At 61.4% G+C, this 112,427-nt stretch carries 113 protein-coding genes, 4 tRNA genes, 1 other RNA gene and 1 pseudogene (1 of these 119 running past the window's edge); 49 read left to right on the top strand and 70 right to left on the bottom strand.

All coding sequences use genetic code 11. The annotated features are described in order from the left end of the window. Positions 1-804, bottom strand: the 5' portion of a protein-coding gene (locus C501_RS0109860) for an NCS2 family permease (protein WP_018135459.1). The gene continues 639 nt to the left of window position 1, outside the view; 804 of the gene's 1,443 nt are visible here — the first part of the coding sequence; the start codon lies at positions 802-804; the stop codon falls past the left edge of the window. An 80-nt stretch (positions 805-884) separates the two neighbouring features. Between C501_RS0109860 and C501_RS13160 the strand changes: the two genes are divergently transcribed. Next, a complete protein-coding gene (locus tag C501_RS13160) occupies positions 885-1,727 on the top strand; it encodes a copper resistance CopC family protein (protein ID WP_156807731.1) in 843 nt (280 codons plus the stop codon). 135 nt (positions 1,728-1,862) lie between these two features. Further along, positions 1,863-2,873, top strand: a complete 1,011-nt coding sequence (locus tag C501_RS0109850) for a universal stress protein (protein WP_018135457.1) — start codon at positions 1,863-1,865, stop codon at positions 2,871-2,873. Between the two features lie 30 nt (positions 2,874-2,903). Here C501_RS0109850 and C501_RS0109845 read toward each other — a convergent pair whose 3' ends face one another. Both C501_RS0109845 and C501_RS0109840 read right to left on the bottom strand, forming a co-directional pair. Continuing rightward, on the bottom strand, positions 2,904-4,325 hold the full coding sequence (locus tag C501_RS0109845) for a C40 family peptidase (protein ID WP_018135456.1): 1,422 nt from the start codon (positions 4,323-4,325) through the stop codon (positions 2,904-2,906). A 201-nt stretch (positions 4,326-4,526) separates the two neighbouring features. Next, positions 4,527-4,931, bottom strand: coding sequence for a metallopeptidase family protein (locus C501_RS0109840; RefSeq protein ID WP_018135455.1), 405 nt, complete (start codon positions 4,929-4,931; stop codon positions 4,527-4,529). A gap of 136 nt (positions 4,932-5,067) precedes the next feature. Here C501_RS0109840 and C501_RS0109835 point away from each other — a divergent pair. The 4 genes from C501_RS0109835 to C501_RS13155 all read left to right on the top strand — a co-directional run bounded on the left by C501_RS0109835 (position 5,068) and on the right by C501_RS13155 (position 6,091). Continuing rightward, positions 5,068-5,140: transfer RNA gene (locus tag C501_RS0109835), tRNA-Glu, on the top strand. A gap of 59 nt (positions 5,141-5,199) precedes the next feature. Next, positions 5,200-5,273 (top strand) — tRNA-Asp (locus tag C501_RS0109830). A gap of 48 nt (positions 5,274-5,321) precedes the next feature. After that, a tRNA-Phe gene (locus tag C501_RS0109825) sits at positions 5,322-5,397 on the top strand. Between the two features lie 76 nt (positions 5,398-5,473). Beyond that, positions 5,474-6,091 carry an SDR family oxidoreductase gene (locus tag C501_RS13155; RefSeq protein WP_018135454.1) on the top strand — a complete coding sequence of 206 codons (618 nt, stop codon included), beginning with the start codon at positions 5,474-5,476 and terminating at the stop codon, positions 6,089-6,091. Between the two features lie 126 nt (positions 6,092-6,217). Here the strand turns inward: C501_RS13155 and C501_RS0109815 are convergent, their stop codons facing one another. From C501_RS0109815 to C501_RS0109720, 19 genes are all read right to left on the bottom strand, one after another. Beyond that, positions 6,218-6,499: a hypothetical protein gene (locus tag C501_RS0109815; protein WP_018135453.1), complete on the bottom strand. Its 282-nt coding sequence runs from the start codon at positions 6,497-6,499 to the stop codon at positions 6,218-6,220. Beyond that, positions 6,499-7,449, bottom strand: coding sequence for a peptidoglycan recognition protein family protein (locus tag C501_RS13650; protein ID WP_245532463.1), 951 nt, complete (start codon positions 7,447-7,449; stop codon positions 6,499-6,501). Before C501_RS13650 ends, C501_RS0109815 begins: the two co-directional genes overlap by 1 nt. Positions 7,450-8,893: 1,444 nt before the next feature. Further along, positions 8,894-9,637, bottom strand: a complete 744-nt coding sequence (locus C501_RS0109800; protein ID WP_156807729.1) for a hypothetical protein — start codon at positions 9,635-9,637, stop codon at positions 8,894-8,896. After that, entirely contained in the window at positions 9,637-10,782 is a 1,146-nt protein-coding gene (locus C501_RS0109795; protein ID WP_018135449.1) for a hypothetical protein, read from the bottom strand. Before C501_RS0109795 ends, C501_RS0109800 begins: the two co-directional genes overlap by 1 nt. After that, entirely contained in the window at positions 10,773-11,669 is an 897-nt protein-coding gene (locus C501_RS0109790) for a phage distal tail protein (RefSeq protein ID WP_169332132.1), read from the bottom strand. Before C501_RS0109790 ends, C501_RS0109795 begins: the two co-directional genes overlap by 10 nt. Then, entirely contained in the window at positions 11,666-14,317 is a 2,652-nt protein-coding gene (locus C501_RS13645) for a phage tail protein (protein ID WP_018135447.1), read from the bottom strand. Before C501_RS13645 ends, C501_RS0109790 begins: the two co-directional genes overlap by 4 nt. Positions 14,318-14,562: 245 nt before the next feature. Further along, positions 14,563-15,042 (bottom strand): DUF7426 family protein, encoded by a 480-nt coding sequence (locus C501_RS0109780; RefSeq protein ID WP_026174804.1) that lies wholly within the window; start codon positions 15,040-15,042, stop codon positions 14,563-14,565. Positions 15,043-15,108: 66 nt separating this feature from the next. Continuing rightward, a complete protein-coding gene (locus C501_RS0109775) occupies positions 15,109-15,720 on the bottom strand; it encodes a phage tail tube protein (RefSeq protein WP_018135445.1) in 612 nt (203 codons plus the stop codon). A gap of 8 nt (positions 15,721-15,728) precedes the next feature. Then, positions 15,729-16,166 carry a minor capsid protein gene (locus C501_RS13640; RefSeq protein WP_018135444.1) on the bottom strand — a complete coding sequence of 146 codons (438 nt, stop codon included), beginning with the start codon at positions 16,164-16,166 and terminating at the stop codon, positions 15,729-15,731. Continuing rightward, positions 16,163-16,510, bottom strand: coding sequence for a minor capsid protein (locus tag C501_RS0109765; RefSeq protein WP_026174803.1), 348 nt, complete (start codon positions 16,508-16,510; stop codon positions 16,163-16,165). Before C501_RS0109765 ends, C501_RS13640 begins: the two co-directional genes overlap by 4 nt. Positions 16,511-16,842: 332 nt before the next feature. Then, complete coding sequence (locus C501_RS13635; RefSeq protein WP_018135442.1) at positions 16,843-17,274, bottom strand: hypothetical protein; 432 nt, start codon at positions 17,272-17,274, stop codon at positions 16,843-16,845. A gap of 22 nt (positions 17,275-17,296) precedes the next feature. Continuing rightward, positions 17,297-17,599: a hypothetical protein gene (locus C501_RS0109755; protein ID WP_018135441.1), complete on the bottom strand. Its 303-nt coding sequence runs from the start codon at positions 17,597-17,599 to the stop codon at positions 17,297-17,299. Then, positions 17,589-17,825, bottom strand: a complete 237-nt coding sequence (locus tag C501_RS0109750; protein WP_018135440.1) for a hypothetical protein — start codon at positions 17,823-17,825, stop codon at positions 17,589-17,591. Before C501_RS0109750 ends, C501_RS0109755 begins: the two co-directional genes overlap by 11 nt. A 74-nt stretch (positions 17,826-17,899) precedes the next feature. Next, entirely contained in the window at positions 17,900-18,844 is a 945-nt protein-coding gene (locus C501_RS0109745) for a major capsid protein (protein WP_018135439.1), read from the bottom strand. A 9-nt stretch (positions 18,845-18,853) separates the two neighbouring features. Continuing rightward, on the bottom strand, positions 18,854-19,489 hold the full coding sequence (locus tag C501_RS13125) for a hypothetical protein (RefSeq protein ID WP_018135438.1): 636 nt from the start codon (positions 19,487-19,489) through the stop codon (positions 18,854-18,856). Between the two features lie 23 nt (positions 19,490-19,512). After that, a complete protein-coding gene (locus C501_RS0109735) occupies positions 19,513-20,556 on the bottom strand; it encodes a phage minor capsid protein (RefSeq protein WP_018135437.1) in 1,044 nt (347 codons plus the stop codon). A 10-nt stretch (positions 20,557-20,566) separates the two neighbouring features. Beyond that, positions 20,567-22,141: a phage portal protein gene (locus tag C501_RS13120; RefSeq protein ID WP_018135436.1), complete on the bottom strand. Its 1,575-nt coding sequence runs from the start codon at positions 22,139-22,141 to the stop codon at positions 20,567-20,569. A 14-nt stretch (positions 22,142-22,155) separates the two neighbouring features. Continuing rightward, positions 22,156-23,403 carry a PBSX family phage terminase large subunit gene (locus C501_RS0109725; RefSeq protein WP_018135435.1) on the bottom strand — a complete coding sequence of 416 codons (1,248 nt, stop codon included), beginning with the start codon at positions 23,401-23,403 and terminating at the stop codon, positions 22,156-22,158. After that, positions 23,390-23,875 (bottom strand): hypothetical protein, encoded by a 486-nt coding sequence (locus tag C501_RS0109720; RefSeq protein ID WP_018135434.1) that lies wholly within the window; start codon positions 23,873-23,875, stop codon positions 23,390-23,392. Before C501_RS0109720 ends, C501_RS0109725 begins: the two co-directional genes overlap by 14 nt. A 31-nt stretch (positions 23,876-23,906) precedes the next feature. Between C501_RS0109720 and C501_RS0109715 the strand changes: the two genes are divergently transcribed. Then, positions 23,907-24,161: a hypothetical protein gene (locus tag C501_RS0109715; protein ID WP_026174800.1), complete on the top strand. Its 255-nt coding sequence runs from the start codon at positions 23,907-23,909 to the stop codon at positions 24,159-24,161. A gap of 226 nt (positions 24,162-24,387) precedes the next feature. Here the strand turns inward: C501_RS0109715 and C501_RS0109710 are convergent, their stop codons facing one another. From C501_RS0109710 to C501_RS14950, 16 genes are all read right to left on the bottom strand, one after another. Continuing rightward, positions 24,388-25,146: a hypothetical protein gene (locus C501_RS0109710; protein ID WP_018135432.1), complete on the bottom strand. Its 759-nt coding sequence runs from the start codon at positions 25,144-25,146 to the stop codon at positions 24,388-24,390. Then, positions 25,143-25,694, bottom strand: coding sequence for a RuvC family protein (locus C501_RS13630; RefSeq protein WP_018135431.1), 552 nt, complete (start codon positions 25,692-25,694; stop codon positions 25,143-25,145). The genes C501_RS0109710 and C501_RS13630 overlap by 4 nt, the downstream gene beginning before the upstream one ends. Then, positions 25,691-25,891: a hypothetical protein gene (locus C501_RS0109700; RefSeq protein WP_018135430.1), complete on the bottom strand. Its 201-nt coding sequence runs from the start codon at positions 25,889-25,891 to the stop codon at positions 25,691-25,693. The genes C501_RS13630 and C501_RS0109700 overlap by 4 nt, the downstream gene beginning before the upstream one ends. Beyond that, positions 25,875-26,336: a hypothetical protein gene (locus C501_RS0109695; protein ID WP_018135429.1), complete on the bottom strand. Its 462-nt coding sequence runs from the start codon at positions 26,334-26,336 to the stop codon at positions 25,875-25,877. Before C501_RS0109695 ends, C501_RS0109700 begins: the two co-directional genes overlap by 17 nt. A 256-nt stretch (positions 26,337-26,592) precedes the next feature. Then, positions 26,593-29,052, bottom strand: a complete 2,460-nt coding sequence (locus C501_RS0109690) for a phage/plasmid primase, P4 family (protein WP_018135428.1) — start codon at positions 29,050-29,052, stop codon at positions 26,593-26,595. Positions 29,053-29,114: 62 nt separating this feature from the next. After that, positions 29,115-29,303, bottom strand: coding sequence for a hypothetical protein (locus C501_RS0109685; protein ID WP_018135427.1), 189 nt, complete (start codon positions 29,301-29,303; stop codon positions 29,115-29,117). 184 nt (positions 29,304-29,487) lie between these two features. After that, complete coding sequence (locus tag C501_RS0109675; RefSeq protein WP_018135425.1) at positions 29,488-30,090, bottom strand: hypothetical protein; 603 nt, start codon at positions 30,088-30,090, stop codon at positions 29,488-29,490. Between the two features lie 496 nt (positions 30,091-30,586). Further along, complete coding sequence (locus C501_RS13110) at positions 30,587-31,408, bottom strand: DUF2303 family protein (protein WP_018135423.1); 822 nt, start codon at positions 31,406-31,408, stop codon at positions 30,587-30,589. A gap of 2 nt (positions 31,409-31,410) precedes the next feature. Further along, positions 31,411-31,776, bottom strand: coding sequence for a hypothetical protein (locus C501_RS0109660; RefSeq protein WP_018135422.1), 366 nt, complete (start codon positions 31,774-31,776; stop codon positions 31,411-31,413). A 38-nt stretch (positions 31,777-31,814) separates the two neighbouring features. Next, positions 31,815-32,486, bottom strand: coding sequence for a hypothetical protein (locus tag C501_RS13625; RefSeq protein ID WP_018135421.1), 672 nt, complete (start codon positions 32,484-32,486; stop codon positions 31,815-31,817). 27 nt (positions 32,487-32,513) lie between these two features. Further along, positions 32,514-33,356 carry a hypothetical protein gene (locus tag C501_RS13100; RefSeq protein WP_156807727.1) on the bottom strand — a complete coding sequence of 281 codons (843 nt, stop codon included), beginning with the start codon at positions 33,354-33,356 and terminating at the stop codon, positions 32,514-32,516. After that, complete coding sequence (locus tag C501_RS0109645; RefSeq protein WP_156807726.1) at positions 33,353-33,703, bottom strand: hypothetical protein; 351 nt, start codon at positions 33,701-33,703, stop codon at positions 33,353-33,355. The genes C501_RS13100 and C501_RS0109645 overlap by 4 nt, the downstream gene beginning before the upstream one ends. After that, positions 33,700-34,041 carry a hypothetical protein gene (locus C501_RS0109640; protein WP_018135418.1) on the bottom strand — a complete coding sequence of 114 codons (342 nt, stop codon included), beginning with the start codon at positions 34,039-34,041 and terminating at the stop codon, positions 33,700-33,702. Before C501_RS0109640 ends, C501_RS0109645 begins: the two co-directional genes overlap by 4 nt. A gap of 90 nt (positions 34,042-34,131) precedes the next feature. Then, positions 34,132-34,344 (bottom strand): helix-turn-helix transcriptional regulator, encoded by a 213-nt coding sequence (locus C501_RS14630; protein ID WP_018135416.1) that lies wholly within the window; start codon positions 34,342-34,344, stop codon positions 34,132-34,134. After that, positions 34,341-34,550: a hypothetical protein gene (locus tag C501_RS14325; protein WP_156807725.1), complete on the bottom strand. Its 210-nt coding sequence runs from the start codon at positions 34,548-34,550 to the stop codon at positions 34,341-34,343. Before C501_RS14325 ends, C501_RS14630 begins: the two co-directional genes overlap by 4 nt. Before the next feature lie 82 nt (positions 34,551-34,632). Continuing rightward, positions 34,633-34,926 carry a helix-turn-helix transcriptional regulator gene (locus tag C501_RS14950; RefSeq protein ID WP_043568806.1) on the bottom strand — a complete coding sequence of 98 codons (294 nt, stop codon included), beginning with the start codon at positions 34,924-34,926 and terminating at the stop codon, positions 34,633-34,635. 227 nt (positions 34,927-35,153) lie between these two features. On the opposite strand from C501_RS14950, the gene C501_RS14320 reads away from it, so the two are divergent. Further along, positions 35,154-35,681: a hypothetical protein gene (locus C501_RS14320; RefSeq protein ID WP_156807724.1), complete on the top strand. Its 528-nt coding sequence runs from the start codon at positions 35,154-35,156 to the stop codon at positions 35,679-35,681. 697 nt (positions 35,682-36,378) lie between these two features. Here the strand turns inward: C501_RS14320 and C501_RS0109610 are convergent. Then, positions 36,379-37,026, bottom strand: coding sequence for a phosphatase PAP2 family protein (locus C501_RS0109610; protein WP_156807723.1), 648 nt, complete (start codon positions 37,024-37,026; stop codon positions 36,379-36,381). An 81-nt stretch (positions 37,027-37,107) separates the two neighbouring features. On the opposite strand from C501_RS0109610, the gene C501_RS0109605 reads away from it, so the two are divergent. From C501_RS0109605 to C501_RS0109570, 8 genes are all read left to right on the top strand, one after another. Next, positions 37,108-37,689, top strand: a complete 582-nt coding sequence (locus C501_RS0109605) for a DUF4190 domain-containing protein (protein ID WP_156807722.1) — start codon at positions 37,108-37,110, stop codon at positions 37,687-37,689. Positions 37,690-37,829: 140 nt separating this feature from the next. Next, positions 37,830-38,966: a tyrosine-type recombinase/integrase gene (locus tag C501_RS13090; RefSeq protein ID WP_043568769.1), complete on the top strand. Its 1,137-nt coding sequence runs from the start codon at positions 37,830-37,832 to the stop codon at positions 38,964-38,966. A 24-nt stretch (positions 38,967-38,990) separates the two neighbouring features. Continuing rightward, a complete protein-coding gene (locus C501_RS0109595) occupies positions 38,991-39,389 on the top strand; it encodes an SDR family oxidoreductase (protein ID WP_083906605.1) in 399 nt (132 codons plus the stop codon). Between the two features lie 481 nt (positions 39,390-39,870). After that, entirely contained in the window at positions 39,871-40,194 is a 324-nt protein-coding gene (locus tag C501_RS0109590) for a hypothetical protein (RefSeq protein ID WP_018135408.1), read from the top strand. 197 nt (positions 40,195-40,391) lie between these two features. Further along, on the top strand, positions 40,392-40,793 hold the full coding sequence (locus tag C501_RS13085; protein ID WP_083906599.1) for an Asp23/Gls24 family envelope stress response protein: 402 nt from the start codon (positions 40,392-40,394) through the stop codon (positions 40,791-40,793). After that, positions 40,793-41,197, top strand: a complete 405-nt coding sequence (locus C501_RS0109580; protein WP_018135406.1) for a hypothetical protein — start codon at positions 40,793-40,795, stop codon at positions 41,195-41,197. The genes C501_RS13085 and C501_RS0109580 overlap by 1 nt, the downstream gene beginning before the upstream one ends. Then, positions 41,194-41,832: a DUF6286 domain-containing protein gene (locus C501_RS0109575; RefSeq protein WP_245532462.1), complete on the top strand. Its 639-nt coding sequence runs from the start codon at positions 41,194-41,196 to the stop codon at positions 41,830-41,832. The genes C501_RS0109580 and C501_RS0109575 overlap by 4 nt, the downstream gene beginning before the upstream one ends. Continuing rightward, positions 41,829-42,401, top strand: coding sequence for an Asp23/Gls24 family envelope stress response protein (locus C501_RS0109570; protein ID WP_018135404.1), 573 nt, complete (start codon positions 41,829-41,831; stop codon positions 42,399-42,401). Before C501_RS0109575 ends, C501_RS0109570 begins: the two co-directional genes overlap by 4 nt. 89 nt (positions 42,402-42,490) lie before the next feature. On the opposite strand, the gene C501_RS13080 is transcribed toward C501_RS0109570, so the two are convergent. Continuing rightward, the gene (locus C501_RS13080) at positions 42,491-44,260 is read right to left on the bottom strand and encodes a glycoside hydrolase family 13 protein (protein ID WP_018135403.1); all 1,770 of its coding nucleotides are present in this window, start codon (positions 44,258-44,260) and stop codon (positions 42,491-42,493) included. 202 nt (positions 44,261-44,462) lie between these two features. On the opposite strand from C501_RS13080, the gene C501_RS0109560 reads away from it, so the two are divergent. The 5 genes from C501_RS0109560 to C501_RS13070 all read left to right on the top strand — a co-directional run bounded on the left by C501_RS0109560 (position 44,463) and on the right by C501_RS13070 (position 49,140). Beyond that, positions 44,463-45,755: an ABC transporter substrate-binding protein gene (locus C501_RS0109560; RefSeq protein ID WP_018135402.1), complete on the top strand. Its 1,293-nt coding sequence runs from the start codon at positions 44,463-44,465 to the stop codon at positions 45,753-45,755. Between the two features lie 120 nt (positions 45,756-45,875). Then, positions 45,876-46,889 carry a carbohydrate ABC transporter permease gene (locus C501_RS0109555; RefSeq protein ID WP_083906603.1) on the top strand — a complete coding sequence of 338 codons (1,014 nt, stop codon included), beginning with the start codon at positions 45,876-45,878 and terminating at the stop codon, positions 46,887-46,889. A 2-nt stretch (positions 46,890-46,891) separates the two neighbouring features. After that, the gene (locus tag C501_RS0109550) at positions 46,892-47,776 is read left to right on the top strand and encodes a carbohydrate ABC transporter permease (RefSeq protein ID WP_018135400.1); all 885 of its coding nucleotides are present in this window, start codon (positions 46,892-46,894) and stop codon (positions 47,774-47,776) included. Continuing rightward, positions 47,773-48,102, top strand: a complete 330-nt coding sequence (locus tag C501_RS13075) for a hypothetical protein (RefSeq protein ID WP_018135399.1) — start codon at positions 47,773-47,775, stop codon at positions 48,100-48,102. Before C501_RS0109550 ends, C501_RS13075 begins: the two co-directional genes overlap by 4 nt. Beyond that, positions 48,103-49,140, top strand: a complete 1,038-nt coding sequence (locus C501_RS13070) for a LacI family DNA-binding transcriptional regulator (protein WP_051064523.1) — start codon at positions 48,103-48,105, stop codon at positions 49,138-49,140. A 4-nt stretch (positions 49,141-49,144) separates the two neighbouring features. Here C501_RS13070 and C501_RS0109535 read toward each other — a convergent pair whose 3' ends face one another. The 3 genes from C501_RS0109535 to C501_RS0109525 are packed head-to-tail and all read right to left on the bottom strand — an operon-like array spanning position 49,145 to position 51,970. Beyond that, positions 49,145-49,978: a DUF8083 family protein gene (locus tag C501_RS0109535; RefSeq protein WP_018135397.1), complete on the bottom strand. Its 834-nt coding sequence runs from the start codon at positions 49,976-49,978 to the stop codon at positions 49,145-49,147. Between the two features lies 1 nt (position 49,979). After that, on the bottom strand, positions 49,980-50,783 hold the full coding sequence (locus C501_RS0109530; RefSeq protein ID WP_018135396.1) for an exodeoxyribonuclease III: 804 nt from the start codon (positions 50,781-50,783) through the stop codon (positions 49,980-49,982). Positions 50,784-50,818: 35 nt separating this feature from the next. Then, a complete protein-coding gene (locus C501_RS0109525) occupies positions 50,819-51,970 on the bottom strand; it encodes a hypothetical protein (protein WP_018135395.1) in 1,152 nt (383 codons plus the stop codon). 165 nt (positions 51,971-52,135) lie between these two features. On the opposite strand from C501_RS0109525, the gene C501_RS0109515 reads away from it, so the two are divergent. The 3 genes from C501_RS0109515 (at position 52,136) to C501_RS0109505 (ending at position 55,613) form a co-directional block, all read left to right on the top strand. Next, positions 52,136-52,852 carry a GntR family transcriptional regulator gene (locus C501_RS0109515; RefSeq protein WP_018135393.1) on the top strand — a complete coding sequence of 239 codons (717 nt, stop codon included), beginning with the start codon at positions 52,136-52,138 and terminating at the stop codon, positions 52,850-52,852. A gap of 119 nt (positions 52,853-52,971) precedes the next feature. Next, a complete protein-coding gene (locus C501_RS0109510) occupies positions 52,972-54,162 on the top strand; it encodes an NAD(P)/FAD-dependent oxidoreductase (RefSeq protein ID WP_018135392.1) in 1,191 nt (396 codons plus the stop codon). Between the two features lie 29 nt (positions 54,163-54,191). Then, complete coding sequence (locus C501_RS0109505; protein ID WP_018135391.1) at positions 54,192-55,613, top strand: MBL fold metallo-hydrolase; 1,422 nt, start codon at positions 54,192-54,194, stop codon at positions 55,611-55,613. Between the two features lie 9 nt (positions 55,614-55,622). Here the strand turns inward: C501_RS0109505 and nadE are convergent, their stop codons facing one another. Beyond that, a complete protein-coding gene (nadE, locus tag C501_RS0109500; RefSeq protein WP_018135390.1) occupies positions 55,623-56,447 on the bottom strand; it encodes an ammonia-dependent NAD(+) synthetase in 825 nt (274 codons plus the stop codon). A 103-nt stretch (positions 56,448-56,550) separates the two neighbouring features. On the opposite strand from nadE, the gene pyrE reads away from it, so the two are divergent. Next, positions 56,551-57,105 carry an orotate phosphoribosyltransferase gene (gene pyrE / locus C501_RS0109495; RefSeq protein ID WP_026174796.1) on the top strand — a complete coding sequence of 185 codons (555 nt, stop codon included), beginning with the start codon at positions 56,551-56,553 and terminating at the stop codon, positions 57,103-57,105. Between the two features lie 88 nt (positions 57,106-57,193). On the opposite strand, the gene C501_RS0109490 is transcribed toward pyrE, so the two are convergent. Together C501_RS0109490 and C501_RS0109485 are read right to left on the bottom strand one after the other, a co-directional pair. After that, positions 57,194-57,721, bottom strand: coding sequence for a TspO/MBR family protein (locus C501_RS0109490; RefSeq protein WP_083906598.1), 528 nt, complete (start codon positions 57,719-57,721; stop codon positions 57,194-57,196). A 73-nt stretch (positions 57,722-57,794) separates the two neighbouring features. Further along, a complete protein-coding gene (locus C501_RS0109485) occupies positions 57,795-58,616 on the bottom strand; it encodes an HAD-IIA family hydrolase (protein ID WP_018135387.1) in 822 nt (273 codons plus the stop codon). Positions 58,617-58,859: 243 nt separating this feature from the next. On the opposite strand from C501_RS0109485, the gene C501_RS13620 reads away from it, so the two are divergent. The 5 genes from C501_RS13620 (at position 58,860) to C501_RS0109465 (ending at position 62,497) form a co-directional block, all read left to right on the top strand. Beyond that, on the top strand, positions 58,860-59,465 hold the full coding sequence (locus C501_RS13620; RefSeq protein ID WP_156807719.1) for a hypothetical protein: 606 nt from the start codon (positions 58,860-58,862) through the stop codon (positions 59,463-59,465). Beyond that, complete coding sequence (locus C501_RS13615; RefSeq protein ID WP_083906597.1) at positions 59,399-60,106, top strand: lipase family protein; 708 nt, start codon at positions 59,399-59,401, stop codon at positions 60,104-60,106. The genes C501_RS13620 and C501_RS13615 overlap by 67 nt, the downstream gene beginning before the upstream one ends. A 101-nt stretch (positions 60,107-60,207) precedes the next feature. Next, positions 60,208-60,861, top strand: coding sequence for a TrmH family RNA methyltransferase (locus tag C501_RS0109475; protein ID WP_026174794.1), 654 nt, complete (start codon positions 60,208-60,210; stop codon positions 60,859-60,861). 141 nt (positions 60,862-61,002) lie between these two features. Next, positions 61,003-62,025 (top strand): class II fructose-bisphosphate aldolase, encoded by a 1,023-nt coding sequence (gene fbaA / locus C501_RS0109470; RefSeq protein ID WP_018135385.1) that lies wholly within the window; start codon positions 61,003-61,005, stop codon positions 62,023-62,025. 7 nt (positions 62,026-62,032) lie between these two features. Further along, complete coding sequence (locus C501_RS0109465) at positions 62,033-62,497, top strand: DUF3151 domain-containing protein (RefSeq protein WP_018135384.1); 465 nt, start codon at positions 62,033-62,035, stop codon at positions 62,495-62,497. A gap of 108 nt (positions 62,498-62,605) precedes the next feature. Here C501_RS0109465 and C501_RS0109460 read toward each other — a convergent pair whose 3' ends face one another. Further along, positions 62,606-63,805 carry a low temperature requirement protein A gene (locus C501_RS0109460; protein WP_211206369.1) on the bottom strand — a complete coding sequence of 400 codons (1,200 nt, stop codon included), beginning with the start codon at positions 63,803-63,805 and terminating at the stop codon, positions 62,606-62,608. 182 nt (positions 63,806-63,987) lie between these two features. Between C501_RS0109460 and C501_RS0109455 the strand changes: the two genes are divergently transcribed. The 4 genes from C501_RS0109455 to C501_RS0109440 all read left to right on the top strand — a co-directional run bounded on the left by C501_RS0109455 (position 63,988) and on the right by C501_RS0109440 (position 67,105). Further along, entirely contained in the window at positions 63,988-65,274 is a 1,287-nt protein-coding gene (locus tag C501_RS0109455) for an adenylosuccinate synthase (RefSeq protein WP_026174793.1), read from the top strand. 112 nt (positions 65,275-65,386) lie between these two features. Beyond that, positions 65,387-66,205: a carbon-nitrogen hydrolase family protein gene (locus C501_RS0109450; protein WP_018135381.1), complete on the top strand. Its 819-nt coding sequence runs from the start codon at positions 65,387-65,389 to the stop codon at positions 66,203-66,205. A gap of 46 nt (positions 66,206-66,251) precedes the next feature. Continuing rightward, the gene (locus tag C501_RS0109445) at positions 66,252-66,686 is read left to right on the top strand and encodes a CoA-binding protein (RefSeq protein WP_018135380.1); all 435 of its coding nucleotides are present in this window, start codon (positions 66,252-66,254) and stop codon (positions 66,684-66,686) included. Between the two features lie 8 nt (positions 66,687-66,694). Continuing rightward, on the top strand, positions 66,695-67,105 hold the full coding sequence (locus C501_RS0109440; RefSeq protein WP_018135379.1) for an MmcQ/YjbR family DNA-binding protein: 411 nt from the start codon (positions 66,695-66,697) through the stop codon (positions 67,103-67,105). On the opposite strand, the gene C501_RS13060 is transcribed toward C501_RS0109440, so the two are convergent. Beyond that, a complete protein-coding gene (locus C501_RS13060; protein ID WP_018135378.1) occupies positions 67,098-68,132 on the bottom strand; it encodes a mechanosensitive ion channel family protein in 1,035 nt (344 codons plus the stop codon). The two genes, C501_RS0109440 and C501_RS13060, sit on opposite strands and share 8 nt — an antisense overlap. A gap of 81 nt (positions 68,133-68,213) precedes the next feature. On the opposite strand from C501_RS13060, the gene C501_RS13055 reads away from it, so the two are divergent. Continuing rightward, positions 68,214-68,768, top strand: a complete 555-nt coding sequence (locus C501_RS13055) for a DUF1990 domain-containing protein (protein ID WP_156807718.1) — start codon at positions 68,214-68,216, stop codon at positions 68,766-68,768. Positions 68,769-68,807: 39 nt separating this feature from the next. Here the strand turns inward: C501_RS13055 and purL are convergent, their stop codons facing one another. From purL to C501_RS0109395, 5 genes are all read right to left on the bottom strand, one after another. Next, positions 68,808-71,090, bottom strand: a complete 2,283-nt coding sequence (purL, locus tag C501_RS13050) for a phosphoribosylformylglycinamidine synthase subunit PurL (protein WP_018135376.1) — start codon at positions 71,088-71,090, stop codon at positions 68,808-68,810. After that, positions 71,087-71,800 carry a phosphoribosylformylglycinamidine synthase subunit PurQ gene (gene purQ / locus C501_RS0109420; RefSeq protein ID WP_018135375.1) on the bottom strand — a complete coding sequence of 238 codons (714 nt, stop codon included), beginning with the start codon at positions 71,798-71,800 and terminating at the stop codon, positions 71,087-71,089. Before purQ ends, purL begins: the two co-directional genes overlap by 4 nt. After that, positions 71,793-72,044, bottom strand: coding sequence for a phosphoribosylformylglycinamidine synthase subunit PurS (gene purS, locus C501_RS0109415; RefSeq protein WP_018135374.1), 252 nt, complete (start codon positions 72,042-72,044; stop codon positions 71,793-71,795). Before purS ends, purQ begins: the two co-directional genes overlap by 8 nt. Before the next feature lie 531 nt (positions 72,045-72,575). Continuing rightward, a complete protein-coding gene (locus tag C501_RS0109400; protein WP_018135371.1) occupies positions 72,576-73,508 on the bottom strand; it encodes a hypothetical protein in 933 nt (310 codons plus the stop codon). A gap of 77 nt (positions 73,509-73,585) precedes the next feature. Next, entirely contained in the window at positions 73,586-75,274 is a 1,689-nt protein-coding gene (locus C501_RS0109395) for a cation:proton antiporter (RefSeq protein ID WP_018135370.1), read from the bottom strand. A gap of 135 nt (positions 75,275-75,409) precedes the next feature. Here C501_RS0109395 and C501_RS0109390 point away from each other — a divergent pair, with 135 nt between their 5' ends. Then, positions 75,410-76,009 carry a GNAT family N-acetyltransferase gene (locus tag C501_RS0109390; RefSeq protein WP_245532460.1) on the top strand — a complete coding sequence of 200 codons (600 nt, stop codon included), beginning with the start codon at positions 75,410-75,412 and terminating at the stop codon, positions 76,007-76,009. Between the two features lie 12 nt (positions 76,010-76,021). Here the strand turns inward: C501_RS0109390 and C501_RS0109385 are convergent, their stop codons facing one another. Next, complete coding sequence (locus C501_RS0109385) at positions 76,022-77,308, bottom strand: aspartate kinase (protein ID WP_018135368.1); 1,287 nt, start codon at positions 77,306-77,308, stop codon at positions 76,022-76,024. 224 nt (positions 77,309-77,532) lie between these two features. Between C501_RS0109385 and C501_RS0109380 the strand changes: the two genes are divergently transcribed. The 3 genes from C501_RS0109380 to C501_RS0109370 are packed head-to-tail and all read left to right on the top strand — an operon-like array spanning position 77,533 to position 78,862. Then, the gene (locus C501_RS0109380) at positions 77,533-77,943 is read left to right on the top strand and encodes a VOC family protein (RefSeq protein ID WP_026174789.1); all 411 of its coding nucleotides are present in this window, start codon (positions 77,533-77,535) and stop codon (positions 77,941-77,943) included. Between the two features lie 14 nt (positions 77,944-77,957). Then, complete coding sequence (locus C501_RS0109375) at positions 77,958-78,344, top strand: VOC family protein (RefSeq protein WP_026174788.1); 387 nt, start codon at positions 77,958-77,960, stop codon at positions 78,342-78,344. Between the two features lie 44 nt (positions 78,345-78,388). Next, positions 78,389-78,862, top strand: coding sequence for a VOC family protein (locus C501_RS0109370; RefSeq protein WP_051064520.1), 474 nt, complete (start codon positions 78,389-78,391; stop codon positions 78,860-78,862). Positions 78,863-78,897: 35 nt separating this feature from the next. Here the strand turns inward: C501_RS0109370 and recR are convergent, their stop codons facing one another. The 4 genes from recR to ffs form a co-directional block, all read right to left on the bottom strand. Beyond that, complete coding sequence (recR, locus tag C501_RS0109365; protein ID WP_018135364.1) at positions 78,898-79,506, bottom strand: recombination mediator RecR; 609 nt, start codon at positions 79,504-79,506, stop codon at positions 78,898-78,900. Positions 79,507-79,537: 31 nt separating this feature from the next. Beyond that, entirely contained in the window at positions 79,538-82,093 is a 2,556-nt protein-coding gene (locus tag C501_RS0109360; protein WP_018135363.1) for a DNA polymerase III subunit gamma and tau, read from the bottom strand. A 37-nt stretch (positions 82,094-82,130) separates the two neighbouring features. Next, positions 82,131-83,027 (bottom strand): tRNA glutamyl-Q(34) synthetase GluQRS, encoded by an 897-nt coding sequence (gluQRS, locus tag C501_RS0109355; protein ID WP_018135362.1) that lies wholly within the window; start codon positions 83,025-83,027, stop codon positions 82,131-82,133. 61 nt (positions 83,028-83,088) lie between these two features. Next, an RNA gene (gene ffs / locus C501_RS14030) (signal recognition particle sRNA small type) lies at positions 83,089-83,185 on the bottom strand. 268 nt (positions 83,186-83,453) lie between these two features. On the opposite strand from ffs, the gene C501_RS0109350 reads away from it, so the two are divergent. Continuing rightward, positions 83,454-83,541, top strand: a tRNA-Ser gene (locus C501_RS0109350). 181 nt (positions 83,542-83,722) lie between these two features. Next, the gene (locus C501_RS0109345) at positions 83,723-88,168 is read left to right on the top strand and encodes a type VII secretion EssC family protein (protein ID WP_018135361.1); all 4,446 of its coding nucleotides are present in this window, start codon (positions 83,723-83,725) and stop codon (positions 88,166-88,168) included. A 64-nt stretch (positions 88,169-88,232) separates the two neighbouring features. Here C501_RS0109345 and C501_RS0109340 read toward each other — a convergent pair whose 3' ends face one another. Together C501_RS0109340 and C501_RS0109335 are read right to left on the bottom strand one after the other, a co-directional pair. Continuing rightward, the gene (locus C501_RS0109340) at positions 88,233-89,906 is read right to left on the bottom strand and encodes a COG1361 family protein (protein ID WP_018135360.1); all 1,674 of its coding nucleotides are present in this window, start codon (positions 89,904-89,906) and stop codon (positions 88,233-88,235) included. A gap of 47 nt (positions 89,907-89,953) precedes the next feature. Beyond that, entirely contained in the window at positions 89,954-91,777 is a 1,824-nt protein-coding gene (locus tag C501_RS0109335; RefSeq protein WP_018135359.1) for an RDD family protein, read from the bottom strand. Positions 91,778-92,066: 289 nt separating this feature from the next. On the opposite strand from C501_RS0109335, the gene C501_RS0109330 reads away from it, so the two are divergent. Together C501_RS0109330 and C501_RS0109325 are read left to right on the top strand one after the other, a co-directional pair. Then, a complete protein-coding gene (locus tag C501_RS0109330; RefSeq protein ID WP_018135358.1) occupies positions 92,067-93,581 on the top strand; it encodes an aldehyde dehydrogenase family protein in 1,515 nt (504 codons plus the stop codon). Between the two features lie 10 nt (positions 93,582-93,591). Then, positions 93,592-95,226, top strand: coding sequence for a GMC family oxidoreductase (locus C501_RS0109325; RefSeq protein ID WP_018135357.1), 1,635 nt, complete (start codon positions 93,592-93,594; stop codon positions 95,224-95,226). On the opposite strand, the gene C501_RS13610 is transcribed toward C501_RS0109325, so the two are convergent. After that, positions 95,153-96,598 (bottom strand): DUF6025 family protein, encoded by a 1,446-nt coding sequence (locus C501_RS13610; protein ID WP_018135356.1) that lies wholly within the window; start codon positions 96,596-96,598, stop codon positions 95,153-95,155. The two genes, C501_RS0109325 and C501_RS13610, sit on opposite strands and share 74 nt — an antisense overlap. A gap of 102 nt (positions 96,599-96,700) precedes the next feature. On the opposite strand from C501_RS13610, the gene C501_RS0109315 reads away from it, so the two are divergent. Next, positions 96,701-97,003: a type II toxin-antitoxin system VapB family antitoxin gene (locus C501_RS0109315; protein WP_018135355.1), complete on the top strand. Its 303-nt coding sequence runs from the start codon at positions 96,701-96,703 to the stop codon at positions 97,001-97,003. Positions 97,004-97,220: 217 nt separating this feature from the next. Here C501_RS0109315 and C501_RS0109310 read toward each other — a convergent pair whose 3' ends face one another. The 5 genes and pseudogenes from C501_RS0109310 to aceA form a co-directional block, all read right to left on the bottom strand. Further along, positions 97,221-97,898, bottom strand: coding sequence for a TetR/AcrR family transcriptional regulator (locus tag C501_RS0109310; RefSeq protein ID WP_018135354.1), 678 nt, complete (start codon positions 97,896-97,898; stop codon positions 97,221-97,223). An 83-nt stretch (positions 97,899-97,981) separates the two neighbouring features. Next, entirely contained in the window at positions 97,982-98,116 is a 135-nt protein-coding gene (locus C501_RS14025; protein ID WP_018135353.1) for an SRPBCC family protein, read from the bottom strand. Beyond that, a complete protein-coding gene (locus C501_RS14315; protein WP_156807716.1) occupies positions 98,117-98,269 on the bottom strand; it encodes an SRPBCC family protein in 153 nt (50 codons plus the stop codon). A 202-nt stretch (positions 98,270-98,471) separates the two neighbouring features. Further along, positions 98,472-100,114 (bottom strand): annotated as a pseudogene (gene aceB, locus C501_RS13035) (malate synthase A). 74 nt (positions 100,115-100,188) lie between these two features. Continuing rightward, positions 100,189-101,520: an isocitrate lyase gene (gene aceA, locus C501_RS0109290; protein WP_018135351.1), complete on the bottom strand. Its 1,332-nt coding sequence runs from the start codon at positions 101,518-101,520 to the stop codon at positions 100,189-100,191. Between the two features lie 148 nt (positions 101,521-101,668). Between aceA and C501_RS0109285 the strand changes: the two genes are divergently transcribed. Further along, a complete protein-coding gene (locus tag C501_RS0109285) occupies positions 101,669-103,174 on the top strand; it encodes a helix-turn-helix domain-containing protein (protein ID WP_018135350.1) in 1,506 nt (501 codons plus the stop codon). Here C501_RS0109285 and C501_RS13030 read toward each other — a convergent pair. The 3 genes from C501_RS13030 to C501_RS13025 form a co-directional block, all read right to left on the bottom strand. Further along, positions 103,153-103,707, bottom strand: a complete 555-nt coding sequence (locus tag C501_RS13030; RefSeq protein ID WP_018135349.1) for a M23 family metallopeptidase — start codon at positions 103,705-103,707, stop codon at positions 103,153-103,155. The genes C501_RS0109285 and C501_RS13030 overlap by 22 nt on opposite strands. A gap of 108 nt (positions 103,708-103,815) precedes the next feature. Beyond that, positions 103,816-104,013: a hypothetical protein gene (locus tag C501_RS0109275; protein ID WP_018135348.1), complete on the bottom strand. Its 198-nt coding sequence runs from the start codon at positions 104,011-104,013 to the stop codon at positions 103,816-103,818. A gap of 171 nt (positions 104,014-104,184) precedes the next feature. Beyond that, the gene (locus C501_RS13025; protein WP_245532459.1) at positions 104,185-107,838 is read right to left on the bottom strand and encodes a S8 family serine peptidase; all 3,654 of its coding nucleotides are present in this window, start codon (positions 107,836-107,838) and stop codon (positions 104,185-104,187) included. A gap of 272 nt (positions 107,839-108,110) precedes the next feature. Here C501_RS13025 and C501_RS0109265 point away from each other — a divergent pair, with 272 nt between their 5' ends. Beyond that, on the top strand, positions 108,111-110,450 hold the full coding sequence (locus C501_RS0109265) for a carbon starvation CstA family protein (RefSeq protein ID WP_018135347.1): 2,340 nt from the start codon (positions 108,111-108,113) through the stop codon (positions 110,448-110,450). Further along, positions 110,447-110,665: a YbdD/YjiX family protein gene (locus tag C501_RS0109260; RefSeq protein ID WP_018135346.1), complete on the top strand. Its 219-nt coding sequence runs from the start codon at positions 110,447-110,449 to the stop codon at positions 110,663-110,665. The genes C501_RS0109265 and C501_RS0109260 overlap by 4 nt, the downstream gene beginning before the upstream one ends. Position 110,666: 1 nt before the next feature. Here C501_RS0109260 and C501_RS0109255 read toward each other — a convergent pair whose 3' ends face one another. Further along, positions 110,667-111,071 carry a hypothetical protein gene (locus C501_RS0109255; RefSeq protein WP_018135345.1) on the bottom strand — a complete coding sequence of 135 codons (405 nt, stop codon included), beginning with the start codon at positions 111,069-111,071 and terminating at the stop codon, positions 110,667-110,669. A 246-nt stretch (positions 111,072-111,317) separates the two neighbouring features. On the opposite strand from C501_RS0109255, the gene C501_RS13605 reads away from it, so the two are divergent. Both C501_RS13605 and C501_RS0109245 read left to right on the top strand, forming a co-directional pair. Beyond that, complete coding sequence (locus tag C501_RS13605) at positions 111,318-111,653, top strand: helix-turn-helix domain-containing protein (protein ID WP_083906593.1); 336 nt, start codon at positions 111,318-111,320, stop codon at positions 111,651-111,653. Positions 111,654-111,765: 112 nt separating this feature from the next. Continuing rightward, positions 111,766-112,197: a hypothetical protein gene (locus tag C501_RS0109245; protein ID WP_018135343.1), complete on the top strand. Its 432-nt coding sequence runs from the start codon at positions 111,766-111,768 to the stop codon at positions 112,195-112,197. Positions 112,198-112,427 lie beyond the last annotated feature (230 nt).

The raw sequence follows: 112,427 nt of genomic DNA, 5'->3' as shown, positions 1-112,427 counted from the left end.
GACCTCGCCGATCAGGCTCAGATCGGGCAGCGAGAACTGGCTGAGCGAAGGCACTACGAGGGACCAGCCTTCGGGATTGGCGGTCTGCCCGTCGAAGCTCGGTCCGATGGCGAAGATCTGCTCCAGGATATTGGCCAGTACCGTGGCGGCGAGGACGCCGATGAGGATCGCGCCTTTGACCTTCCTGACCACCAGGGCGACGGTCAGCACGAGGCCGAAGACGAAGACGAGCGTGGGCCAGCCGATCAGCTTGCCTTCGAAGCCCAGGCCCACCGGCACGGTGGTTCCCGCAATATCCGGGATGCGCCGCACGAAACCGGCGTTCACCAGGCCGATGAGCGCGATGAAGAGCCCGATGCCGACCACGATCGCGGTCTTCAGCCCCTCCGGGACCGCACGGAAAACCGCGGTGCGGAAACCGGTCATGACCAGGACCAGCATGGTCGCTCCGGAGAGCATGATCAGGCCCATGATGTCCGGCCAGGTCAGCCCCGGATTGCTGGCCACGGTGACCGCGACGAAGGCGTTCACGCCGAGCCCGGCGGCCAGCGCGAAGGGATGCTTCGCCCAGGCGCCCATGGCGATGGTCAGCACGCCGGCGACGAGCGCGGTCACTGCGGCGACCCGGTTTCCACCGAGCACCGCTCCCGTCGAATCCGGGCCGCCGAGGATCAGCGGGTTGAGCACCACGATGTAGCTCATAGCAAAGAAGGTGGCGAATCCGCCGCGGATTTCGCGGGAGAACGAGGAACCGCGTTCACTCAGTTTGAAATAACGATCCAGGGCGGCGGTCAAAGTGGCCATGGCACCTTCCGGAGCTGAATGGGGCTCTAGCAGTACAAAAAACAGGACAGAGGCGGTGCCTCGTGCCGGAGCCTGAGCGTGTGGTTCAGCTTGATCTTAATCCACGCAGCAGTAATTTACACAGCGCTGCGAGCATCCTGGACGGTAAGCTGGGCATGGCCCCACAGGCCTGGAATATCCGATTTCGTGAGGTGCTGATCATGCGCGCATACGCGCCCTTCCCGTCGTCCGTCCGTAGCCCTTTCCGGTTGCTGTTCCTTCTGGTCGCCGTGCTGTTCTGCGGCTTCCTCATGATCGGCCAAGCCGTGCCCGCCAGCGCCCACGATGCGGTACTGGAGACGAGCCCGAGCGACGGTGAAACCGTTGCCGGCATTCCGGCCACGGTGAGCATCGCAATGGATGAGGAGCCCTCTCCCATCGGTGCCAAGATCCAGGTCCTCGATCCTTCTGGTGAAGATCGGGCAGAAGGTGAGCCCCAGATCGAGGGCCGGTCCCTCGTCCAGAAGCTGGATGCTGATGCCCCTACGGGCACATACACTGTGCAATGGCGCCTGGTCTCCTCCGATGGTCATCCCACTGAAGGCAATTTCCGTTTTACCGTGACCGCCGGATCCGTGACGGCCCCGGTTTCACCGGGTTCCACGGCAAGTGCCTCGGATTCTGCTGAGGCTCCGGTGGTCGGCCCCAGCGGGGAACTCACCAAGCCCAGCTCGCCTGCTGCTACCACCGGCGTAGAGAGCGATTCCGGCACTCCGGTGGGCACAGCGGATAACGGGATATGGATCATCGTCGCTTTCGCCGTAGTCGCGGCGGCGATGATCGTCTGGCTGGCGATCACCGCGAGGCGCAGGCAGAACCAGCAGGCTTCCGCGTCGGCGCAGAGCCAGAAGGCCGAAGACCAGGACACCGGCGAGGGCAGATAGACAAGTCGCTGGCCCGAGCAGTTTGCCTGCTCGGGCCGGATATCCTTGCGATCCTTGCGCCGACATCCTTGACGAGGAGCGGAGCGCGCGCAATAGTCGAGGTAACCAGCGCATCGGCCGAGCAAGGAGAAGATCATGACAGATTCCGGCGACGCAAAAGTCGAAGCAGAATCTGCGCCCGTGGCACCCACCGGCATCGTCGTCGGCGTGGATGGTTCCGAGCACGGTGATTGCGCTTTGCTCTGGGCGGTTCAGGAAGCCCGCCAGCGGCAGCAGACCTTGCATATCGTCACCGCTTATTCGGTGCCGATATTCGCCGCTTCCGGGCTGGACGGCGGCTCTGCCACGGTAGATGAAGAAGTGATCGCGCAGGGTGCCCGCGCCATCGTGGAACAGGCCATGCAGAGGGTTGCTGGGGCCGGTGTGGACTTTGATGCCAGGGTTGTCTCGGGGGATCCCTCCAGTGTTCTGCAGCAGATGTCGAAAACCGCTGAGCTGCTAGTCTTCGGCTCGCGCGGCCGGGGCGGCTTCGTAGGGCGTCTGCTCGGCTCCGTCTCCTCGGCTCTGCCGGCCCATTCCTTGTGCCCCACGGTCACGGTACCGCTCAGCTGTGCGGACCGCCTGAACGAGCCGGGCAAGACGGCGCAGACCCCGGCGCAGGCTCGGATCCATCCGATGGTCAGTGTAGGCGTCGATGGCTCCCAGCAGGCGCGTTATGCCGTGCTCCAGGCGGCGGAGGAAGCTCAGCGCTGCGGATACTCCTTGCGCGTTCTCTGTGCGGTGCCGCCCTTGACCGGTGCTGCGGCCTGGTTGCCTTCAGGGGCGAACCGGGAGGAGCTCCTGAAGGAAATCGCCGAGCAACTGGAAGCCGGTAAAGCCTGGTTGCAGCATCACTTCCCACAGCTGGAGATCACCGCCGATGTGGTTGATGGTGTGCCGGTGGAAACCCTGGTCGAAGCGACGAAGACCTCCGAGCTGGTGGTGCTCGGCACCCGTGGTCATGGCGGTTTCGCCGGGATGATCCTCGGCTCGACGACAGACGGGGTGCTGCACCACGCCAAAGGTCCGGTCATGGTGGTCCGCGATCAAGAAGATCCGAGGCTGGATGATCGGGAGCGCTTCGGCCCCATGCTCGGCAACGTCTGAGTCTGCTGTAGCCGAGCCAGACGGCTGTTATCAGTAACGGGCTGCGAGCGGGTAGAGCTTGAGCCCGATCAGATCGTTGAGGTCTACCACCAGCACGCCCTGCTGCGGGTTCAACGCGTTGACCATCTTGTTGTTGCCGATGTAGATGCCTACGTGGCTGAAGTTCCCGGAACCATCATCGTTGAAGGCGAGGATGTCGCCGTACTGGGCCTGGGCCACCGGAACGCGTTGTGGCGCATTCCAGAACTGCGGGCTACCGGTACGCGGTACGTTCACGCCCACTGAGCGGAAGGCCGCCCAGATCAGGCCGGAGCAGTCATAGCCGGGCCCGGTGCCGCCCCAGACATATGCCGACCCCACTTTGGACATCGCGAAGTTCACCATGCCCTGGATATTCGTGCCAGATGGCGGGGGAGTGACCACCGGTGGTTGGACGGGCGGCTGCACAGGCGGCGGTGGCGGGGCGATCGGCGGCTGCACAGTGGGAGGTTGCACGACAGGCGGCTGAACCGTCGGAGGCGTGACCACTGCTGGCGGCTGCACGACAGGCGGCTGAACCGCTGGCGGTGCTACGGAGCTGCCGCCTCCAGAGCCATTCGGCGCAGGTGGCGTGACCGTCCGGGAATCGGCGATGATCGTCGCCAGCTGCTCCTGCTGCCGCTGCCTCTCCAGCCCTTCGATCCGGGCGGTTTCCAGAGCCACGGTGCTGTTCTTGAGGGTGGCGAGCTGCCCGATCAGGGTGCTTCGCTGCTCCTGAGCCCGGGTGACCGCCTCATTCTGAGCGGCATAAGCCTGCTCAGCGCGGTCCTTGGCCTGCGTGGATTGATCGGCGGCTTCATCGGCTGCCTGCTGCGCCTGCTGAGCTGCTTCCTGCAGAGTGCTCGCGGTATTGGCCGCGAGCTGGGCATGGGCGACCGTCTGGGCCCGGTGCTCGCCGACTGCCTGGAGCGTCGATGCCTGGTGCAGCGCGTCATCGTCGCCCCCGAGCAGAGTCTGCATAGCGACATTCATGCCGCCGGTCTTGTACATCTCCCCGGCGAGATCGCCTAGGTCTTCTCGGGCCTTGTCGTAGATCGTTGCGGCGGCGTCGGCTTTGGCCTGGGCGTTCGAGGCGGTTGCTTGCCGCTCGGTTAGGGCGACCAGGGAATCGCTGTAGCTATCGGCGGCCCGGTAGCTGTCCGAGGCGGCTTTCTGCAGATCCTCACTCGCGGCGCTGATGAGGCCTTCGACCTTGTTAATTTCTGCCGCGGTGCTGCCTTCATTCTGCTTGGCGTTCTCGATGTCCTGGGCGGAGGGAATCGCTGGCCGGGATGCTCCGAAAGTCGTCCCGGGCTGCGTCTGCGAGGGAAGCGCCTGGGCAGGGAGTAGTGATGCACTCAGGCCCAGGGCCAAGCAGGAGGTCAGCGTTATCGCTGCCAGACGGGTGCACTGCGGGGGAACATTTTTCGCCATGATGTATGCAACTCTCAACCAGGAACTTTTGCCGGAAACAGCAGCTTTCCGGCACAGCCAATCCCCAGGTTACGGAATCAAGAGTCACTTTGGCAACAGGAACCTCATTAACAACATAAGCAACACGTAGGCCCGGAGGGCTCATTTGCGCTGGCGTGTCGGATATTCGGGGAAGTTTTCGGTGCTGGGTTAAGCCCAGCCTCAAGCCCAGCCGAGTTCATGGAGTCGGTCGTCATCGATACCGAAGTGGTGTGCGATCTCGTGAATGACGGTGATCCGGATCTGCGCGACGATCTCGTCCCGGTTATAGCCGAGATCCATGATGGGCTGCCGATAGATGCTGATCTTGTCCGGCAGTGTTCCGGCATCAGACCACTCTGTCCGTTCGGTCAGCGGGACGCCTTGGTAAAGACCCAGCAGGACGAGGCCAGGGTCTTCATCCGGCCCCGGTGCATAGCGTTCCTCGATCACGATCGCCACGTTGTTCATGGCCTCGGCGAGTTCCGGAGGCAGCTGCGCTACGGCTTCATCGGTGGCTTGCTCGAACTCGGCCAGGCTCATCTCGTATCTGCCGAAGTGAGGCATGCCGGCCAGAGGGTCTTTCATGTTTCCAGTTTATAAGTGCGATGCCGTAGGCATCCCTACTCGGAGCGTAGAGTAGTGCACTCCAGTCATTCTCGGTTTGCCGGAATACTGCCGAAGGCTCTATAGTTTTAGAGGTCTTCCTTGGGAAGTGACTGATGCCCCCATCGTCTAGCGGCCTAGGACACCGCCCTTTCACGGCGGCGGCACGGGTTCGAATCCCGTTGGGGGTACGCAAGGCTAGTTTGCCGGTGAAAACTGGTAAGCTGATAGCTCTTGAATAAAAGAACAAGGCCCTGTAGCGCAGTTGGTTAGCGCGCCGCCCTGTCACGGCGGAGGTCGCGGGTTCAAGTCCCGTCAGGGTCGCTCGATCTCTCCGGTTATCCGGAGAAGGTCCGGTGACAAGTGCACCAAGGCTCTGTAGCTCAGTTGGTAGAGCGTTCGACTGAAAATCGAAAGGTCACCGGATCGATGCCGGTCGGAGCCACCACTGAAATACCCCGCGCAGCGTATGCTCTGCGGGGATTTTTATTCTCCTGCACGATCGGGATCGCTACAGTATCTGTATGACTGAGCGCGCATTGCCGTTATCCGGGCGGACGGCTTTGGTCACGGGGGTTTCACGCAGGCAGGGCATCGGCTTCGCTATCGCTAAGCGGTTCGTCGAAGATGGGGCCAGTGTCTTCATCGCCCACTATTCACCTCATGATGAACAGCAGCCCTGGGGTGGCGATGACTTCGAGGCATTACGCAAGGAGCTCGCCGAAAGTCTGACTGATGGTGCGGCTTTCGGTGAGCTCTCCGTCGATCTTGCCGAACCGGATGCTCCATCAGCTCTTATCGAGCAGGCTCGAACTCTCACCGGTTCTTTGGACATCCTTGTCTGCAATCATGCGATGAGCGGATCGGATGGATCGATCCTAGATGTCGATTCCGGCATGCTGGATCGCCATTTCTTCACCAATACGCGGTCCGCAGTGCTTCTGACCAAGCTCTTCGCTCAGACGTTCTCGGGGGCTGCTACTGGACCTGCGGTGGTCCCGGGAGATGTTCTGACGGGCAGTCAAGGGGTCGCAGGTTCAAATCCTGTCATCCCGACAACACGAAAAACCCCGCCAATTCAAGGAACTAGAGGCCTTGAACTGGCGGGGTTTCGTATGTTTGTGGCGTTTTTGTGGCGATAAAGAGCCCTTTATTTACAACGATTTGCAGCGGCCTGCAGTGATTGAAACGCCACAAAAACGCCACAAAGTTTGTGCGTGACGCCTACGATGATGAGACGGGACGAATACTGTTTGGTGGGCAGGGTCTCATGTGTGCTCCTTGCCTTGGGGTGGTTCAGCGCCGAGGCCGATCCGGGAGAGAAAATCGTTGACTACGGGTAGGGCCATGACTCGGGTAATACCGGCTGCTAGGGCGAGGATACCGGCTGCTATGCCACCGGCTGCTGCGGGGTCGTGTCCGGTGGCGGCTTGGTAGATCAGCGGAGCACCTGCGATGAGGGGTAGCAGTAGGGCGAGGGCGGTGCGGATGGTAGCCCGCCCTGGGTAGCGGGTTTGCGACGGGCCCTCGGCACGATACCTAGCCATCATTATTTGCCTCCCGTGACGTTGACATCGACCTTCACGGTCCCGTCAGTGAGCGCTTTCTGTACAGCTTCCTGCACGGCACCGGCCTGGACGTTCCCGAGTGTGTCGTTGTTCGTGTCGTAGTAGGCCAGCAGAGAGGCAAGAGTAGTAGCGCCTTCTTTGCCTGCACGCTGGATCGGAGTATTGAGAACAGCCTGGGCTGCAGCCGAAGCAGCCTGAGCGGCGACGGATCTCATCGTTGCGTCGAACCAGGCGAAAATATCCTGAATGGATGCCTGGCCGGGCACGCCGCCTTGCCGGGAGAATTTCTCGTTGAGTACTGCACGGATAGCTGCTTTGAGGTCGTTTTCGGTTGCCATGTCGAACCAGTCCTTTTCGGTGTTTGGTGCCCCGGTCAGGGCTTTGTTGATGTGGGCTCGGAGCCCGTCCATGCCGCCGGGCCACCCGGCGGGGTCGATCTTCCCGGCATCGGAGTACTCATAGTGGCCCAGTTGAAGACGCTGCGATTCAGGAAGATGGCTGAGGTAGGCTCGTTCCAGGGCTGCTCCTAGACGGGGAGCGGCATCGAGTTGGGCTGCTGTCCAGTCATATGGGGGTAGCCCGGCGGATTCCATCTCCACCCCGATGAGGTAGGCGTTGCCTTGGTTGCGGGGTATGCCTGGGGCTGAGCCCGTTCCGGCATGGTTGCCCCAGCCAGCGGCGATCACATACACGGTGCCGTCCCTAGCCAGGCCGAGTTGACACAAAGGCCCAGCCAGCCCCGCCCTGCCGTCTCTGAGAACGTTCAGGGAGGGTATGTTCCCGGACCTGGGCCCGGCGGTGTGATGCCACAACACCCCACGCACCTCTGAGAATCCCCAGCCGTTGAACCCCCGACGTTGCCAGCCGGGACACTCCACAACATTCACCCCCGCTGACCGGGCAACGTCGGCTAAATCGGTAAGAAAGAGCATTTATAGGTTCCTTCGTTTTGTGTGAGGAGGTCTTGACGAAAATTTTCGTAAATCGTGCATTTCTGTCCTCTGCTGCTGGACGTCTTCACGAAGATCCTGGAGATCTTCACGGAGCTCCATAAGCCCTACCGACTGGGTCCGTAGCTCAGCCAATACGCGGCTCAGGCTGGTCTGCAGTTCTCCATGTTGCCTGTCGAGGTCATCTCTCAAATTTTCTGAGTGGTCATTTTCGACCTGATGCCTAGCGGCCTGGGCATCCTCACCTATGCGCTTCAGCCTTGCTGCCGCTATCCTGAGCCCTGCTGCGAGTATCGCCAGAGCAGCCCCGTAAACCGTGATTAAAACTTCATCCAGACCGGGCATAGTGGCTATCCGATTTTTGCTACACGGAGGTAGGGGATCGTAAAATATGTGTTCACTGATCGTCCGCGCACCTGTACCTGCGTTCCGGACGGCGCAAAAAATAATGTGGTCAGACTTGTGGACCACGAGCTAGTCGTTGATAGCCCTGTCTCAGATATTTGTCCGCCGTTGCGCAAGATTTGAACGTTGCCGCCAGTAGACTGTGTGCGTCCTGCCAGCCAGACTTCTACTGCGTATACACCAGCCTGAGATATACGGAAACCGTCTTGGACGCCTAGCTCAACGAAATCATTGTTTACGGTCTCTGCGGCAATGAATCCAGGACTACCAATGCCAGTAGTCCTGCCCGCTTCCCATCGAACCTCAGCACACCGCATCGAGGCTATGGCGGGTGCTGAGGCCCAGCCTGTGCCGTCGCCTATCAGGACCCTGCCTCCGAGGTCTTGACGGGCCACCGTCACGCCAATGCTGGGTGAAATCTTCTCTTGTTCTGACTGGTTCCTTAGAGGGATTGGAGCGCCTCGTGCGACAGTGTATAGCCACCTCTGGGTCGAGGTGTTAGGGCTTTGATTGGTGGATGCAGTGCCGGAAAATATTTGGTGCTCGGACAGGATTAGTGCGCCAGCAGGCACCGAATTTTCGGGTTTCACTGGTGACGCCGCTGCTTCACCAGATGTCACCCCGACTACAGCCGTATTGGCAGGTTCCCGATTTGCGGTGTCGCCCTTTTCTGGATCGTTTTGCTTGATCCAGACAAGATCCCATCTGGAGCCTGCTGCCGGGGCGGGACTTGTCGCCACATTAGTGATACTCGTCAGGGTTGGCGTGTATACGCCTTCATCTTGCGATCTAGCTATGACGGCCTGACAGGGGAGTATGTCGTAGGACATGTTGGCTTTAGGGACAACGATGTTCGATGTGCCCGGATTTAGTAGCCCAGAACGTGGTTCTCCCTGAGCGTTTTCAGCGACTAAACCTGCGATGGCTAGCCGGTGTTCTTTGGGGGTAGTTCCGGTCGTGTCGATTTGGCGCACGCCGACACCGCGATTCGCTGCCATGCTTGTCTCCTTCAATATCGGGGTTAGTAGCCTTGGACAGCTAGAGTTCGGTCAAAAATAGCTCCATAGCCGTCACCGTTCGTTCCAGCACCGGAAAAAACCTGAAAAAGAGCGTTGACTCTGTATTCACCTGGGGCAACCAGGTGACGTTGAGTTCGGTCAGAGGATTGTGAGTTGTCCATCCCGGAGCCGTCTTGTGTGCAGAAAACGCCGCGTTTTATGGCGGGGACGATCTCTTCTTCACCATCTGCCCGGACTATCTGGTAGCTGTATGTGACAGTGGCCTTGTTCCCAGTGATAGACAGCCCACCGCCGACAGTGACATCAATCTTTCCGGTCACCGTCGAGACCAGAATTGACGGACCGATATTGGCCCACCCCATTGATGTTCCAGCTTTTACTTCTCGCCGGTATTCACCCTCGATGGTTCTCCGATCTCCTCCGGCGACCAGAGAGGCGACGGGCACGTAAAAACCATCAGGGACAAGGACTTCTAATCCATACACACCGTCTTGTGTGGTCAGCTCTCCGAGCCTGGCTTGGACAGCGCCGCTATCGTCGAAGATTTCGATACCGAACTTTGCTGCATCTGATGAAAATGCGCCTATACCAACACGTTTTTTTCCGCCCTGGCTGATAGACATAGACTTTTGCGGTGCGGCACGTTCTACGATAGATACGCGCCGATCAACAGCATTTCCTCTATTGATGCTGGCTAAAATTGGGTCAGGCTCATACCGGAACCGGGGTATGCCAGCTTCGCTCATTAGGGCCTCCCTTGGATCGGTGCGTAAACGACTTTGACGTCTCTGGTCCCATCGACATCCACGGACATGATTCGGGCGCGATGTTCCCCTGGAATGATGGGGTGATCATCGGGAATGATGAGTTTTGACCAGTCTCCAGGCAAAAATTCGCCCAGTTTTGGGGTTTCATCGGCGCGGACCGTGGTGTTCCATGTCTCCATCGGGAACCGTGCCGCAGAGATACCTGCATCCGCGTATTCTTGAAGTAAGTCTTCGTCCTCGATGTCTTTCATCGCTATATCCACTTCGGTCCACGGGTATCCAGCAGTCTCAATCAACGTGGTGTCATCTGCCCATTTGAGTTTCATCTCTTGCTCAGACCCTGCGCCGGGTTGCCATGCGCGGGCGGCCATCCTTGTTGCGTCCTGCTGCCATCCGAAGTCGCCAATCGTTGAATGCGGTACGGTGGCGTCCCATATCCAGTCCGGACCATGCTGAGTCAGCAACGGATTTTCACGGGTACCATGGGACATCACCCATTGGACGTATCGGTTATCGTCAGGACGGCGTTCTGCCCTGAATCGAATGTCGGGGCCGCCCTTGACTCCGGTTAGATTCCGAAGGAGGTCGCCAAGCCAGGGGAGTGAGTATCCTGGGGGGTTTCGTTCGTTGATGTCCGGGATGATCTCGGGCAGCACAATTGGTAACCCAGGATTCTTGGGGTTGGTGTAGACTGCGATGCGGACGAACTCACGGGCAATGCTGCCAAGAGCTTTATTCACCACATTGAGCGTGAGCGTCGTTGGTGAAACCCCTACAGCCATGGCATACCAGGGCAGGGCCTTGACTGCGTCAAGGAGAGTCCATAGCCCGGCTCCTGTCAGTTTAATGACCTCTTTCTTAGGGTCATAGGCCTGTTTCCAGATTGGCCCGGCCTCGATGATGTTTCCTTGGTAGGAAACGGCCATGAACTGGCGCAGCGCGGCGCAGGTAGAGGCAGGGTTGAGCCGTTTATTTTCAAAGGCTTTGATCGGAATCGCGACATCCAGTGGCCCGGCATCGTTGTACCGCATCCCTGCGCCAACATTGCTGGGGTTGAGATAGGCATCGATTTTTCCGGTGACCTGAGAGCCGACTAAAACCTCGAAGTCGTCGTCTACCACCATGCCGGAGTTACCTCCACACTCATTCTGGCGTTTGTGGAGCGAGGTGCTTCAAAAAGCCATGTTCCTGTAGCCTGCGGGCCTAATTGCTGCCATTCCCGACGTACCAGGTTCGCGGAGCGGTCCGTTTCGCCATTGAGCGTGACTGAACCCGTTCTGCTATCAATCCGGATGACAGACTGAGGAACCAGTGCCCCCTCGTAGATGAGTCGCCGTCCTGTTCGGATCTCAGTAGCAGAGAATTGCTCAGGAATTTCACCGGTAATAGTGAAGACTGGCGAGGCAGGAGCGCTGCCCGGATTGGTGAGGGTAACAGTTCCCGGACTGCCCGATTCGGCATAATCCAGGACACCTGGTGTTGTTGTGTACAGGTCATACTGCAGGCCGCCACCATCAACCGGGATGCCGGTCGAGCCGCTCAACGGCGCACTGTATTTGCGCGGGTCCGGAGCGAACAGTTGCAGCTGGAAAGGATAAATTCCGGGTACATGCCAGTCGGCGTCTGAGCCAGCCTCTAGCCCAACGGTTGCCCACTGCTCACCCATGATTGGATCATCGACAATCAGCTGATCGAATCCGCCCTCTTGCAGGATCGCCCCGTAGTCGATGGTTGCGTTGCGGACGGCCTCTTCGGTTGGCAGGAATGCCCGGCCTTCGATGGTGATAGGCCGTGCGTCGGAGTATCCTCGTTCGGTGAAAACGCCGTGGGCCCAGAGCCGTTCCGTCTGTTGCCGTCGAACCCCCGGCTTGCCCTTCCAACCCCTGATTTTCAGGGCTTTAAAGAGGTAGCCTCGACTGTTCCATTCGTTGAAAATGAGGTTGGCGAGGGTGATTCGGGCTTGTCTTTCAGGCAGAACGTAGACTGGAACGCCGGAGGGGTAGTTACTCATGTCCGCGCCTTCCATTCCAGCTGCTCAGCTGCGATCCGGGCTAGGTTCTCCTCGGACATTTGTTCGGACGGGTTCACTGTCATGTTGTTGTTCACGATGGTGGTGTTCCCTCCACGGGCAGTTGCTCCGCCAGCCTCGTGGAGGCCGAAGCCACCCGGTGCGCCGAGCTGCGGGTCAATGCCGTTGGCGACCATCCAGGAAATATCGCCCAGCGTCGCCCTTAGCGAAGGTATGGAGTCCCGGAGACCTTTTTCGAGGCCGTCCATAATCCACCCACCAGCAGGCACCAATAGTGCGAGGTCGTATGCCTTCGGGCCCTTGTTCGCGGCGATCCAATCACCGATACCGCCGACAAAACTCTTGACGTTCTCGAACGCTGAGCGAAGACCATTGAGAAACCCGTTAATGATGTTGCGCCCGGCCCCGACAAGCCAGGAACCGGCACCACCGAAGAAGCCCATGATCTGCCCGGGCAGACCACGAACGAATCCAAGAACCCCGTTAATGCCGCTGCTGACTCCTGAGATGATCCCGTTCCAGACCCGACCGATAAGCGCACCGGCTGAATTCCAGGCAGAATTCCAGAGGCTTGTGATCGCCTGTAGGACGCTTTGGATGCGGCTCCAGATATTGCTAAGTGCGCTTGCGATGGCGCTAGTGACGAGGTTCCAGGCCGTGGTCACGATGGACTGGATCTGCCGGGCAGCATTGCCGAAGATTGCCGCGACTTTCTGCCAGCCAGCGGTTACGAGATTGCCTACCTGAGCGAAGTTCCCGGTAAAGATCGCGATGATGACAGCTAGCGCCGTGGCGACAATGGTCTTGATCGTGGACCAGGCTGCGTTGAATATTGTTGAGATGACACCGAATGCCGCGCTGATGATGGTCTGGATGACTCCCCAGGCAGTGCTGATGATGGAGCTAATTTGGTTCCAGATGGCGCTGACTGGTGCTGCGAACGGGGCCCAGACTCCGTTCCACCAGCTGATGAATCCGTCCATTACGCTGCGGAACCAGGACACAAAACCGTTCCAGGTGTCGCGGAGGAAACTGACGACAGAGTCCCAGTTCGCGATGAGTAGCACGATGACAGCGATGAGTGCGGCGATACCTGCGATAACGAGACCAATAGGGTTAGCCCACATGGAAACATTCAGGACGGCCTGGATTGCTGCCCAGGCTCCGGTAGCCGCCCGGACAATGCCCATGATCGCCACGTAAGCGGTGAGCCCGGCCCGATATGCCGCGAAGCCACCGGCAAGTGCAACCAGTCCTGCTCCTAGGGCTTGCGCGCCGCCGTTGAGGTTCGTGAACCAAGAGACAGCGGTACTGATAGCGCCGATAACCACGCTGAGCGCCCCGCCGAGAACAGTGATCGCTGCGGTAACGGGTGGAATTGCTGCAGCGATCGTCTGCCCCAAAACTGGTGCCAGCTGAGCTACTACGCCGATGAGCGGGGTAAACGCTGCGGCCAGCTGAGCGACAACTGGGATGACCTGCCCGAGGGCGTCGCCGAGGGCTGCCCGAAGCTCAGGAGACGCTGCAATGAGGCCACCAATGGCACCGATGACAAGGCCGATTGGACCTGTAATTCCTTTGAATAGCGGGCCGATGAGTGGCAGTTGTCCTAACAAGGAGCCGAACATTCCGCTCAGCCCACCAATGACTGGCCCTAGAACTGTTGCAAAACCAGCCACCGAACCACTGACAGACCCAAGAGACCCCTGAACAATTCCAGCAATAGGTGCCATCATCGACTGCACACCGGCAGGGATAGCCCCCAGAGCACCCGCCACACGGTTAGCCGCCGCTTCAATACCTGGAGCCAGCGAAGCCATCACCGGTTTCAAAGCTGCGTTGATCCCATCAAACAAGGGCATAACCGCGTTCAAAATGTTTTTTACCGCGCCCAGTACAGGCACCATGAGGGTTTCGCCGATACGAGACAAGGCCGCCAACGTGTTTTTCCACGCGCCCCGGAATGTTTCACCGGACTTCAGTGCCGCGCCGCCCAGGCCGTTCTCCATAGCCTTGGAGAAGGTTTCGAAATTGATCTTGCCTTTGGACGCAAGATCAGATGTCTCTTCAGCGGTCTTGCCGATCTCTTTGGCTACGAACTGCAACACCGGGATACCAGCATCCTGGAGCTGGTTGATGACATCGCCCTGTAGTTTTCCTGATGCCGCAACTTTGTTGAAGATCGACCCCATAGAGGCCATGTCGGTTCCGGCGATAGTCGCCGAGTCCGCTACCAATCCCAGAACCCGTTGAAGATCTTGACCCGGTTTGATGCCAGCAGCTACTGCACCGGCTGCCGAGGTCGCGGCCTCACCCAGGCCAAAAGCGGTGCCTTTCACGGCGGCTGTCGCGTTTTTCATGATCGACTCGACTGTGCCTGTGTCGTGGCCTAAACCCTTGAGTTTCGCCTGGGCGTCTTCGATCTGCAACGCACGGCTGATGCCACCCTTGATGGCCATCCCGGCGATGAGACCGCCTACGGCACCGATAGCTACACCGGCAGCGCCCGCGAATTTCTTCACCCCCGAACCGAGGCCGCTGAGCCTGGTCTGTGCCTTCCCCACGCCTTGCTCGAAGCCTTTGTCGTCGAGGTTGAGGTAGCCCACGAGTTCACCAACGGTGAGCGCCATGTGGGCCTCCAATATCTAGGTTTTTTTAGGTGCCTCTACGGGGTAGAGGGCTAGGGCGAGCCGTGTGGAATGCACGGCGCGCCCGTCTGGGGTAAATCCCGGCGGAACATTGAGAAGACCGACTATGCGGGTTATCAGCCAGTTCCAGGACCGTTCCGCCAGGATTCCGGTGCTGGTGTCGATGTTGTAGCGTTCGTGCAGGTCTGCCTGGATTGCTGGCCAGTGGTTTAGAACCTCGGTGAGGCTTACCCCGCCGCCTTTTTGGGCGTGGCCTTCCGGGTACTCGTACGTGTCTGAGAGGCCTGTTTCCGGGTCGTAGTGGCCGCGCCCGTGCGGGTCCGGGTCTCCGTTCGGCGCGCCGCCCTGTTCGGCGGCTGCGATTTTCCCCCCGAATTCCAAAACCTCTCCGCCACATCCTCCCCATAGATGGCATGGAGGATCGCGAAGAGCGCAGCGGTTTTAAGCTCGGAAAAGGTGGCCTTGTCCTCCAGCATCTGCTCACCGGCTGCACCGAGAGCTTCCATGTAAAAGTCGTACTCGGCGGCGTCGGAGAGGATCTCTATGTCGTCATCGCTGGCTTCTTTGCCTCGTTCGGCTTTGGACGTGACGGCCATGAGGTCTTGGAACCGGAGTCCGAGGTCCGCGCTGATCGGGTCAATTTTGTAAGTCTTGCCACCAATAGGCACTTCAAGTGGTGCGTCGGTTCTAAGGTCATTCAGTTTCATTGTTTTTTCCAAGGTTGGGCCTCGGTGCGACTGCCTTGGACCAGCCGCACCGAGGGGACTACAGGGTTACTTGCTCTTGCTCTTATCTGGCGCGTTAGCAGCGGGCTTATCCGTCGAGTTAGTGGCATCCTGACTAGCCGGACTTTCTGGGGAGTCCGGGTCACCCTGGGGGGCTACATCTGGTGCCGATGCAGACATATCCTTAACGTAGGAATGCAGCGGGCCACGGCCAGTCAGTTTAAAAGCAGCGGTCGTAAGATCAGTTTTCGGGCCGCCGTTTGAGGTCAGGGAGGCGTCGGCTATGCCTTTCCACCCGGTGCCGGTCTTTTTGTTGTAGCAGCGGAAAAGAACATAGCCTTCTTCGGCTACGCCCAGCCCAGCGGCTTTGAGGATTTCCTGGCCGGGGTCACTTGGCATTCCACCACGGGGGATTTTCACGGTCCCTTCAGATGTCCAGGTCAGGCCGGTAGCGGTCTGCGACGCCCACGAGCCCATGTCGTAATCTCCGTCGTCTTCAAGATTTTTCTCGACAGCTGGCGGGGTAAACTCCGTGATGCCACGCAGTCGCTTATATTCAACCTTGGTTTTATCGGTCAGATCTTTTGCGACCTCGACAACCCAGTCAGAAAGCTGTCCGGGTGTGATCGGGTTCGTTTCGTCATATGGTTCGACGCTCATGTTTACTCCTAGTTGTCTGATCTGTGTTTTCCGGTGCGGGTGAGCTGGATGTAATAGTTTTCGGTGTGCTCTGGCCGGTCTTTTTCGTCTTTGCCGAGATTCGCCCCGGACTGTCTCCACATCCGGACTACCGGGATATTGGCGAGTGAGGTGTTTCTCAGGTCGTGGAGTGCGTTAAAAATCGCGTCGATGGTGTTCAGGGCGTTGTGTGGGTCGTTCGGTGCTCCCCGGATGCGGAATTGCAGGCCGACGATTGAGTCAGTGGTGGCGTCGTCTTGGACCGGGTAAAGGTTCATCGTGATTGCCCGATCGGTGGCTTGAGGCAGTGACAGGACGGTGATAGCTGTCCTGTTTCGCGAGTAGGTATCACTGGGTTTCCACTGACCTATTTGCTCAGCTTCCAGCAGCTCACCGATGGCGGTTAGAAGTGTGGTTTGGAAGCTCATCTGGTTACTCGCCTAATTTCATCGGCAATAACTTTTCTGACCGCGCCGCGTTCTCTCGCCAAAGTTTTCTCAAGGTATTTTGCTTCACGTCCGTCGTCATGGCGGAGGGAGAGGTCTTCGTGTTGTTTCACGGCGTAGGGGGTGTCGTAAGAGACAGCCGCACGAGTGCCTTTGTCATCGACACTGGCCACGGCGGACCCTCCGAGGTCGCCCTTCTCTATGGGTACGACCTCGTTAGATTCCTTTCTGACATGTTCGGCGGCTTCGAACATTCCCTTCTTCTCAGCTGCCCTGATCGTGCGCATAACGCTTTTGTTCGGTGTGAACTTGAACCCAGAGGACACTTTTGCCCCCCTCTAGGAAAGTGACGCTTGCATATGGTCAGGTAGTTCTAAGTTGCTGGAAGAATTGTCAGCGAGTTTGAGCACTACAGCTGTCCGTCCGGGCAGATGGACTATAGACCCTTCGGCAAATAGCGGAGCATATTTACGATTCGCAGTAACCGTCGATTCTGAAACCTCGGTGTCACCAGACGGTGTCCGAATAAGCCTCCGCTTATCAGAAACGAAGCAAGGGATCGGGGGGCTTTTTTGCTCGTATTTCTGGCCCCAAGCTGTATTACCCATATAGGTTTCAACAGTCACGGTGTGAACCCAGAAATCTTCCAACTCGTCAATCATGACTGGACCGTGGTAGTCAGTAGACCTGCGTTGCGGAGTATGCGAGCAGCGTTAGGGCACAGTGTTTGCAGCGCGGCGAGTTTAGCTCTAGTGACTCGGGTTAATTCGGTGGAGTCGTAAGAAAAGCTCGCCCCCGCTATGGATTTAGATGAGGCACCCGCACGTGCCCCGATGCTGTACGCGTCTTTTTCCGGATCGAGACCATTAGTTGCCCAGAATTTCGCCTGTTCGCAGGTCGCGTCCCGGAATGCCCCCGAAATGTATTTGTTTCGGGGCATTCCGTCGCTTTTTGTCGTGTAAATAGCGGTAAGCGTTGCATCTTCCACAAGAGCCGATGCCGAGGAGAGGAGGCTGACCGCATTATCGGGAGCCATATCAGGGCTCATCCACTTTTCTAGATCGGCTTTCGTGGCGTAGACACGGTACATTGCCAGCCTCCTCTCCTCCTGTTTATTCAGTTGGCTCAGGAGCCGGGTCCGTAGTGTCGTTGGCCCTGTGCTTGAGAAGGTGTTCGGTCTCTTCGATGGATTGAGTTGCCGGGTCGGAGGACACGAGGCCGGGACGGATGGGGTGTTGCTCCTCTAGGGCGTGGATGCCTGGGGAGATCACGTTCGGCCCGTGCGGGTTGCCCTCTTCGCCCGGTTTCCCTGCGTTGATTGGTGGCAAGAAGTCCGACTCTTTCGGGTTTACTGCGGCGTCGCGCAGCGGTGTGCCGATGAGTTCTGGTTTTACGTCTCGTGGATCAAGCGTCATCTTTGGCCTCCTCTTCTTGCTGTTTCGCTGAACGCCCGCGCCGTTTCGGTTTAGCGTGCACCTCGGTGTCCTCAGTCACCTCATACCCCACCTGCAGCAGGTAAGCCCGTACACCGTCAGGAAGCTCATCAACATGCGCTTCACCATCGATGAACTCGATGTGGGCAGGCCCAAATTCCGTTTTCGCGGTGTGCCCCTCAATAGGAGAAATAATCTTGATAGTCATGCGTGACTCCTTACTGGCAAGTGGGGTGCCGTCGAGTACTCCTGACCTCGACGGCACCCCACAGCTTTTGCCGACTAGGCGACCTTGACGTTCCGGGCCACAGCAGCAGCCTTCGTTGCCTTCAAAGCCACGGACACCGGGCCCATCTCAACCTCACCAGTCTTCACAGCACCAGGCTTCGTGAAGTCCGGAAGCCACGTCTGGACAAGACTGCCGCCAACCGTGCTGACACCGTGGAAGCCATCGAGGCCAATACGGACCGCATACAGAGCGGTCGAGCCACCAGTGACCGGGATGATGTCCTCGTTGCTTCCAGCTTTCTTCCCAGCATCAAAGAGGAGCACATTCCCATACCGCTCTAAGGACGACTTTCCAGGGCCTGGAGCCGTGACATACATCGAGGATCGGCGGGCGGCAGAGCGGATCTTCGCTAGTCCCTTCTGATTTGAGATCAACAGGGTTGGTTCACCGTCCATGACGGACAGCAGATTGTCGAGGTCTTCGAGTACCTGGAAAGACTTGCTTTCGTCCATGGCGCTGGACCAGTCGAAAGTATCGCCAACTTCGGTGCTAGACCCAGCCAGAGCTTTCGACAGGCCGTCGAAGGAGTCTGCGTTGGCGGAAGAGTCGCCGTTGATGACCGCATCCGAGAAGGCTGCCTTGGCTGCCCTGATTTTCTGCGACATCTGAAGCGAGACTTCACCCGTCGCGGAAGGGCCGACCTTTGCGAGTACCCGGTCGATCTGGAAGCTTCCGCCAAGCACTTTGAGGTCGCTGGAATGCTGGGTCGTGGTAACTTCGGTCGGCGCGTACTCGGAGTTAATGGCTCGGAACTGGGCGTCTGACAGAGTGGCCAGTCGCCGGTATGAATAGGTGAGAGTGGCTCCGCCGCCTGCCGGGTTGACTACGTCATCGAAGACAAGTTGGTCGAGCAGTGCGGAGGTTCGGAATTCGTCGATGACCTGGGTATTGACGGCGGAGGCGGCGTTCTGTGACGCCTGGGCAAGTGTTACAGGCATGGTTGGTCCTTACTGTTTCGCGGCGAGGTAATACTGGTCTACTGCGCCGCTGAGAGTGGTGGGTTTATTGCGCGGTTCGCCGGTCCCGCCGTTGAATTCTGCGCTGGTCCGTGCTGCCGCCTGGGCTGCACGGAACCGGGGGTTAGTTTCGACGGCGCTCTTGATCGCCGCGTCGATCTTCTCGCCGTCGTTCGGGTCCAGCCCTTTGACGGCGGCGAGGAAGCTTGTGGAGTCGAGTAGGGCGTCTCCGTGTGCCCCGTTCTTCGATGCTGCACGGAAGACCGCTAGTTGAAGAGCTTGGGCGTTGGAGGCTTCGTTGGCCTGAGCGAGACTCGTAGTTAGCTCTTCTGCGGTGGGCTGCTTGTCGCCTTCTTTGACGAGTCCGAGGGCTTTGCCGAGTTCTTGGACGAGGTCGTTGCGGGCTTCCTCGGCTGCCTGAGTTTTGGCGTTGACGCGGTCCTTGCCGTTCTCAGCGCGAAGTTTAGAGTTTTCGGCAGTGAGTCGGGCGATGGTCGCCTCAGGAGACTCCTGGGCATCCTCTGCGGGTGCTGGCTGTGTTCCGCTTGGCTGCCTCGCCTGGTCCAGGCCTTCCGCTGAGCCCTGCTCTGCGGTGTCTGGTGTGCTTGTGGCGTCAGAGGTGTCCATGATTGCTGTTCCTTCCAAGGTGGTTAGCGGTAGTTGACGTTCGTTCGATATGACAGGTTCTTCCTGTCGTTGATGTCTCGCCACTGCTTGAACTCAGCTTGTTTAGCCCTGAGCTTCGACCTAGCCGTAGCAGCCTCGGGTTCGCCGAAACCGTCAGCAATTGCTACCTGGCGTTTCAATTCCCGGACTCTGCGCTCAAACGCACGCTGTTTCTGCCTGAGCGCCGCGCCTTCCGGGTCGGCGGTGTGACTGGTGCGTTTGGTGACTCCGGGAATGTACAGCGACATTGAGTGGCGGCAGTTCGGGTGGAAGAGTCCTCGGTTCCGGGCTTCTTCAAGAGAGGTCCTTTCGGGGCTGTTTCCACTAATTGACAGGACCCGGTGTTCGTAGGGTCGGCAGAGGCGGCATTCTTCGGGGGCGTTCGAGATGATGACGAGGTCTTCGCCGAAGTCCGTTATCTGGTCTACGGTGCCCTGCAGATAGGCGTTCATGCTGGCAGTCCTCACGGACATTTCAGCGTAAGCACCCATTTCCCATGACCGCCCAGACCGATCTGTGAAAGACGTGATACCGGTCTTAGCCAGCCCCAGAAGGAGTGACTTTGAGGCTTCACGTATTGTCAGGACACCGGCCACAGCCTGGGCCGTGGCTTGGGTAATGATCTCCTGATAAGCGTCGATAACGGAGCGGCGTATCTGGAAGGCCTGCGCTTGCCCGCCGAGAGTGGCAGTAACAAGGGCAAGAACACCAGGTGACGGTGCGACACCTCCGAGCCCGCCAATCAACCGCCTGGCCTTTAACTCCTTGATCGCGCTGTCTGCGCCCAGTCGGTAAGCGCCGCTGAGGATCGCCAGGAGTTGCTGAGCTGTTTTGTGCTCCAGCCGGTTGATGATCTTTTCCGTAGCGGCTAGCACGGCTCCGGTTTGTAGTAGTTTTTCTTCTGCCCAGGCGGGGGAGTCAAGGCCTCCTGAGAGGGTTTTGGCGATCTTCTGCAGGAGGATCAACTCGGCTTCGAGGTATATCTCGCGGATACCTTTGGCTAGGTTAATTGCATCATCTGGACGCATCACCACGGGGCTACTCCTGGTATTGCGAGGAAAGTGCAGTTCCCTGGACACCGATGTAGTCTGGGTCAGCTAGCTCGGGTACGCGGTTTTCTGCCCGAATCCGCTCGACCTCCTCGGCGATGGCCGTCTCATCCCAGTCCTTATGGAGAAGGCGGACACGGGTTTCAATGGATGATGAGAGTCCAGCAGCGAGCAGTGAAGCTGTCCTGGCCAGGGCCTCTTGGTCGTCCTGGACACCGTCAGCGAACTGCACACGAACCGGGGCGGACTTAGCGCCACTCTTGAAGATCTCCGCGTCCATAGCTAACGCCTTAGCCACGATGGCCTCCAGTGCGGGCTGAAACGACCGGATCTTGCGGTCACGAGTCATGTAGGAGCGCCGTTCCCGGGAGGTAACCTCGGTCGCTGTCGCCCGGTATTCCATGGACTCACCAAAAGTCTGTGCAGAATACCCAGCCGAAGCAATGATCCGGTTCCAGAGCAACATGATCGTTTGCTCATGCTCAGTCACGCGGATGTTGAATTGCACCTGTTCGACGGCCATTTTGCTATCAGCAGCGGTAGCCGGTGCAGCGTTGACCGGGGTGAAGATCTCATCCTGGCTGAATGATGCGCCTTGGCCTGGTCCGTTGTTGTCGAGCATTGCGGCGGGTACGACGAGCATGGATTTACCGAGACGGATGTCACGCATGAGTGACGAAAACGCTTCGTCAAGAGCGTCCATGAGGGGTTCTATGCCGTCGAAGTCCGAGCGGCCCAGGTGTGCCCCCACAGGGTTGTTCCGCCATGTCCTAGAGGGAGTGACGTTCGGGGCGTAGGCGACGGCGAGTCCGGGGGTTCTGGTGCTGATCGTGTTGCCGTCTATCAGGTGCTCGACAGTGCCTGGTTCGGTAAGCCAGGCTGTGGCGGGTGATTCGGTGAAAGGGACCGGCTGTCCAAGGTTGTCGCGGGTACCTCGGTAGAGGCCGTGGACGATGAGGCCCGTGCCGTTCACGTCGGTTTCGTGGCGTTCTAGGTGCCTGGTGACCATTCCGTTGTCGGAGGCGACTACGTGCCAGAACGTCACGGCGACAAGCCTGCCGTGCTTGAATTCGGGTATTGCCGCGTCGGCATCTACTTTGGTGATAAACGGGTGGTCGGCGATGGTGTCGTCTACGATGGCGCGGAGGTAGGTGCCGCCGAGTGCTGCGGAGGTTTCAGCGGCGGAGGTGAGGAGCTGTTGAAAGTCCGGTCCGGTGATGAGTCCGAGGCGCTCGACGGTCTTCTCGTCGGTGTCTTCGGTGTTGGCTACGGTGACTGTTGGCGGTTCGGAGAAGAGCAGATCAGCGGAGGCCGAGGCAATATCTGAGGCGATGGGGATATGCAGCTTGCGTTCTTGGGGTTTAGTGAGATCCGTACTGGTTTGGTTCCAGAAGAACTTCAAGAATTGGTTGATGACGCCTTGCCGGTCTGTTTTGCCCTGACTGAGCGTAACGCCTAAGTTCCCGGTGTCGTTGGTGTAGAGGGCTGACCATGCACCCATTTGGCGGAAGATCGGCGTGAGGCTTGCGGGTGGCCACGTGGTGTTAGCTTCGGGCAAGGGCATGACGTGGCCTCCTTTCAGGCGGCGAGATCAACGACGTTGCGCCAGTTCGTCTCCGTGGTGGCTATGGCGTACCGGGCGGCGTCGAGTGAATGGTCAGCGGTTTTGATGGGCTTGTCTTCCCCGGCTTCGGTGGCTTTCTGGTCCCACGAGTACCCGGCGACCTCGTTGATGAACCCTGTACACCGGTCCGACACTTGCAGCTTCCCTGTTGCAAGGAGTGAGGCTGTCGTCCTGATCCCGTAGAGGACGTTGTTGTCGCCGTTGATGACGTTGCGGATGCCGTCGTCGGCGAGCTGGACTTTGAATGATGCGGCGGCGGGGTCCACGATGGTCCACTCCGGAACCGCATGGTCCAGGTTCGGCAGGTGAGGTTGGGTGAGCCAGTCGTGGAGCCTTTGGCTGATTTGCGCGTCGGTGAGCCGTGCTTGGGCTTGTACGGCGTCGTAGCGCCATTCATCGACGAGGTAGAGGCGGTTGTTGTCGCCGAGGCCGAGGAGTACGGCGGATGTTGCGTTGGTCGTGCCGTAGTCCACACCTACGCCGAGGAGGCGTTGCATGGCGGGCAGCTTGTCCCAGGTGATCACATGCTTCTCTGGGTTCCACATGTCGTAGATTGCGCCTTCGGCGGCTACCCATTCGCCGAGTATGAAGCGGCGGTACCAGAGGCCGGTGAACTCGTTTCTAATCGAGTTCTTGTACTCCTCGGTCAGTGCCGGGTTGTCGTCGAGAGTGAAATGCCAGGAAGCCCAGTCAGGGAGCTTGTTGATGCGGTCCAGGAACTTACGTTTGAGCCAATGCGACGGGGAGTCCGGGTTGGAGGTTCCGAAGAGCTTGGCCCCGGGGACGGACATACGGCCGAGGAGCTGTGTGAAGAATTCTTCGGGTACGACGGTGACTTCGTCTACGTAGGCTCCGGCGACGGTCATGCCTCGAATGACCTTTTCGGCTTTGGCGTCGGATGCTCCGAGGACGTGGATTTTTCTGCCCAGGATAGTGACAGTGGGCGCGCCATGGTTACCTATGACGTGATTCGCGGCGGTGTCGAAGAGTGCCGGGTTTTGGAGTGGTGCGATGCAGTTCCGCCAGACGGCGTCGCGGGTTCTTCCTACCATGACGAGTTCGCCACCGAGGGGTGCCCGGGCGATGTAGATCAGCCAGCGGAGCAGGGAGGCGATGGTTTTACCGGATCGGATAGAGCCTTCGAGGACGTTCACACGGGCCGTGGAGTGTTTGAGGAAGTCTTGCTGTTTAGGGCTGGTCATCGGGCAGGCCTAGCTGTGTGGCGAGTTGGTGGAGCATGGACTCGGCGTCGGCCTGGCCGTTGTTGTTGTCGATGGCGTCGAGGCGGATGTAGCGGTCGATGGCGGTGCCGATGGCGGTCATGATGTTTTTCTTGTCGACGAAGAGCGGTTCCGAAATGGTCGTCGAATTTAGGGTGTTGTCTTTGCCGCCGAAGTTGACGAGCTGGGTAGGTGTCCAGAGTTGTTCGCGGAGCTTGTGGGCGTCTTCGAGGAGGTGGGTTTTGAGCTGTTGGCGGCGGTGCTTATCGTCGGCTTGTTTGGCGGCGACGGCGGCACGGGTGTGGTCGCGGTTGAAGTTGAGGCCGAGTTCTTGGCAGATTTTGGTGACTGAGCCTGCGCTGATGCCGACGGTTTTGGCGATGTGGTTGCGTGTGTGACCGGCTTTGTGGAGGGTGGCGACTTCATTACGTTGGGTTTTAGTGATGCGGGCCACAAGAGGTGTCACCTCCGGTAGGGTGTTTGGCATGAATGAGGCAAAGTTCGAGACAAAGACAATTGACTACTATCCAGGCAAGAATCGCGGGTATCGTTCGCGAAAGACTTTGGAAGACCTCATCGCTGAAGGCTGGGAAGTTATGGCTGAGAAAAACCGTTTGAGCGCGGTATCAACGGTGACGTTGCGTCGGCTCAAGTCTGAGGCTCCCGCGAAAACTAAGAAGCCGACCCCCCAGGAAGGCTGGGCGGAAATCAAGGAACTATGGCGTAATCGTAAGTCGTGAAAAGACCTCGACCCTCTTGGTCTGTGGGTAGTGAAGAGGGTCAAGGTCTTTTATTCAGTTGTGTTCTTCCACGGCTACAGACAGTGAAGTCAACGCGGTGGGACTTGCCACGCCTTTCGTGGCATGGGCCGACGAGGTTGGCATTTTTTCTGATCTGCAGCTATCCCCAGTACTGCCGATGCTAGTTTCACTTTACCCTAAAAGTTAGTGATGTAAACATCATTTGTCACTTTGAGCGTGTCTTTGCCCGCTTAGCAACCATGCGCTGCGCTACGACAAAAACCTCCGAAACACGAAACCCTGACACACCCGAAACAGGATCAACAGCCCTGCTCAAGTGCCCTAGCTGCGCCCAATTCTCAATGTCTTTCACCGCCACCCGAACGCCTTGACTCTGCAACGCCGCGACAATCACACGCGGCGGAGCAATAGCCTTCCACGCAGACCGGATAGCCGACGACCGCCGGTCCGAAACATCCCAGAGCGTCCCGCAGACCTCACACGCCACTGACGCCTGCTCGACCGTGACGAAAAGCTCTTGCTCACACTCGACGCCCTCAAAGACCTTCCCGCAAGCTCCAATGTGGATCATCTCGGGCGGAAGATCGACAACACGCACCGCAGCCGCCACAGCGCCCTCTAAGCGCTCCAAAACTGCCGGGCCTTCACTGGAGGCCGCCAACTCCCTCACAGGACGGGAAACGCCACCGAGAGCCTTGCGGAGTTCCTCATGAGCCTTCGACGCATCCAACCGCAAAGGCAGCACCCGCCCCTGCCCCGACCCCCCACGAAAACCAGCAACCCCGACCTGATCCAACCGCGACATCGTCACCGTCAAATCCTCCAACAAACCCAAGGCCTGCACCATCAACCGCTCAAACCTCCCCACACACGACTGACACAAAAACACATCACGAACAACCCGCGAACACGGACACTCACGCACGCCCGAACCACCCTGACTGGTCGCTTTCTTAGTGGTCATTTTGGGTTCTCCTGGAGTTTGTTGAGGGCTCGTAGGTGGGTTTGGGGGAGTGGCTGGTTTTCGATGGGGTTGTTGTGGAGCCTGGCGGTGATGGCGGCGAGGATGAGGGCGTCTGCTTCGTCGTTGTTGGTGATGTTGGCTTGTGGGTAGCGGCGGATGGTTGCGGCGAGGACTTGGTCTTTTGTGGTGTTTCCTTTTCCTGTGGCGTAGATCATTCGTTGGGCTGGGGTGATGGCGATGATTGGGCAGCCGAACCCGTGGTGGAGGGTGGTGTAGGTGTACCACCAGAGGCCGGAGCGGTCATGTTGTGATCCGGTGGTGGAAGCGTATGCCGGAGCTTCGATGGCTACGGTTGCTCCTGGGGGTACGGACCCGGCGATTTGGTGTGAGGTGTTGATGATTCGGTCTGCGCGCTGTTTCCATGTGTCGTTTTTGGTTCCTTTGGTGCGGAAGGTGTTGAGGGTGATCTGGCCGTTGTGGAGGGTGGCAATTCCGGTGCTGGTGAGGGATAGGTCGATGCCGATGATGGTTTTTGGTGTGGTGGTCATGGGGTTTTCTTTCCGGTGGTGATGGCTTTGATTTGGGAGCGGAAGCCGACGCGGACCCGGAGGATGGTTTCGGGTGGTGTGTTGGCGTCGTCGGCGGATTGTATGAAGGCTCTGAGTTTGGCGAGTGTGAGGCCATTTCCGGTGGTGTCGCGGTATTCGACGATGCGTTCTGGCTGGTCGTTAGAAGGGCGGTTCATGGTTGGTTCCTTTCGGTTGTGTGTAGATGAGGTTCCAGGGGATCGGGTAGCCAAGGATTTGTCCGCATTGGTGGCTGGGTGCGACGGGTGTGGTGCTGGTGTTGGCGGGGTTCCAGCTGATGCGTGAGCTGTTGCGGATGTGGAGGCTGATGCCGGTGATACGTGTGATGAGTTCGTGGGTGGTTCTTCCGTTGACGAGTGCCTGGAGTTCGTCGGTGTTGGTGAGCAGTGTTAGGTCTATCCGGGTGGTGTCGCAGTTGTCGTGTCCTGCGTCGAGTGCGTGGAGGGTCGGTTGCTGGCATCGTGGGCAGGGTTCGAGTCTGGCTGTGGCGCTTATGCGGGTGGGCTGGGCCTGGGTGGCTTGGATGACCCAGTCGGGGATGCCAGCGGCCCATGGTTTTTTGATTGGACTTGGGGTGGCGTGGAAGAGGATTTGCTGTTTCATGTGGTGCCTTGCAGTGACAGCAGTGACCGATATTTCATAAGCCCGCCCTGCGCGCGTTTAAGTTGTCGCTGATTAGCGTTAACTATGATCTTGATATAGCCGGATCGGGAGAAATATCGGTCACTATCGGTCACTGCACCTTCTTTTGAGGCTTGGTTTAGCGGTTTTTCGCAGTGACAGTAACCGTTTTTTACTGTCACTGATCGGTCACTGTCGGTCACTGCTATGTTTTTGGGGCAGTGACCGATATTTTGTTTCATTTGTCGAGCCTGTCTAGCCAGTTTTCGGCCTTCTGCTCTTCGTCTAAATCGTCGGTGTCGAGGAGTGTCATGTTGGTGTAGAAGCGTTTGCCGTTGGAGCGTATTTGTTGGACGTTGAAGCGGGTTCTGAGTTCCCGTCCGAAGACTTGGGGGGATACTTCGTATTCGCCGTTTGCCCGGCACCAGGCGGTGTAGGTGGTTCGTATGTGGGTGGTGTTGGTTCTGACGATGTCACCGCCGCCGATGTGGACGTGGTCGGCTACGAAGCGCGCTAGTGCGTCTTCTTCGTCTGCGTAGGCTTGGGTTTCGGCTAGGACTGCTTGGGGGGCTTTGAGTCCGTTCTGGTGGACGTTGAGGGCTCCGTTGATGATCCAGGCGAGGATGCCTGGGGCTTCCTCTGCTAAAAGGCGTTGTGTGAGGTTTTCGATGCGGTCTTTTTCGGGGACGATCCGGGTGAAGGGGAGTAGGCGTAGGCGTCGCCAGAAGGATTCTCCGCCGCCGGATTCTACGCGGGGTTGGTGGTTGCCCATCATGAAGAGGGTGTGGGTGGGTGTGAATGAAAAGTGGTCTTGTCTCATGAATCGGGCGGTGAGTCGGTCGCCGCCGGTGAGGAGTTTGACTTTTGCTTCGTCGAATCGGTCGCGTTGGTTGACTTCGGAGCAGACGACGAGGCGGGTGCCTGCGAGGCGTGCGATTTCGGTTTCGTGTTGTTCTCTGCCTGCCATGAGGAATCCGGCGGGGGCGGAGGTGGCGTAGTCGCCGAGGATGGCGGTGATGGTGTCGAGGAATACGGATTTGCCGTTGCCGCCTGCGCCGTAGAGGAAGGGGAGGACGTGGTGGGTGACTTGGCCGGTGGCGGCGTATCCGATGAGGTCTTGAATGAATGTGATGGTTTCGGGTTGGGTCTCGAAGGCGTAGTTGAGTAGCCGGTCCCAGAGGGGCGTTGGCAGGTCCAGGTCAGGAGCGATGAGCGTTGTTTTTGTGTGCATTCGTGCGGGGTCGTGTGGTTCGGTGGCGCCTGTTGTGAGGTTGATGATCCCTGTGGGGGTGTTGAGGTGTAGGGGTTCGTTGTCGAGTTGGTCTGAGGTGACACGGATTTCGTTGCTGCGGCGTGCGAGGGCTGCCGTTGCTTCCAGGGCGCGGCGGGATAAGGACCGGTGTTGGTGGGTGCGTTCTGCGTCATCTTGGGGTTCTAGGGCGGTGATGGTTTCCCAGGCGGCCTGGACGGCTTCGGAGTCGTCTTCTTGCCATGCCCAGCGGGTGTTGTCCCAGTGGAGCCATTTTCCACGTGAGGGGGCGTAACGGAGCTGGTGGCCGTGTCTGGTGATGAAGAGCTGGGCGTTTCCGTGGTCGGTGAGGGTGACTTTTCTAGGTGGGTTGAGTTCGGTGACGGTAGCCAAGGCTGCTGTACCGTCGGTGGCGGGTGCTGGCGGTGCGAGGGTGAGGTTTCGTTGCCGGGTTTTTGCCTTGGTGGTGGGCGGTTTTCCGTGCCCGGCGTTTTTGAGTTCGCGGGCTGCTGCGGTGTAGTCCCCGCCATGATTGAGCAGGACGTAGGCGGCGAACTTCGTGTACGGGGTTTCTGGGTTGAAAATGCTGGAGGTGGTGAAAACAAATAGTCGGTTGCGGTCTTGGGCGTGGCCGGTGGTGGCTGAGATGCCGGTGGTTTTGCCGGGTCTACGCCAATAGGTGGTGGTGCCGCTGGTGAAGAGTTTCGTCCATCCGTGGGGTTCGAGGATCTGCGCCCAGGTGGTTTTGTTTTCGTAGTCGTCGCCGGGGCGCACACCGTCATCGGGGCTGCTGGCGTCGTGGGTGGTGAGGGCTTGGTCTAGGGGGTCAAATAGATTTCCGTGCTCTTCATGGGGTCTGGCCTGGTTGAGGGTTCGGAAGAGGGCGTGGAGGGCGTCGCGTTCGTCGGTGGTGAGGGTCGGCATAGTGTTTGGTCCGCCGACTAGTCGGGTCCAGGGTTTGCCGGTGGGGTGTGCGGTGCCGGTGGTGGGTGCGATAACGACGAAGCCGCCTTCCCCTCGGGTTTCGGCGAGGGTTTGGTGTGTGACGGTGCTGGCGAGTTTGGTGTTTCCGGGTACTGGTTCGGTGGTGCCGTAAAACCAATGGATGCCGCCTGATGGGCTTGCTTCTAGCCATCCGGTGTTGATGCGGTCCCAGAGGGGTCCGAGGCCGGTGTCGTGTGCGAGTTTGGCGAGTTCTGTTAGGTGGGGGATGGCGGCGGCTTCGATTTCGAGCATTTCGAGGTTTCCGGACACTTTGCCGGTGATAACCCCAAGGCCGTACCCATCCTGTCCGAACCAGCTATCCAGCTCAGCGAGCACGGGTTGGTCTTTTTGGAAGCGTTTCCAGGGGATGGCGGGGCGTTTGGTGCCGTCCGTGGCGACGGGGATTGCTGCGATGCCGTGCTTGTGGAGGGTGAGGGCGGTGTCCAGGGCGGGGTTTGTGGTCATGATGGGGTCTTTCTGTGCTGGTTTTTACCTGTCCCTGGGGGTAGGTAGGCTCCTGGACGGGGTTATTCTTCGTAGGTTCGCTGCTTCTGGAAGGCCTTGTTGAGGGCCTCCATCTCCTTGCGCGTCTCGTGTGCTGCTGCCGCGATCTTTTTCCAGGGGACCAGGACTACTTCCCACTGGTGCCTTGCTCGTCGTCGTTTGCCGCGTTCTTTCATGCGGGGGAAGTGCTCACGGCTACGGGGGCGGTTCATATCTGCCCTCCGTGCGAAATCTTATTGATAAGGGACCCCAGGGCCTCAGGGGTCATTCCTATAGCAGCGAGGCCCGTAGCGTCGTGCAGGAATTCCTCGGCTTGTGAATATGACATTCCCGGAGCCATAAGTCGGTTGATGAGTGTCAAGTACTTTATGTCCGGGGTCGCATCTAAAGTGGCGCTCATGCTTCACCGTCCTGTACCGGCTGAGAAGCGGCCCAGCGGAGAACATCAAGAATAAGATGCTCTGGGTAAACACTGTCGCTGAAAGGTCGGGCTGGTCCCGCTACTGCCCTGAAAAGGAGGCCGCGCAGGACCATGCCCCGCAACTTCTTATGCAGCTCTTTGGGGATGCCCGGCCCCTGACCGGGTTTACGCCAGTGAGCGACCTCGTAGCCGTCGCGTGCGCCTAGCTCGAGGATTTCAATGTCAGAGTATTCTCCGGTGTACCCGTCCATGCCCCACGGGCGAGGCTCCTGTGCAGTGCGATAGGCGAGCTGAACCCCTCCGTCAGAGTCCGTGTACCGGATGACCGCACCGGCTTCTTGTGGCAGTTCTACGTCCGGTTTTGGTGCTTCGGCTAGCAGGTCATAACCGTATGCCGGGTCACCTATGGCATTTCCGGTCTTATCTACCCACGCATTAGCGACGTTCCGGTAGCGATGATCAGCTACACCTATGACTCTTGTTTCGCTTTCAGGTAGTGCTTTGCCCGCGATGGTCATGCCGGGTTCTACTTCGTCGGCGGTCAGGTGCCGGATCACCGGCAACTTGAAATCAGTCATTAGAGCTCTCTTGGGTTAGGTCTTTCAGGCGGTGTGCTTCCAGAATTTTTAGTAGGTAGGGGTTTTCGAGGCGAGGGGGGTTTTCATTGGGGCTCAATCCGTGTGCGTAAACCATCCCGGCGATGGCCCCTTCTTACCATGCTCGTGCGGCGATCCCTAGCGCTGAGTCCTGTAACCTGCCGGACATGCCGACAAGCTGCTGAGCCAGGTCCTCGTTGAGGGCTTGAAGCTCCTCGTAAGTGGGTTTAGTCATTAGGGTTCTCCTTACGCCCTTTGGTTTTGAACGCTTCAGCCAAGCGCCTCATCGCTTCTCCCATCGACGTGGTAGTTGCTGCGAAGAACGCACGGAGCCGCTCCACGCCCTGGGCGAGGGAGGGACTTTTCTTTTTCAAGACACTTCTCCTCTGAAAATGGTTTTTTGTTTTTCTTGTGCTGGTGGCCCTGACGTGATCGGGCTGCACCGCATGGTGGCACCAGCGAACCTCTGACAGAGGGGTTATGAGTTGAGGAAGAGGTAGCCGTTTTCGGTGGCGTGAGTTTTGATGACTTCGGTGACGGTGTCGAAGGCCGATTTGCGGATCTTCTCTATGTCCTGGACTTTGAAACCGAGCCGCAAGTTGTTGCCGTTAAGCCGGTAACGGAAGGCCACCGTTACTTTGAACTGCTCGCCGCCAACGAATGGTGATAAGGCCAGAGTGAATGTGTCCGGGATCTTTAGCTCGCCTGCACGGCCAGCTGTTGCTGTTTGGGTTTCGCGGTAGGAGAATCGCATTTCACCGTCAGAGAGCCGCTTGCCAGATTCAAAATCCACGCCCTTGGTCACTTGCAGAGACTGGGCGATTTCAAGGATTTCGGCACTTGATGGTGAGGCGACCTCGGCGGCGTGGTCCTCGATGAATTCGGCGAATCCCTCTTGATCCATGAGCCCACCAGAAGCTCTTACCCAGGCAATCCATTCCGGTGTGTAATTGAGCTCCAGACTTACTCGGTGCTTCTGCCAGCCTGCCTCAACTTCAGTTCCGGAGTCGATCACAGCCATGACCTGGTTTTGGTTCTCAAGGGACCAGATCTCGGTTTCGCCGGTGATGCCGTGTTTGCTGAGGTATGCGATGAGTGATTCGGTGTCGCCAACGGTGAAGCTGCCGTCTTTACGGCGGGGCCGGTCGGAATAGTCCTGGGTATCCAGTGTGGTGTAACCGCCTGCAGCGTTCTGGATTTTATAGATCCTGCCAGGAGTCAGCTCTTCAGCAGATGCAGCCTCAGCAGCGAGCCGCGCGACGACTTGCGCTTCTGTTTGTGCTTCTTCAATCGTTGACATGTTTAGTTCACTTCCTTCAGCTCGGCTGGGACGGCAGGGGCGGACACGTCCCTGAGGCCGGAGAGTTCGAGCTGGTTAGGGTCGGTCCGGGAAAGGTTGCCAGCCTTGTCCTTGTAGTAGATGCGGCGAGGTCGATCATGGGCCGGTTTGGTCACGGTGACGGTGTCAGAGACCCTGAGAACCCCTGCGCCGCCCTTGTCGGGTTCGACCTTGATTTTCAGGGTGAGCGTGCCGGGTTTGCCAGTGTCTTCTACTGCGGCGATAAGGTCGTGGAGGCCATCGGTGAGTTCACCGTGCGCCCGGGCCTGGTCTTGCAGGAAGTCCGCGAAAGGCCGCGCGAACTTCTCTTCCTTCTGTTGCTCTGTCATGGGCGTGTTCCTTACTTCTCTATAGGGGTGTTTCTTGGTTAGGCGGCGTTTCGCAGTGCGGCGATGACCGTGGCGGACAGGCCGGTCTGGTCCTGGATGACGCTGTCCGGCAGGTTGATCGCGATGAGCTGCCTCGCAACGTCGACTGGATCGGCAGCAGCCGGTGCCGGTGCAGCCTGGGCTGCAGGGACAGCGGATGGCTGTGGCGCTGCAGCCGGTGGTGGGGTGATTTCGCCGGTTGTGGTGTTCACGGTCCCGCCGAGGGCGTCGTCTAGGCTGGACTGCGCAGGTGTGATCTTGTACGCATGAACCTTGGTATCGGACCCCTGTGTAGATGGCTTCGTGCCCGTGAAAGTGTCCGTGAAAACCGCACCTGGTACGAGTACATCGGCTGCCTGGCGTCCTCCAGCTGCTTTGACGGCCTCCATGAGGGCTTGCTTCCAGACCCCCCAGGTTTTGATGTAAATCGACCTGATGCCGTCATCTTCTGGGTCCTCTTTTAGCGTGGTTTGGATGGTGATGACGATCTGTAGTTGGGGTCGGTCGTTGTCCCAGAACTTGGGCTTCCCGTTGGCGAAGTCTCTCAGCTGCTGTACTGAGACTTCTAGGATCGTTCCCGTGATGCTGGTGCCAACGGGGGTTTCTTTGGTGAATGCTGACTTGCTTCCGCCGCCGGTGAGGGCGTCGTTGAGAACTGAGTTGTTGTTCATGTCTTGTGCCTTTCTGCTTTTGCTTGATTACTTGGTGGGGAGTCCTGCGAAAATGTCTGTTTCGCGGGGGCTTGCTAGGGGCGAGTCTGCGTATCGGTGGCAGTCTTTGCAGTCCGCCGCCCTGGCCTGGGAGGTCACGTAATCGGTGACTGCTTCCTCGCCAAGGCTTTTGAGTGCCCGGATGTCGACGGCGAACTGGCTAGCCCGGGTGAGGGCATCCAGCGCGGTCTGGCGGTTGTAGGGTTCGTGCCACCAGATCGCATCCCTTAGTGAGATCGAGTTTCGCGGCAGATAGGCGATGGCCACATGCTCGATAGGGTGCCCGGCGTCGTTCCAGCCCTTGGCATAGAGCTGCTGCTGCACCCGGTACCGCATCGACGGACCGGACTTCACCGAGCGCAACGTGGTCACACCCACGACCTTGTAGTCGAACGTCGTCTTGGCGACGAGGTCCACGAGATCTGTCGATCCCCAGATTTCGGTGCCGTCAATCGTTCCCACCATGGTCCGCGCCTCGGCCAGGTACCGTCTTCCGGTGGTATTGACCGCGTTCCGCTGATTCTCGTAACGGAGCACGAGTTCTTCTAGCTGAGCGTGGACGGCAGTGCCGACGAAAGGCAGCCAGGGGGTTTCGTGCTCCACGGATTCCCAGCCTGCGAGCCTTGCCGCCAGGCAGTGATCGCATTCAGTGCCGATCTCAGACGGCCCAATGACTTTCTGCAGGGAACGCGGCTGGTTGTTGATGCCGTGCTCAATGACTAGGCGCAGGTCTTTGCAGGCCTGGTCCGGGGTGGTTCCGTCCGGTGCCTGATACATGGGTGCTGCCTGGGTGTAGTCCCAATCGATTGGGGGAGCGGTTGCGATGCTCATGCCACGGCCTTTGGTGTCTGGATGAGCATGACCAGCGTGGACAGGGATTTGCTGATTTCGTCCCAGAGGTCGTCCATGCGCCGCTCCAGGGTGGTCACGTCAGCGTCAGGGTGTCGGTGCTCAATGGTGTCAACCTCATTGCCCAGGGCGGTGAGGATAGCCAGGGCTGTGAGAATGTCGTTGATTTCCTGCTCCGCCCGCACTGGGTCTGAGAAATCCCGGCGAATAGCTGCGCTGATATCCTGACGCAGTTCCGCTACGGTTCTGTGCTGCTCGGATGAGCCGTAGCTCTCGTAATGGTCCAGGATCTGCGTTTGGATGGCATCGCCCATCTGTGGCGTGTTCATTTGATCACCACCGACGGCTGACCTGTGGTCCGGTACTGCTCCACCACGGCAGGGGCGATCAGCTTCTCGAAGCTCGCCCGGTCGAAGGCGGGCTTGTAGAAGGCCGGGTTTTTGTCGATTGGGTAGGCGGCTTCGGCGGCTTTCGCGTTGAACCGGCGCGCACCAGCTTTCACCATTACCTTGTACGGCCCAGCCTCATACGTACCCAGATCAAGGGTTAGGAGCTTTTCTTTGATGGCCTTGGCTTTGAGGATCCAGTGTTCGGCCATTTCTTCAGCGGCCACATACTCGGCAGCCAACGCGGTAACGTCAAGGTCTTCTGCTAGCTCAGTGCTCATGATGGGTCTGCTTTCTTGTGCTTTCGGGGACGGTCGATGATCCAGTCGCCGATACCGAGGATGAGGAGGAAGACGCTGACGATGAGTAGTTCAGCCATGCGCGCGCCTTGTGATCTCGGGGTGCGGCTGCGTTTTCATGTAGACCGGAATGTCAGATTCAGGGACTGCCCAGGGACTGGTTTCCCCGCCGGAGCCGGTCTTATAGGCGTTGGGAAAATAGCCTTGGAGGACGAGCCTCCCTGCTGTGACCCGGTGGACGCCGATGCGCTTAGCTAGCTCGGTCACCGTGAGATCTCGACTCATGCTGCACCTCGCAATAGCTCGCGGTGCGCGCGATGCTTCGCCTTGCCTGCACGGAGCCTGCCGCGTTCGATCTTCGCCTGCGGCTTAGGGTGGCGCTCGGCGAACTTCTCCAGGCTCCCGTAATAGCCGGTCGAGCGACGCCCACCACCGACGGAAGGCAGCGCCTCTTGTGGTATTGCTGGTGGTGTTGCTGATATTCTGGACATGTTTCTTACTCCTTCATTGGGGTAGTGGCCCTCATCTGTTGCCGCAGATGGGGGCCTTTTTAGTTATGAACCGGCGCATTTATCACGCCACGTCTTTTCTTGAACTGCCTACAGATGGAACATGTTCAATAATGTTTAACTTAGTTGACATCAATGGCGCTTGGAATCGCTCGTGGGCTCGGAAGATGTCCTCCCAGGGGATGTCAAGGCGGTTCGAAATGCTCAGGGCCAGAGCCTCGGTGCAGGTTCGCATTTTTCCGGACTCTAAGAGCTGGATTGCGGCCTGTGAGCGTCTGACGAGGTGGGCCAAGTCGCGCTGGGAATAACCCTTTTGGAGCCGACCTCGCCTAATTTTTTCTGGAGCAATGACTTCCATCCATACCTCCTTCTGCGGGAATGGCGTGTACTGCCGCTTTGATGATGTGATCATTTTTACCACCCTTCTAATCATATTGACAAGAAGAGTCTGCAATAACTGTCACTAGTTGTCAAGTCGAAAAGTGGCCTATACCCACATTGGCCTGGGATGATGTTCTTGTTACTTGTCACATGCTTGGGTGCGCCGCTTCAATAAGTGGAGTTTGGTGCTGGAAGGTTCTAGACATGAGTGAAACACCGACTCTCCAAGAGCTTGTCAACCAAGCAGCGCATCGACGCCAGGCATCAGCTAGGCATCTGAGCAAAATCGCTCAAGATCATGGGTTTAAGATCGTCTACACGACCTTGAGTCAGCTCCAAGCAGGGACATACAAGTCTCAGCCTCGAGACGAGACCCTGCGAGCTATCGCTTGGCTCGCCGGTGTACATGAAGATGTTGCGTTCGCTGCTGCAGGACGCCCAACTCCTGGTCCACCATTTGCTGATGAACTGCCGCCCGGTGTTGATTACCTTCCGCCTAAGGCAAGGAGGTCGGCCATTGAGATGCTGCGGACTCTCGTTGAGATGAATAAACCAAAACAGGAGCAGGAGATACCGAGTCAGGTTCAGCGAAACGAAGCCCCTACAAGCGAAGGCCTCTCCAGTGTTAAAACCCAGAAAAAAGCGCAAGCTCAGCCACTTCAGAAGCGCCGACTCCGTGAACGTCTAACTGATAGAGACGAACCAACAGACAGAATGCTTGACAACCTGTGACACTGGCTCTTGGCATACAACTTGCAGGCTTCCTAGCCTGTGCAGGGATTTTGATTTGGCGGTGGCGGGCTTTTCTCATGGGAGTTGGAAGACCTGTTTTTCACTCCGTTTTGATGCTGGCATCAGCGATTTTGCTATCCATGAGTCCCGTTTATGCTTTTGTAGATTCGGTTCTTCTCGGAGCGGGCTGGGCAAACCTGATCCTGCGAGCCTTGATGTTCGCAATCTTTCTAAATCTCGGCTGGGCCATCGCGACAGCCTTCGATTCAATGCAGTCTGAAACATTGATTAAGGGGCGCTTGGGCTGGTGGATGCTCGGCCTATGCATGGGAGCACTCGTCGTAGCCTTCATTCTAGGAGCCCAACCCGGCAATGTAGGGCGAGTCCTTAGCCTTTCAAACATTGTCTATGTCACGTCTTGGCGGGCATATTCAGTCTATGTTTGCTTCGCACTGCTCGTGGCACTAATACCGGCAATTTTCAGACGACCCACATTGCAAAAACCCTCGCCGCTTATTCGGAGGCTCGCAGCGGGTTTTATAAGTGCTTGTTGCTTCACGCTGATTGCGTCTGCGGCGGTCGCAATCGAGCACGCGACGCTGGGAACCCCCGCTATATTTTCAGTTGCCCTAGACTTCATAGCTGTAACGGCAATGGTCTCTGGACTAGCATTGACGTGGTGGGGTTATCTAATGCGTCAGCGCGTACTCACCGCCACTATCGAATAGGTGACACCGATGAGGACACCTAAAACTGAACCAGCGACTACCTGTGCCGGTGTATGGTACCCAAGCCGGACGCGAGACCACGACACCGCGACCGGCACGACAACCGCCATCAAACCGATAGGAAAGGCTGTAATCGCCACGGCTACTCCCACGAAAGTAGCCATAGCCGCATGCGCGGAAATCTTCCAAACCTTGGTGACTATCCCGACAATCAAAACCCCCGCGAACACAGCTGCCTCAGCGGCTAGCACCCGCCATGCTGCCAAGAGAGCAGCAACGATCCCAGCGAGGACAAGAGCGAACATCATGAGCGCGATAAACGGTCCCCTGCGGTCGCGCTCTCTCACGTGCCGGTCAGTTGAGCCGCGACGATGGACGACTTCCAACGCCACCCCCGGAATTCCCGCTGCGAGGACTGCGCAGATAATTCCAGCCCAGAAAGCGCCCTCGTTCAAGCCAATAGCAATGATGAAACCTGCGGTGAGAACGATAGGTGAGAAGGCCTCGGTAAGGATTCGGGCGATTTTTTCCACGGAGCTAACTTTAGATGAGTCCTTCATTCGAGAGCTTGAGTGCGGCAACATCGCATCTGAACTCTGAGAATATTTCGTGATCATGCCGCTTAGTTGGGTTACTCTTAGCTTGTTCACAGGAGTACTGATTTGTGACGCAGAACATGTTCGAAAGGAATCCTTGGAATGACAGATCAACAACAGCAGGCAGCACCCATTACCCCAGCAGAAACAAAAGTTGGGCTAGCCGTGACCTCTCTAGTGCTCGGCATCATCGCAGTACTTTTTAGCTTCATCCCGCTCATTGGCACTCTCGCTTTCATTCTAGGATCCATCGCGCTCATCCTGGGCATCGTCGCCCTTGTACGTAAGACCTCAGCTAAAGCAATGGCAGTCGCCGGAACAGTCCTGGCAATTGTTGCTCTGATAATTGCTGGCATCGTCACCGCAATGACCGCAGCAGTCGTTATATCTGTTGACGACTCGCTTAACAAACCCAGCACAGTCAAATACGTTCTGACCTCTGACGCACCAGCGAAAGCCAGCTACTGGAAGGGCGACGGCACCTCAAACGAACCATTTACAGGGAGCCTCGAGCGAGAGATCGAAGTGAAAGGCTCCGTGATGGCTAACGTTACCGTCATGCCTGAGGACATCACTAACAGCACCGCCCAGATGACCTGCGAGCTCTTCATCAACGGAGAAAGCGTCTCCAAGAACTCCGGAACATCGTCCATCAGCTGTACTGGAAACAGCGTGGGTAAATAACCTGAGCTAAGGCGGATACCTGGATGGGGTAGGCAGACTTCGAAGTTTGCCTACCCCGCCCCATTTAACGAACAACTGCTAATAGGCTAGGTGAAGCAACATGAAATTGCGATCAATCGAGAAGCGATCCAGGTGCTTACATGGCTAGAGTAGTTGACCTTTGGCATACCAAAGACCGGAAACGTACCAGCCGCTACGGCACCGGCTCCAGGTGGCAGGCTACCTGGACTGCCGGTGGAGTGGTGCGCAAGAAGTCTTTCAAATCGAAGACCGCCGCCGAAGAGTATTTGACGTGGGTTGAGCACCATCGACGGTCTGGAACTTACATATCACCAGAGAGTGGTCGCGTACTCTTGGGTCCGCTCCTTGATGATTGGATTCAGACGCTTGTGCACCTGCGACCGTCAAGCCTCGAAAGCGTCAAGAGCCAAGTCTCAACCACACTAAAACCCGAGCTAGGTGGAGAAGTCCTGTCTGCAGTAACACAGCCACAACTCCAGTCATGGCTTAATGAATTGGCGCGTGGAGCCCGGACCAAGGAGCTATTGCGCACGTTCCTCTATCAATTTTTCGCATGGACCATCGCCGGGAAACGGATAGCTGAGAACCCTGCAGCGGGATTGAAGCTCCCTAAAACCCCTACCCGTGAAAAGGTTTACCTCACGCCGGAGCAACTCAGCCACCTCACCTCAGTCATTACGCCGGATTATCGAGACCTCACACTCTTCCTAGCTCTGACAGGGCTTCGGATCGGGGAAGCAATTGAATTACGTATACGGGATCTCGAAGCTCGGCATAAGAGGCTGACCATAAATCGCTCCGCTGTATTCCTTCCCGGGGGAGTGCAGGTAGGACCGCCCAAGAGCGGTAAGCCTAGAACTATTGCGGTAGGTGCCATCGTTGAAGAAATGCTCCAACGTCACACCGTCGGAAAGTCACGAGACGACCTCATATTCACCTCGGCACGAGGGTCACGAGTTGATCCCAGGAACTTCAAGCGTCGCCACTTCGACCAAGCCGTACTAGCTGCTGATCTCCCTGCAGGCTTCCGTGTCCATGACCTGAGGCACACAGCCGCATCTTGGGCGATACGCTCAGGCGCATCAGTCCTCGCCGTCCAGCGACTCCTGGGGCATGCCTCTCCGAGGATTACCCTGGAGGTGTATGCAGAGCTTTTCGACCAAGACTTAGACAGTGTCGCCGATCATATGGATGGGTTGGGCCGTGAAGCCGCAAACGCCACAAAACCGCCACAAGATCATGGCAAGATGCCCTGAACTGGGGTTTTATCTGCTTGTGTGTTGACGGGCAGTCATGAGGTCAGCGAGCACGCAACCGGAAGAGTCATCTGGCTGACGTCTGGCCAAGCCCGGCCGATGCCGGGAGAAACAGCCTATGCTCTGAGCAAAGCCGCCCTGGCCGGGCTGATTCCGACGACGGCCTTCGAGCTGGTCCGTCTGGGAATCCTGTTGAATGCCATCAATCCTGGCCCGGTCAACACCGGTTACCTGGATGAAGGCTCTACTGATCGCGCGGCTGAAACGCTGCACAGAGTGTTGGAAATGATGCCGCTCGGCCGTTTCGGAGCCCCGGATGGTGTGGCCCGGCTCGTGGCCTGGTTGGTCAGTGATGAAGGCCGCTGGGTGGCGGGGCAGGTGATCACCTCGGACAGTGGATTCTCGTTACAGCGGAAGGTCTGAACAATGAGCCCGGAAATATTGCGTACATATCGGCACCGTGTGGCATAAACCTGGAATTCAGATCATCGCTCCTCTTTTTCACGATACAGTTTTCGGTACCATGACTCGCCAGCTGAGCGAGTGCATCTCTGCCAGTATTTGAGCTGGCCCTGCTCTCAAGGAAGTCAATATGTCGCGGTACCGCTTGCCCATTGTCGCGCTGGCGCTTTCCACTCTGCTCTTATCCGCTTGTGCGTCCCATGAAAACCAGGATGCGGAATCCTCCGCGTCCGGTTAGACGCAATCCAATTCGACACAGTCCAGCTCAGCTTCGGCGAACGGCACCGAAGCTGGTGACTCGGGCTCTGACGGTCAGGCCGGTTCAGGGCAGAACGGCGGCGCCGGTGGAAGTTCGGATTCCGGATCCGGTTCCGGAAGCCAGTCTGAGAATCAGACGGATACTGCCCGGGTCTCAGCGAGCTTCCAACCCCAGTTCGAGCTGTTGGTACAGCAGCAAAAAGAACTGAAAGAGCAGCCGGGGTATGAGCAGGCGACCCCGCAGTGCCGTACCGCTGTGCTGCCCATCAGCATTCTGAGGGACGCGGAATCGAAGAAGATCACGGATATCACCAGCTTCAACGCGGCGAAGGCCGAACTCAGCGGCACTACGGCAGCTGAACTCGATTCCGCTTTCATGACAGCGGAGGCTGCGGCGGAAACCGCGACGCAAGCTCCGGAAGGAAATGCTGCCCCGGCTGTAGTGGATATCACTCTTCAGCCCATTACCGACTGGATGAATGCTAATTGCCAGAGACTCTGCCGCTGATGCCTCTGCTTTCCACTGTTATTCCTAGCCGAGTACGAAGCTTCGCAAACGAACTCAAGCCCCTACCTTCCGGTAAACCGGAAGGTAGGGGCTTTTTAATAAGGCTTCGCTGTCCAGGTGCGCCCTTTTCCGGGAGCGCTAGTCGGGCAGTAGGCTGGGATCAGCCGTCTCGTCCGCCGCAGTGAAGGAGGTTTCCAGTGGATCACCAGTCATCCGCTGCCCCTACCGTACCGCGGGGACGGACTAGCGTTTCACACACCGCGGTTGCCAAGATCGCTCGTGCTGCCGCCCGGCGGATTTCCGGCGTTGCTTCTTTGGCTCCTCAGAGCGTGCGGGTAGTCGTCGGCGAGACCCAGGTGGCCGTGGATATCCAGTTGGTGGCGCAATACGGGACGTCACTGCAAGACCTGGCGGACCGGGTACGCGATGCGGTCTACCGCGAGATGCTCCAGATCGTCGGCATGCAGGTGATGGAAGTCAATGTGGAGATCAGCCGGGTGTACCTGCCAGAGAGCCTATCCTCGAAAGCGCCGCCCGATAACCGCCCGAATCCGCAGGATGCCCGGAAAACCGGGGCATCAGGACGACGGCTTTCCTGATGCGCGGTCCGCATACCAGCCGTGCAGGTGCTGCCGGCCCAGCCCCTGCGCCGCAGGAGCAGCTCGGCCACACCCGGCTGAGTAGTGAGGCTCTGACCACTCTCGTCCAGGCTGCTACCGCCGAGGCTTTCATCGTGAAGCCTGCGGAGGTGCGGGTCCGGTTGCAGGACGAATCCGGAGAACTGGCTATTTCGATCGCCACCCCCGTCGCGGCCCCATCCCTTACGGAGGTGCTCCGGGACCGCGGTTGTATCGTCGCAAGCGGAGGCTCTGTCTGGCAGCGCACCTTAGCCGCCAAGGAATACATCCGTGAGCGGGTCAATGAACTCTCGGGTTCCCAGATCAGCAGAGTGGATATCCGGATCATCGCGGTCCACCCCAGCGCCCAGCGGAGGGTCCGATGACTGACGAACGTCCAGATGACGCCCCTACCCCAGAAGTAGAGGTGGTTGAGCAGGAACTAGAGCGAATCGACTTGAAACGGGCCGAACGTCGGGAACTCTTCTCATCCCGAGCGGTGCCCTCGACGATAGCCGCCGCACTGATCATCGTGGCGGGGCTCTATGGATTGTTGGAATGCGGGCTGCGCATCACCGGCCAGCCCGCATGGCTCATCGACCCGCAAAGCGCCTTGGACCACATCGCCGGGTGGCCCGCTGATGTGCCACCCCTGGTTCTCGGTGGTGCCGGGGTGCTTCTGGTCATTGCAGGCGTGATTTTCTTACTGACCGCGGTGCTACCGGGACGCCGGGCCAGGCATTCCCTCGAAGCTCCCGGAATCGCCGTAGTGGTGGACGATGAAGTGATCGCCTCGGTGCTGGCGCAGGTTGCGCAGCGTGCCGCCGGGGTCACCAGCCAGCAGGTCCGGGTCGTCACCTCACGCACAACCGTCACGGTCGAGTTGCAGCCGACCTCCGGAATCACGATCGATCCGGATCAGGTGCGCCGGGCGGTTGAAGCTGAGCTCGCCGAGATGGCGCCGGCACCTATGCCACGTGTACGGCTGGAGATCCAGGAGCGGGGGACGGTAGCAATATGAACGAGACGCCCCGGTTGCTCAACCGCTTCCTCTTAGCAGTTTTCGGTGTTGTACTGCTCGGTATCGGTACCGGCATTCTGGCGATTCTGCTGCTGCCTTCGGTCGCGCAGTGGTGGCAGAGCATCGCCACCGGATTCTCTCGTTCAGTGGCGAATCTTGCGGAAAGCACCAGGATCGCGAGTCAGTCGAGTTCTTTTCTCTGGATGGGCGTCGCCGTGCTGCTCATCCTGCTGATTATCGCGATGGTGCTCTGGATCTCGGGCCAGGGCCGGGGCCGCACCCCGATCCTGGCCGCCGATGAGCATCTGGGCGATGTCGAGGGGCTGGTATCCATCAATGGCAGCGTCGCGGAACGCATGCTGCGCCAGGCCATCGCAGAGCGGCCTGAGGTGCACAGTGTTACGGTGAGCGCCTACGAGTTCAAAGGAGAGCCGGGGCTCAGAATCCGCCTGGTTCCAAGCCAGGGCGCGGCCTTGCAGAGCATCGCGGCGAATGTCTCCGAGATCGCGGAGGCGGTGGAGGACCTACTCGGCCAACCGGTGCCGGTTCTGCTGCGCATCGTCGCTTAAGCCCGCGCTTAACGCGCTGAGCGGTCGGGTGTGGCGACTTAGATCCCGTCTAAGTCGCCACACCCGACCGCTCAGCGGCAGTTGAGAGTTCAGAGGAGCCAGGCGGTGGCGTTCGGTGCGAGCACCAGTGGGGCAGGAAGCTCCTCGACCGATACGGCCGCTTCAGCGCCGGAACCGTCGTCGCCCTGCGGCAGGGTGTGCAGAATGACGTTCCGGCCTTCGGGCAGCGCTACTGCGCTCTCACTGAAGTTCGTCATTACGGTTACCGGGCCGTTATCGAAGCTCAGGATGCCCTGGGCCGGATCGTTCGCATCGTTCCAGCGCAGCTCGCCGAGCCCCAGCTGGTACTCCCTGCGCAGTTCGAGCATCCGGCGGTAGAGCTCCAGGGTGGAGCCGGGAACGCCTTCTTCGCTCGCAGCGGCATAGTTCGCGAAGGATTCCGGCTGCGGCAGCCAGGGAGCAACTGGGGCCTGCCCGTTGGCTGCGGCCTTCAGGCTGAAGCCGTAACCGGGTTCATCAGCGCGCCAGGGCAAGGGGACCCGGCAGCCGTCCCGTCCGGTCTCTGCGCCCTCGGTTCGGAAGAAAGCAGGGTCTTGCCGGGCCTCTGCGGGCAGCGTGGTGTGCTCCGGCAGGCCGAGTTCATCTCCCTGGTACACATAGGCGGAGCCCGGCAGGGCCAGCTCGATGGCTGCCGCAGCGCGGCCCCGGGCCAAGCCCAGGGACTCATCCGGCTGCTCCGCCTCGGCGCTGATGCCTTTCGGGTACGAGGTGGGGTCGCTCAGCCCGAAACGGCTGGGATGCCGCACGGTATCGTGATTCGACAGCACCCAGGTGCTGGGAGCGCCCACTTCGGCAACTGCTTCCAGTGAATTCGAGATGGCCTCATGCATGCGCGCGGCGTCCCAGCCGGCCAGGAGGAATTCGAAGTTGAACGCTTGCTGCATCTCATCCGGGCGGATATAACGGACCAAGCGTGCCGCCGGCTCCACCCAGGCCTCGGCAACGAGCATCCGATCGCCGTCGTATTCGGCGAGCACCCGGTTCCAGGCCCGGTAGATCTCATGCACGCCGTCCTGGTCGAAGAACGGCGAGGGCGGGTTCATATGACTCTCCGAGCCGGAATTCGCGGGAGCGGCTTCATCAGACTCGCTGCTCTGGCCTTCCACCATTGCTGCGGCACCGTCCCAGTCCGGCAGACCTTCAGCCTTGATCATCCCGTGGGCTACATCGACTCGGAAACCATCGACGCCGCGGTCCAACCAGAACCGCAGCACGGATTCCATCTCCGCCCAGACCTCGGGGTTCTCCCAGTTGAGGTCCGGCTGCTTGGCGTCAAAGAGGTGCAGGTACCACTGGCCCGGGCTGCCATCGGGGGTGGTGAGCCTGGTCCAGGCGGGGCCGCCGAAGATGGACTGCCAGTTGTTCGGCGGCAGCTCGCCGTTCTCGCCGCGGCCTTCCCGGAACATATAGCGCTCCCGAGCAGCTGATCCGGGGGCTGATTCTTTGGCCTCGACGAACCATTCGTGTTCATCGGAAGTGTGATTGGGCACCAGGTCCACGATGATCCGCAGCCCGCGCTGATGCGCGGCGGCGAGCATCTCGTCGAAATCAGCGAGGCTGCCGAACAGTGGATCCACGTCGCGGTAGCCGGCGACATCGTACCCGGCATCAGCCTGCGGGGAGCGGTAGAAGGGAGAGAGCCAGACGGCATCGACGCCCAGCTGCTGCAGATAGTCCAGTTTCGCGGTAACACCGGCTAGATCTCCCATGCCATCGCCGCTCGCATCGGCAAAGGACCGCGGGTAGACCTGGTAGATCACCGCATCACGCCACCACTGCTGTGCATCGGGCTGATTCATCCGGAACGTACACCTCTTCTTCATCGGGCAGGCATCGGGCAGAGATTGAGCGGACTTCGTCGAACGTAACACGATCGAGGTTGTGCAAGCGCTTGCACTTTCCGTGAGCAGCTTATTAGTATGAGCGAAATCACTCAAGCGGATCTGGGGTGCCCGGAGGTGCCGGAAGCGTCGCATCCGCAGTCTCGATGGGGAGAGAAGCGTGAAATATCAGCGCAAGCCGGGCCGGCGGCCCTGGGCTCGAATTTTGGTGCCGGTTTTCGCCGGGGCTTTGATAGCGGGCACGTTGGCCGCATACAGCTCGGTGACGGATCCCGAGTTCGCTACGCAGAACCTGGAAGGCCGCGGGCCGATCACCTTCGTCAGCGGCAAGGACAATAACGACATCATCCGGCCACTGCTGGAACGCTGGAATGAAGCCCGGCCCGATGAGCAGGTTACTTTCAAAGAGCAGACCGATCAGGCCGATCAGCAGCGCAGCGATCTGGTCCGCAATTTCCAGGCACAGAACTCCGACTACGACGTGGTCAATGTCGATGTGGTCTGGACTGCCGAATTCGCTGCGCGTGGCTGGATCCAGCCGCTTGAAGGCCCTTTAGCGGTTGACACCACCGGAGTGATACCGGCGACCATCGATGCTGCCAGTTACCAGGGCAAGCTCTTCGCCGCACCACGATTCACCGATGGGGCGCTGCTCTACTACCGCAAGGATCTGGTTCCTGAGCCGCCGACCACCTGGGATCAGATGATGGCCATGTGCCCTATCGCCAAGGAGAATGGCATTGGCTGCTATGCAGGGCAGCTGGCCAACTATGAGGGCTTGACCGTGAATGCATCCGAGGCGATCAACTCCACGGGCGGGCGCATCCTGGATCAGAACGGCAACCTCAGCCTGGATACCCCTGAAGCCAAGGCCGGCCTGCAAGCACTGGCCACCGCCTATCAGGACGGCAACATTCCCGTGCAGGCGGTGACCTATCAGGAGGAGCAGAGCCGCCAGGCTTTCCAGAGCGGGCAGCTGATGTTCCTGCGCAACTGGCCCTACGTCTTCTCGCTGGTCAGCAAAGAGGGTTCCTCCGAGGTGGCCGGCAAGTTCGGGGTTACCTCGATTCCCGGGCAGGACGGGCCGGGGGCATCGACGCTGGGCGGTTCCAGCTCGGCGATCAGCGTCTTCTCGGAGAACAAAGCCACGGCGCGCGATTTCGTCGAATTCATGATGAGCGAGGACAGCGGCCGCTTCATGGCGATGGGAGGCAGCCTGGCACCGGTCCGAGAGAGCCTTTACAGCGATCCCGAGCTCGTCGCCCAGATGCCTTACCTGCCGGATCTGCGGACGGCGCTCGACTCGGCGGTGCCGCGGCCGGTCACGCCCTTCTACCCGGCGGTGACCAAAGCTGTCCAGACCAATGCCTACGCTGCGATCCGCGGAGAGAAGACCGTGGAGCAGGCGATACAGGATATGAAGCTGTCGATGGAGGCAGCCGGGGTGAAATGAGCCCGGTTCGAGCTCTGACGAGTTCGCACCGGGGGGGGCACACCATGATCCGCTCGACGAGGAGCGGAGCATTCGCGGGGGAGAGGGAACAGCGTGGATAACACGAGAGAGCAGCCGGTCATGACGGACACCGAAGCGGAGGCCGGCGCACCGCCTCCAGGAAAAGGGCAGAAGGCCTCACCGGGGCCGGCCAGCAGGCCGCCTAAGTTCCAGAACCGGGCAGCGTTCTGGCTTCTGGCCCCCAGCATGCTCCTGCTGGCGGTGGTGATCGGCTACCCCGTGGTCAGCGCTGTGGCGATGTCCTTCCAGCAGGACCCGGTGCTCAACGAGCAGGGCTTCTTCGCTCCGGGCGGTTTCGCGGGCTTCGGCAACTACATCGCCTGGATCTTCCAGCAGTGCCCGGCAGCGGAAGGGACGCAAAGCTGCCCCGCCGGAACTCTTGGCGCGCAGTTCTGGGAGGCGACCGGCAACACCTTCTTCTTCACCATCGTCACCGTCATCCTGGAGACGATCATCGGCTTCTGGATGGCCGTCATCATGGCGCGCACCTTCCGCGGCCGGGGGTTGGTCCGTGCTGCGGTGCTGGTGCCCTGGGCGATTCCCACCGCGGTGACCGCGAAGCTGTTCTTCTTCATGTTCGCCTTCGACGGGGTGATCAACAAGACCTTCGGCACCGCGATCCTTTGGACTGGGGAAGAGTGGCCGGCGAAGTTCGCGATCATCATCGCCGACACCTGGAAGACCACGCCTTTTATGGCGTTGCTGATCTTGGCCGGCCTGCAGATGATCCCCAAGGAGGTCTACGAGGCGGCGAAGGTCGATGGAACCACCGCCTGGCAGCGGTTCCGGATGATCACCCTGCCCATGGTCAAGCCGGCACTGATGGTAGCCATTCTCTTCCGCACTCTGGATGCGCTGCGGATGTTCGATCTGCCCTTCATCCTCACCGGAGGCGCCAATGGCACCACCACCTTGTCCATCCTGGTCATCGATCAGATCAGGTCCGGGTTCAATCTGGCCTCGGCATTGTCGACGATCACTTTCTTGGTGATCTTCCTGGTGGCCTTCATCTTCGTCAGATTCTTGGGCGCTAACGCCGTGGAATCGGCAACCGGCAACCGGAAGGGGAAATAATCATGAGTGCTACCGCTCCGGCCCGCACTGCCGCTTCCCGAGCCTCCCGTACTTCTCGCAAGGAAAACTGGTTCCTGGCCCGCACTTACATCCAGGCCGCGATCATCGTGATCTGGTGCTTGTTGCCGTTCTACTGGATGGTGGCTACTGCTTTCCGCCCGGTGGATCTGACCTTCGAGACCACGCTCTGGCCCACGCAGCCGACGTTGGGCAACTTCCGCACGGCTTTCGATACCAGCATGGGCAATCAGTTCGGCCTGGCGCTTTTCAACTCTTTCTTCGTCGGCATCATCGTGACGGTGCTCGGCCTGGTGGTGGGGGTCTTCGCGGCCTATGCTCTGGCCCGGTTGAACTTCCGGTTCAAATTCATGGTCCTCGGGATCATCCTGGGGGCCTCGATGTTTCCGGGTGTCGCCCTGATCACCCCGCTGTTCCAGTTGTTCACGGGGCTGGGCTGGATCGGTCAGTACCAGGCGCTGATCATCCCGAACATCTCCTTCGTACTGCCGCTGACGGTCTATACGCTCGTCTCCTTCTTCCGGGAGATGCCCTGGGAGCTCGAGGAAGCGGCCCGGATGGACGGCTGCACTCCGGCGCAGGCTTTCCGTAAGGTGATTCTGCCGCTGGCGGCGCCCGCGGTGTTCACCACCGCGATCCTGGCGTTCATCGCCTCCTGGAACGAGTTCCTCATCGCCAGTCAGTTGTCGAATCAGGCCACGCAGACGGTCACCGTGGCGATCGCCTCCTTCTCCGGAGCCCTGCCGAATCAGGAACCCTACACCGCGGTGATGGCCGCCGGGACGATCGTCACGGTTCCGCTCGTGATCATGGTGCTGATCTTCCAGCGCAAGATCGTCGCCGGGCTCACCTCGGGCGGGGTCAAATGAGCGGACGCCCCCGGAACAGGGAACGGGGCAAGGAGCGGGACAGGGCTACCCGGACCACGGAGCACCTGGAGACTGCGATCGGCTTCCTGGGCTTCTGGGGCGTCGTGCTTGTCGTGGTGATCATCTGGCAGCAGTTCAGCGGCCAGAATGCGGTGGGGTGGTCGCTGCTGCTCGCAGCAGTCACCGCAGTGGTGTGGTGGATGCTGCGATGGCGGCGCAAAATGCAGTTGAGATCTCGTGAGGGCACGAGCTCTTCGGTAAGAAGTCGGTATGATCAGAGAGTTGATTCGCTTCACTGGGGAAGAAGCCGTGAGGGAAAGGCGTGAATCATCGCTGCGAGCATTGACGACGTAGCCGCCGCCGTCAAGGTGTCTACGGCTACGGTCTCCCGCGCCATCCGAGGGCTTCCCAGGGTGAATCCGCAGACCAGAGAACGGGTTCTGGCGGCTGCTGCCGAACTCGGCTATGTCGCATCCTCCTCCGCGTCCGGTTTGGCGACCGGCCGGACGAAGACGCTGGGGGTGCTCTCCCCGTATATCAGCCGCTGGTTCTTCGTCCGGACGACCGAGGGCATCGATGAAGCCCTGCGAGACCAGGGGTACAGCCTGATGCTGATCAACCTCGGCGATTACCGGGGCAGCCGGGAGAGATTGTTCGAGCACACTATGCTGCGGAAGCAGATCGATGCGCTGGTCGTGCTCTGCCTGGATCTGAATACTTCGGAACTGGAGCATTTGCATCGCACCGAGATCCCCCTGATGGCTCTGGGCGGCCCAGTGGAGGGGGTGCATAAGGTGGGCATCGATGATTACCAGGCGGCCCGGCGCGCTGTCGACCATCTTCTTGAGCTTGGCCACCGGGAGATCGCCATACTGGGCGGTGATGGTCAGGATCATCGGGATTTCGCGGTACCGCGATTGCGCAGCGCAGCCTATCTGGACGCCCTGAAGAGCGCGGGAGTGCCGGTTCGGCCGGAATGGCAGCTGCGCGGCGGGTTCACGGTGACCGGCGGCCAGCGCGCCGCCTCCCAGCTATTCGACGCAGCTGCTCCGCGACCCACTGCGATCTTCTGCGCCTCGGATGAGATGGCGCTGGGCGTCATCTGGGAGGCTCGCAGCCGCGGCATCTCGGTGCCAGAGGAACTCTCGGTGATCGGCATCGACGATCACGATTTTTCAGCCGCCGCCGGTCTGACCACGATCCGGCAGGATCCTCTGGCGCAGGGGCGGCAAGCCGCTGAGTTGCTTCTGAGCCACCTTCAGGACGAGACGCCCTTGCGCAGTATTCAAGCCCCGATAGAGCTCGTGCTGAGATCCAGTACCGCGAAGCCCAGCAGTGGAATCAGCTGCCCGGCGGCTGGTTGATTTCTCAAGAGGCCCTGGCGAGCTGACGGATCGGGATCCAGCGCGAAGCCAGCCTCCGGTAAGCCGCCGCGGCCCCGGTGAGATCCCCCTCGGCAATCGATTCCAGGCCCAAGCGAACGTCCATGGGCGAATCGTCCGGGTAGATCCGGTCCGCGATGGCGCCGTAGTCCAGTTCCATCGCCCCTTCCGGGTCGAGGCCGTCGATCCAGGCCCGCAGCGAGCGCAGCTCTTCCAGTAGATCGAGTTCCGGGGCTGAGTTCTCCAAGATCGATATCGCACCCTCCAGGCGTTCGACTGCTACCGGCAGTGGGACTTGGACGCGCACCGTGATCACTTTCGTCTGGGATTCCACCACTTCGGTCCGGTCGCCTTCAGAGATCAGTACGAACCAGCTGAAGGGGATGCCCCAGCTTGAGGTGCGGGTCAGAGGTTCCTGCCCGTCGGGCAGTTGCGCCTCGAGCTCCGCGATGGTCTCCCGATCGAAGATCAGCTCAGCCAGTGGTCGGGAAGGGCCGGAAGCCAAATGGACCATGGTCTCCACCGTTCGCAGGCGTAGCTGGCTGATATTGAAAATCACGGGGGAGCCTTCGTGCAACTGCAGGCTCCGGACCCTCTCCGTATCCGGCGGCGGGATCAGTGCGGGCCACCTGAACACCGTGCGGTTCAAAGAGTCGGCGAGTTCTTGAACATCGGTCTGCATCCGCTCTGTGACAAGCGGTGAGTTCTGCTCGATCAGCGTCCGCTCAGCATCAGTGAACGCGCTCGGTGGAAGATACAGGCGCAGCGTGGAGAGAAAAGGCAGACTGCTATGCCCCAGGTACAGTTCGCCGGAGATCATATTATTTGAACTCGGCGATGACCGGGACGTGATCCGAGGCGCTCTTGCCCTTGCGCTCCTCACGATCGATAGTGGTTTCCCCGACTCGCTCGGTCAGAGCGGGGGAGGTCAGGATGAAGTCGATGCGCATTCCCTCTTTCTTGGGGAAGCGCAACTGTTGATAATCCCAGTACGTGTACACGCCGGGCCCGGGGTGCTGCGGCCGGACGATATCCGTGAACCCCGAGTCCTCGAAAGCGGCGAAGGCCGCACGCTCCGCCGGGCTGATATGGGTGAGACCTTCGGTGCGGAAGTATTCGATATCCCAGACGTCTTCGTCCCGCGGGGCGATGTTCCAGTCCCCGGTGAGCGCGATCTGCGCCTGGCCATCGGAATCCAGCCACTGCCGGGCCTGCTCATTCAGCACGCGCAACCATTCCAGCTTGTACGGCATATGCGGGTCATCGAGGCCGCGCCCGTTGGGCACGTAGAGGCTCCAGATCCGCACGTCATTGCAGGTGGCGGCGATGGCCCGGGCTTCCTGCTCCGGCTCCTGGCCTTCTTTGCCGAAAGCGGGCTGACCCGGGAACGTTCGGGTGACGTCGTCAAGCCCCACTTTGGAGGCGATGGCCACGCCGTTCCACTGGCTGAACCCGAAGTGCGCGACTTCGTAGCCGTTGTTCTCGAAGAGTTCCCAGGGGAAGTTCTCATCCCGGCATTTGGTCTCCTGGATGGTCAGCACATCGATATCGGTGCGACGCAGCCAGTCCTCGACTCGGTCTGCCCGGGCTCGGAGCGAATTCACATTCCAGGTGGCGATCTTCACCTTCCAAACATACCTGGTGCTTCACTGCCGGTGCGCTACTCCGTGGCTTCTGGAAGGGCGGCCCCGGCCACGATATCCGCAGGGCTCCGGCCGGCGCTCGCGTCCGCCACGAGGGCTGCGGTATTGCGGATGAACAGGACGAGCCAGCCGAAGATCAAGGCGGTGGCCGCTAGCTCCATACCGGTGAGGTTGTAATATCCCAGCGGCCAGAACAGCACTACAGCCAGGCCCACCCCGCTGAGCAGAACATAGGAGGTCAGGAAGAAGCTGCGCGGGAAATCCGGTAGCCAGAAGTGCATGCCGATCACCAGGGTCATGAAAGCAAAGATCATCCCCGTCGCCAGAAGGTTGTGCAGCGGCTGGAAGAGATCCACCGGTACGGCTCCGACGCCGGAGAGCAGCAGGCCCAGGCTGACCAGGGTCCATTGCACGGCTTTGGCCCGGGTGCGGGAATGGCCGCTGAGTTCGCTCCAGCGCCGCAGATCCCGAGTCATATACGACGCGAGTGTGGTGATGACGAGCCCGGAGATGATCAGTGTGGCGTTGAAGGCGTAGGCGGAGAGCCCGTTGGTGCTGGTGCCCAGAACGCTGAAGTTGATCTGCCACCAGCTGGTGTTCTCCGCCGTGATCATAGCGGTCAGCGCCCCGGTGACCAGGAACACCGCGAGCAGGTTGGACAGAGTGTAGGTGGTGATCCGGGCTCCGGAGAGCGCTACCGTATAGCAGCCGGCAGCGCTGCTGATGCCGACGAAGAGGCTTGCGGCGAAAGGGTCCAGGGTGAGCCCAGCGAAGGCGTTCTGAAAGATGTAGAACGCGGCTTGGGCCAGCATGAAGGCGATAGCGGCGTGTGCGAAGGCCAGTGCGGCGACATCGAGTACTCGCCGGATGAGCGCGGTCTGCCGCAGCCACTCGGAGTCGGGGAGTCGGAAAGAGAAAATATAGGACAGCGCGAAGACTATCGCGCAGATCAGTGCGGTGAAGATACTGGAGAGCTGGCCGACTGAGCCATCGCCGGAGAGTCTCGGCCTGGACCCCAGGAAGATGAAGAAGGCCACCGGTGTACTGGCGAGCATCATGAAGAGCGCTAGGGCGAAGGCCCGTGATTCGACGGTGACCGCGCTGATCTGGTGCGAGCGGGAGGGCGGTTGGCGAACTGTTCTACTCAGCTCCTGCACGGTCTTATTCACAGTGGTAGATTACCGCTGCCGAGAGCTTTGGGTTGCATGGCATCGGTTCTTCGGGCTTGGCGGCCAGTGCCGCGCTCCGCTGATTCCTGACCGGCCGCGTGGGCCCGATAAAGTATGTCATCCAGGGTGTTTCCCGGTTCTTGTTGGTTCAGCGGAAGGTCGCGCATGCCGTCAGCTTCGGCTTCTGACCGGAAGCCCGCGCTCTGGAAGAAGGTGCAGGCCAGTCTTCGTGAGCGCGTTCTGCGTGGTGAGTTCTCCTCGGGCTTTCCAGGCGAGCTCGTCCTGGCTGAGGAATACCGGGTGAGCCGCTCGACGATCCGGGCGGCGTTAGCGCCGCTGCGGCGTGAAGGCCTGGTCTCGGCGAGTCCCGGGCGGCGTTCAGAGGTCAATATCGGAGTGGGGCGCAACGTCTACGGCCCGGTGTACAGCCTTTTCGACGCCGTTCAGAAAACCGGGATGGAGCAGACCAATGTCGTCGAGGCGGCGAGGCTGGTCACAGACCCGGTAGCAGCCCGTATCCTTCAGCTGGACCCTGCCGAGGATGTGGTCTACATCGCGCGGATCCGGATGGCTGATGGCGCCCCTATCGCGGCGGATAAAGCCTGGTTCCCCGTTCAGGCGCAGGACGTGCTGGCAGCTGATCTGAGGCATATCGCGTTGTACGATGCGCTCGAGCGGTACAGCCTGCTCACGATCAGCCATGCGGAGGAGACGATGCGGGCCATTTCGCTGGACCATGAACAGGCGCAACGGCTCGATACCGTCCCGGGCGCCCCGGCGTTCTCTCTGGAGCGGATCGGGTACAGCGGTGATCGGGTCCTCGAATGGCGCAAGACGGTGGCCCGGGGGGATCGATTCAGCGTGACCACGACCTACCCCTGATGATTTCCTCGCTCTGATCCGCAGAATGCTGCGGTCTGGGGCTTCCTAATCTCATTAAATGTACGTACATTTAATGAGGAGGGCCCCCACCTCCCTGCGGATCAGAAGGAGGCGGTCAGATGTACCATCGCACGGTGATTATCGGGGGCGGCAACGCTGGTATCAGCGTTGCCGCTAGACTACGCAGAGCCGGCCAGCAGGGCATCGCCGTGATCGAGCCCGGTGATACGCACTACTACCAGCCGCTGTGGACGCTGGTCGGCGGTGGGCAGGCCGATATCGGCATAACTTCCCGGCCCCAGGCGCGCGTGATGCCGCGAGGAGTCTCCTGGATCAAGGACTCCGCGACGGGCGTCAGCCCGCAGCGGAACACCGTGCACCTGGCCAGTGGTAGAGACGTTTCCTATGATTTCCTGGTCGCCTGCCCCGGCATCTACTGCGACTGGGACGGTGTTCCTGGGCTCATGGATGCTCTGGCGACCCCCGAAGTCTCCAGCAACTATGCCTACAACCTCGCTCCGAAGACCTGGCAGATGATCAAGGGCCTGCGCGCGGGCACCGCGATCTTCACGATGCCCGCTAACCCCATCAAATGCGGGGGAGCTCCCCAGAAGATCGCCTATCTGGCCGCCGACTACTGGCGCAAAACAGGAGTCCTCCAAGACATCCGCATAGTGATGGTGCTGCCGACCCCGGCGCTCTTCGGCGTTGAGGTCTTCTCCCGGGAGCTGGAGAAAGTGGCGCGCCGATACGGGATCGAGGTCCGCCTCAGCACCGAGATGACTGCTATCGACAGCGCCTCCCGTACCATCACCGTGGAGCCCGTGGGCGGGGGCGCTCAGGAGCGCCTGCACTACGATCTGCTCCATGCCGTACCGCCGCAATCCGCTCCCGGGTGGGTGAAGCGCAGCCCGCTCGCGGATCCGGAGAACCCGTTGGGATACATCAGCGTGGACCGGAACACGCTGCAGCATACCCGTTACCCGAATGTCTTCTCGCTGGGAGACGCCTGTTCCGCGCCGAACTCCAAAACCGGGGCGGCCATCCGCAAGCAGGCCCCGGTGCTCGTGGCCAACCTCTTGGCGGCGCTTGCCGGAGGCCAGGGCGATGCTGCGTATCACGGCTATGCCTCGTGCCCGTTGGTAACTTCGCGCCGGACCATGCTGCTGGCCGAGTTCGATTACGAGTTGAATCCCGCCCCCAGCATCCCGTTCATCGATACCACCCGGGAGCGGCGGGATATGTGGCTGCTCAAACGATACGGCCTGCCCTTCATGTACTGGAACGGCATCCTCAAGGGCCGGATATGAGCTCATGATCGGAAGGGAGAAGGAATAGCGTGTTACTCGAGCGAATCTACGACTCAGACCTGGCTCAGGCCAGCTACTTCATCGGATGCCAGGGCACCGGCAAGGCGATCGTCATCGATCCGCGCCGGGACATCCGTGTCTATCAGGACCTGGCCGAGGCCCAGGCAATGACAATTGAGGCGGTCGCCGAAACCCATATCCACGCCGATTACCTGTCCGGCACGCGGGAGCTCGCTGCTGCTACGGGAGCCACTAGCTATCTTTCGGATGAAGGCGGCGAAGGCTGGCAGTACGGCTTCCCGGGCCATCGTCTCCATGACCAGGACGTCATCGATATCGGTGATCTCAGGCTCCAGGCACTGCACACTCCGGGCCACACTCCCGAGCACATGTCCTTCTTGCTCACGGACAGCGCCTTCGCGGATGAGCCCGGTTATCTCTTCACGGGGGATTTCGTGTTCGCCGGCGATCTGGGCCGCCCGGACCTGTTGGACGAGGTGGCCGGTGGGAAGAACACCCGCATTCAGGGTGCCTGGGATATCTTCTGCAGTCTGCGCGATGTCTTCCTCGCACTCCCCGATCACGTTCAGATCTATCCGGCGCACGGCGCGGGGAGTGCCTGCGGTAAAGCGCTCGGTTCGGTGCCATCATCCACGGTCGGTTATGAGCGCCGCCATGCCTGGTGGGGCAAGTTCCTCGCCGCGGATGATGAGAGGGGATTCATCGAGGAGCTGCTCGATGGCCAACCCGATGCTCATGCCTATTTTGCCCGGATGAAGACTGAGAACCGCGATGGCCCGGCGGTTCTGGGTGAGCGAGAGGTCGTTCCGTTGCTTCCTGCCGAAGTGGTCGAAACGGGCCTCGATGACGGCCGTTTCGTGCTGGTGGATACCAGAGCGCCGCAGTACGTCCGGGAGGGGACGGTGCCTGGTGCTTTGCACATCCCGCTTTCACCCAGCCCTGCGGTTCATGCTGCCTGGTCTTTCGACCCCGCCGCGGATTCGCGTGAGCTCGTGATCTTCGCCGAGGATCAGAAACAGGCGCAGCAGTTCTGGGATCATGCAGTTCGCGTGGGCGTGGACCGGGTGGCCGGCTATGTCCAAGATCTGGAGCGCTTGCCCAGCTATCGCCCGGAGACAGTAGCGCCGGAGGAGCTGGCCGAGGCGGATTACGAGCTGCTGCTCGATGTCCGTAATAAATCCGAGTACCTCCGGGGGACCATTCCCGGGGCGGTGCAGCTCAGTGCGGGGAAGGTGCTCTGGAACCAGGACAGCCTGCCCCGCGACGGCAGGATCATCAGCTTCTGCCAGAGCGGTTTGCGCAGTTCCGTAGCGGCGAGCGCGCTGCGGTCAGCGGGTTTCGATGTCGTCGAGCTCGAAGGCAGCTATGCGGGCTGGGCACAGAATATGACAGACCAGGCTATGGCCGATCAGCAGGATCCGGCCCTCTGATGGGTCGCCTCAGCCCCGCCACCAGTCATCGAGCAGAGTGACCGGAACCGTTCGCTTATGGCGGGTGGCGAGGTAGCGGGTCTCGATGGCCACTGCGGCAGCTTCGGAGACTTCCTTGCCTTCCAGGTAGTCGTCGATGTCCGAGTAGCTGAGCCCTAGTTCGTCTTCATCGGTGCGCCCGGGGTGAGCGTCCAGCAGATCCGCGGTGGGCGTTTTATTCACAATTCGATCCGGCGCGCCTAGGTACCTCAATAAAGCTTGATTCTGCCTTTTGTTCAAGGTGAACAGCGGCAGAATGTCCGCGCCTCCATCGCCGTATTTGGTAAAGAAACCGGTCACCGATTCGGCGGCATGATCCGTGCCGATCACGAGCAGGCGATGCTCCCCGGCCAGGGCGTATTGGGCGATCATCCGGGTGCGGGCCTTGATATTACCTTTGCCGAAGTCGCTCAGCGCCTTCCCGGTGGTCTGCTCATATTCGCCCTCCAGGCCGTCTACACCCGGGGCTACGTTGTAGGTCCAGATCCGGTCCGGCTGGATGAACTCCAGGGCTGCCTGGGCATCTGCTTCATCGTGCTGCACCTGGTAGGGCAGGCGGACCGCAGTGAAGCTCGCTTCGATACCGTCAGTGCGCAGCTTCTCCGCGGCAAGCTGGCCCAGGCGTCCGGCGAGCGAGGAGTCGATGCCGCCGGAGATGCCCAGGACGAAGCCCGGGGAACCGGAAGCCCGGGCGTAATCAGCCAGGAAATCAACCCGCCGGGAGACTTCTTCGGAGGGATCGATAGTGGGCCGCACGCCCATCTCGGCTAGGATCTCAGCTTGGAGTTTACGCATGTTTCCAGCCTAAGCATGAAGTTCTTCGACTGGAAAGTGGTCACGCAGAAATAGCTCAGGCAGTGCATCATTGCGGCTGGCGGAGCTGGATAGACTGGTGGCCATGACTGATGCCAGGGAACGCTTACTGACGCTCATCAAGGAACTTGCGGTGGTACACGGCAAGGTGACGCTCTCCAGCGGGGTGGAAGCCGATTACTATGTGGACCTGCGCCGGGTCACTCTGCACCATGAGGCTTCCGGTCTGGTGGGTGAGGTGGTGCTGTCCATGCTGGATGAGGCCGGTATCGATTTCCAGGCGGCAGGAGGGCTCACTTTGGGTGCGGATCCGGTGGGCACTGCGGTGATGCATGCGGCCAGGGCTCAAGGCCGAGCGGTGGATGCTTTCGTGGTGCGCAAAGAGCAGAAGTCTCACGGGATGCGCCGTCAGGTCGAGGGCCCCTCGGTTGACGGACGCTCGGTGGTGGTGCTCGAAGACACCTCGACGACCGGGGCTTCCCCGCTGCAAGCCGTTGCGGGGGTGCGCGCCGCAGGCGGTGAAGTTCAGGCGGTCGCCGTCATCGTCGATCGGGGTACCGGTGCGAAGGCGCTCATCGAAGAGCAGGCAGGGGTTCCTTACCTCGCTGCATTCTCCAAAGCAGAACTCGGCCTCGATTAACTCCGGCCCACCCCGCTGAGTGGTCGGTTGTGGCGGCTTAGATCCCCTCTAAGCCGCCACAACCGACCACTCAGCGGGGTGGTTGCAGCTAATTATGCGCCGCGGCGTATATGTTCAGACTGCTCGCGAAGACGACCCAGAGCAGATAAGGAATCAGCAGGATCGCAGCCCAACGACTGATCGAGAAGAACTGCATGATCAGGAGCACCAGGATCCCTGCCAGCAGCACGATGACCACCGCGGCAAGCCAGAGCGCTGGCGTGCCCCAGGAGGGGTAGAGGGCGAAGAACAGCGGACTCCAGATCGCATTGAGGAATAGCTGCACGCCGTATAGGCCGAATAGCGGCCGCCAGCCGCGCCTCTTGCGCCAGACGAGCCAGGCGGAGATCGCCATCAGGGTGTAGAGCAGGGTCCAAGCCGGCCCAAAGACCCAGTTGGGCGGCGACCACGGCGCGATATCCGCCGTTGCGTACCATCCGTCGATATGCGGCAGGTTCGCTGCTGCCCCGATCGTCGCGACGAGCGCCGAGAGCAGAAGGTACCCGATGAGCACCAGCAACGAACGTCCTGCAGCAGGTGCGGGAGCGGCCCCCCGGTGTTTATGCTGACGGTTCATGCGACACCTGCCTATCTGCTCTGATGGCTACTGCGATGATCCGATGCTAGTTCATTCTCGGCTCAGGTGAGGTTCATTTGAGGTAAGCCAAGAGGTCTGCCACGGAATCCAGCGTCTGATCCGGGCGGAAGGGGTAGGAGTCCACATCATCGGGTTGAGTGATTCCGCTGAGCACCAGTACGGTGTGCAGCCCGGCTTCCATCCCCGCGATGATGTCCGTATCCATCCGGTCCCCGATCATCGCGGTGCTTTCCGAATGCGCCTGGATCTGATTCATCGCGGACCGGAACATCATCGGGTTGGGCTTGCCGACTATATATGGTTCCCGGCCGGTGGCCTTGGTGATCAGCGCGGCGATGGCTCCCGTGGCCGGTAGTGGACCTTCTTTGGAGGGGCCGGTGGCATCGGGGTTCGTCGCGATGAAGCGCGCGCCATCGCCGATCAGCCGGATCGCCCGGGTGATGGCTTCGAAAGAGTAGTTCCGGGTTTCCCCGAGGACTACATAGTCAGGATCTTGATCTGTGAGGATGAAGCCTGCTTCATGCAGTGCGGTGGTCAGCCCGGCCTCGCCGATCACGTAGATTCGCCCGGGCTGGCGCTCGGGCGGCAGCTGGGACTTCAAGAACTCCGCGGTGGCCAGGGCCGAGGTCCAGATGTTCTCCTCTGGCACCTCCAGCCCTGAGGCCTTCAGCCGGGCTTGCAGATCCCGGGGCGTGTAGATCGAGTTATTGGTGAGTACCAGGAAGCGCCGCGAGGTATCCACCCAGCGCTCGATGAGTTCCTGGGCACCCGGTACGGCTTGCTGCTCGTGGACCAGAACGCCGTCCATATCGGTGAGCCAGCATTCGATGCTGTCGATTCTCTCTTGCAGGCTGAGTGCTTTCTCCTGGGTCATTTCTCCAGTCTTCCATCTTGCCCGCGACGCTTCCATCCGCCCTTCTCTCCACATGACTAGATGGCCGATTCCGGGCCGATGATCGGTTCTCGAAAGAGTCACAGCTGAAAACTCTTGCCAAGACCAAGTTACTCTCGAGTAAGTTATATATGTGACCCGCATCACGGACGATGCGGATCTGAGGAAATCGATGTTTCAGACCTACAGCGCGGAAAATCTAAGCGAAAATCTAACGATGGAGTGATGATGAAAATTAGACACCGCATTGTCGGCGCTGCTGTCGCCGCCGCACTCACCAGCGCAATGTTCATGCCCACGGCCGCCGCGAATGCGGCGGGTGATTTTTATACGATTCCTCAGCAGCTGCCGTCCCAGAACGGAGCGCTGATCAAGCAGGAGCCCTCCAGCTTCTATCTGGAACCTCTTAAGATCACGCCCGTACCTGACGAAGTGCGCAGGGTCATGTACAAGAGCACCGATACCCAGGGCAAGCCGATGGCTGTGACCGGAACGGTGATGATGCCCCGGACTCCTTGGCTCGGCGTCAACGTCAACCAGCCCTGGAAGAAGACCCAGCGGCCGCTTGTCGTGATGTCCCCGGGCACTAAAGGCAATGGTGATCAGTGCGCGCCATCGAAACGCCTGGCCACTGGCGAGGATTATGAAGGGCTCATCATCAAAGGTCTGCTAGCCGCGGGCTACGCGGTGGCGATCCCGGATTATGAAGGCGTGGGCACCGCACCGGAGGCCACGTATATGGCCCGGGTGGCTACGGTAATGCGGTGCTCGATGTTGCCCGTGACGCGCAGAAAACCGGGTTGTCTGGGCTATCCAGTAGCACGCCGGTGATGCTGGCCGGTTACTCGCAGGGTGGTGAAGCCACTGCTGCAGCATCGGAACTGGCGGCGAGTTACACACCTGAGCTGAATGTCTTGGGCGCCTATGCCGGGGCGGTGCCGGCGGATCTCGGGGCGGTCGCCAAATTCCTGGACGGTGGCTTCTACAACGCCTTCCTGATGAGCGCGGTCTCCGGAGTGACCAACGCTTACAACATCGACATCAGTGAATACGCGAATGCTGCCGGCATGGCCGCTTTGGCGAAGAACAATTCGCTGTGCACTCTGTCCCAGATCCCGCAAGCGGCTTTCCAGGACACGTCTAAGTACACGAAGTCCGGCCAGAAGCTGAGCCAGCTCATCGCTTCTACTCCGGAGTTGCGGAAGATCGTGGACGAGCAGACCATCGGCAGAATGGCACCGAAGAAGTTCCCGGTGCTGATCGCGCAGAGCGAGCTGGACGATGTGATTCCCGCGGGGCAGGCTCGCGATTTCGCCCGGCAGTGGTGTCAGGGCGGGGCCACTGTGCAGTATGCGTCTTCTCTGACCTCCACCCATGTCGCTGCAGCAGTGAGGTTCCAGCCGGAGATGTTCAGCTTCCTCTCCGCCAGAGCGGCAGGATTGCCGTCGATCAATAATTGCGGCGGGTTCTGATCTGTCACTGCTGAGCTGCCGGGAGGGCTCGGGGGTGCTGCGGCAGCCTCAAGCCCTCCTGTTGCCGGTACAGTTGACGGGTGGACGAGGAGCATGACCCGTTGAGCCGTCGCGATGGAGTTGCCCCGGAGGCCGCTGCAGCCGCAGAGCTTCCCGGGGTAGGCCCTTGGCCCGGTACCTGGCCCTCCGGCGAGCACTGGGACCAGGAACTGCTCGCCGGAGGGGACCGCCGCAACGTGGTGGACGAGTTCCGCTATTGGAAGCACGAGGCCATTGTCTCGGCCCTGGCCGAACGGCGGCATGAATTCCATATCGCGATCGAGAACTGGCAGCACGACCTCAATATCGGCTCCATCGTGCGCACGGCCAACGCTTTCCTGGTGAAGGAAGTGCACATCATCGGCAGAAAACGGTGGAACCGCCGCGGCGCCATGGTGACTGACCGCTACCAGAGCATCCGCCACCATCCTGATTTTGCAGAATTTTCAGCCTGGAGTGCGGCGGAGCAGCTTCCCGTGATCGGCATCGACAACTTCCCCGATTCGGTGCCTTTGGAGACTTACGATCTACCCAGGCGCTGCGTGCTGCTCTTCGGCCAGGAGGGCACCGGGCTGACCCCCGAAGCGCATCAAGCAGCTCGAGCGACGCTTTCCATTGCGCAATTCGGCTCCACTCGTTCGATGAATGCCGCCGCAGCGGGTGCGATCGCGATGCACGCTTGGATTCGCAGGCACGCTTTCGATCAGTCAGTCTGAGCCATAATCTGAGCAGTTCACCGGGGCGCTTCGCGGCGGCCCGGCATGTTCTTCCGAGCGCGTCAGCGGCTGTCATGGCTAGGATGGTCTGGAAAGATCTGGCCGTGCGCCACACCGTCAACGCAAGTGACAGGAGCAGATATGCCCATCGCCACACCGGAACAGTATGCCGATATGATCGACCGCGCGAAGTCGGGCGGATTCGCCTACCCTGCGCTGAACGTCACGTCATCACAGACCCTCAACGCAGCGTTGCAGGGCTTGGCTGATGCCGGTTCGGACGGCATCCTGCAGGTCTCCACCGGCGGTGCCGCCTACTGGTCCGGCGCCAAGGTCAAGGACATGGTCGCCGGTTCGCTCGCCTTCGCCGCTTTCGCCCGGGAGGTCGCTAAGAACTATGCCGTGACAGTTGCCCTGCACACGGACCACTGCCCCAAGGACAAGCTCGACGGCTTCGTGCTGCCGCTTCTGGAGGCCTCTGAAGCCGAAGTCAAAGCAGGCCGCAACCCACTGTTCAACTCGCATATGTGGGATGGTTCCGCGGAGACCCTTGAAGAGAACCTGCGCGTCGCAAGGGAACTGCTGGCCCGTACCGCCGCCGCGAAAATGATGCTCGAAGTGGAGATCGGCATCGTGGGCGGCGAGGAAGACGGCGTCGCCAACGAGATCAACGACAAGCTCTATTCCTCGGTGGAAGACGGCCTGGCCACGGTCGAGGCCCTCGGCTCCGGGGAGAACGGCCGCTACCTCACCGCGCTGACCTTCGGCAATGTGCACGGTGTGTATAAGCCCGGCAACGTCAAGCTGCGCCCGGAGATCCTCCAGGAGATCCAGCAGCAGGTGGGCTCCAAGCTCGGTAAAGACCGGCCCTTCGACCTGGTGTTCCACGGCGGCTCCGGTTCCTCCGCGCAGGAGATCGCGGATGCGGTGAGCTACGGGGTGATCAAGATGAACATCGACACCGACACCCAATACGCCTTCACCCGCCCGGTGGCCGGCCATATGTTCAACAAGTATGACGGTGTCCTCAAGATCGACGGCGAAGTGGGCAATAAGAAGGATTACGACCCCCGGGTCTGGGGCGCCGCGGCAGAGGCCGGAATGGCCGAGCGCATCGTGCTGGCGGCCCAGGAGCTGGGTTCTGCCGGTAAGAGCCAGGGCTGAAAGCATCATGACGGAGCAAGCTCCTGAGCAGCCCCGGAAGAATCTGCTGGCCCAGAGCATTCCCACCGGCCCCGCGGTCACGCTACTGCCCGCGGAGCCGGAGTTGGAAATGCGGTTCGCCGCGGGGGAGGAGGTTGCGGATATCGCTGCCGCTTTCCCGACCAGCTCACTGCCCTGGGCGATCCTGGCTGAGGAAGCCTATGCTGAGGGCCGGGTCATCGAAGCGTACGCCTACGCCAGGACGGGGTATCACCGCGGCCTGGACGCGCTGCGCCGTCATGGCTGGCGCGGTGTCGGCCCGATTCCCTGGTCGCATGAGCCGAATCGCGGTTTCCTGCGGGCCTTGTACACCCTGGGGCTCGCCGCGGGGTCCATCAGCGAGGCCGATGAGGCGCAGCGTATCTCCGCGTTCCTGAATGACTCCGACCCGCAGGCCTTGGCCGAGCTGGGCAAGATCCACCCCGGGCGCTAGTTGTCGCCGACTGATTCAGCCGGAGGAGCGAACCGGATGAACAGAGGGCCGGGCCGGCAGCGTTCGCTGCCGGCCCGGCCCTCTATCGACTTCTGCCGCCGAGTTTTCTCAGGTGGCGAGTGCTGCGGCTTCGGCTTTCGCGCGGACGCTCAGCATCACCACCAGCAGCACCAGGAGTGCCGCGGTGATCTGCAAGGAATACGGTGCGAAGACGCTCAGCACGATGAGCACGGCGATGGCCGGCATCACGATGTTCACCGCACCGCTTGTCTGGGGGCGGATGATGAGTACCCAGACCATGAAGACATACAGGGCCACCGGCACGCAGAGTGCGGCTGCGGCCCGTGCCGCTTCTAGCCCGGAGGCATGGGTCTCCACGGCCAGGGCCACTTCGATGCCGGCGGATACCGCGGCTGCGGCTGCGAAGATGAAGAAATGCCCGTAGCCCCAGGCCATGCCGGTGCGCAGATTCGTGATCAGCTCGTGCTGCGGCAGTGCGAAATAGATCCACCACATCGCGGCCACGATCACCAGGCCGGTCACCGCCACCAGGATCAGGTTGTCCATCAGCTCCGGTTGCTCGGCGGCTTCTTTGGCGGCTTCGATCACGGCGTTCGTGGAGGCGAGCACGGATTCGCCGAGCACGATGATGGTGAAGAGCCCGTACCGCTCCGTGATGTGGTGCCGGTGCCATGCGGTGGGCTGGTTCCGTTCGGCGAGCAGCGGCACCATGAGTTCTAGTGCGACGCCCACCAGGAACAGCCCCGCCATCATCGAAGCCGGTGCGAAGAGGGCGAAGAGCACCCAGTAGACCTGGGCGATGGCGATGCCGACGGCGTAGTAGAGCGCGGTGGTGCGGCTCTGCGGGTCACTGATTGCAGCGCGCAGCCATTGGGTGATCATGGCGACCCGCATGATGACGTAGCCGGTGATCACGAGCGTGAAGTCCGGCTGCTCCGGGTCGGAGAGTCCGGGGATGCCCGCTGCGAGAGTCAGTGCTCCACCCATTTGCACTACGGTCAGCAGGCGGTAGAACCAGTCATCGGTGTCGTAGGAAGTGGCGAACCAGGTGAAGTTCATCCAGGCCCACCAGATGGCGAAGAACGCCATGAAGTACCCGGCGAGGCCGATCCCGAAATTCCCCGAGGATTCCAGGCTGAACAGCCCCGCACTGGCTTTGGAGACCGCGACTACGAAGACGAGGTCGAAGAACAGCTCCAGCGGGCTGGCCGTGCGATGCGGCTCTCTGGGATCCCGCCGGATCATCCTGGGCAACACCCCTAAGGTGTTCTGGCCTGCGCTGCTCATTCGTCCCCTTGAGAAAATAGGCAGAAAGTATTGCCGCCCGTGCCCCGGGCAGTCGAGATTTGTATTCAAGCATAGTCCCTCTGCCGAGTTGAATTATCTGCGATATGAACCATGTCGGCTAAACTTACTGAGTCATTAGCCTCGGATATTCCCACCGCGGTGCTCGCCCCAGGAGAGGTTCCATGCCAGCAATTGTGATTATCGGTGCCCAGTGGGGCGATGAAGGCAAGGGCAAGGCGACGGATCTGCTGGGTGGCAAAGTGGACTACGTGGTCAAGCCGAACGGCGGGAACAACGCCGGGCACACGGTAGTGGTCGGCGGCGAGAAGTACGAGCTCAAACTGCTGCCCGCAGGGATCCTGAGCGCCAATGCGGTGCCGGTGATTGGCAACGGCTGCGTGGTCAACCTGGAGGCCCTTTTCGAGGAGATCGACGGCCTCGAAGCCCGTGGTGCGGATACCTCCAAGCTGCGCGTATCGGCCAACGCCCACCTTGTGGCCCCGTATCACCAGGTTCTGGACAAGGTCACTGAGCGCTTCCTGGGCAAACGAGCTATCGGGACCACGGGCCGGGGCATCGGGCCGACGTATATGGACAAAGTAGCGCGGCTGGGCATCCGGGTCCAGGACGTCTTCGACGAATCCATCCTGCGGCAGAAGGTGGAGGGCTCGCTGCGGCAGAAGAACGAGCTTCTGGTCAAGGTTTACAACCGCCGAGATATCGAAGTGGAGGAAGTCGTTCAGTACTTCCTCGGCTTCGCGGAGCGCCTCAGGCCCCTGGTGATCGACTCGACCATCGAGCTCAACCGCGCGCTCGACGACGGTAAGGTCGTGCTCATGGAGGGCGGTCAGGCGACCTTTTTGGATGTCGACCACGGCACGTACCCGTTCGTGACGTCATCGAACCCCACGGCAGGCGGAGCGTCGGTGGGCTCCGGCATCGGCCCCACCCGGATCACTCGGGTCGTGGGCATCATCAAGGCTTACACCACCCGGGTGGGTGCCGGCCCGTTCCCCACTGAGCTCTTCGATGAGATGGGCGAGTACTTGCAGAAGACCGGTGGCGAGTACGGAGTGAACACCGGCAGGCCCCGCCGCTGCGGCTGGTACGACGCAGTGCTGGCCCGGCAGGCCGCCCGGATCAACGGATTCACCGACTACTTCTTGACCAAGCTCGATGTGCTCACCGGAATCGAGAAGATCCCGGTTTGTGTCGCCTACGATGTGGACGGCGTCCGGCACGATGAGATGCCGATGACCCAGACGGATTTCCACCATGCGAAGCCCGTTTTCGAGTATTTCGACGGCTGGACGGAAGACATCTCCGGGGCTAAGACCCTGGACGATCTGCCGGAGAACGCCCGGAACTATGTTCTCGCGCTGGAGAAGATGTCCGGGGCCAGGTTCTCCGCGATCGGAGTCGGCCCGGATCGGGATCAGACCATCGTGGTCAATGACCTCATCGACTGACTCTCCACGTGATAGCACGTTTAGCTCACTGAGCTGTTGCTTAAGCGGGTGAGAGAACTATTCTGTGCTTAGAGGCAGCTGCGCGGCTGCCGACAGGAGGAGCTGACAACCGATGGGGGTGGCCGGAATGAAGGTCAGCGTAGGGCAGTTCATGCCGAACGGGCAGATCGCGGACAACCTCGCCGCAATGGCCCGGTTGACCGCGGAGGCTGCGGGCTCCGGGAGCGAGCTGGTGCTCTTCCCGGAAGAAGCGATGTTCACAGTGGGCCAGGTGGAAGGGGACTTCCCTGCGGCCGTCGAAGCCGGTTGGAGCGATTTCGTGCGGCAGCTGACCATGCTCGCCGCTGAGCACGGGGTGGCCATCATCGCTGGGGGCTACGAACCGGGAACCGAGGGGCGGCCCTACAACACCCTGGTTGCCGTAGGGCACGACGGCACCATTCTGGGCACCTACCGCAAACTGCACCTCTACGATGCTTTCTCTTACCAGGAGTCGCGGCGCATCATGCCGGGGGACCGCGGCATCTCCCTGGTGCAGATCGGCGACCTCAAAGTGGGCATGATGACTTGCTACGATCTGCGCTTCCCAGAGCTTGCCCGGGCGCTGACGCTAACCGGCGCGGATCTGATCTGCGTACCCGCGGCCTGGTTCAAGGGCGAGCACAAGATCGATCACTGGGAGACCCTGCTCCGGGCCAGGGCGATAGAGAACACCTGCTGGATCGCGGCGGCGGGGTCGACTAGCTCGCACTGCATCGGCCATTCGGCCATCCTGGATCCGATGGGCGTCCCGGTGGTGTTCCTGGATGACGAACCAGAAGGCCTGGTGAGCACCGAGGTGACCGCCAAGCGGATCGCCGAGGTCCGCGAGTTCCTGCCGGTGCTGGCGAACCGTCGGATGATCGCCGAGCCGGAGGTCACAGCGAGCTGAGGGGCCTGGCTCAGGGCGGTCTTAGCTCGGGGCGTATGCTGAAACCATGACACAGCCTGAGCAGAACCCGTATCAAAACGAGGGCGTCATCCGCCGTCTGCTGACCACCCCTGCGCGGTGGGCTGTGGTCGGTCTCTCCACCAATATCGAGCGGCCGGCCTACGGGGTGGCTCGATTCCTGAAACAGGATCTGGGCCAGCAGATCGTGCCGGTGAACCCTCGCGGTGAGGACGTGCACGATGAAATCGGGTACGCCAAGCTGGCGGATATCCCCGGAAGCGTGGACGTTGTGGATTGTTTCGTGAACTCCCAGCGAGTGGGCGAGGTAGTCGATCAGGCGATCGAGATCGGTGCTAAGGCGGTTTGGCTGCAGCTCGGCGTCATCGATGAAGCGGCTGCGGAGCGCGCTGCGGCCGCGGGTCTGGATGTCGTGATGAACACCTGCCCCGCGATTGAAGCCGGCAAGCTCGGCGTGGGCTAACGTTCTGCATGGAGCTCGAGCAGCTGCGCGCCGTGTGCCTGGAGCTTCCCGGTGCTTTCGCGGACCACCCCTTCGGGCCGGAGACGACGGTTTTCAAGATCCAGTCACCGGTGGCCAGGAGCAGCGCGCCCGCCAAGATGTTCGCGCTGCTGTGGGAGAACCGCGAGGGCGTGACGGTCAACCTCAAATGCGAGCCCGCGCTCGCCGAGCAGCTCCGGGCGATACACCCGGAGATCACGCCGGGGTATCACATGAACAAGAACCACTGGAATACCGTGGACTGCGTGGGGCAGCTGCCCGAGGAGATCATCAAGGACCTCGTCGAGGACTCTTACGATCTAGTGGTCGCGACGCTGCCCAGGGCGCAGCGGGAAGCGCTCGGCTGGCAGGCCGTGGTGCAGCGCGGTACGGTCAGCTGACCGGCTCCCAGCGCTGCCGGGGCATCGCCGCGGGGTGCTGCTTCTGGATGAAGTCGATCAGCTGCTCCCGGACCAGGCAGCGCAGATCCCACAGCTCGCCGGAGTCACGGGCGCTCACCAGGGCACGCAACTGCACCATACCGCTGACCGCGTCAGTCACCACGAGGCTTCCGGTGCGGCCATCCCAGAGGTCTGTGCCTTTCAACACCTGCTGCAAGTGCTCACGGACCGGCTCGATCGGAACATTCCAGTCCACATCTAGGTACACCGCGCCCAGCAGCTGGGCGCCCTGGCGGGACCAGTTCTCGAAAGGCTGGCTCGTGAAGAACGTGGAGGGCAGGATGAGCCGGCGGTCATCGTAGAGCGTCACGACCACATAGGTCAGCGTGATCTCTTCCACCGCGCCCCACTCGCCGTTGACGACGACGACATCGTCAACCCTTACTGCATCGGTAAAGGCCAGTTGCAGTCCCGCGAAGACATTGCTCAGCGAGGACTGCACGGCCAGGCCGGCGACGATCGAGATCAGGCCGGCGGAGGCGAGCACGCCCGCGCCCAGCGCCCGGACTTGCGGAATCGTCAGCAGGATCGCGGCGACCGCCAGCGTGATGATGAGCGCGGTGACCACCCGGCGCAGCAGCGTGACCTGGGTGCGCAGCCGGGCGAGCCGCCGGGCGTCGTGGATCTTGCCCCGGTAGCGGTAGAGCACGCCCGCTTCGATGATGCTCAGGACCACGATGGCCATCCAGGTGATCGCGGCCACCAGGATCACGGGCATCAGGAAGTTCATCGCGCTGATCCACGGCGAATCGGGGAGCAGCACGTTCAGGGTTATTTGCGTGGCGACGCTCGCGAGGATGATGGTGAAGGGGATCTTCAGGGCTGCCGTCCGCTCGCGGAACCGGGGGACTTTGCGGAAGATCCGGCTCAGGATTCCTTGTAGCAGCCAGACCAGCAGGATGGCACCCAGGGCTGTGCCCAGGAGCACGGCTAGAGGCCAGACGATATCCCAGGGGGCTTCACTCATATCCCTACCGTTGCATGTTGGCGTGGGGAGTGTCATCTCCGCCGCTGAGAGGGTGCTGTGTTCCTGCGGTATATTGGCGGCATGAGTAGTGAATCTCACGCATCACGGCTGAGGTACTCTTCGCCCGGGCTCAGCAGAGAACTCCTGAGCAGAGAAATCCTGGCGCAGCGGGGGAGCGTGCCGGATGGCTACCGGCTTGCCGACCGGGAGGTGTTCCTGGGGGTGGGCCGTGGTCTCTTCGAGCGCGCGGGCGAAGGCGTGATGAACTGGCGGCTGCAGTCCGGCTCCGGGATGCGCGTTGACGCGGACGGCCCCGCGGAGCGCGGGCGCATCGTCCGGGGCAGGGTCGGCCTGGGCCCGGGGCTGCTGGGGCTCGATATCCCGTGCCAGGTGGTCTGGGCGGAGCGCAGTGAAAAGCTCATCGGCTTCGGCTACGGCACACTACCGGGCCATCCGGTGCACGGCGAAGAAGCCTTCGTCGTGGAGATCGACGATGAAGACCGGGTCACTTTGCGGATCTTGGCTTTCAGTACCCCGGCGTTCGGGATCCTGCGGGCCTTCCCGCCCGCTAGTCGGCTCATGCAGCGGATTGCCACCGAAGGCTATCTGCGGGCGGGGCGCAAGCTGCGCGGGTGAGCATGGGGGTGCTATCCCAAGTCCGGCACCCGTAGCACTTCACCCGAAGTACTTCGGCAAGGTCCCCTCATGCGTTTCGCGCAGCTCGGCCAGGGGCAAGGTGAACTCACCCTGAATCTCCAGCGCATCGGATTCGGCATCGACCACGCCGAGCCGCAGCCGCTCGAAGCCGCGTGCCTCGCACATATCGTTGAACCGCACTTCCTCGGAGCGCGGCACGGCGACGAGTGCCCGGCCCGGGGACTCGGAGAACAGCGCCTCGAACACGGTCACCCCGTCACGGTCGCAGAGTTCGGCGAGACCCACCCGGGCACCCACGCCGAAGCGCAAGCAGGATTCAGCCAGCGCCGCCGCGAGGCCGCCCTCGGAAAGATCATGCGCGGCATCGACCATGCCATCCCGCGAGCAGTTCACCAGGATCTCGGCCAGCTGCCGCTCCCGGTCCAGGTCCACCACGGGCGGCTTGCCGCCCAGATGTCCTTGCAGCTTCGCCCATTCGGAGCCGTCCAGCTCAGCACGGGTGGTCCCCAGCAGGTAGATCGCCTGGCCGTCCTCACGCCAGCCGGAAGGCGTCCGCCGGGCCACATCGTCGAAGACGCCCAGCACACCGACCACCGGGGTCGGATGAATCGCCACCCCGCCGGTCTGGTTGTACAGCGAGACGTTGCCGCCGGTCACCGGCACACCCAGCTGCTGGCAGGCATCGGCCAGGCCGCGCACGGACTCGGCGAACTGCCACATCACCTCCGGATCCTCCGGGGAACCGAAGTTCAGGCAGTCGGTCACCGCGAGCGGCTTCGCCCCGGCGGTAGCCACGTTCCGGTAGGCCTCGGCGAGAGCCAGCTGAGCACCCTGATACGGGTCCAGATAGCAGTACCTGCCATTGGCATCGGTCGCGAGGGCGACGCCCAGCCCGGTCTCCTCGTTGACCCGGATCACGCCGGCGTCATCGGGCATGGCCTGGGCGGTATTGCCCTGCACGTAGCGGTCGTACTGATCGGTGATCCAGGCGGTCGAGGCCAGGTTCGGCGAAGCCATGAGCTCCAGCATCGCGGCCTTCAGATCCGCCGGCGCAGCGCCATGCGCCGAATCCGCGAAATGATCGGCCTGGGTTGCATCCAGCCATCCCGGCCGGTGATACGGGCGCTCGTACACCGGGCCGTCGTGCGCCACGGTGCGCGGATCGACATCGACGATGGTCTCGCCATCCCAGTCGATGATGAGCCGCCCGCTGCCGGTGACTTCACCCAGCCAGGAGTACTCGACATCCCAGGCGTCCATCACGGCTTCGAAGGCGGCAACGTTCTCCGGGGTGACCACGGCCATCATGCGTTCCTGGGATTCGCTCATCAGGATCTCGCCGGGAGTCAGCGTCGGGTCGCGCAGCAGCACTTTGGTCAGCTCCACGTGCATCCCGCCCTCGCCGTTCGAGGCGAGCTCGGAGGTCGCGCAGGAGATCCCGGCCGCACCGAGATCCTGGATGCCCTCGACGAGCCCGGAGGCGAAGAGCTCCAGGCAGCATTCGATGAGCACCTTCTCCGCGAAGGAGTCGCCCACCTGCACGGCGGGGCGCTTCGCGGGCTTGCTGTCATCGAAGGACTCGGAGGCCAGCACCGAGGCGCCGCCGATGCCGTCGCCGCCGGTCCGCGCGCCGAAGAGCACCACTTTATTGCCCACGCCGGAGGCATTCGCCAGCCGGATGTCCTCATGCCGCAGCACGCCCACGGCCAGCGCGTTCACGAGCGGATTGCCCTGGTACACCGCATCGAAGACGGTTTCCCCCCCGATATTCGGCAAGCCCAGGGAGTTGCCGTAGCCGCCGATGCCGGAGACTATGCCGTGCACCAGCCGGGCGGTATCCGGATGGTCGATGGCGCCGAAGCGCAGTGGATCCATGACCGCGACCGGCCGGGCACCCATCGAGATGATGTCCCGGACGATGCCGCCGATGCCGGTCGCCGCACCCTGGTAGGGCTCGACGAAGGAGGGGTGGTTATGCGATTCGACTTTGAACGTCACCGCCCAGCCCTCGCCGATATCCACGACCCCGGCGTTCTCGCCGATGCCGACCAGAAGGTGCTCCTTCATCTGCTCGGTGACTTTCTCGCCGAACTGCCGCAGGTGCACCTTGGAGGACTTATACGAACAGTGCTCGGACCACATGACCGAATACATCGCCAGCTCGGCGGCAGTAGGGCGGCGGCCCAGGATCTCGACGATCCGATCGAACTCATCGGCCTTGAGCCCCAGCTCCGCCCAGGGCAGTTCGGTTCCCGGAGTCTGCTCGGCCTGAGTCACCGTGTCGATATTGAAAGCGGTCACGCTGCTGCTCCCCTGAGGATCGTGGTCAAGACCGAGCTGAAGAAGCCGAGGCCGTCGGTGCCGGTGTGATCCGGGCCGAAGCCGGCCTCCACCGCGTGCTCCGGATGCGGCATGAGCCCCACGACGTTCCCCGCGGCGTTGCTGATCCCGGCGATATCCCGGCGGGAGCCGTTGGGGTTGCCGCCCAGGTAACGGAACACTACGCGGCCCTCGGCCTCGAGCGCGTCGAAGGTCTTCGGATCCGCGATGTACTGGCCGTCCTGGTTCTTGAGCGGGATGATGATCTCCTGGCCGGGCTGGAAGTCCCGGGTCCAGGCGGTCTGCGTGTTCTCCACGCGCAGCAGCTGATCTCGGCAGAGGAACTTCAGGTGATCGTTCTTGATCATGGAGCCGGGCAGCAGATGGGATTCGGTGAGGATCTGGAAGCCGTTGCAGATGCCGAGCACCGGGAGCCTGGCCTCCGAATTCGCGGCGTCGATGACTTTGCTCATGAGCGGAGCGAAACGGGAGATCGCGCCCGCGCGCAGATAATCGCCGTAGGAGAAGCCGCCGGGGATCACCACGGCGTCCACGTCCTGCAGATCATCGTCGGCGTGCCAGAGCCGCACCGGCTCGGCGCCGGCGAGCCGCACCGCTCGGGCGGCGTCGCGGTCATCGAGCGTTCCGGGGAAGGTGATCACGCCCACCCGTGCCGCAACCGGCTCAGTCATCGATGACCTCGACATTGACCACGTCCTCGATCACCGGATTGGACAGGAGCGTCTGCGCGGCTTGCTTGGCCTGTTCGAGGATCTCCTCGGTCACCTCGGAATCGATGGTCAGCTCGAAGCGCTTGCCCTGACGTACTCCGCTGAAGCCGGTGAAGCCCAGCCGCGGCAGCGCGCCGGCAATGGCCTTGCCTTGCGGATCGAGGATTTCAGGTTTGGGCATCACGTCGATGACGATCCGGGGCATCCGGTAGCTCCTGATTCCAGAGATGTGCAGGGAATAAGGACGCGGAGCTTCCAGGAATGCCGTCTCACGCTGGTGGCCCCAGCGCTCCGCGTGCTTGCGCTTTTAGTCTAACCGGTTTTCCGGCTGTTTTTCGCGGAGCTCCCGCGGCCGCAGCGGAGCTTATTTACCGGAGATCAGGGGGGGTCAGGAGGGGGCTCAGACGCTCCCAATCCGCGATGCTGCAGCCGTTATCCCGCCGGAAATCTTTCTGCACCGGAACACCGGCCACGGTACCGGTCAGCTGCGCGGTCTCCGGCCCGCCGTGGGCTGCTCACCGGCGCAGCTGAGTGCTGCTTCAATCGGTTCGGCCCCGGGTTCACTGCGCACCGTGAGGGTTATCGAGGTATCCGTAGAGGATCCTGGCAGACTGGATGGGGGAGCGGACACCTCCCCGGGGCCGCTGCTCGAGCACGAGCTCAGACCGAGCCCTAGCAGCACGAAAGCCGTGAGAATCAGGGAACGCATCAAGCCGGGGCGCATCATCACCCCAGATTAGGGTTTTCTGTTCGCCGGGTGAACCCGTGGTTCCAGATCGTTCAGCAAACGTGACCGCAGTGCAGCGGCTTCCTGGGCGAAATCGCGTTGCCGGGTGACGTATTCTGCTTTGCCTTCCGCGGTCTCGATCCGGATGGGCGCATAGCCCCAGTCGGCGAGATCGTAAGGGGCGGCCTGCATATCCATGGTGCGGATCCGCCAGGAGAGCTCGAAGGCATCCATGAGCAATTCGCTGGGCAGCAGCGGCAGCAGCTTATAGGCCCATTTGTACAGATCCATATTGGCGTGCAGGCAGCCGGGCTGTTCCAGAATCCGCTGATTCTCCCGGCTCGGGGTCAGTTCATTGAGCGGTGCGGCCTGCGGGGTGTAGAACCGGAAAGCGTCGAAATGCGTGCAGCGGATCCGGTGGGATTCCACGACCTCATCGGTGCCGGCGGCGCCGAGCCGCAAGGGCAAGTACTCGTGCCGGATGCCGTTGTCTTCGCTGCGGTAGGCCATAGCCCATTCGTGCAGGCCGAAGCAGCCGAACTGGGCCGGGCGGGATGCGGTACCGGCCAGGATGATCGTGGCGAAGTCCACCGCGCTCTGCCGGGCGGCCAGGAAGTCCTCGGTGTCCACGGTGACGGCCGGTGTCATTGCATCCAGCTGGAGTACCGCCCGCTCGGCGTCTGTGAGGCCCCGGTAGAACCGCCATTGTTGCCGTTCCCGGGCCGCTTCCCCGAGCAGTACTACGCCGCTGCCTGGGTGCCAGCGCCGCAGCTGCGCCGGCTTGAGCGTGTAGTAGGTGAAGAGGAAATCCTCCACAGGGTGCTTCTCACCGCGGGAGCGACGCTCCAGATACGGTTTCGCGTAACGGTCCACACGGGTTTCATGCGCGTGCGCCAATGGCAGCCATTCGGCGGCCTGCAGCGGGGCGAGGGCGGTGCGCATCCTCTTATTTTCGCAGAAATCCCTTGTCAGCAGAGATCTCTTGTCAACAGAGCGCCCTGGTTCACAGCGGCCCCGGTTCAGGAGCTCCTGCGGGAATGCCAGCTCTTATCCAGCGCGAACTCCTCGGTGTCCAGTTCCAGGAGCACGGCCCGCATCACTTCGTCATCCAGATTGCCCTTGTCCCGCTCTTCGATGAGAACCTGGCGCCGGATCTCGTTCATCCTGCGCCGGATATCCAGCATGTGCCTACTCATCTCCGCAGATGGCAGGCCCGGCCCGCCGCCATGTTTACCCGGGCCGCGGGGTGCTTCGCGGTCTCCGGCCGCGGCCTCATCATCGTCCCGGATCACGGCCATCCTGGCCGCTGCCGTGCCTTTGACCCGCTCCATCATCCTCGCGGCCTTCTCCGGGCCGAGCTTCTCGCTGAGCTGCTGCCAAGCTGGCTGCATCTGCTCCATCGCCACCGTGAACGTACGGGAGATGAGCGCCTGCTCGGCCTGCTGGTCCCGTTCTTCCTGATCGGGGTCAGTGACTTCGAGCTTCCGGATGAGCCAGGGCAGGGTGAGGCTCTGCAGCAGAAGCGTGCCGATGGTGACCACGAAGGCGGTCAGGAAGATCAGATCCTTGCCTTCTAGCTGAGAGTTGGCCACCACCGATGCGGCGGCGGCGAGCGTTACCACTCCGCGCATCCCGGTCCAGGAGATGATGGTCAAATCGCGCCAGCTCATCTCCGGCTCAGGGCGGCCGCGGCGCTGCCGGAGCTGCTTCAACCAGGGGAGCTGCTGCAGGTAATAGGTGAAGAAGACATAGGCGGGGCGGATCAGGATGGTGACCGCGAGCAGGATCCCGGCGATGCCCAGGCTCGTGCCGAGGCCCCGCGGGCTATCGATGGTATCGAAGAGCACCTGCTTGAACTGCAGCCCGATGAGTGCGAAGACGAAAGCTTCCAGGAGCACGTCCAGAGAAGCCCAGATCGGCTGCTCCTGCAGCCGCATCGCGTAACTGCTCCGGGGCGCGTTATAGCCCAGGTAGAGCCCGGCGGCGACCACCGCGAGCACCCCGGAGCCCTGCAGCTGCTCCGCGAGCAGATACGCGCCGAAAGGCACCAGCAGCCCGATAACGGTCTCGATGAGCGGATCTTTGATCCGCATCCGGACCAACTGCACGATCACGGCGATCAGCAGACCCACACCCACGCCCACGACGATATTCAGCAGCAGCAAGCCGGCGCCCTCACCGAAACTGATCGCGGTGTGGGCGGTAGCGGCCCCCAGAAAGAGGGCGAACAGGGTCAGCGCCGCTGCATCGTTGATGAGGCTCTCGCCAGAGAGCACCGTCATCACCCGGCGCGGCAAGCCAAGATTCTTGCCGATCGCGGCTGCTGAGACAGCATCCGGGGGAGCGACGATCGCGCCGAGCAGCAGCGCGGCGGCAAGGGTGATATCCCCGACCAGCAGATTCGCGACGCCGCCGACAATCAGGGCGGTGATGACCACCAAGCCGATGCCGAGCCGGCGGATTTGCCGGAGCGAGGTCCGGAAGTCCTGGAAGGAAATATCGAGCGCCGCCGAATAGAGCAGCGGCGGCAGTACGATGGTCAAGATGAGCCCTGAGTCGATCTCGACGTTATCGACGAATAAGAACGAGGCCGCCATGGCCACGGCGGTCACCAGTAGCGGGGCGGGCCAACCGACCTTACGCGCGAAAGTCGTCACCGCAACGGCGGCGACGAGGATGATGAGCAGTTCCTCGAGGTTCATCGGCATGCTTTCTATCCGAGGGCAGTTGTGAAATCAGCTTAGTGCAATCGACTTTCTGTCCAGATCGACGCAAGAGCCGGTCACAGCTGGTAAATCAGGGCGTCACATAATTCACAGATCAGCATTGAGTAGGCTGAGCCGGTGATCAATCCAATGACTCTTTCCATTTCTGATGGAGTGGTGCTGCGGCTCATCGCTGAAGCCGACGCACAGTACGTAACGGATGCTTATATACGTAACCGGGAGCACCTCAGGCCGTGGTACCCGGTCCGCCCTGAAGGCTTCTACACGGTTGAGAGTCAGTCGAAAAGAATTTCCGGATTCCTCCAGAATTACGCTGCCGGGAGGTCGGCGTCTTTTGTTTTCGCGCAGGGAAGGCGGGTCGTCGGCTTATTGATTATCAGCGATATTGTCCGGGGTGCTTTCCGTAGTGCGAATTTGAGCTACTGGGTCGACCAGGAATATCAAGGCCGTGGATTGACCAGTGCCGCGGTGAGTGCCGCGAGCAAAGTGACCTTCGGCGATCCAGCCTCCGGAGGCTTGGGTTTGCACCGCCTGCAAGCCGCAACACTGGTGCACAATGCGGCCTCCCAAGCGGTAGTGATCCGTAACGGTTTCAAGCGTATCGGGGTAGCGCAGAAGTACCTTGAGATCTCCGGGCACTGGCAGGACCACGTACCGTTCCAGCTGCTGTCACCTGAAGGGGTGGCAGGAGAATCAGTGACAGATGCGGGATTCTGAAGGCCGTCGGTTTCAGCGGCCGGTACCGCCGTAAACCGTCGCCTCCTCGGTGCCGTCCAGATCGAAGGCCCGGTGCACCGCACGGACGGCGGTATCCAGGAGGTCGGCGCGGGTCACCACGGAGATGCGGATCTCCGAAGTGGAGATCAGGTCGATATTCACCCCGGCTTCGGAAAGCGCTTTGAAGAAGATGTAGGAGACCCCCGGGTGCGAACGCATTCCGGCACCGATCAAGGAGAGCTTGCCGATGTTCTCGTCGTAGAGGATGTCCTCGAAGCCTACTTGCTGCTGTGCGTTCTTGAGCGCCTGGCGGGCGTCGGCACCTTCGACCACAGGCAGGGTGAAGGAGATATCGGTTTTCCCGGTGCCCTGGGTGGAGATGTTCTGCACGATCATGTCGATATTCGAGTGGGCGGCGGCGATGATTCCGAAGATCTCCGCTGCTTTGCCCGGGATATCGGGTACTCCAATCACGGTAACTTTGCCTTCGGAACGGTCGTGGGCTACGCCGGAGATGATGGGCTGTTCCAAAGCGGCTCCTTCGCTGAGGGTGGTTTTATCGCCGGGCTGCGGGATCACCCAGGTTCCTTCGTGGTCGCTGAAAGAAGAGCGTACGTGGAGCGGCAGCCCGAAGCGGCGGGCGTATTCCACGCTGCGCAGGTGCAGGATCTTCGCTCCCGAGGCGGCGAGTTCCAGCATTTCCTCGCTCGAGATGCTGGAGATCTTCTTGGCGCTCGGCACCACCCTGGGGTCAGCGGTGTAAACTCCGTCGACATCCGTGTAGATCTCGCAGACATCGGCGTCCAGCGCGGCGGCGAGAGCTACCGCGGTGGTATCCGAGCCGCCGCGGCCCATCGTCGTGATCTCCTGATCATTGCGGCTCATGCCTTGGAATCCGGCGACGATGGCGACATGCCCTTTATCCAGGGAGGTGCGGACCCGGTGCGGGTCGACATCAATGATCCGGGCTCTGCCGTGGATGCCGTCGGTGATCATCCCGGCCTGGCTACCGGTGAAAGATTGGGCGACGACTCCGGTGGCGTTGATAGCCATGGCCAGCAGCGCCATGGAGATGCGCTCCCCGGCGGTCATCAGCATATCGAGCTCGCGTGCCGGGGGCTGTTCCGTCACCGCGGCGGCGAGATCCAGCAGCTCATCGGTGGTATCCCCCATGGCGGAGACTACGACGACCACGTCGTTCCCCGCCTTGCGGGTGGCGACCACTCGCTCTGCGACCCGCTTGATGCCAGCCGCGTCGGCTACCGAGGAACCGCCGTATTTTTGGACGATCAGCGCCATAGCAGAGGCTCCGGGAAACTGAAAGGCATGCGGATCAGTCTATCGACGGGCCCTGCTGATCATGAATCCGCCGCCGTCATAGAGCGTCGCGAAGCGGTAACGGGCAGCCTGCGGATGCGCATGAAGTCGATTTTCAGAGCAGCTGCCTAAGATGATGTCGGGGGATTCAGGTGGATCCCCTGACCACGATCCCGGGGCTTCGTCTCTGGGTGCAAGGAGGCATCATGACGATCAGGCTCAACCCGTATCTGCACTTCGACGGCACCGCCCGCGACGCGATGACTTTCTACCAGTCGATCTTCGGCGGCTCCTTGGAGATCAGGGTTTTCGCTGATCTGGAGTTGAATGAAACTCAGGAAGACGCGGATAAGGTCATGCACAGTCTGTTGGAAACTGAGAACGGTATGACCCTGATGGGCGGCGATGTGCCCAGCAGCGTGGAGGTATCCCCTAACGGCTCGATCACCCTCAGCGGTGTCGCTGCCGATGAAGAAAGGCTCCGCGGCTACTGGGAGAAGCTCAGCGAAGGTGGGATCCCTTTCGTTCCCTTGAGCCAGGCGCCTTGGGGTGACAGCTTCGGCATGTGCCGAGACAGATTCGGTGTGAGCTGGATGGTCAATATCGCTGGCGCCTGAGTTCGGGGTTTGTGATGGCGGGGCTGCATCACCTTGAGATCTGGGTGGCTGATCTGGATCAGGCGTGCTCGGAATGGGGCTGGTTACTGGGACAAACAGGTTTCGTTCTGACTCAGGAATGGCCCGAAGGTCAGAGCTGGAGCGCCGATGGTGTCTATATCACGCTGACCACACCACCTCGGGTGACTATCACCGGCCATGACCGGCGCCTTCCCGGGGTCAATCATCTGGCTTTCCGGGCAGGGCCGCCAGCTGCTCTGGACACGATCATGGCTGAAGCCCCCGGGCACGGCTGGCATCCGCTATATCACGAGCGCTACCCCTTCGCCGGTGGTCCCGGGCACTACGCCGGCTGGCTGGAGAACAGTGCTGGTTTCAAAGCCGAACTCGTAGCAGACTGAAAGCTAAAGAAGCAGTCACCGCAGATCGAGCGAAGGAGTTCGCAATGGCAGCATTGATCCCTTGTTTCATGGTGGCGACTCAAGCCGAGGAGCTAGCGGAGTATTCCTGCTCTGTGTTTCCGAATTCTGGTATCTCGCGCATCAGTCGCCACCCGGAGGGCAGTGACCAGGCGGGTCAGGTGCTGACCGTCGAATTCCAGCTCTCCGGTAAGCCGTTCACCGCGCTTAACGGCATGGACGCTGGGTTCAGCATGGGGCTGACCTTCTACATCACCTGCCAGGACCAAGCTGAAGTGGACCACTACTGGGAGGCTTTTCTCGACGGTGGCGAAGAAGGCCAGTGCGGGTGGATCAAGGATCGATTCGGAGTCTGGTGGCAGGTTGCGCCGGCGCGGATGGCCGAATTCTTCAGCTCTGAAGATCGGGCCGCTGCCGGGCGCGCGATGGCGGCTATGATGACAATGCGCAAGATCGATCTGGCGATTATTGAGGCGGCCTTCGCTGATGAAGAGCAGTAATATCTAGTGTGAACTGTCAGGCTCCGGTCGGCTGATCATTTATCGGAGCTGAGCGCATTACGCCGGCCTTCAAAGGCACGGCCGAGGGTGATCTCGTCGGCGTACTCCAGATCCCCGCCCACGGGCAGGCCGGAAGCCAGGCGGGTCACGGCCACACCGATGGACTGCAGGATCCGGGCCAGGTAGGTGGCAGTGGCCTCGCCTTCCAGGTTCGGGTCCGTGGCGATGATGATTTCCTCGATCTGGCTATCGCTGAGGCGGTTGAGAAGTTCTCGGATTCGCAACTGCTCCGGTCCGACTCCCGCGATCGGGTTAATGGAGCCGCCGAGCACGTGATAGCGGCCCCGGAAGCTGCGCGTGCGTTCCACTGCGAGAACGTCTTTTGATTCTTCGACGACGCAGATGAGGCTCTGATCCCGGCGCGGATCCCGGCAGATACTGCAGGTCTCTTCTTCGGCGACATTTCCGCAGATCGTGCAGAATTTCACTCGTTCCTTGACCGTGGTGATCGCGCTGATGAGGCGTTTCATATCGCCAGGGTCTGAATCCAGGATGTGGAATGCCAGTCGCTGCGCCGATTTGGGCCCGATGCCGGGGAGTCGGCCCAGCTCGTCGATCAGTTCCTGGACTGCACCTTCGTACACGTTGTTCTTCTTCCTCGCCCGCGAATCGGTGTCAGAGTTCTCGCGCTACGGGCCGCTCTTCGAGCAGCTTGCCGCCGAGAATGCGTTCCACCGCTGCCCGGCCCATCAGCCGGGATTCCTCAATCGTCTCATCATCAGCGCTGGGAATATCTTCGATGATCGTCTCGGCTTCGCCGGCACTCCGGGAGTCTTCAGTTTCCTGCTTCTGCTGGAAGGCGAGATCGGCTTCGTGCCGGAGCTGATCATAACGGCGCGTGGCTTGCTGCGGGGAGAGCTCGGCGTCGCTTTCCGAGTCAGGAGCAGAGGCAGGTGTGGGCCGTTTTGCCGGTTCTGTTGCAGGTGCAGGTTCCGCCGCCGGAGCTGCTTCTGCTGGTGCCGGTGAGCTCCAGATGCGCTCACCGGGCGATAAGGGAAGATCGTCTTCTGCTGCGCTCCCGGGACTCATGTTGTTTTCACCCCGAGTGTCATCCGGTGTGTCACTGTTTGGTGCTTCTGGAGTGGCAGTAGATTCGGGGGCAGGAGTCCGCTCGGGCGCAGACGCGGGCTTATCTGATGCCTGGGCGGTACTGGGAGCAGGGGCTTGGCCGGTTGTCTCGACAGGACTCTGTCGTCCGGGAATCTGCACGATCTCGGGCCAGTCAGTACTGCTATCCGACGCTGCTGAGCTCTCTGATTCGATGACGACTGAGCCGGCACCAGTTGATTCGACGATGCTCTCCGGGTATTCCGGATACTCTTGATATTCCGGTTCTGCAGGTTCCTGCTGCGTCTGAGCAGGTTCCCTGATCGGTTCAGCGGGGGCTTTTGGGTCCGGGGAGTCGCCTCCCGCGGTGCCTACTCCGGCGGAGATTCGGCAGTCCAGGCCCAGGGTGGAGGAAATCGCTTGGCGCAGATTCTCCGCGTGCTCTCCCGAGTTGAAACGCCCCGCGAGTCCCTCAGTGGAGAAGCCGATGCGCAGCGTCTGGTCGTCATAACTGAGCGGGGTCGCATCCTGGGAGACCAGCGCCCAGCTGGAACGCTTGACCTTGCTGAGCGCATCGAGGATATCGGGCCAGGCCCGGCGCAGCATATCGATGCCCTCACCGGCAGGGGCCGCCGCCCCGGATGAGGCCGGTTCAGCCGACTGGACTTCGGTGCGCGCCGTAGGAGCTTCTGGAGTGGAAGGATTCGTGGACTGTGGTGCCGCCGTGGCCCAGGGGTCATCGTGGAAATCTTCCGGTTCCGGTGCTCGCGGCGGGGCAGCAGTCGGGGCTGGTTCCGCATCCGCACGGGGCTGAGTCATCCGGGGATCTTGCTCCGGTACTGGTTCAGGCGTTGTCGCAGGTGCTTGCGGAGCAGCGGGTGCGGGTGCGGCAGTTGCAGTTTGTGTCGCCGGTACGCTCGGGGCTGGCTGCGAACTCTGTGCCGGGGAGGAGCTTTCCGCCGCGTAGCTCAAACGCCGTTCGATCCGGTCGAGACGGCTGGCCATACCGCGTTCGCCCTGTTCCGCCCCGGGAAGAAGCAGTCGGGCGCAGAGCAGTTCGAGGTGCAGCCGGGGGGAGGTCGCCCCGGTCATCTCATTGAGTGCTTCATTGCTGATATCCGCAGCTCGCGAAAGCTCGGCCCGGCCCAGCTGGGTCGCCTGGGTCTCCATCCGGGCGATCTGATCCTCTGGCATTCCGCGCAGCACCGACTGCGCATTGCCCGGCAAGGCCTGGACGATGATCAAATCGCGGAACCGCTCAAGCAGATCCTCGACGAAGCGCCGCGGGTCGAGCCCCGTCTGGATCACCCGGTCGATCGTGCGGAAGACGGTTTTGGCATCGGTCGCGGCCAGTGCATCGACGACATCATCGAGCAGGGAAGCGTGGGTGTAACCCAGCAGAGACACCGCCAGCTCGTAATCCAAGCCGTTCTGACCGGCCCCGGCGATGAGCTGATCTAGCACGGAGAGCGTGTCCCGGACGGAACCTCCGCCGGCGCGGAGCACCAGGGAGAGCACACCCGGTGCCACTGCTACGCCCTCGCGTTCGCACAAGATGTTCAGGTAGGCCATGAGCGGCTCAGGGGGCACCAGCCGGAAAGGGTAGTGGTGTGTGCGCGAGCGGATCGTGCCGATGACTTTGTCCGGCTCGGTGGTCGCGAAGATGAACTTGATGTGCTCCGGCGGCTCTTCGACGATCTTCAGCAGGGCGTTGAAGCCCGCGCTGGTTACCATATGGGCCTCATCGATGATGAAGATCTTGTAGCGGTCCCGGACGGGGGCGAAGCTCGCACGTTCCCGAAGATCCCTCGCATCATCGACGCCACCATGACTGGCCGCGTCGATTTCGATCACATCCAGGCTGCCCGGCCCTCCGGTGGCCAGCTCCACACAGCTTTCGCATTGCCCGCAGGGCGTGCTCGTGGGCCCCTGCGCGCAGTTGAGGCAGCGGGCCAGGATCCGTGCGGAAGTGGTCTTACCGCAGCCGCGCGGGCCGGAGAAAAGATAGGCGTGATTGACCCGGTTCTTCTGTAGCGCCGTCATAAGCGGCTCGGTGACGTGTTCCTGCCCGATCACGTCCGCGAAACTGTCGGGGCGGTAGCGGCGATAAAGGGCTGTAGTCACATGCGAAATTCTAGTGGGTGCCAGGGACAGAATCATCTCAGAGCTCAGCCTGAGCCATCGGCTGGGCCGGGACGATCCAGGCTTCCCGCAGCAATTGGGTTGGTTCGAACTTGGTGAGAGCCTGCGCGAGAGACCCCTCCGGCAGGCCCAGAGAGGCCAGGAGCACGGCGCGCACCTGCTCTGGTGAGAACCCGGCCGCGGCTGAATCAGCCAGGGTGACCGCGCCGTCTCTTTTGGCCAGGCGCTGCCGGTTCTGATTGAGCGCCAAGGGCACATGGGCGTACCGGGGCGCGGGATAGCCGAGCAAGGAGCCGAGGTAAGCCTGGCGCGGTGCGGAGGAGAGCAGGTCATCGCCGCGCACCACCTGGTCGATTCCCTGGAGATGGTCATCGACCACAACCGCGAGGTTATAGGCCGCCGCTCCGTCATTGCGTCGGATCACGAAATCATCGACGGTTCCCCGGTACTCACCCTGCAGCTCATCGAACACCGCATGATGCGCCGTGCTGGCCCGTAACCGCAGGGCTGCGGGCCGCTCCTGCCGAAGTCGTGCCCGTTGCGCCTCGCTCAAGTCGCGGCAGGTTCCGGGGTACTGCCCGGGGAGTCCGTGCGGTGCTGCCGCGGCTTCGGCGATATCGCGCCTGGTGCAGAAGCATTCGTAACTCAGCCCGGCCTCGATCAGCTGCTGCAGGGCTTGCTCGTAATAGTGCATGCGCTCTGACTGACGCGTTACCGGGCCGTCCCAGTCAAGGCCGATGGCTTCGAGGTCCCGGAGCTGGCTGGCCTCGGAGCCGGAGCGAACCCGGTCAAGGTCCTCGATCCGCAGCAGGAAATTCCGGCCTGTGGAGCGGGCGAAGAGCCAGGCGAGAATCGCGGTGCGCAGATTCCCCAGGTGCAGATCACCGCTGGGCGAAGGGGCGAACCGTCCGGCCATGTGGATGCTCTCCAAGAACAGAAAAGAACAGAAAAGGAAGTGTCAGGAACTACGTCGGCAACTAAAGGACCCCTCGTGCACCCGTCAGAGCCCGCTTACCCTTGCTACCTTCCGGTCCTGGGGGAGTTCAACAGGATAACGCCACACGAGGGGCTGAGTTTTATTTTAGCTCAGAGACTCCTGAGACGCATACCGGGCCCGGGAGTCTCCGTCATGGATGAACTGTTCTGGGCACCTGTCTACAGGAGCTCCCGCGCAGCCGGGAGATCGAACAAACACCCGGTGGCGCGGAAGAGTGAATAAACCCTGCGTCACCGGGCCTGCTTCACCAGCCCTCTTCAGTGGATTCCACGAGGATTTCGGTCCCTCGGGAGCCTCAGGTATCCTGAAGTCTGCTTTGGTTCCGTTCAGCGGGGCCGAAAGCTAGGAGGATTCGCCTAGCGGCCTATGGCGCACGCCTGGAACGCGTGTTGGGTTAACGCCCTCGGGGGTTCAAATCCCCCATCCTCCGCCAGAGATATGTGCACTGAGCCCGGTCCGGATGAAAATCCGGGCCGGGCTCACTGGTTTTACGGCGTTCATGGCGGTCACTAGAGTGTTCAAGTAATAAAGTCCTCAAATTTTTTGTTTCCCCGACTCAATTCATCCAATGAATTGTTAGAATAGGGGTGCTATCCGATAGAGACGGGGACGAAATGCGAACTCAGATCACGGTGACGGACTCCGCTGAGCAGACGGCGTGCGATGTGGTTGTCGAGGCTCCTCCCGAAACGCCGATGCCTTCGGTGCTGGCTTCTATTTCCGCCGGAACCGGGATCCCGATGCCAGAGGCTTCGCCGCCTGGGAACGGCTCCGAGGGCCATGGAACCTGGAGCGAATCCGGTATCCGAGATGGCAGCGTGCTGCGGCTGGATGCTCTGGCGGAAAACAGTCCCCCCGATTCGTCGGCACCTTCGGAACCCGATCCGGATCAGGTTCAGATCCGGGTCGTCGGAGGGTTCGGCACGGGAAAGATCTTTGTGGTGTCCCAGGGCAAAGCCTCCATCGGCTCCGACGCGCAATGCATTATCCAGGTGAACGATGACGGAATACCCTTGGTCGCTGCCGTCATCGACATCACGGCTGAGGCCCAGGACGCCAAGGTCACTGGGCAGAGCGACAAAGACAAAACAGTCCAGGTGGAAAGGGCTCATGAAGGAGTGCTGCTCACCTTGGACGGGGAACCGGTCAAGGGCAGGATCACGTGGAAGCCGGGCGGAGTGCTCCGAGTCGGTAACACCTTGTACGAGCTGACTACCGGACCCATGCCGAAAGCCGCACTCAAGGATTCGGATGAATCCGGGAAGCTCGATTTCAACCGACCGCCCCGGTTTTTCCCCCCGCCGCGGCAGACTAAATTCAAGCTGCCCTCGATCCCTACGGAGGAACAGCAGCGCTCACTGCCGATCGCGATGATGCTGGCTCCCCTGGTGCTTTCCGGCGGCATCGCGATCCTCATGCAGCGCCCCGCATTCTTGCTTTTCGGGTTGTTGTCACCGGTCATGCTGCTCGCGAATTACTATTCTTCGAAGAAGTCGGGAAAGTTGGGCTTCCGGGAGCGGATGCGGATCTACCGCACCGATAAAAAAGGTATCGAAGGCGATGCCAAAGACGTACTGACCGCCTTCGAACAGGAGCAGCGTTTACTCAGTCCGGATCCCGCCACCGTGGCGATGATCGCCACGACGCCTTCGCCCCGGCTCTGGGAACGACGCAGGACGGATCCGGATCATCTGGCTATTCGTCTCGGCGTGAGCTCGGCTCCGTCCGATGTCGTACTGGAGGATCCCGAGCAGCTCGAGCATAAGCGCCAGGTGACCTGGGATGCGCACGATATCCCGGTCGTCGTCCCGCTGGCGCAGCGCGGAGTGATCGGACTCTGCGGCCCGGATGGCCAGGTCCGCAACCTGGCGGGATGGATCGTGGCGCAGCTCGGTGTCAGGCAGAGCCCGCGGGACATCCAGATTTATCTCTTCACAAGTGCCGACGCCCGGGCGGAATGGGAATGGGTGCGCTGGTTGCCGCACACCCGGCCGGATTCCGCTCGAAAAGCAATAAGCCTCGTCGGTACGGATTCCACCAGCGTCGGTCAGCGGGTCAGCGAGCTCTCCCAGATCATTGCGGAGCGAATGCGATTGCGGGGCAATAGCAGTAGCACTGCGGAGTTCGCGGAGCCGGATATCGTGGTGGTGCTCGATGGCGCCCGGAAGCTCAGGGCGTGGCCCGGTATTGCCCAGCTGCTGATCGACGGGCCTGCGGTAGGGGTCTACGCTGTCTGCCTCGACGCGGAGGAGCGGCTGCTTCCGGAAGAGTACAATGCGGTCTTCGCCCCGGGCAGTGCTGGGCTCTGGGCGCTCCGGCAACAGCGTGAGCACGATATCGACGAAGTTCTGCCCGATCAGGTGCCCGCATCCTGGTTCGAGTGGGTGGCCAGGGCGCTCGCTCCTATCCGGGATGCCGGGGACGATGCGGATGCGGTCCTGCCCGCCTCGGCTCGCCTTCTTGAGGTGACAGAGATGGAACCGCCCAGCGCAGAGGCCGTCAAATTGGGTTGGGCGCGATCCGGGCGCAGCACCGAGGCGATCATCGGGGTCAATCTCGATGGCCCCTTCGCTATCGATATCTGTCGAGACGGTCCGCACGCTCTGGTCGGCGGCACTACCGGTTCCGGTAAGTCCGAATTGCTGCAGACTTTGGTGGCATCACTGGCACGGGTGAATCGGCCGGATGCCCTGACTTTCGTTCTGGTCGACTACAAGGGAGCGGCGGCGTTCAAAGACTGCGTAGATCTGCCGCATACCGTGGGCATGGTCACGGATCTGGACACGCACCTGGTGGAGCGAGCGATGGACTCGCTCTCCGCGGAACTCCGCCGCCGCGAGCATCTGCTGGCCGATGCTGGCGCCAAAGATATCGAGGATTACACCATCCTGGCCGATCGGGACAGCAGTATCCCGGCGATGCCCCGGCTGATGATCGTCATCGATGAGTTCGCAGCGATGAAGGCCGAGCTGCCGGACTTCGTGACGGGAATCGTCAATATCGCCCAGCGCGGAAGATCCCTGGGGATTCACCTAGTCCTGGCTACCCAACGGCCCAGCGGCGTGATCTCAGCGGATATCCGGGCGAACACGAATCTGCGAATCGCGCTGCGCGTCAACGACCCCGCGGATAGCCAGGACATCTTGGCCGCTGCTGACGCATCGAAGATCTCGCAGGATTACCCCGGCCGGGGGTATGTGCGCTCCGGAACGGCGGCGCTGATGCCCTTTCAAGCGGCCAGAGTCGGCGGCCGCCGGCCGGGTGCGCGGTCAGCGGAACTGCCCGACCCCAAGGTGATCCCGGTTCCCTGGGCTGCGCTCGGCGCCCCCATCGAGGTCGGATCGGAGCAGAGCCAGGGGCAAGAGGAGGAGGTCACCGATCTTGTTGTGCTGGTCCGCAGTATCCGGGAAGCCGCAGAGCAGCTGAATCTGCCTGTGCAGCACAGCCCGTGGTTGCCGGCGCTACCACTGAGTCTGACCCTGAACGACCTTCCGGGTTCCAGCAGCGAAACTACCGGTTCGCAGGAGTGGGCCTCGAGCAGCGCCATCCCTCCGATTCCCTTCGGTCTGGAAGATCTGCCCAAGAACCAGGAGCAGCGCGCCAAATCAATTGATATGCAGTCCTTCAGCCACCTCTACATCTGCGGCTCGGCGCGAAGCGGGAGATCTCAGACGTTGCGCACCATCGCGGGGTCCATCGCTCGTTCCGTCTCGGTCAATGATGTCCATATCTACGGCTTGGACTTCGGCAATGGGGCGCTGCTGCCGATCGAGAAACTGCCGCACTGCGGTGCGGTGGTCACCCGGCTGCAAGCTGATCGAGTGGACCGGCTGCTCACCAGGATCACCACCGAGCTGCACCGGTGGCAGCAGATCCTGGCGGTTTCCGGCTACGCCAATATCACTGAGCAGCGCCAGTTCGCCGATGAAGCAAGCCGGCTTCCCCACCTGGTGGTGCTCTTCGATCAGTGGGAAGGGTTTCTGAGCTCACTAGGCGAAGCCGGTAGCGGCCCCTTGGCCGAAAAGGTCATGAACCTGCTGCGCGAGGGCGCCCCCGCTGGTATTCATTTCATCATCGCGGGGGATAAGCAGCTGCTGAATTCGCGCATGTCCTCGCTCGTCGAAGACAAGCTCATTCTGCGCTTCTCCGACCGGAACGATTACAGCATGGCCGGTTTGCAGCCGCGATCAATGCCCGATGCCATCCCCGACGGGCGGGCTTTCGCCGCTGATCGCGGTATCGAGACCCAGATCGCCCTGCTGGATCAGGACCCCAGCGGCCAGGCTCAGGCGGAGGCGCTCAAGACCATTGCCGAAGACGTCCGGGCGACCCTGGCCGTCACCCCCGCGGTGCACCGTCCCTTCACGCTGGGGGCGTTGCCCACTTCCCTCAGTTTCGAGGAGGCCTGGTCTGAACGGGAAAGCACTGATTCCCGGCTCTGGGCGCTGCTCGGAGTGGGCGGGGATGAGCTGACCGCGCTGGGGGCGAGTCTTGGCGATGGCACGCCCAGCTTCTTGATCGCGGGGCCGCCGCGAAGCGGGAAGAGCACTATGGTGCGGGCGATGGCTGAGTCTTTGCTGCGCCAGGCAGTAGAGCTGGTAATACTGGCGCCACGGAGATCTCCTGTGAGCGGGCTGGCGGGCCGGGCCGGAGTGAAGGCGGTGCTCAATGCTGCTGAGCTATCAGCAGAGCGCCTTGAGCAGCACCTCCCGGCGGGAACCGGGAATACGGTCCTGGTGATTGACGATGCTGAATTGATCCAGGATGACAGGGTTCGGGGCTGGTTCAAGGAGTATCTGCGTACTTGTTCCAATGCAGGGTCCGGGCTGATAGCCGCGGCGAATATCGATGATTTCGGTCGCAGTATTTTCAGCGGCTGGGAAGTCGACCTCAAGAACAACCGGAACGGGGCGCTTCTTGCGCCTTCATCGATGATGCACGGTGCGATGATCGGTGCCTCGCTGACGAAGAACACCCTCGCCCAGGTCTCCACCGCAGGGCGGGCTCTGGTCCGCCTTGACGACGGGGAGCTCCATCTGGTGCAAGTACCCTTCGGCTGAGTCTTCACGCGAGGGCGGGAGTGATTCACTCCCGCCCTCTTAGCTCGAGAGAAACCGGCTCGGCTTACGTTGCGCTGCGCCGCCGTCCTGCAAGTGCGAGGAAATAGCCCAGGGCGAGCCCGAGAACGATCGCTATGAGGCCCACCAGAACCATCGGCCAGATCTCCTGGGATGACTGAGCCTGGTTGATAGCGGCTGTCTCCTCCTGGGGTGTCGCAGAAGAATTCCCTTCCGGCGTCGGGTCAGCACTGATCGAGCCGCCGCTCTGGGGGTTGGGCGACGGGGTCGAGGAGTTCAAGTCCGGAATCCGGTTCAGCCGGTCCGCCACTGCACTGAAGGGATTGCTGATGCCGATGGCACCTAGCTGGTGCGCCAGGGGCGGTAGCGCCGGTGCTGGTGCGGGGCTCGGCGGCAGGATCTGCGTCGGCTGCGTTGTCGTTGGTGTAGTCACCGGTGGTGTGATGATGACCACCGGTGGCGGAGTAACAATAACCGGTGGCGTCACGATGGTCTCCTTGGGCGGGAAGACCGCGATCCAGGTGGCGGCCAGCCGCAGGTCGCTCGTCTGGCTGCTTTCAGCATTGGCTACGGCCGAGATCTGGTAAAGGCCGGGAGTAGCCGAAGCCGGGATCTGAACAAGGGTTCCGGGTAGTACGCCGTTCGAAATCTCTACGCCGCTGGCCAGTACCGCTAGCACCGAGGTGCCGTCCGCATCGTAGATTTTCAGGTCCACCGGGTAGGGGGTGTCGTTGTCGGAGAAGCCGCTCCCGCTCACCGTGGTGCTGAAACCGGCTTGGCCGCTGTCCTGTTCGACCTGGAGGGTGGCATTGCCCTTGCGCACGTAGACAGTCAGCTGCTGCTGAATTCCCGTCGCCGGGTCGGTGACCGTCACCGGATATTCGCCTTCCGGTGCGAAAGGGCTCACCTTCAGTTCGAAAGTGAAGTTTCCGTCCTGATCTACCGCAGCTTGGCCGCCCGTCAGGTAAAAGGTAGTGGCGATCTGGAGCGTGCTTCCGGGTTGGTAGCCGCTGCCCTTGATGCTGATGCTGGTTCCAGGGGAAACCGGCAGATTGGGGCCGCTGATCCGAGGGTCGTAGAGGTAGACCTGAATATCGTCTGATGACGTTGTCACCGACTGCTCATCCGCATCCTGGTATGTCGCTGTGAGCCGGTAGGTTCCCGGGGCCTGATCCTGCGGGATGTCGCAGCTGATGGTCTGTCGCAGGGCGCCAGGGGCGACGGTGCACAGCAGGTCATCGGGCTTATCGGCTGAGTTATCTGTGGAGACCAGCGATGCGGTGACGTGCTGATCTGCACCCAGGCCCTCGATGGCACCGGTCAGGGTCTTTCCGGCAGCGATAGCGGCTTTGTCTGCGCTGACTTTTACGGTGGTCGCCTCTGCTATCGGAGACTCCGGGGCTGCTGATGGGCGCGGATCTGATGCCGGCGTGGGGGTGGCCGGAGCGCTGGGTTGCTGCTCTGCTGGAGTCTCGGCCTGGACTTTCTCCTGAGATGCAGTGTGCACGGTTTCAGGGGAAGCCGCCGGGGTAGCGGTTTCCGGAGTGACCGGCTGGCCCGGGGCTGGTTGATCAGTGCCGACTGATGGCTGGTGGCTGGTGGCTGGGGCCTTGTCCACCGGAGCTTCGGTTGCTTGCGCGGTCACGGCAGGCAGAGCAACCAGGCCCCCGATGACGAGCGCCGCTAAGCTCCCTCTGATGATCTTGGTTTCTCGTTTCACGACTGATTTCCTCCATTGGATTCCGTGCGGGCTAGTCGGCGACCGGGTCAAGGCGTGAACCTCTGCAGCTCTCTGTCTGTGGAGATGAGAACGATGCCGTCCTGGGCGATCGCCAACGGCACTATTCCGGAGAACAGTGTTGCCTTCTCCTCTTGTAGGAAGACGGTTCCTTCGGAAAGCTCGCCGATGATCCCGTTGCCTAATATGTCTGAAACTTTGATGTTCTGCGCAGTGATGTCCTGGATTGGTAATCCATTGGATAGATTATAAGCATATCCAGCATAAGATGCCCAGACAAAGCCTTTGCCACGGTTCCACGAGGGGTTTTCGTCGACCCTGGACTTCGTCACCTCCAAGCTAGAGAGCAGCTCGCCGGTGGTCAGCCGGTAGGTCGAGATTGTGATCGGGCTGTTCGCATCGCTGCTGTTCGGATAGGCGGACCACAGTGTTACTGCGAGCCCGTGGCCTGCAGTCACCCAGTCGACGAACTGCAGATTCTCTTGGGGGGCATTCAGCGGAATGTCCTGACGGTCCTTTCCGTCCGGGCTGCTGATGGTCAGCGTGCCGCTGGATCTCGTGCTGATCAGTTTCCCGTCATCGACACTTCGCGCGAAGGCCCCCTCGGGGTGGGTCATTTCAACCAGCCCGGTGGTGTCGGGAGTGAAGAACTTCCCCTCGTCGTTCTGCACCAGGATGTTCGTCCCGGCAGCGCTGACCTGGGCATCGGTGTCGATATCCATCGCAACCGCAGCTGACTCACCCATGGAAGGGGCCCAGCCGTAGAGCTGATTGCCGCTGCGCCAGATGAGCCCGGCTTCTTCACCGAGTCGGGTTTCCTGGGTGAAGGCGACATCTCCGTCGAGCGGCAGTTCATTGATGGTCTCGCCGGTGCGGTTATCCAGGATCGTCAGTTTCCGGTTGTCGAAGATGAAAGTCCCGGCTTCGGTGGAAACGGCGCTGGCCGCTGCGCCGAGCTGTCTTTGCCAGGTGGGGCCATCAGCGAAGCCGGGGAACCCGCTCGGGACGCTGGCGGCCAGCGGCACCTTCTGCTGCGCCAGGGCAACGGCACTGAAGTCGGTCGGACTGTCGAGGTGGATGCTCGGCTGCAGGGCGTTCGAGGTCCAGGCGGCGCTGGTGGCTAATGCTCCGATGATCACGAAGCTCGCTACGGCTTGCAGGCCGGGGATGAGCCATGCGGGCCTGGCTGTGCCCGGCTGGTGTTCCTTGGGCGTTGAACTTCGCTGGGGATCTTCGCCCGGGGCGTCCGCAGCCTTTGGGCCGGGTGCTGTTTCACCGGTGCGGTAGGCGGCGGACCACGGTTTGGGTGCGGGCGGGTAGGTGTTGAGCTTCGCCTGGGCCTCGGGGCTGACCCACTCTTCTGGATATATCGGATAGTAGGCGGGTTCAATATTGAGCGGGTCCACGCCCTGCCTAATATCCAGAACGGTGCTTCCGCCGAGTTTGTGCTGCCAGCTCGTCTCGTCCGATGGGTTCTTGCGAAGCTGCTGCCAGGCCAGGAGCGGCCCGGCTGCCAGGCTGAGTATGCCGCCGAAGAACGCTGCCCCTCGAAGTAGTGTGGCGCTGAACTTAGCGGGGTGGCCGGTCTCTGCCGAGACGACGCGGAGCCCGGTGATCCGCTTGCCGAGGCTCTGCCCGCTATGGGTCAGCATGGTCACCAGGATCAGGGCGTAGAACACTCCGGTCGCGGCGAGGATCGTCAAGCCCACGATGCCCGGGCCCACCAGTGGGCTGAACCCCTCGGTGAAGACCAGTACGGCACTGACGGCGACGGGCAGCGCGAAGATCAGAAGGTCGAGGATATAAGCCGCCGATCTGCGGATCAGGGAGGCTTGAATAACTCCTTCGGGCACGGTGGTATCTTTCGCTGTCGGGCCAGGCGGGGTAGCTGGAGCTTGGGAAGCGACCCCTGGGCATGATAAATACATTTAAAAGTGTAATTGATTGTAATCCAATCGTGGATTTTAAGAATAAGACTTAGTGTTTTGTTACGCGGTCACACAGCGCTCAGCTGCAAAGAGCAGGCTAGCTCCGGCTCAATCGCCTCGCTAGTCTTTCCGCTGCCTTTCCCAGAGTTGCCTCACACCAAGCCCCGTCAAGGCCTGGCAGTATTGATTCGGGAAATCTTTACAAGGAGCGAGGATGAACACCACCGGCATCAGAACCCTTTTCATCGACGGGCAGTGGGTGTCCGCCGCTGAAGGCGGAACCCGCGTTATCCACTGCCCAGCGGATAACACTCTGGTCGCAGAGGTCTCCGAAGCCACGCGTGCTGATGCGGAAGCCGCTATCGCGGCAGCTCGCCGGGCTTTCGACAGCGGAGTCTGGTCCTCCGTGCCGGCCGGGGAGCGCGGCAACTTCCTGCTCCGGGTCGCTGCAGGTCTGCGCGAGCGGCGGGAGGACTTCGCCCGGGCAGAGAGTCTGGACACCGGCAAGCGCCTGGTGGAAAGCCGGATCGATATGGATGACATCGCCGCCTGCTTCGAGTACTTCGGCAAGATCGCAGACCAGGATGCAGGCCGCATCGTCGATGCCGGCTCCGCGACCGTAGTGAGCCGGGTCGCCTACGAGCCTGTGGGCGTCTGCGGGCTCATTGCTCCCTGGAACTATCCGCTGCTGCAGGCGGCCTGGAAGATGGCCCCGGCGCTCGCCGCCGGATGCAGCTTCGTGCTCAAGCCGAGCGAGCTCACCCCGCACACCGCGATCCTGATGATGCGCCTCTTCGAGGACCTTGGCCTGCCTGCGGGTGTCGCCAATCTGGTGCTCGGGGCCGGCCCGGAGGCGGGCGCGCCGTTGGCGGAGCACCCGGACGTGGACTTGGTGTCCTTCACCGGCGGCCTGGCCACCGGCCGGATCATTGCCGCGGCGGCTGCGAACACCGTGAAAAAGGTCGCCTTGGAACTGGGCGGCAAGAATCCCAATATCGTCTTCGCCGATGCTGATCTCGATGCCGCTCTGGATAACGCGCTCAACGCTGCTTTCGTCCACTCCGGGCAGGTCTGCTCCGCGGGCGCCCGACTGCTCGTGGAACGCCCCGTCGCCGAGGATTTCGTGAACCGACTAGTGAAACGCGCCGAGCAGATCCGTCTGGGCGGCCCCTTCGACGAGGCCGCGGAAACCGGGCCGCTGATCTCCGAAGCGCACCGGGAGAAAGTGGCCGGATACGTGCAGACCGCGCTCGCTGAGGGGGCGCGGCTGCGCTGCGGCGGGAAAGCGCCGGACACAGCGGAGCTGGCCGATGGCTACTACTACCTGCCCACCGTGCTCGATCAGGTCAGCCGAGGGGATTCGGCCTTGGTCGACGAAGCCTTCGGCCCCGTGGTCACGGTCGAGGTCTTCGACGGTGAAGACGAAGCCGTAGAACTGGCCAACGATACGCATTACGGCCTGGCCGGTGCGGTCTGGACGCAGGATGCCGGGAAGGGCCAGCGGGCTGCGGCACGGCTGCGGCATGGCACGATCTGGATCAACGATTTCCACCCCTATCTGCCGCAGGCCGAATGGGGCGGGTTCAAGCAGTCCGGGGTGGGCCGCGAGCTGGGGCCGACGGGGCTCGACGAATACCGCGAGGCCAAGCACATCTATCACAACATCGACCCTGCGGTGACGGGCTGGTTTCCCGAACACGGGGCAGCGGCACAAGCGGCAGCGAAGTAGGGGAGCGGCAGTGACGGGAACAGAATTCGATTACCTTGTGATCGGCGGCGGCTCGGCAGGTGCCGCGGTCGCGGCGCGACTCAGCGAGGATCCGCAGAGCAGTGTGGCGCTCATCGAAGCCGGCCCGGATGATCGCGGCCTGGACGAAGTGCTGCGCCTGGACCGCTGGATGGAACTGCTCGAATCCGGCTACGACTGGGATTACCCGGTTGAACCGCAGTCGCACGGCAACTCCTTCATGCGGCACGCGCGGGCGAAAGTGCTGGGCGGCTGTTCCAGCCACAACTCCTGCATCGCCTTCTGGCCGCCGCGCGAGGACCTCGACGACTGGGCGGAGCGGTTCGGCTGCGAAGGCTGGGACGCGCAGGCCATGTTCGAGGTGCTGCGCCGGCTGGAGAGCAATGACGATGCAGAGCCGATGGCCGATGGCGGCCAGCACGGCCAGACGGGCCCGGTGCACCTGATGACCATCCCGGCCGCCGATGCCTGCGGGGTGGCGCTGCTGGACGCCTGCGAGCAGGCAGGGATTCCCCGTGCCCGGTTCAATTCCGGGCAGACAGTGGTCAAGGGCGCTAACTTCTTCCAGGTCAACCGCCAGGCGGATGGTACGCGAGCCTCTTCCTCGGTGTCCTATCTGCACCCGCTTATGGAACCCGGGGCGCGGCCGAACCTCACCGTGCTGACCGGTAAATGGGCCAAGCGGCTGACCTTCGCCGTGGATGCGGAGGGGCAGCAGCGCTGCACCGGTGTTGAAGTCGTCGACAACGCCTTCGGCAAGGCGCAGCAGCTCACCGCCCGCCGGGAAGTGGTGCTGAGCGCCGGGGCGATCGATTCGCCCAAGCTGCTCATGCTCTCCGGCATCGGGCCCGCGGAGCATCTGCGCGAGCACGGCATCGAGGTTCTCGTGAACGCCCCCGGAGTCGGGGAGAACCTGCAGGATCACCCCGAAGGCGTGATCCAGTGGGAGGCGAAGCAGCCGATGCCCCAGGAGTCGGTGCAGTGGTGGGAGATCGGCATCTTCACCCAGACCGAGCAGGCTTCTTTCGGGGAGGAGCCCAATGCCGGGCGGCCGGACCTCATGTTCCATTACGGTTCGGTGCCTTTTGATATGCACACGGTGCGCCAGGGCTACCCGAGCACGGAGAACGGTTTCTGCCTCACCCCGAATGTCACGCACGCTCGCTCGCGGGGTACCGTCCGGCTGCGCAGCCGCGACTACCGGGATAAGCCCATGGTGGATCCCCGGTACTTCACCGACCCGGAGGGCCACGATATGCGCGTGATGATCGCCGGGATCCGGGAAGCCCGGAAGATCGTTGCGCAGCCGGCGCTCGCGGACTGGGCGGGTGCGGAACTCTACCCGGGGCCGGAGGCGCGCAGCGATGAGGAGATCGCCGACTATCTGCGCCGGACCCACAATACGGTGTACCACCCCGCCGGGACGGTGCGGATGGGCGCCACCGATGATCCGGACGCCCCGCTTGACCCCCAGCTGAGGGTCAAGGGCGTCGCGGGATTGCGGGTGGCTGATGCTTCGGTGATGCCCGAGCTGACGACGGTGAACCCCAATATCACCACGATGATGATCGGGGAGCGCTGTGCTGAGCTGATCCGTGCCGCTGACGCGGGGGCCGGCTCTCACTGAGACCTTTCGACTCTTCCATGAGCACGCCTAGCAGGAGACTGGCCTGACGCATGGTCAGTGATCCTAGTGCGGCGGGACTATGCGGGGTGCCATCCACAGGGCCGTCAGCGGCTCCGCTGAATACGCTCCGAGTCATCCGGAATCGGTCTACATAATACGGATCCAGATCTCCGCTGTGTTCATTGAGCCACTTCTGGACGATGCTCCTGATCTCTTCTGTTGCAACCTGCGCGTCAGGTGCAGAGGCTCCTGTGCTATCACGGACGGAATTCATCAAGCTGTCCGCTAAGGCGCAATCGACATCGAACTCGGCCGGCGGCAGAAGAGATAAGATCGGCGCGGGCAGCAGAGTGAAGTGGGGAGAGGCGGAAATTTCTTCAAGTCCTGCCAGCGCATTGCTGATCTGCCGCAGCGTCCTGCGATTCGCCCGCCGGCTGAAGTACCCGCCGGAGATTGGCGGGCACCCGGCCATGCTGACCGCTCCCCAATGCGTATGAATCGGGCTCTTCGTCTGAAAGCAGTCGATATAAGCGAAGAGGCACAGTAGTGCGGTAGCGCCGAGCAAAGGGAGATAGTGATCTTCCGGGTGCGGGACGGAATGCGTCTCTGGGTGATCGAGCGCGCCGAAGCGCAAGCCGGAGATCGTAGCCTCGACCAGATCACCGATTGAACCGTATCGGGTGCCGGAGACAATGAACTCCGAGCCCATAACCTCCGGTGCGGCACCGCGTTTGCCCTGATAGCTCACGCTCGAACCGAAGACTTGCTTCAACGAGAGCTCGCCCGGGGAATTCAGCGCTTTATCGACCAGAGCGGTCAGCGCCCGGTGCAGAAGCTCCGGGTCGTCGCAGAGGATCGTGGGAATGGTCGTGGCTTCATCGAACATTTCCAGCTCTTCGGCCCGGGACTGAATGAGCGGGGCTATCCCGGTTCCCGTTTCCACATAGGCGAATGCGGCGCAGATGCTTTCATCCGGGCTGGTCTCGATGAACCGCTGACCGCGTTTGATGAAAACAGGCAACCGGCGGTACCTCTTCTGATGCACCTGGCCGGCTGGCAGATAGATGGTGTCACCGTCGTCCATTGCGAGCGTTTCCGTGAAGGTATGGGCGTGAACCACCGGCGTCCCGAGCCGAAGATCCCGGCAGATGTAGCGGTTGTAATCGAGTAGCCCGGCTTGGCCGGCCCAGATCGTCTCCCAGTTACCGATATGACCGCTGCGAACCGCTCGGCTCGGAGCAGTGGAAACGGCTGCGAAAACATCAGACACCGTGTAATTGCTGAGCCCCAGATGACTCAGCCTCAGCTCAGCGCTTTCCCGTGCTGAGGCTCCGGCAAGATCCTTTTCCAAGATCCGGTCAAGCGTTCGCATCGGGCTCTCCTTCGCTTCTGCTAAGTAACCATTCGGCCACAAAATGCCGCTTCGGCACGACACGATCTGCGTTATAGCTCCAGGTTCTCTACGCTAGTAGATGTGATCTTCAAATCAGTAGGAGACCAGCGGCCGTATCCCGAGCACGGTCTGCGCAGCCCCAAGGACTGGGCTGCTGTTCCCCCACGCCAGGTTCGGCTGGATGAGCTGATCACCACGAAGAGTACGCTCGACCTTGCGGCGCTACTCGCCGAGGACTCCACATTCTTCGGTGATCTCTTCCCGCATGTGGTGCAGTGGCGAGGCTCGTTGTATCTGGAGGACGGCCTGCACCGAGCGGTGCGCACTGCACTGCACCAGCGAGCCCTGCTGCACGCACGAGTGCTCAATCTCGACGAGCGCTAAAATCTTTTGGATATTTTTAGAAAAACTGCGTCATGATCTGCTTCTTACGGATACACCTGAATGTCGATCAGTAGCAGATATTGAGGGGGGCTTCTGGCCGGCATTCGCCGTTCACGCATATTCCCACCAAAGATTATGCGCTCGTTCCGGGGGTGGCCTTCGTTGTGTGAAGCGCCACCCCCGGAACGGGAACGTTACAACTTAGGCGTTCAGGAAATTAAGCCGCACCGTCGATGGACTCATCCGCTGCATGCACGAACAATGGCCTACCCGATTCATCGAAGCGCGCTCCCGCTCCAGCCTGAATGAAGCGGACGGTCGCCTCGATCTGCTCCTGCTGTTCGGCGGATAGTTCGGGGACCGCCTCGCTCTGAGGGCTGCGGGAGATATTCGCGGTGAGCGAGCCGTGGATCAATTGCGCCAGCTGGTTCACATCCGTCTGCGGCAAGTAGCCTTCGGCCATCGCGCGTTCCAGGATGTCTTGGAGTAGCGCGCTCAATTCGCCTACGTGGCCCGATAGTTTCGCGAAGGACTCAGCGGAGAGTACGGACCGTATGGTCGGCCCCGGCGGCACGTGGCGCTTGGAGAGGTCTTCGATCTGCGCCCGGACGTAGCAGGTCAGCTGATCCACGGGATTGTTCAGCCGGCCGAGTTCCTTTTTGAGGCCTTCCAGAAAGCGTCCCGTCTCATCGAGGGCGTAAGCGACCAGAAGCTGTTCCAGGTCTGCGAAGTAGTTGTAGACTGCAGTGCGCCCCACGCCGGCGCGGCGTGCGACATCGGTCATGGTCAGGCCGGGTAGGCCGTGGCTGAAGAGCAGTTCCCCGAAGGCGTCGAGCACTTTGCGCTGAGTGAGTTCGCGCTGCTCGGCGTTACTTGAGGCGATGATCCGGGGCATGCGGACATTTTACCGGATTCCGTCAGCAAAAGCTCTTATGGGCTGAGTAGCTTCTGACCCAGCTCAGCGAATCAGTGGAAGCTTCAGCCCATCGGGAGGGCAGCGCCCGTCTCCAAGAGACTCTTGAGGCTCGAAATCACCGAGGGCCAGCCGCCGCAGACGCCTTCCCGGATCGCGCTACCGACCTCGAATCCGTCATGGGTGACGGTCAGTTTCACTCAATCACCCGGGAGCTCCAGTTCGAAGGTTACGGCGGAGCGCTGCTCTGCGACTTGCGGGGCGAATTCTTCTTCCGTGAGCCCCAGCATGCCGCGGAACTCATCGGTCATCGTGTGCCAGGTGTAGCCGAGCCGATGCGGGGCGTCCGCCACCGTGACCACCTGCTCGGGGCCCTCGATAGTGACCTGATCGAAATGATGCTCCCAGTGCTCCTATCACGGTATGGCCAGCGTCTTTCTCGACAAACTACCGGAAGCATCAAGACAAGACGCAGGGTGCTGATCGGGGAGTTCCTGTCAGCACCCTGCGTCTGTCTGTCCCCTTGATTTCAGAGGAATCTTATCGGTATCGGCCTCACACCGCGGCGGCGAGCTCCCGTTCCGGTGAACCGCACAGGTACCGGGCGTAGGCGGGTACCGTGAGGAAGGTCGGGAAGGTCTCGCCGAGGGAGACTTCCTCGAAGATCTCCCGCGCTTCATCGAAGCGATCTCCCTCGAATCGCTCCATTTTGCCGAACTCCTCTTCGGTCAGCTCCCGGACCCAGTCTTCGGTGATGACTTCGCCCTCATCGGTGATGGCCTCGGAGTAGATCCACTGCCAGATCTGCGAACGCGAGATCTCCGCGGTGGCGGCATCCTCCATGAGGTTGTGGATCGCAGCCGCACCATTACCGCGCAGCCAGGATTCGATATAGCGGATGCCCACCTCGATATTCATCCGCACGCCGGTCTCGGTGATCGCCCCTTCCGTCTCCGCGATGCTCAGCAGGGCTTTGTCGTCCGGGGTGACGTCCTCGCGCTGCTTGTGGATCTGATTCGGCTGATCGCCCAGTACCGCATCGAAGACTTCCATCGCCACCGGAACCAGATCCGGGTGCGCTACCCAGGAGCCGTCGAAGCCGTCGTCGGCCTCCCGGGTCTTATCCGCGCGGACTTTCTGCAAGGCGGTTTCGTTGGCTTCCGGATCCCGCCGGTTGGGGATAAACGCCGCCATGCCCCCAATGGCCATAGCGCCGCGCCGGTGGCAGGCGCGGACCAGCTGCTCCGTGTACGCCCGCATGAACGGTGCCGTCATCGTGATTTCATTGCGATCCGGCAGCACGAACCGCGGGCCCCGGGTGCGGAAGTTCTTGATCACCGAGAACAGGTAGTCCCAGCGCCCGGCGTTCAGCCCGGAGGCGTGATCCCGCAGTTCGTACAGGATCTCCTCCATCTCGAAAGCCGCGGTGATGGTCTCGATCAGTACGGTCGCCCGGATCGTGCCCTGTGGGATGCCCAGCAGGTCTTGAGCGAGTACGAAGATATCGTTCCAGAGCCGGGCTTCCAGATGATTCTCGATCTTCGGCAGGTAGAAGTACGGGCCTTTGCTCTGTGAGATCAGCCGCTGGGCGTTGTGGAAGAAGTAGAGACCGAAATCGACTAGACCGCCGGCCACCGGCTTATCGTCGATCAGCAGGTGCTTCTCCGGCAGATGCCAGCCGCGCGGCCGGACCACGATGGTCGGGTTCTCTGCGTCCAACTTGTACTCTTTGCCCTCGGGGGAGGTGAAGTCGATCCTCCGCTCGAGGGCGTCGATCAGGTTGAGCTGGCCGTTGATGACGTTCTGCCAGCTGGGTGTGGAGGAGTCCTCCATATCAGCCAGCCAGACTTTCGCCCCCGAGTTGAGTGCGTTAATGGTCATCTTCCGGTCCACCGGGCCGGTGATCTCGACGCGGCGGTCCTGCAGGCCCGGTGCCGGGGGCGCTACTCGCCAGTGGGATCCTCGCGGATGGCGGAAGTCTCTCGGAGGAATCGGGGGTCCACGCCATTGCCGATCTGCTGGCGGCGCAGTTGCCGGGCTTGCAGGAGTTCTTGCCGCTGCCCGGAACTGGCCCGGTGCAGAGCCGCGATGAAGTCGAGCGCCTCCGGGGTGAGGATTTCATCCTGGCGAGGAATGGGCGGCGAAGTCAGGGTGATCCCGTTGACGGTGATCCCGTTCAGGCTGTTCGTGGAATTCATGGTGCTTCTCTCCTTCGGAGGAATGCGTGCGTTCGGGGTGAAGGCCCAGTGGGGTGGGGCTCAGAGTGTTGAACTCAGTGGAATTGTTGAGCCTCGGTGGAGCCCGCCAGAGCCAGGGTGCCGCTCGTCGGGTTCAGCGCGGTGGCGACGAGGTCGAAGTAGCCGGTGCCCACTTCGCGCTGGTGTTTGGTCGCGGTGTAGCCGCGTTCTTCGGATCCGAATTCGCGCTCCTGCAGCTCGACATAAGCGCTCATGCCCTCCCTGGCGTAGCCGTGGGCGAGGTCGAACATCGAGTAGTTCAGGGCGTGGAAGCCGGCCAGGGTGATGAACTGGAACTTGTAGCCCATGGCACCGAGTTCCCGCTGGAACTTGGCGATCGTGCCATCGTCCAGGTGCTTCTTCCAGTTGAACGAAGGTGAGCAGTTGTACGCGAGCATCTGATCCGGGAACTCGACCTTGACGGCTTCGGCGAATTTCTTGGCGAGTTCGAGATCCGGGGTGCCGGTCTCCATCCAGATGAGATCCGCATAGGGTGCATAGGCCTTGGCCCGGGCGATGCTGGGCTCCAGGCCGTTGCGCACTTCGTAGAAGCCCTCGGCGGTACGGCCACCGGTGAGGAAGGGCTGATCCCGCTCGTCGACATCGGAGGTCAGCAGGGTCGCTGCCTCGGCGTCGGTACGGGCGATGATCACCGACGGCGTGTCGGAGACATCCGCTGCGAGCCGGGCCGCATTGAGCGTGCGCACATGCTGCTGGCTGGGGATGAGCACCTTGCCGCCCAGGTGGCCGCACTTCTTCTCGCTGGCCAACTGATCCTCCCAGTGCACACCGGAGGCCCCGGCGGCGATCATGGACTTCATCAGCTCGTAAGCGTTGAGCGGCCCGCCGAAGCCTGCCTCGGCATCGGCGACGATTGGCACCAGCCAGTCCTCAACGGATTGCTTGCCTTCGGAGAATTCGCTCTGATCGGCGCGCAGCAGCGCGTTGTTGATGCGGCGGACCACCGCGGGCACCGAGTTGGCCGGGTAGAGCGACTGATCCGGGTAAGTCTGCCCGGAGAGGTTAGCATCCGCGGCGACCTGCCAGCCAGAGAGGTAGATCGCCCGTAGCCCGGCCTTGACCTGCTGCACCGCCTGGTTGCCGGTCAGGGCTCCGAGGGCGTTGGTGTAATCCGGGTTGCTGCCGGTTCCGGCATTGCGGATCTGATCCCAGAGCTTCTCTGCGCCCCGCCGGGCCAGGGTGTGTTCTTCCTGAACCCGGCCGCGGAGCTTGACCACATCAGCGGCGGTATAGTCGCGCTGGATTCCTTCCCAGCGCGGATTCGCAGCCCAGTCCAGTTCCAGGTTCTGCACGGCCTGTTCCTGCTGAGTGCCCTCGTGGTGACCCGGGGTGGTGTGCTCCGACATGTCCTTGCTCCTTCAGCGTGTTGCTTTCACTGGGCCGGGGAAGAACCTCGGCGGAAATTCTTGATAAAACATACTTTTCTCTGGTTTCAGAGAGGTTTCTAGAGGAAAACTCTGGAAATATTTGCATTTCTTCTCATATTCTTAAGAAATGGCGCTTGATGAGAGCGCTCTGAGCAGCTGGCAGCGCCCAGCCCCTGCTGCGGACCGCAAAAATCCCGCTGAACTCGACGTCATCAGCCTCGACCGCCGCATCCGTCATCTGCGCAAAGCCGCGAAGCTCACGCTCGATGATCTGGGGGCTAAGGTGGGCGCGGCGCCGAGTCAGCTCAGCCTGATCGAGAATGGCAAACGGGAACCCAAGCTCGGCATGCTCCAGTCCCTAGCACAGGAGCTGGGCGTCGGCATCGACGAACTGCTGGGCCAGGAGCCGCCGAGCCGCCGGGCAGCGCTGGAGATCGAACTTGAACGGGCCCAGCGCAGCTCGCTCTACGCGACGCTGGGGCTGCCGACGGTCCGGATCTCATCCCGGCTTCCGCTCGATGCCCTGGAAGCTCTCGTGGGGCTGCAGCAAGAGCTGGAGCGAAAGCTCGAAGAGCAGATCGCCACTCCGGAAGAAGCCCGGCGCGCCAACACCGCACTGCGGCATCAGATGCGCGAGCGGAACAACTACTTCGGGGAGTACGAAGCAGAGGCCGAGGCGGTGCTGGCCGCCGTCGGTTATTCCGGCGGCCCGCTTTCCCAGCACGTCATCGCCGATATCGCCCAGCATCTCGGCTTCACCCTGCATCATGTGAGCGATCTGCCGCATTCCACCCGCAGCGTGATGGACCTGAAGAACCACCGCATTTACCTCACCCAGTCCAACCGCAGCGAGCACGACCCGCGTTCGGTGCTGCTGCAGGCTCTGGGGCACTTCGTGCTGGGCCATCAGACCCCGAAGAGCTACGGCGAATTCCTGGAGCAGCGAGTGGCGACGAACTACTTCGCCGCGGCCCTGCTGCTGCCGCAGCGGCAGACCGTCGACTTCCTGCAGCGCGCGAAGGCGAATAAGAGCATCGCGGTCGAGGATCTTCGGGATGCCTTCGCGGTGTCTTATGAGACCGCAGCGCACCGCTTCACGAACCTGGCAACGGAGCACTTGGGCATTCTGACCCACTTCCAGAAGGTGCACGAATCCGGCATCGCCTACAAGGCTTATGAGAATGATGGAGTCACCTTCCCCACGGATCACACCGGGGCCATCGAGGGGCAGCCGATCTGCAAGTACTGGACCTCGCGGGAAGTCTTCAGTGTCAGCGATAAGTTCAGTGCGTACAACCAGTACACTGACACCCCCGCGGGAACGTACTGGTGCACTGCCCGGACTGAGCGCTCCGGCGGAGGGCAGTTCTCGCTGAGCATCGGGGTTCCCTATGCCCATGTGAAGTGGTTCCGGGGCCGGGAGACCACGGAGCGATCGGTCTCCCGCTGCCCGGACGAATCATGCTGCAAGCGCCCGCCCCGGGAACTCTCCGCGCAGTGGGCCGGTAACGCCTGGCCCAGCGCCCGGGCGCATTCGCACCTGCTGGCGGCTATGCCCCCGGGGGTCTTCCCGGGCGTTGACGAAACCGAGGTCTACCGGTTCCTGTCGAGTTATGCGCCGGAGGATGCTTGACCCGGCTCCTCAGCCGTAGACAGGCTTTCTAGATTCTCCGGAATGCCGCCGGGGTGAATCGTCCAGGGCAGCCCTGCCGCGCGTGAGATCGAGGCGATGTCTTGCCGCTGGCAGTGCAGATGGGGTTGCGTGGAATTCCCGGAGTTCCCGCATTCGGCGATGACCTCGCCCAGCGCAATCGTTTGCCCCGGGGAGACCCGGACGCTCCCGCGGCGCAGGTGCGCGAAGACGAAATGTGTGCCGTCTTCCAGGCGGAGCACCACGTGATTACCCACTATCCGGTTCGCACCGAGAAAATCCCGGACCACTGATTCCAGGTAGAAATAGGCGAGCGCCCAGGTGGAGGTCCGGCTGCGATGATCCCTGGCCCGGTCGTAGACCCGGACGACGATTGCCGGTGCCGGCGCATACAGTGGTTGCCCGAAAGAGAGGAAGTCTGACGGTGGCTGAAAGCCGGAGCCGGCCTTCTTGGCGTCTGTGTTCTTGGCGTCAGGCTTCAGCGCATCTGAGTCTGATTCCAGTAGCAGATCCACTGCGAAAGTCTGCCCGTAGCCGTGCGTCCCGTGGCTAGGAACTTTCGAGGACGGTGAGTTGACCGCCGTCCAATCTCCTCGTACCGGGGAAGCCAGGGGCAGGGGTTCTTAATCCGGAATCGGGCTGAGAATGGTGAGCACAACGCCCAGGATGATGCATGCAGCAGCTACCAGGCTAGCCCAGGGGCCCGTCTTCCCACTGCCGAAAACGGCAGGGCCGGCATAAGCCCAGATGATCGAGCCGAGTGTGATGAGTATGCCGATGATGACTAACGGCCGCCGGATACGGGCAGCAATGCGGACCATGGGTCAACTTTCGACGCTGAAGAGGACATGCCGGGCAACTACAGGCTCTTGAAGGTCAAGCCAAACTCATCGTCAGCAGACAATCAAGCAGATGACAGAGCAGCATCCGGCAGAGCAACGGTAGGCTGGGTGTGACACCCGGCCTGCCGTTGCTCTAGTGATGACGTGGGATCAGTGCCTGCGCGGCCTCACCGAGAGCATTGCCGCTCCGCCTAGAAGGGTGATCAGCACAGCTGCCGCGCCGAGCATCAGTAGCCATTGGGGAACCCCGGTGTCGCTCAGGGTATCGCCCGCGGTCGTGACCGTCCCGGAGCCACCGCCCCCGCCATCGTTTCCGCCGCCATCCGTTCCAGGGGAAGGCGTTGCCGTCGTCGGTTCTCCGGTGTTCCCCGGAGGGGCCGTCGTGTCGGTCGGTGTGGGAGTTGGGGTGCTGGTGGTGGTCGGTTCCGGCTCAATGACCGCGATCGGCAGTACTTCGGCGCGCTGGCCGCCATCGCCGTCCGCACCCAAGTTCCCGGTCGCATTCTGCAGGTGCAGGAAAAGGGCTTTGGCGTCGGTCAGCCCTGCGCTCCGATTGGCTGTCAGCGTGGTCTCCGGCTTATCCAGGAACAGCGCGCTGCCGGTGCCGTCATCGAACCATAGTGATGGGTTAGCCGGGTCGAAGGTCTTCGGCTCGGTCTGATCCACGGGTACCAGCCGGCCGTCTTTGACCTTCAGTGATGAATAGGTGGTGACCTGGTAGCTGAGCGGTGCCGGGTTGTTCAGATCGAGACCCAGATCCCTGGCGTAGACGGGCAGCACCATGACATTGGTGTCCATGGTGTTGCTGTCCACAGAGCCGTCGAGGTCGTTGAGCGGGCGGATGGCATCGGGATTAGCCGCTAGCCGCCCATCGGCCTGGTAGCGATACAGTGCAGCCACCGGAAGATCCACGCCGGTCACGTTGCCGAGCCGCAGCTGGAAGTCGTCCTTCCCATCGGCATTGGTATCAATATCCACATAGACCCGGTAGAAGTTGCTCAATGCCGCCCAGTTTCCCCAGGTGCTGATGCCGAACTGGATATCAGCGTCGTTCGGATCCAAGCCGGCGGCCTTCAGCGCGAGCGCATTCGATGAAACACCTACGTACTGCAGATCCATGGACCGCACTGCGCTGTTCTGCCCGCTGCCCTCGTCGAGGACTTTATCCTGCCGTGGGCTGCTGCTCTGCAGCTCGAAAGCGCCCAGCAGGGAGTTGTAACCATCCCCGCCGATCGGCCCCTGAGCCAGTGGCCTGCCGTTGAGATCGACGCCGGTGCTCTGCGCCTCGGCATCGGAGAACTCCAAGGACTCTCCAGCGGTCATCGCGGAGACCGGCTTCGGCGCGGTATACACGGGAACCCGGAGCGTCGGGGTCTCCGGAGCGCTCAGCTCCAGACGCCCGGAAGCTTCCGCGATGAATTGACGCGGCAGCTTCCGATCGCCCTGCACCCGGTCCATGGTGGGATCCAGGGTCTTGCGCAAGGCGGTGGGGTCGGTGATCGTGAGTGTGATGTCCACGGTGCTCGATCCCTGTGCCGGTACGCTCACGGTGGACCCGATCTGGTACTCCACGCCGGGCACCGTGGTGGCCGGGAGATACTGCACCGAGTAGTCACGAGCAGTGCTACCGGTGTTCTTGACCGTGACCTGACGCGTGATCGAAACGGGCTGATCGGTCACTTCGAGTACCCCGAAGTTCACGCTGGTCAGCTCCGGATCATCGGTGGCGAAAGCGTAAGCCTCCGTAGTGACCGCATCGAGCGCGTCCACCCGGCCCGAGCCCACCCGCCCGGGGCCATAGACATTCTCACCGCGGTAGACGTCCTGATTGGCGGTATTCATGACAATCGACTTCACATCGAGTGCCGGCAGCTTGGTCTTGGCCATCACGAGAGCGGCGATGCCGGAGACCAGCGGTGCGGACATCGAGGTACCGCTTTTGACGGAGGCCCCATTGCCGGAGCCCACCGCAACCGATCCGATGGAGGTGCCGGGCGCCGCGACATCGGGTTTCACGATGCCGTTCGAGCCGTGCACACCACGAGAAGAACTCGGGTTCAGTGTATCCAGAGCGTTGGTCGGCCCGCTGCCGGTGCCTTTGTACTCCGCGCTGAGCCGGATCCGCAGGGTTCCGGCCTCGGCGTCGGGGCGCAGCTGATCCGAGAAACTCTTGGTCAGCTGCACGCCCGGGATCGTCTGATTCCCGGCGATCCCGCTGCCGAAGACCTCGAGGCTCGAATCGAGCACCACCCCTTTTGCCCCGGCCTTCTCAGCATTGTCGAACCGGGCCGTCGAGCCGCAGCGGCGCGTACTGCTGTTCTCATCCCAGCTCAGCCAGACCCACTGCCCGTCCACCCTGGCGGCGTCCTCGGCCGAGAACGGCTGGCAGCCATCGGCGTTCTGCCCGGCCGGCCCGTTGACCACCGTCCCGGTGAGCTGTTCAGCGGTGAATTTGCTCGGATCGAAGCCAGAGTACTGGCCCACCGCCTGCCCTCTTTGCGGTGCCAGCACATCTACGCGATCCAGCGCGATCCTGGAACCCACCGAATTGGCCACGGTGAGTGCGAACTTGGCGTTCCCCGGGGTTCCACCGATGTCATAGAAGTCGCCGGAGTTGCCCGAGGAGATCACGGAGAGCACGCCGTTCCGGGTCAGCGCACCGATCACGTCGTTCTCCGGATCCGCGGCCGGGGCGTAGGTGGAGCCCAGGGAAAGATTCACGATGTCCGCGCGGTCATCGAAATTACCGTCCTGGTTTGGGTCCAGGGCGCGGTCCAGAGCCTGGATGGTCAGATTGGTGCTGCCGGCGCAGCCGAAGACCCGGAACGCCATGAGCTGAGCCTCCGGTGCCGAACCCGGGCCGATCCGCATCCCGCCGACCTGATCGGCGGTGAGTTCGGAGTACTGCGGGTTGCCGTTCTGCCCGGCCCGGAAGGTCGTGCCGTCTTCGTTCACCCCGTACCCGGCGACAGTGCCGGCCACATGAGTGCCATGACCGCCGGCCCGGCAGTCCAAGGGGTTGTTATCCGGGTTCGGGACCGGCTGGTAATCCGGGCTTGATGTGCTGGCGTTGTAGCTATCCCCGGCGAGATCGTAGCCGCCGATGAACTTCTGCGGATCGTAAGTTCCGGGAACCAGCTCGGGTGAGGCCGCCGCCTGATTGAAGGCCTCCTGGGTTCCAGGGCCACCGAAGCCGGTGTGGGTGTAATCGACACCGGAATCGATCACGGCCACTTTGACGCCCTGACCGGTCTGGCCGGTTTTGACCCAGGTGTTCAGGGCCCGGGTATCGATGACGGTGTTCTTGTTCTCCGGGATGGTCTTGGGGACGATCGGGGTGATTTTCACGACGTCAGGACGATTGCTGAGCTCCCGGAGTTCGGCGGCATCGCCGTTGAGCGCCACCCCGGGCAAGGTGTTCGTGGTGGTGTAGAGCGCAGTGGCAGAGGCTTCCGCGCTGACATCCTGGGCGGTCTGCTCGATCTCGTCACGGATCTGGCTCACGCGCTGAGCGGCATCCACCGGGGCCGCACGGTTCTCCTTGACCGACTCCGGCTGCGTGGCCGCATAAGCGCCCTGGCCGGAGAACTGGACGTAAACGGCCACCGGGCCGTCAGCTGCAGCCAGTTCCGGGCTGATCTTGACCTCGGGCGGGATGGTGGAGGCCGCCTCGCCACTGGGGACTCGATCGGCGGCGAACGCCGGCATCACGGCGCTTCCGGCAAGGGTCAGGGCGATGGCCCAGGCCAGGGAGATTCGACGTTTTTTCCTGCGGGCGCTGTCGATCATCGACGCGTGGATCATGGGTTCCTCCCGATGAATTCGCGGTATTCGCGAGCGGCCCCCCACGGACCGTTGATTGATACCATACGTGACCCATGTCTCACCGAGAAACATTACGTCTTCTTAGCGCTTTCTCAGCACCGGTTTCGTCTCGGCCTGACGCCTCCCACCCTTCAGTGGTGCGCTGTGGCGGCTCAGAATCGCTCTGAGCCGCCACAGCGCACCACTGAACTTCATCGCGCAACAGGGAGTAACCTACTTCCAGAGTTCATAGCTTTCTCAAGGAGGAGAACATGAGCCATAGTGCTCAGCCCGATCCGGCTCCCACTCCCGGCGTTGGAACTGTTGAAACGATGCCGCCGGCCGCAGTAGATCCGGAGCAGCTCGAAGCCGAAACCCAGCATTGGACGCCGGTGAAGATCGCGATCTGGGTCGGCATAGGCCTGCTCGGCGGCCTGGCCTGGGTGATGCTCGCCGTGGTCCGCGGGGAGACGGTCAACGCCATCTGGTTCGTCTTCGCCGCGGTCTGCAGCTACCTGATCGGCTACCGCTTCTACTCCAAGTACATCGAGAAGCATCTGCTGCGCCCGGATGATCGCCGGGCCACTCCCGCGGAGTACAAGGCCGATGGCAAGGATTACGCGGTGACGGACCGGCGGATCCTCTTCGGCCACCACTTCGCCGCTATCGCGGGCGCCGGGCCCCTGGTAGGGCCGGTGCTGGCAGCGCAGATGGGGTTCCTGCCGGGAACCATCTGGATCATCGTCGGGGTGATCCTGGCCGGAGCGGTTCAGGACTACCTGGTGATGTTCTTCTCGATGCGCAGGGGCGGGCGCTCCCTGGGGCAGATGGCCCGGGATGAGCTGGGCGTCATCGGCGGCACCGCGGCGATCATCGCCACCATCGTGATCATGGTGATCATCGTGGCGATCCTGGCCCTCGTGGTGGTCAACGCGCTCGCGGAGAGCCCCTGGGGTGTCTTCTCGGTGTCGATGACCGTGCCGATCGCCCTGTTCATGGGCTGCTATCTGCGCTTCCTGCGCCCGGGCAAGGTCACCGAGGTCTCCGTCATCGGCTTCGTACTGCTCATGGCCGCGATCATCGGCGGCGGCTGGGTGTCCAATACCGAGTGGGGTGGAGCGTTCTTCCACCTCGACAAGGTCACCATCGCCTGGGGCATCATCATCTACGGCTTCATCGCCGCGGTGCTACCGGTCTGGTTGCTGCTGGCACCCCGTGACTATCTCTCGACCTTCATGAAGATCGGCGTTATCGTGATGCTGGCGCTGGCGATCATCATCGTCCGGCCGGAGATCAGCGTCCCGGCGTTCAGCGAATTCGCTTCTCGCGATGACGGGCCCGTGTTCACCGGCTCCATCTTCCCCTTCCTCTTCGTGACCATCGCCTGCGGGGCGCTTTCCGGATTCCACGCCCTGATCTCCTCCGGCACCACGCCCAAGCTCATCGAGAAAGAGCGCCAGACCCGGTTCATCGGGTACGGCGGGATGCTCATGGAATCTTTCGTGGCCATCATGGCGCTTGTCGCCGCGCTGTCCATCGACCGGGGCATCTACTTCGCGATGAACTCCTCGGCCGCGGCCACCGGTGGAACCGTCGAGGGCGCAGTGGCCTTCGTGAACTCGCTGGGCCTCTCCGGGGTGAACCTGACCCCGGAGATGTTGACGCAGACCGCCCAGGACGTGGGGGAGCAGTCCGTGGTCTCCCGTACCGGCGGTGCGCCGACCCTGGCTGTGGGCCTGGCGCAGATCATGCATCAGTTCGTGGGCGGCCAGGCCTTCATGTCCTTCTGGTATCACTTCGCGATCATGTTCGAGGCCCTGTTCATCCTGACCGCAGTGGACGCCGGGACCAGGGTCTCCCGGTTCATGCTCCAGGATGCGCTGGGGAACTTCGTCCCCAAACTCAAGGACACCGCCTGGCGGCCGGGGGCGTGGGGTGCCACCGCGGTGATGGTCGCCGCCTGGGGCGCTGTGCTGCTCATGGGCGTGACCGACCCGCTCGGCGGGATCAATACGCTCTTCCCGCTCTTCGGTATCGCCAATCAGCTGCTTGCGGCGATTGCGCTCGCGGTCTGTCTGGTGATCTGCGCCCGTTCCGGGAGGTGGAAGCGGCTCTGGATCGTCGGCGCTCCGCTGGCCTTCGCCGCGGTGGTGACGACCACCGCCTCGTTCCAGAAGATCTTCTCCCCGGTGCCGGCGGTGGGGTACTTCGCGCAGAACGGGGCTTTCCGCCAGGCGCTGGCCGATGGCAGAACATCTTTCGGTACCGCGAACAGCACCGCGGCGATGGAAGCAGTGGTGCGCAACACCCTGGTCCAGGGTGTGCTGTCGGTGACTTTCGTGGTGCTGGCGATGATCGTCATCGCGGTGGCCTGTTGGGTGACGTTGCGCCTCTGGCTGCGCAGCCGCGGAGATATTCAGGCCGATGACGCCCAAGTCGAAGATGCCGGTGTGGTCGAGGGCTTCGAGGATCCGGCGGTGCCCTCCAGGATCTACGCACCCGCGGGTTTCCTGGCGACGCCAGCAGAGAAAGAGCTGGAGGCGGAGTGGCTGCGCTACCTCGAGTCCTTGCCGGCATCGGAGCGGGCCCGAATGGTCAGGAGCGGGCATTGAGCGGCTCTGTCACCCGTCAGTCGGCCGCTGCTGTGCGTCGGGCTTGGCGCTCGCTGCGCTGGCTGATCCGGGGAGTTCTGGGCGAGGACGCCTATGAACGCTACCTCGCTCATCACGTAGCGACGCACCCGGAATCAGCGCCGATGACCGCGGCTGAGTTCTGGCGGGATAAAACGGACCGGCAAGACGTCAACCCGCAGGGCCGCTGCTGCTGATTCAGGGTTTCTGAAATTTCTGGCCCGCGGCGCGGATGACGTGCAGTAGCGCATCCGTCATGTCATCGGAGAGATCACGGGTATTCACCGGAAGCTGCTCAGCCAATTTCGATTCCGGATTCTCAACATCCAGGCCGAGGCTGGCGGCATAAGCGAGCACGATGGTGCGCACCGGCAGTTTCAGGATCAGTGCTAGAGCTCGGAAGGTATCCGGATTCTTCGGCCAGCCTTTGGGGCCGGACTTCGCCAGCTCGTTGAGGTACTGGAATTTGATCGAGAAACCGGCTTGTTCAGCACGGGCGGCAAGCTCACGATAGGAAGCGCCGCTGCTGCGCCGTTCGGCGAGAATGAGCTCGCCGATGGAGCTGCGGTCTTCCGATGCTTCGGAGCTGCGCTGATGTGCCACCTTGCTTAGCCTTCCCTCGATCCCGAGATGTCAGAAGTTTATCTAACCGTCTACCAGATTTCTGCCCTGCTCTGCGTGCATTTCCTGCCGTTCATATTGTGAGTGCTAGCCGGTATAAACATACCGTCTACCAGTTGTAGATAAAAAGTACCTCAATAATTGACAGTTGTTTATTTTCCAAGGGACACTGGTGCGAATCGCGGCGGATTGATACCGGCCGGAGGGGAGAGTCGGAGGGGATGATCGATGCGCCTGAAGAGTTCAGTAACGCTACGCGCCTTGATGCAGCAGGAAGGGTTATCGCTGAATCAGCTGGCTGTTCGCGCGGGTTGTTCTAAGGGCTTCATCTCGCATCTGCTATCCGGCCGGCGGACATCCTGCACCCCGGCTCTGGCGCAGCGCATCAGCAGAGCCCTCGGCGTGCCGGTGACCGCGCTGTTCAGTCTTTCCACGCCCTTGCCGGAGGGGTTCGACCCTTTTGCTGCTGTTCAGCGCTCGACCGGTTCGGGGCCACCGCGTATTCCCGGGCGGGGTCCGTACGGCTTGCCGGGCCGGAGCGCCCGTGAGCCGGGAAGATTCTGAAAGTATCGCAGGCCCGGTGCGCGGACTGAGCGCTGCATGAGATTATGACTTTGTGAATCGCACCGAGCCCGCCTGCCGCTGCCGCGCTGGCAGCTGACGTCAGGGCTGTTGAATGCGATTATTCTCCAGGTTCCGGGCTGAACGGCGTCTCGAAGAAGAGCTCGGCAAGGGCGTGTGGCGGCGCGTGCACGACAGGTTCCGTCGCGGCCTGGATCGTTTCCATCAGATCCTCGAGGGCATTGATGACCCTGCACTTCACGAGGCGGCGGTGCCCCTGGCGGATCAGCTGGCCGAAGGCCTGCCCAGAGTGCACCGTTTGTGCCGGCGCGCTCAGAAGATCGCTCCCAGTGAGAATTTCGAACTTCCCCAAGGCGATCTCAATGCGCTGCACCGGGAGCTGAGCCAGGCGGCCAATGCGCTGGCCACGGCCGCGGAGGCACTGGCCATGGCCCGCTTCGGCGAGGCCGATATGCCCGCGGTGCGGCGTCGCGTCGCGCGGGTAGAGGAGCATCTGAGCGCTGCGGAGCAGTTACCAGGGCTGTAAATCTTGATCCAGGTACTTCCTACTCTGAGCTGATGCCGAAAGCCGCGCGCGCGATATTCAATGATTTACGGCGAGAGTCATCCAGCGCTTTTCTAGAGGGAGGTCTTATGTTTTGGGTCTGTCCCGGGTTTGGTTGACAGTTGGGGTTTGGGGTGATCAGGCCGCTTTCGCGTCCGTGTAGATCGTCTCAAACTCTACGGGAGTGAGTTTGCCGAGGCCGCGTTGCCGGC

The sequence above is a fragment of the Acaricomes phytoseiuli DSM 14247 genome, from assembly GCF_000376245.1.
GTDB classification, from domain to species: domain Bacteria; phylum Actinomycetota; class Actinomycetes; order Actinomycetales; family Micrococcaceae; genus Renibacterium; species Renibacterium phytoseiuli.
Note: the sequence above shows the minus strand (reverse complement) of the source record. Positions and strands in the feature narration are given on the sequence as shown.

Bases quoted from the DNA above. Each gene is read 5' to 3' on its own strand.
- C501_RS0109850 (WP_018135457.1), top strand. From the start codon at position 1,863: ATGACAGATTCCGGCGACGCAAAAGTCGAAGCAGAATCTGCGCCCGTG.
- C501_RS0109845 (WP_018135456.1), bottom strand. From the start codon at position 4,325: ATGGCGAAAAATGTTCCCCCGCAGTGCACCCGTCTGGCAGCGATAACG.
- C501_RS0109840 (WP_018135455.1), bottom strand. From the start codon at position 4,931: ATGAAAGACCCTCTGGCCGGCATGCCTCACTTCGGCAGATACGAGATG.
- C501_RS13155 (WP_018135454.1), top strand. From the start codon at position 5,474: ATGACTGAGCGCGCATTGCCGTTATCCGGGCGGACGGCTTTGGTCACG.
- C501_RS0109815 (WP_018135453.1), bottom strand. From the start codon at position 6,499: ATGATGGCTAGGTATCGTGCCGAGGGCCCGTCGCAAACCCGCTACCCA.
- C501_RS13650 (WP_245532463.1), bottom strand. From the start codon at position 7,449: ATGCTCTTTCTTACCGATTTAGCCGACGTTGCCCGGTCAGCGGGGGTG.
- C501_RS0109800 (WP_156807729.1), bottom strand. From the start codon at position 9,637: ATGAGCGAAGCTGGCATACCCCGGTTCCGGTATGAGCCTGACCCAATT.
- C501_RS0109795 (WP_018135449.1), bottom strand. From the start codon at position 10,782: ATGGTGGTAGACGACGACTTCGAGGTTTTAGTCGGCTCTCAGGTCACC.
- C501_RS0109790 (WP_169332132.1), bottom strand. From the start codon at position 11,669: ATGAGTAACTACCCCTCCGGCGTTCCAGTCTACGTTCTGCCTGAAAGA.
- C501_RS13645 (WP_018135447.1), bottom strand. From the start codon at position 14,317: ATGGCGCTCACCGTTGGTGAACTCGTGGGCTACCTCAACCTCGACGAC.
- C501_RS0109780 (WP_026174804.1), bottom strand. From the start codon at position 15,042: ATGAAACTGAATGACCTTAGAACCGACGCACCACTTGAAGTGCCTATT.
- C501_RS0109775 (WP_018135445.1), bottom strand. From the start codon at position 15,720: ATGAGCGTCGAACCATATGACGAAACGAACCCGATCACACCCGGACAG.
- C501_RS13640 (WP_018135444.1), bottom strand. From the start codon at position 16,166: ATGAGCTTCCAAACCACACTTCTAACCGCCATCGGTGAGCTGCTGGAA.
- C501_RS13635 (WP_018135442.1), bottom strand. From the start codon at position 17,274: ATGTACCGTGTCTACGCCACGAAAGCCGATCTAGAAAAGTGGATGAGC.
- C501_RS0109755 (WP_018135441.1), bottom strand. From the start codon at position 17,599: ATGACGCTTGATCCACGAGACGTAAAACCAGAACTCATCGGCACACCG.
- C501_RS0109750 (WP_018135440.1), bottom strand. From the start codon at position 17,825: ATGACTATCAAGATTATTTCTCCTATTGAGGGGCACACCGCGAAAACG.
- C501_RS0109745 (WP_018135439.1), bottom strand. From the start codon at position 18,844: ATGCCTGTAACACTTGCCCAGGCGTCACAGAACGCCGCCTCCGCCGTC.
- C501_RS13125 (WP_018135438.1), bottom strand. From the start codon at position 19,489: ATGGACACCTCTGACGCCACAAGCACACCAGACACCGCAGAGCAGGGC.
- C501_RS0109735 (WP_018135437.1), bottom strand. From the start codon at position 20,556: ATGCGTCCAGATGATGCAATTAACCTAGCCAAAGGTATCCGCGAGATA.
- C501_RS13120 (WP_018135436.1), bottom strand. From the start codon at position 22,141: ATGCCCTTGCCCGAAGCTAACACCACGTGGCCACCCGCAAGCCTCACG.
- C501_RS0109725 (WP_018135435.1), bottom strand. From the start codon at position 23,403: ATGACCAGCCCTAAACAGCAAGACTTCCTCAAACACTCCACGGCCCGT.
- C501_RS0109715 (WP_026174800.1), top strand. From the start codon at position 23,907: ATGAATGAGGCAAAGTTCGAGACAAAGACAATTGACTACTATCCAGGC.
- C501_RS0109710 (WP_018135432.1), bottom strand. From the start codon at position 25,146: ATGACCACTAAGAAAGCGACCAGTCAGGGTGGTTCGGGCGTGCGTGAG.
- C501_RS13630 (WP_018135431.1), bottom strand. From the start codon at position 25,694: ATGACCACCACACCAAAAACCATCATCGGCATCGACCTATCCCTCACC.
- C501_RS0109700 (WP_018135430.1), bottom strand. From the start codon at position 25,891: ATGAACCGCCCTTCTAACGACCAGCCAGAACGCATCGTCGAATACCGC.
- C501_RS0109695 (WP_018135429.1), bottom strand. From the start codon at position 26,336: ATGAAACAGCAAATCCTCTTCCACGCCACCCCAAGTCCAATCAAAAAA.
- C501_RS0109690 (WP_018135428.1), bottom strand. From the start codon at position 29,052: ATGACCACAAACCCCGCCCTGGACACCGCCCTCACCCTCCACAAGCAC.
- C501_RS0109685 (WP_018135427.1), bottom strand. From the start codon at position 29,303: ATGAACCGCCCCCGTAGCCGTGAGCACTTCCCCCGCATGAAAGAACGC.
- C501_RS0109675 (WP_018135425.1), bottom strand. From the start codon at position 30,090: ATGACTGATTTCAAGTTGCCGGTGATCCGGCACCTGACCGCCGACGAA.
- C501_RS13110 (WP_018135423.1), bottom strand. From the start codon at position 31,408: ATGTCAACGATTGAAGAAGCACAAACAGAAGCGCAAGTCGTCGCGCGG.
- C501_RS0109660 (WP_018135422.1), bottom strand. From the start codon at position 31,776: ATGACAGAGCAACAGAAGGAAGAGAAGTTCGCGCGGCCTTTCGCGGAC.
- C501_RS13625 (WP_018135421.1), bottom strand. From the start codon at position 32,486: ATGAACAACAACTCAGTTCTCAACGACGCCCTCACCGGCGGCGGAAGC.
- C501_RS13100 (WP_156807727.1), bottom strand. From the start codon at position 33,356: ATGAGCATCGCAACCGCTCCCCCAATCGATTGGGACTACACCCAGGCA.
- C501_RS0109645 (WP_156807726.1), bottom strand. From the start codon at position 33,703: ATGAACACGCCACAGATGGGCGATGCCATCCAAACGCAGATCCTGGAC.
- C501_RS0109640 (WP_018135418.1), bottom strand. From the start codon at position 34,041: ATGAGCACTGAGCTAGCAGAAGACCTTGACGTTACCGCGTTGGCTGCC.
- C501_RS14630 (WP_018135416.1), bottom strand. From the start codon at position 34,344: ATGAGTCGAGATCTCACGGTGACCGAGCTAGCTAAGCGCATCGGCGTC.
- C501_RS14325 (WP_156807725.1), bottom strand. From the start codon at position 34,550: ATGTCCAGAATATCAGCAACACCACCAGCAATACCACAAGAGGCGCTG.
- C501_RS14950 (WP_043568806.1), bottom strand. From the start codon at position 34,926: ATGGAAGTCATTGCTCCAGAAAAAATTAGGCGAGGTCGGCTCCAAAAG.
- C501_RS14320 (WP_156807724.1), top strand. From the start codon at position 35,154: ATGAGTGAAACACCGACTCTCCAAGAGCTTGTCAACCAAGCAGCGCAT.
- C501_RS0109610 (WP_156807723.1), bottom strand. From the start codon at position 37,026: ATGATCACGAAATATTCTCAGAGTTCAGATGCGATGTTGCCGCACTCA.
- C501_RS0109605 (WP_156807722.1), top strand. From the start codon at position 37,108: ATGACAGATCAACAACAGCAGGCAGCACCCATTACCCCAGCAGAAACA.
- C501_RS13090 (WP_043568769.1), top strand. From the start codon at position 37,830: ATGGCTAGAGTAGTTGACCTTTGGCATACCAAAGACCGGAAACGTACC.
- C501_RS0109580 (WP_018135406.1), top strand. From the start codon at position 40,793: ATGCGCGGTCCGCATACCAGCCGTGCAGGTGCTGCCGGCCCAGCCCCT.
- C501_RS0109575 (WP_245532462.1), top strand. From the start codon at position 41,194: ATGACTGACGAACGTCCAGATGACGCCCCTACCCCAGAAGTAGAGGTG.
- C501_RS0109570 (WP_018135404.1), top strand. From the start codon at position 41,829: ATGAACGAGACGCCCCGGTTGCTCAACCGCTTCCTCTTAGCAGTTTTC.
- C501_RS13080 (WP_018135403.1), bottom strand. From the start codon at position 44,260: ATGAATCAGCCCGATGCACAGCAGTGGTGGCGTGATGCGGTGATCTAC.
- C501_RS0109555 (WP_083906603.1), top strand. From the start codon at position 45,876: ATGACGGACACCGAAGCGGAGGCCGGCGCACCGCCTCCAGGAAAAGGG.
- C501_RS0109550 (WP_018135400.1), top strand. From the start codon at position 46,892: ATGAGTGCTACCGCTCCGGCCCGCACTGCCGCTTCCCGAGCCTCCCGT.
- C501_RS13075 (WP_018135399.1), top strand. From the start codon at position 47,773: ATGAGCGGACGCCCCCGGAACAGGGAACGGGGCAAGGAGCGGGACAGG.
- C501_RS0109535 (WP_018135397.1), bottom strand. From the start codon at position 49,978: ATGATCTCCGGCGAACTGTACCTGGGGCATAGCAGTCTGCCTTTTCTC.
- C501_RS0109515 (WP_018135393.1), top strand. From the start codon at position 52,136: ATGCCGTCAGCTTCGGCTTCTGACCGGAAGCCCGCGCTCTGGAAGAAG.
- C501_RS0109510 (WP_018135392.1), top strand. From the start codon at position 52,972: ATGTACCATCGCACGGTGATTATCGGGGGCGGCAACGCTGGTATCAGC.
- nadE (WP_018135390.1), bottom strand. From the start codon at position 56,447: ATGCGTAAACTCCAAGCTGAGATCCTAGCCGAGATGGGCGTGCGGCCC.
- pyrE (WP_026174796.1), top strand. From the start codon at position 56,551: ATGACTGATGCCAGGGAACGCTTACTGACGCTCATCAAGGAACTTGCG.
- C501_RS0109490 (WP_083906598.1), bottom strand. From the start codon at position 57,721: ATGAACCGTCAGCATAAACACCGGGGGGCCGCTCCCGCACCTGCTGCA.
- C501_RS0109485 (WP_018135387.1), bottom strand. From the start codon at position 58,616: ATGACCCAGGAGAAAGCACTCAGCCTGCAAGAGAGAATCGACAGCATC.
- C501_RS13620 (WP_156807719.1), top strand. From the start codon at position 58,860: ATGATGAAAATTAGACACCGCATTGTCGGCGCTGCTGTCGCCGCCGCA.
- fbaA (WP_018135385.1), top strand. From the start codon at position 61,003: ATGCCCATCGCCACACCGGAACAGTATGCCGATATGATCGACCGCGCG.
- C501_RS0109465 (WP_018135384.1), top strand. From the start codon at position 62,033: ATGACGGAGCAAGCTCCTGAGCAGCCCCGGAAGAATCTGCTGGCCCAG.
- C501_RS0109460 (WP_211206369.1), bottom strand. From the start codon at position 63,805: ATGAGCAGCGCAGGCCAGAACACCTTAGGGGTGTTGCCCAGGATGATC.
- C501_RS0109455 (WP_026174793.1), top strand. From the start codon at position 63,988: ATGCCAGCAATTGTGATTATCGGTGCCCAGTGGGGCGATGAAGGCAAG.
- C501_RS0109450 (WP_018135381.1), top strand. From the start codon at position 65,387: ATGGGGGTGGCCGGAATGAAGGTCAGCGTAGGGCAGTTCATGCCGAAC.
- C501_RS0109445 (WP_018135380.1), top strand. From the start codon at position 66,252: ATGACACAGCCTGAGCAGAACCCGTATCAAAACGAGGGCGTCATCCGC.
- C501_RS0109440 (WP_018135379.1), top strand. From the start codon at position 66,695: ATGGAGCTCGAGCAGCTGCGCGCCGTGTGCCTGGAGCTTCCCGGTGCT.
- C501_RS13060 (WP_018135378.1), bottom strand. From the start codon at position 68,132: ATGAGTGAAGCCCCCTGGGATATCGTCTGGCCTCTAGCCGTGCTCCTG.
- C501_RS13055 (WP_156807718.1), top strand. From the start codon at position 68,214: ATGAGTAGTGAATCTCACGCATCACGGCTGAGGTACTCTTCGCCCGGG.
- purQ (WP_018135375.1), bottom strand. From the start codon at position 71,800: ATGACTGAGCCGGTTGCGGCACGGGTGGGCGTGATCACCTTCCCCGGA.
- purS (WP_018135374.1), bottom strand. From the start codon at position 72,044: ATGCCCCGGATCGTCATCGACGTGATGCCCAAACCTGAAATCCTCGAT.
- C501_RS0109400 (WP_018135371.1), bottom strand. From the start codon at position 73,508: ATGCGCACCGCCCTCGCCCCGCTGCAGGCCGCCGAATGGCTGCCATTG.
- C501_RS0109395 (WP_018135370.1), bottom strand. From the start codon at position 75,274: ATGCCGATGAACCTCGAGGAACTGCTCATCATCCTCGTCGCCGCCGTT.
- C501_RS0109385 (WP_018135368.1), bottom strand. From the start codon at position 77,308: ATGGCGCTGATCGTCCAAAAATACGGCGGTTCCTCGGTAGCCGACGCG.
- C501_RS0109380 (WP_026174789.1), top strand. From the start codon at position 77,533: ATGACGATCAGGCTCAACCCGTATCTGCACTTCGACGGCACCGCCCGC.
- C501_RS0109375 (WP_026174788.1), top strand. From the start codon at position 77,958: ATGGCGGGGCTGCATCACCTTGAGATCTGGGTGGCTGATCTGGATCAG.
- C501_RS0109370 (WP_051064520.1), top strand. From the start codon at position 78,389: ATGGCAGCATTGATCCCTTGTTTCATGGTGGCGACTCAAGCCGAGGAG.
- gluQRS (WP_018135362.1), bottom strand. From the start codon at position 83,027: ATGGCCGGACGGTTCGCCCCTTCGCCCAGCGGTGATCTGCACCTGGGG.
- C501_RS0109345 (WP_018135361.1), top strand. From the start codon at position 83,723: ATGCGAACTCAGATCACGGTGACGGACTCCGCTGAGCAGACGGCGTGC.
- C501_RS0109330 (WP_018135358.1), top strand. From the start codon at position 92,067: ATGAACACCACCGGCATCAGAACCCTTTTCATCGACGGGCAGTGGGTG.
- C501_RS13610 (WP_018135356.1), bottom strand. From the start codon at position 96,598: ATGCGAACGCTTGACCGGATCTTGGAAAAGGATCTTGCCGGAGCCTCA.
- C501_RS0109310 (WP_018135354.1), bottom strand. From the start codon at position 97,898: ATGCCCCGGATCATCGCCTCAAGTAACGCCGAGCAGCGCGAACTCACT.
- aceA (WP_018135351.1), bottom strand. From the start codon at position 101,520: ATGTCGGAGCACACCACCCCGGGTCACCACGAGGGCACTCAGCAGGAA.
- C501_RS0109285 (WP_018135350.1), top strand. From the start codon at position 101,669: ATGGCGCTTGATGAGAGCGCTCTGAGCAGCTGGCAGCGCCCAGCCCCT.
- C501_RS0109275 (WP_018135348.1), bottom strand. From the start codon at position 104,013: ATGGTCCGCATTGCTGCCCGTATCCGGCGGCCGTTAGTCATCATCGGC.
- C501_RS13025 (WP_245532459.1), bottom strand. From the start codon at position 107,838: ATGATCCACGCGTCGATGATCGACAGCGCCCGCAGGAAAAAACGTCGA.
- C501_RS0109265 (WP_018135347.1), top strand. From the start codon at position 108,111: ATGAGCCATAGTGCTCAGCCCGATCCGGCTCCCACTCCCGGCGTTGGA.
- C501_RS13605 (WP_083906593.1), top strand. From the start codon at position 111,318: ATGCGCCTGAAGAGTTCAGTAACGCTACGCGCCTTGATGCAGCAGGAA.
- C501_RS0109245 (WP_018135343.1), top strand. From the start codon at position 111,766: ATGCGATTATTCTCCAGGTTCCGGGCTGAACGGCGTCTCGAAGAAGAG.